The following is a 115343-nucleotide window of genomic DNA, read 5'->3' as shown; positions in this document are numbered from 1 at the left end:
GCGATCGACAGCGCCGCGCCGACGAGCGAAAGGACGGCATAGATGCGGTGGCGTTCCTGCCCGATCAGAACGACGTTCAAGCCGTCCGACAGGCTGCGCGCGCCCGCGGCGAACGACAGCAAGCACAGTGAAACGGCCGCCGCGCCGGATATTTCGATGGAGTGGATGTCCGCGATGATGAAACAGGCGAGAACGAGCGCTGACAGAGCCGCAACGAACACCCAAGCGAGACGATGGCAGAGCGGCTTGAGAAGCGCCTCAGAGCATTCGCGGTCCCGGGCCGAAGCGATCAGGCGCGGCAGGGCCGGCTGAATGACGGCCGAGGATACGAGAATCTGCAGCGACTGGGCGACAGCGGCGCAAACACTGTAGATCCCTATCGCTTCGAGGCCGAGCATGGCGCCCACCAAAAAACGATCGGCATAGAGTTGACCTACCAAGCCGAGGTCCGCGGCGTAGATGAAGCTCGAACTTCGCAGGCCGCTCCTCAGCCAGCCGAGGTCGACCCCGATTGCCCGCCACGATGTCTTCGCGATCGATGGCGCGAGCGTCGCCAACGCAATGACATGGCCGACGATCCAGAACAAGATCGTCGCATCGAGAGAACACACGGCGTCAAACCGTGATGCGGCGATGAGGAAGAACGGAATCCAGCCTGCGGAGCGGATAAACAGCATGAGATTGGCGCGTCTGGCGCGACCAAGAGCGATGAGGATGACGTGGACGTCGAGCGCCAGCGTCTCCAGGGCGACGATGGCCAGCGCCGGCGCGACCGCCAGGGTGGGTATCGGTGTGGTCGTGAAGACGATAGAAAGCGCAGCAGCCGCCGCCGCGCCGATAGAGACTGCGGTGACTGCGAGCCGGGTGGCGATCAGCCGCGGCGCGCGGCGCCGATGCAGAACGAGGTCCTGCGTCAGCAGGTTGTTGAGCCCCCAGCCCAGCGCCGCCGGCCCGATCGCCGCCGTCGCGGTGACCAGCGCGAAAACCCCCGCCGCTTCCAGGCCCAGAAGCCGGATGAGCGCGAGCGGCAAGAGGAAACGCAGAGCGAGCGCCACTCCGCGCAAGACGAAGGCGAGGGCGCCTGTCATCACCTCGCTGTCCACGCCGCCGCTCCCATGGTCTCCCCCCAAATCCGGTTGTGGACAGGCTAGCAAAGACGACGCAAAGTGGAAGCGGGGTCCGGGGGAAAGAATGGAAAAGGACGGCGTCTGGAACAGAATTCGCGCGGATTACGACAGAGCGCGGCGGGGCGCAGGCGGCTCGGGTCATACGGGCTGGCTCCGCACACTCAGCCGGCCGGGCTTCGCCTGCGCGCTTCTGCGCCGGATGCAGGAGGCGGTCGGGCCGGTTCCGGTGATCGGGCGTCCCCTGCGGAGGCTCGTCTGGCTTTGGTCGGTTTACGCCTTCGGCTCCGATATCGCCATCGAGGCGGAGATCGGCGGCGGGCTCTATCTGCCGCATCCGCACGGCGTCGTCATCGGGGCCTGCCGCATCGGTCGAGGCGTCACCATCCTGCAGAATGTGACGCTCGGAAGCAGATGGCCGGGGGAGACGGCGGCGCCGGTGATCGGCGACAGCGTGGTGATCTCGGCGGGCGCCGTCGTGCTCGGCGGCGTGCTTGTCGGCGAGGGCGCAGTCATCGGCGCCAATGCGGTGGTGCTGATCGACATTCCCTCAGGCGCGACGGCGGTCGGCAACCCGGCGCGCATACTGCCCGGAAATGTCGGCTGAGCCGATTTCATCCCCCTTCTCATGGGCGCTCTTACACTGATGCGGTCGAAACTGGAGACCGCAAAATGACACTCGCATCGCTACTTTCCCTCTCGCTCGGGCGCGCCTCGCCGCCACGCCGCCATGCGCTGACCGGCCTTGGCGCGGATGGCCGCCGTGTGCTTCTCACCTTCGCCACAGCCGGCGGCCGTTCCCCTTTGTTCGGGAGGGCGCCCCAATGACCGGGGATATCGAAAACGCTGAAATCCGGGCGCTGACCCATCTGATCGGCCATGATGCGGCGGGCCTGTTCGGCCGCGCTTCCCTCGGCGCCTGCCTCGCGCCGCGATCGCCCAATCTTTTGGCGGTCATCGGCGACAGCACCGCCGAACAGGTCCATCTCGACTCGCAACGGCGCAACCGCGCGGCCTACAACCATGTCTTTCTCGGCTCCGCGATGGCCGGCGCCAGGCTGATCCTATCCGGCAATTTCGGCAAGTCGGGCGACAGGACCGACCAGACGGCGGCCCGCCTGCCCGCCGCCTTGTCCTCGGGCGCGGGCGCGCTCTATATCAGCGAGGGCATGAACAACTTCTCGCAGGCGCCTTATACGCATGCGGTCAGCGGCGCCGTGGTGACGCTGGCGCAGGCCGGCGCCCAGGCGTTCGCCGACACGCTCGCCAAGATCGACGCCGCGCTCGCGCTGGGCCTCAAGGTGATCGTCGCGCTCTGCGCCGGGGCGAGCAACTTCTCCGCCGCCATGATCGGGCAAATGTGGATCTATAATCAGGCGCTGCGGCGGGCGGCGGAATTGAGGCCCCATCTCTGGCTTCTCAACATGCCCGCCATTCTGCATGATCCGGCGTCGACGCCCGCCTCGATCGCCTTCCGCGCCGGATATCTGCATACGGGCGATGCGGTGCTGGCGCATGAAAGCGTCACCGGCGCCTATCACGCCGCAAAAGCGTTTGCGGAGATTCTACGCGAGGTGATGCGGCCCTTGCCGCGCAGCCGGGCGTCCCGGGCGAACCAGCGCTCTGCGGACAATCGGCTGCAACTGGCGCTCAATCCGCTGTTCAACGCGACGTCGGGCGCCGCCAGCGTGCTCGGCGCGGGCGGATCGCTCGCATCGGGCACGACGGCCGTTCCCTATGAGTGGACGGTCGCGCGCAATTCCGGCGACACCACGACCTCGTTTCAATTGGGCGTGGAAGCCAATGCGGAAGGCGGCAACGATCTGGTCATCGCCTATAGCGTCAGCACCGCCGGCGGCGGCCTGCGCGTCTATCAAGATCTCGCCGGATCGTCGTCCTTCTGGCAGGCGGGCGACGTGCTTCAGGGCTTTTCGACGGTGACGATTATGGCCGGCTCTGCCGGGCTTGCCTGCGCCCGGCCCTATATCGAGATCAACGGCGTCACCGCCGGCGTCGGCGCCACCATGATCGCCTCGGGCGTGATGAGCGATACGGCGCATGGGGTGTTTCCCACGGTCGAGACTTTCGTGCTCGAAGACGCGACCGAGCCGATCGCCGTGCCGGCCTACGACACGAAGGGCTATCTCAGCTTCAAGGCGCTGGGTCTCATTTGCGCTGCGCCCGGCGCGGGCGTCGTCCGGCTGCGCATGCCGCATCTCGATGTCAGGTCGACGCTGATTTGACGGATGACGCCCATTCGGATCGCGGCGCCGACGCGCGCCGCGGCTCCGAGAAGACCCCGCTCAACATATAGCCCGCCATCATGGTGAGAAAACTCGGCGCATAGGCCTGCACGGTCAGTCCATAGAGATTGAAGAGAATGACGAGGGCGAGCTTTGCGCGGGATGTTTCTCGCGCGAGGCCGATAATGGCGGCGGCGAGGAAGAGCAGATAGGCGGGACCGAACATCAGCAGGCTGGTCAGGTGAAAATTGTCGAGCGGCGTCGAAAGCGCCGCTCTTTCGCTCAACCTCATCGGCGTGGCGAAGCAGCCGAGGCCGCAGCCGGTGACGAGGCCGCTGGGATCGATGTCGGCGACCACGAGAAAAGGCGCGGCCCAGGTGGTGACCGCCCGGTCCGCGAAACTGGCGAAGAGAGGCGGCAGTGTTTCGCTGTCGACGGTCGAAAACAGCAGCATCATGAGCGGCGGCGCGAGAATCGTCGCGAAGGACGCCGAGGCCAGCACGCGCAGGACGGCATGAGCGCCAAAGGCAGGAGCGGGCGCCACGATCAGCGGCCGGAGCAGGCAGAGGACGAGGAAGGCAATCAGACCCGTCTTGCTCGTCGTCAGCCACAAAGCGCCGCCACAGATCGGCGCGAGCGCCCAGAACAGCGTCGGCGGCAGGCGAGGCGCGGTGAGCGCGCCCAGAAAGACGATCATCGCCGCCGTCAGCGCGCTGTCTCCCGACAAGCCGCCATAGCGGGCTACGCCCTGTTGCCACCAATATTTCACCGCCGACTTCGCGCCGGAAAAACTCTGATAACCGGTGTCCGCCCACGGATAAGCGGCATATGGCTCGGCGAGCGCCGACACGCAAAGCGCGACGAGAAGAACCGTCAGCACAGCAACGGTGAAAACGCTTTCGTCCACCCTGCGCTGGAAGAAAATCAGGCCGGAGAATACGGGCAGGATCATCTTGATGGCGGCGAGCGCCATCAGCGGCCGAGGGCCCATGAAGGCGAGCGCCGCCGCAAGCGAGGCGACGAGGCCCGCCAGCAACAGCAAACCGAGCATCCTGCGATGCGCCAGCTGGACTGCAACGAAGATCGCAGCGGCGCCGGTCGCTGCGACATCGGCGAAATACCAGAGCAGCCCGACCCCGAGTTGTTCGAGGCCGGCGCGCAACGCGCCGGTGCCGGCGTCGCGACAGGCGAACAGGATCAGGCCGAACAAGGCGTATCGACCAATCATGACGTCGGCGCGATGTGATGCCGGGCAAACAGCAAAGATTTGTTCACCACGTCTCGGCATCGCGCTTCGTGAGCGACCTCGAAAGAACCGATTGTTAATCGCCCGGCCCTTAGCGTCCTCCCAAACGCGACGAGATACCGTTGCGCGAAGATACCGGATTCGAGCGCTGAACCGAACCGGTTGTCCCAGGAAGAGACGGCTGCGCCATGACCGAGACCAAGACCATATCGATTTCCGGACGCGAGGTTCATCCCGCCGGCAAGGCGGTGGTCGTGTTCGGCGGCGCGGGCTTCATCGGCTCGCATCTCCTGCGGCGGCTGGCGTCCGAAGGGATCGGCAAGCTCTATTCGGTCGATATCCGCAACCCCAAGATCCGCGTGCCCGGCGTCACTTACGTATTCGGCGATGTGCGCAACCTTACCGATTTCTCGGTGCCCGATCCGGTCGGGGCGATCTATAATCTCGCCGCCGTCCACACCACCCCCGGCCACGCCAACCATGAATATTACGAGACCAATATTCAGGGTGCGACGGAGGTGACGGCCTATGCCCGCCGCGCCGGCGTCGATTCCATCGTCTTCACCAGTTCGATCTCGGTGTATGGGCCGAGCGAGGATGTGAAGACCGAGGACACGCCGCCAGATCCCGAAAGCGCCTATGGCTGGTCGAAATGGCTGGCTGAGGGCGTTCATCGCAGCTGGCTGTCGGAACAGCCGTCGCGTCGGCTGATCATCACGCGCCCCGCCGTGATCTTCGGACATGCCGAGGGCGGCAATTTCACCCGTCTCGCCAAGCTCATGCGCGGCGGCCTGTTCGTCTATCCCGGCCGCAAGGACACGGTGAAGGCCTGTTTCTATGTCGAGGATCTCATCGACGCGCTGTTTTATGCCCGCTCCCTGAAAGAGCGGTCGGTCCTGTTCAACGCCGCCTATCCCGACCACTACACGATCGAGGAGATCGTCAAGACGTTCAAGGCCGTCCATTTCCCCAAAGCGCGCGAAGTGCTGGTGCCGCGCTGGGTGGTGATGACGGCGGCGCGGCTTCTCCGGCCGCTGGCGCTGTTCAATCTCGGCATTCATCCCGACCGCGTGCTCAAGCTCGTGCGGTCGACCGACGTCCTGCCGCTCTGGCTGCTCAATCACGGCGCCGTGCGGCGCGGCATGCTGGCTTCCGCCTTCGCGCGCTGGAGCGCCGATACGCTCGGAACCTTCGACAGTCTCGGCGTGGAGCATGTCGAGATGCTCCGGCGCGCGCAGGATCGGCAGTCCGTGCTTGGCGATGAAGCGGGCCAGACTGCGCAGATGCAGACGGCAGGCGCGGCTCAGGAGGCGGCCGGCGCTGGCTCGGCGATGTTCATGGATCAGCCGGACGCCGGGCAGGGCGAGCGTCAGAAAGCCGGCTTTGCCCAGCCTGAGGCCGAAATCGACATCCTCCATATAGAGGAAGAAACCGGCGTCCATGCCGCCCACGGCGTCGAAGGCGCTGCGTCGAACAAGAAATCCGCCGCCTAGCGTCCAGCCCACCGCAAAGGGCCGCCCCTCCGTCCATGCGCGGCGCATGAGATGGCGATCGATACGCGCCTCGCACATCCTTGCGAAGCCCGGAAGACGCCGCGCAACGATGTCCGCGAGGCTGTAGAAGCGCCGGCCGGCGAACTGGCGCTCCCCCGCCGGCGATTGCAGGTCGAGACCGATCGCGCCAATCTCCGCCCTCTTGCTCAGAAGATCGAGCGCCGGCCCGAGCGGATTGTCGACGAACAGCATGTCTGCGTTGAGAATGAGCAGAGCAGGCGCCGAACCCGCCGCCGCTCCGATATTGACGCCGGCGGCGAAGCCGCCGTTGCGGCTCGGTCGGATCAGGCCGACGTCATCGCCCCGTCCGGCGGCCAAGGCCGGATCCGGCGTCTCACTGTGATCGACGACGACGATGTGAGCCGGCTGCGCGACGCCATGATCGCGGATCGAGCGGAGCAGCCGCAGACAGGCCTGTGTGGAACAGTGATTGACGATGACGACGTCGAGATCTTCGGGCGCGGTCATGGTGTCACGCCCGGAGCGACATGCGCCAATCCGACGTTCGGGGCGGGGATCGCCTGCTCGGTCAGGCGCGTCAGCAACAGCTCCCGCGCCGACAGGCTGCCGTAGTGAAAGCGGAGAGCATGATCGCGGCAGGCCCTGGTCGCGGCGCCCCGATTGGATCGACGTTCGGCAATGACGCGGGCAATGCGATCGACATCGTCCTCGATGTTCAACGTGAGCAGGCGGTCGGCCATGCGGATACGTTCGGGAATGGCGCCGAGCGGGGTCGCCAGGACATCGGCGCCGGCGGAGTAGGCTTCGAGCATGCTCAGCGGCTCCGCCTCGTCGGGCAGGCGCGACGGCAGCAGGAGGCAATCGAGCCTGGCGAGAAACGCCGCCTTGTCTTCTCCCTCCAGCCAGCCGTCGACCGTAAAACGCCCCGGCCAGCGTGCGGCAGCCGCCACGATCGCTATCGCCACGGTTTCGGCACCGCGTGACGGCGCGCCGGCGATGGCGGCATGAAGATCCGGATCGGACCGGAGCAGCTGTTCGAGCAGGTCGAGGCCATGGAGAACGCCCTTCTCCGGCGTCCAGGCGCCGAGAAGGCCGATCGTGATCGGGCCGTCTTTCCGGGTCGCGCGGGCAGGCGCAGGCAACAGGGCGGCGTTGGAGAGAATGAGGGGCGGCGCGGCCTCCGCCGGCAGATAGCGCGCGGCAAACGTGGTCGCCATCGCGTGGGACAGGAGAATATGGACGGCCCGAGGTCCTGCGGCCCAGGTGAGAGCATGACCGAGCAATGTCGGCGCCGCCCTCAAGGCGCGATAGGAGTGGTGGTGCAGAAAGAGACGCGCGCGCTTCAGCCGAAAAGCCAGCAGCGCAGCCAACAACAGCCAGCCGCCGTGTTGCCCGGGCAGCGACACATAGATCCGGTCGCGCGGCGAGCTCCGAAGCGCCGTGGCGGCGAGACGGAGCGCAGCAGAGACCTTTCGCCATGGGGATGCGCCGAGCGGCAGGCGCCACACGCTCGCCCGCGTTTCGAGCAGCGAGAGCATGAGGCGGTTGGCGACGATCTGCCCATTCGGCGGCCCATCGAGATGCCCCACGAACAAGAGTCGGCCCTCACGCTCCTCCCTTGCCGGTTTCGATATGGCTCCGCCATCGCCTGCGCTGTTGTCCCCGGTCATCGTCTCCCCCCTGACCCGTTCCTGCGTCATCCTTCCTGCAAGACGAGGCTGCTTTCCGCCGCGCCGCGCCCCTGCTGCGGCCGGGCGCGGATCTCCGACATGAAGTCGAGATAGTCTTCGCCCAGCCTATCCGGCGCGAAGCGGCGGACCTTGTCGCTGGCGGCGATGCGCATGGATGCGAGCCGTTCGGGATGTAGCGCCAGATCGATCAACGCATCGCGCCATGCGGCCACGTCTCCGGGCGGAAGCAGCCTGCCATCGACGCCCTCGCGCACCAGTTCCGGCAAGCCGCCTGTGGCGCTCGCGAGCACGGGCGCGGCGTTGCCGAGCGCGATCACCGCCGCCCCCGGCAGATTTTCCGGCCAGAGCGACGGCAGGCAGAGCGCATCGGCCTGGTGGATCGCCTCGACCGCCTCATCGAGCGGCAGCCAGCCGGTGAATTCGAGCCAGTCGCAATCGCCATAGGCGGCGCGCAGGCGGGCTTCCTCGCCGCCGGCGCCGATGATCGTCAGCGTGAACGCCGCCCGTTGCCGCGCCGCGCGCGCCGCCTGTAACAGGCATTCCACCCCTTTCGGCGCGTCGAGCCGACCGACATAGGTGAAACGGGGCGTGGCGGAAGCCGTTCGCGGGCGGCGCGGCGCAGGATAGGCGTTGACATTGGCGATGACGCGCGTCGGTCGTCCGTCCAAAGCGCCTGCCGCCGCGAGCCGATCGAGATTGGCCTGCGAAGGCGAGACGAAGCCGAGGCGCGGCACGCGCCGCAGCGCCGCGCGTTTCACGGCGGCAGAGAGCCGGCATTCCAGGCAACGACCCTCACAGGCGCGTCCCCGGCGAAACATCGTGGCGCGCAGGCAGGCCAAAGCGAGATCCGGCAGCACGTAGAGCGTCGGGATATCGCGCGCGGCGAGCGGGGCGACGATATTGTGTCCGAGCCCGACCAGAGAATGCAGCGTCGCGACATCAGGCCTGACGGCGTCGACAACGCGCTCCATGATCCGAAGATTGCGCGGATCACAGTGATCGCCGAGATGCCATAGCGGTTTCAACCACAGCGGGACGCCGCGCCCCTGCTTGTGAATGGAATAGGGCCGTGGAAAAGGCAGTCGAAAAATCCTCGCCCCGTCGCGTCTCTCGTCCCAACACTCGGTCTCAGCGTCCTTCGCCGCCGTGAGCACGGCGACATCATGGCCCCGATCGCCCAGCCAACGGGCGAGACCCTGCGCCGACAGTTCGGCGCCGCCTTGCGCATAAGGCGGATAGAGCGGCGACAGCAGGAGAACGCGCATGAAACACTCCCTGACAAGGCGCATGCGCCGCCGTTCCGCAGACGGCGCGCATCTGCAGGCGAAGGCATGCTCGCCTCGATCTCTTCATGAATTACATCAGCGAATTCGCGACGTTGCCTTTCCCGCTCGCAATTCCGATAGCGGGATGGAAAGTCTTATTTCAAACCGACGGGCGCGACGAAGGCGCGAGCGGGTATTACGAGCAAACTATAGTTGCCGTTCAACACCTCGACAGGGCGAAAATTCAGATTATCAGATGGATTACAATTATAAGTAAGCGCAGAATTGCAGCTTGCGCAAGAAGAATCTTCAACCCAAGGCAAAGCCGCCCTCGAATGTCAATTCAAGGGCGGCCATCGTTTTCAGCGTTGCGATCGATACGCGGTCACGCCTCTGCGTCGCGCACGACGGCTTCGGGGCGATCACCGCCGTCGGCGTGTTCCTGATGCCACTGGCCGCGCGAGTCCTGATAGGAAATCTCGGCGGACTCGCCGCCCACCTGATGTTCGAGCGCCACCAGGCGCGCCGCGGCGAGCGCCGAGGCGTGATCGGGGAAGGTTTCCGAAAAGACGTCGCCGAGCTTGTAGGCCCAGCCGCCGTCATGCTCGACGATGTTGTAGGAAATTGTCGTCATGACCGCTTCTCCCGTCCTGGCTCGTCACATCGTGACCCGGGCGTTGTCGCCCATGTCTGGTTTGCTGTTGGACACCGCGGCGGCGGCCATCTTGATATAGCTGATCACGGTGCCGGGGCTGTCCCAATATTCGGCGAAAGCGGGAGTGACCTTGAGAATGCGGATCGACGGATCATCGGGGCTGTCCCACCAGGCCTTGGCCGGCGTTGCCCAGAGTTCGCGGATGCGCTCGCGGTCGTTCAGCACTTCGGCCTTGCCCGACAGAGAGACGTATTTCTGGCCTTTGGAGTCGGCGAAAGCCAGGCAGACGTTCGGATAACGGGCGATCTCGTCATCCTTGTGGCTGGCGACATCGGTGAGGAAATAGATCGCGTTGTCGATCTGTTCGGAATAGGCGCTCATCGGGCGCGCGCGCATGTCGTCGCCGATCTTGGTCACCAGCATGCAGAAGCCGATCTTGTCGATCAGCGACCAGACTTTTTCCGTATCGTCGGTATCGGCCATGGGTATTCCTTTCCTGATTGAACGACACAGGAACGGAGGCCGCCGAGAGAAGGTTCCCTTTCCTGATCGCGAAGGCTGGATATGCGCGGCCAGACAGCAAAAGACCCCGCCGGAGACCGGCGGGGTCGTAAAACGCGTGAAAGCGGCGGGTCAGAAATCGAAGTGATCGGCCGTCAACGTCTTGATCTTGACGTTGAGAAGCGTCAGCACGTCGCCGTCGCCGAGGTCGACCAGGACATTTGCGCCCTTCTGCACCAGATGATCCGCTTGGAGATCGGCGAAGCTGTCGACGACGTCGGAACTGCCGAGATCGATGATGTCGTGGGCTTTTCCTTTTGTCGCGAAATCGGTGATCGTGTCCTTGCCGTAACCGTCGCCGAACACGAACGTGTCGGCGCCGCCCTTGCCGGTCAGCTTGTCCGCACCGCCTCGGCCGTCGAGCGTATCGGCAAACTTGGTGCCGGTCAGCGTGTTGGCCTTGGAGGTGCCGGTGAACACATCACGCACCTCCTTGACGTTGATGGTCAGGACATTGGTGGTCGGATCTGTGTCGATACCGCCATTTTCCCGGCCGCCATCGTCCATCACCTTGAAGCCGATCTTGCCGAGGCCGTTGCCCGCGTCGTTTTCATCGGGCGTCCAGACCAGCTTCGACAATTTGCTCGCGTCGATGGTCTGTCCGGCCTTGACGGCCTTGCCGGCCAGCATGAGATCTCCGGAGTTTGGAAGGGCGATGATCTTGACGCCGGCGAACTTGTCACCGTCGGCGTCGCTGAAGCCGAAATTCGCCGCGGTCAGCTTGACGCTGGTGTCTTCCTTGACGGTGACCGTTTTGTTGGCGCCCGAGGGGGCGTCGTTGACAGCCGCGACGTCGAAGGTCAGCGCATAGGCCTCCTCCGAAGAAGCGCCGGCCTCGTCGGCGACGGTGAATTCGAAGCTCGCGAGATCGTCGCCATTGGCATTGGCGGCCGGCGTCCAGGCGAGGCCGGCCAGATCCTTTGCGGAGATCTCTGCGCCTTGGGCGACATCCTCGCCGTTCAAGGTGAGCCTGCCGTTTTCCGGAAGCACCTCGATCGTGATCGAAGCCAGCATCTCTCCGTCGACATCGTTGAAGACGAAATCCGACGCGGAGAGCGTCAGCGTCGTGTCTTCCAACGTGGTCAAGGTCTTGTCGGCGCCGGTCGGCGCGTCGTTGACGGCCTCGACGTCGAAGCTGATGACATAGCTCTCTTCGGATGTGGAGCCCGCGTCGTCGGTGACGGAGAATTCGAATTCGGCGAAATTCGCGCCATTGGCGTCGGCTCCGGGCGTCCAGACGAGGTCGCCGAGATCTTCGGCGGCGATCTCGACGCCTTCGCCGATGGCTTCGCCATTCAGGGTCAGCGCGCCTTTTTCAGGCAGGGACTTGATGGTCACCGAAGCGAGATCGTCGCCGTCGTCGTCGCCGAAGCCGAAATCTTCCGCGGAGAAGACATGGCTCGCATCCTCGAGAACCGAGATAGTCGCGTCGGAACCCGTGGGTGCGGCATTGTCGCTTTCGTAGACCGCAGAGAACCTGCGGCTATAGACGTCGGTCGTGCTTTCGCTGCCGAATTCGCGCCAGACGACCATGAAGCCGTCGTCGGTCGCCGTGATCTGCGGCTCCATCTGGTCGGAGGCCGCGTCAGCGGTGATCGTGAATCTAGCGCCGTCGGTCGTGCCATCCGAATTGAAGACCTGACCGAATACGCCGCGGCCCGAATCGTCGCCCTGAGTCCAGACGATGATGAAGTCGCCGTTCGGCAGGCCGAGCACGTCGGGCTGCATCACCGACCAGAGATTGGCCGCCCCGCCGAGATTGGGCGAGACCGTGACTTCTGCGCCGCGCTCCGTTCCGTCGGCGTTGTAGATCTGTGCGAAGACGCCGGTGGCGATCGAGCCGGAAGCCTGCTGATTGGCCCAGGTCACGACATAGCCGCCGTCGGCGAGCCCGGACACCTGGCTGTCGACAGCGCCCTTGCCGCTGACGGCATGGCTGTGTTCAGAGCCGATCTTGGCGCCGGTATCGTCGAACATCTGCGAATAAACGACGCCCGAAGACATGTCGTCGCTCGCCTGCGTCCAGGACATCACGTAGCCGCCTGCGGCGAGCGCCGTGATATTGGGCATGATCTGGTTGCCGATGGTGGTGGTGTTCACCTGAACTTCGGCACCATTCTTCGTGCCGTCGGCGTTGTAGAGTTGCTGGAAGATCCCGGCGGCGTTGCCGTCCTGAAGATTGCTGGCCCAGGCGATCGCATAGCCGCCGTCTTCGAAAACGGTGATGGCGGACTGCGCCTGAGAATCGGCCTGGGTCGTATTGACGAGCGTTTCGACGCCATTCTTCGTGCCGTCGGCGTTGAAGACCTGTTTGTAGATGCCGTAGTCGTTGGAGTCCCAGCCCGTGTAAGTCACGATCCAGCCGCCCTCGGGCAGCGCTGCGACCTGAGAGTTGAACTGGCGGAAATGGGTCGCCGTGTTGACCTGCGTTTCTCCGCCGAGCGGCGCGCCTTCGGAATCATAGGCCTGCTGGAACACGCCGTTGTCATTACCGTCCTTGCCGGGATCCGTCCAGGTGACCACCCAGCCGCCATCGGCCAGCATCGTCACCTGCGCATCCCACTGGTCGCCGGCAATCGTTGTGTTCACCCGGACCTCGGCGCCGCCCTCATAACCCAGGAGTTCGGGGACTTCCTCGACGTCGAAGGTGATCGTATTCGAGACGTCCGACGACTTGCCGTTGGAATCGATGACGGTGAAGGTGAAGCTGGCGATACCTTCGCCGCTGGCGTCGGCCGACGGCATCCAGACGAGCGACCTGATATCCTCGGCGGCGATGAACTGGCCGGCGGTCACCTCAATGTCATTCAGGGTTAGGGACCCGTTTTCGGGCAGACTTTCGATGGTCACGCCGCCGAGGATGTCGCCATCGGTGTCCTCAAAGCCGAAATCGTCGATGCTGAACACGTAGGGCTCATCTTCGTCGGCGTAGAGCGTGGCGTCCATACCGGTCGGCGCATTGTTTGCCGGGCTGAAGGTACGCACATACACATCCGTAGAGCTGTCGAAACCGGATTCGCGCCAGACGACCTTAAAGCCGCCATCGCCGGTGGAGATGATCTGAGGCTCCATCAGGTCGTTGGAAATGTCTTCCGAAACCAGGAAGGATGATCCATCCGCAGATCCATCGGCATTGTAAGCCTGCGCATAGACGCCGCGGTTGTTTCCGTCATTCTGTGTCCAGACAACGATGAATTCGCCGTTCGGAAGGCCCGTCACGTCGGGCTGCATCACCGACCAATCGTTGCGATATCCCCCCAGATTGGACGAGACGGTGATTTCGCCGCCGCGCTCCGTGCCGTCGGCATTATAAACCTGCGCGTAGGCGCCGGTGGCGATATTGCCGGAGGACTGTTGATTGATCCAGGTGACGACATAGCCGCCGTCGGCGAGTCCGGCCACCTGGCTGTCGACAGCACCCTTGCCGCTGACGGCGTGGCTGTGCTCGGAGCCGACCTTTGCGCCCGCTGCGTCGAAGGTCTGCGAGTAGACCACGCCTGCCGACAAGTCGTCACTCGCCTGCGTCCAAGAGACGACATAGCCGCCATTGGCGAGAAGCGCGATGTTCGGCGCTTTCTGGCTTCCCAAAGTGGTGGTGTTGACGATGGTTTCAACGCCGATCTTGGCGCCATCGGCGCTGTAGAGCTGCTGGTAAACGCCGTATCCATCGCCGCCCCCGTCCTGCATATGGCTGGCCCAGGCGATGACATAGCTTCCGTCAGCGAGAACTGTGAGGGCGGAGCGCTCTTGATCGAAGGTCTGAGTCGTGTTGACGAGCGTCTCGACGCCGCTCTTCGTGCCGTCGGCAGTGAAAAGCTGCTTATAGACTCCGTAGCCGCCCGAGTCCCAGCCGGTATAGGTCACGATCCAGCCGCCGTCGGCCAGTGCTGCGACCTGAGAATGAAACTGGCGGAAATACGTCGCCGTATTAACCTGAGTCTGCGCGCCGAGCGGCGTTCCATCGGCGTTGTACGCTTGCTGGAAAATGCCTGAATCGTTGCCGTCGTTGGGGTCGGTCCAGGTGATCACCCAGCCGCCGTTCTTCAACATGGTGATTTGCGCGTCCGACTGGTCGCCCGGAAGCGCCGTGTTGACCCGTGTTTCTGCGCCGCCCTCGAAAATCGTCATCTGTCTGTCCCAAAAGTGAATTGAAAATCCGTCGAACCGCAAAGCGATACCTTTCGGTAACCACTTGCTCCGCGAATTTCATCACCACTTTTGGGTATGCAGATTTTTCATGACGTTAGGTGAGGCGTTTTTTGGGCGCGGCGGCGAACGATGCCATGCATGCGGCGGCGGCCGCGACCATAGCGCACCCAAAAAAAGCGTGTTCACGCCGCGACGAGCTCTCCTTTGTCCACCTCCTCGATGATCGCGGCGGAAATGACCTGACCGATATCGCGCGCGCTGGTGATTCCCTGAACGAAGGGCAGCTTGTGCAACAGGAAGGCGATCGAGCCGCAATAGAGCCTGTTGGTGAGGGGGCGTTCGAAGATCGGGCGAAACGCCCCGTCGAGATCCACGCCGCCCGTGCGGCGGATCGCGCCGTCGTCGCCTTTCGAAAGGAGATCAGCGACCCTGCTCGACGCCTTGCGGATCACGCCCTGTTGGCGGAGCGTCGGGAAGGGCATGTCCCGCGCCGAGAGCGGATGTTGGCCTGTGGCATCGATGAAGGCGTCGAATGCGAGCTTCTCTTCGCCGACGGCGACCACGGCGCCGCACTCGACCGTTGCATTGTCGATTTCGCTTTCGTCGCCCAGCGCGATCACGGTCAGCTTGCCCGCGCGGCGCAGGGCCAGCAAGCGGCGGATGGAATCGTGCGGCACTGTGGCGTAGTCGTCGACGAACAGGGTCTTGAAATATTTGTGGAAGCGGTCGAGGTCCTGGTCGTGCAGGTGAGGAATGGCTTTTGCGATCACCTCGTGCATGCGCAGGATCGCATAGCGCCATTCGACGACATGCCTGTTCGCCTTGTTGGCTTCGGCTTCCGCGAGATTCATCGCAGCCCAGACGAAGGGATCCGACGACTCGCGCGCTCCAAAATAAGCGGCGCCGATCGTCTCAACCGTTTGCAGCGACAGGCCGATCGCGGCGGCGTAGGCGGGATCGCAGGCGGCGAGCTCGCGCTTGAACAGATCGAAGACCGCGTCCAGCAGATCGTGTCTTCGCGTTTCGACGAGATGGTCAACCGCTTCCGGCGTGCAGATGTCGAGGGGGCGGTATGGAAATTCGCAATAGAAATCGGCTTCCGGCAGGACGCCCTTGCGCGACATCATCGTCACCGTAAGCGCGTCCGAACCGGGCGAGGGCGCATATTGCAAGACACCGGCCTCATCGAGAAGGAAGCCTCCATGGCGGGTGGCGATGGTGACCAGCGCATCGATGGCGCTCAGGGACGTGCCCAATATGCCGACCTTGCAGGCCGGGATCGTCTTCAGGATCGGCGCCGGCCAGGGCGAAACGAAATAGCCGGGCTTGATCTCGGTCGTCTCCGGCCAGTCGTGACCGGTCGCCATCACCACATGGTCGAAGACGAAATTTTCTTGCGCGCCGTCTTGGTCTTCGACGAGGAGGCGGATCTCACTCTCATGGAGCTCGATATCGACGACGTCGCGTCCACCCTCCACCACGATGTCGTGACCCCGCGCCGCGCCGGCGACGAGAAGCTGATCGAACTGGGCCTTGAAATAGTCGCCGAGCACGACGCGCGGGTAGAATTCCCGCACATCGATGGCGTCGCGTCGAACGCCCAGTTCGGCGAGCGTCGCATCCGACTGTCGTCCGAGCCAGTCGACCAGCGTTTCGCAGACCGGCGGAAGTTCGATGCTGGCGATGTTCGACAGCATGGCGCGATCATTCATATCTGGATGATAGGGCGTTCCCTTGCCCGGTTCGCTTTCTCGTTCGAAGATGGTGATCCTGATCGGTCTCTGGCCGGCGACGAGGCCCTTTAGCGTATAGATCCCGGTCGGACCGGAGCCGATAATGGCGACGGAAGTAATCATAACGAAAAACATGCCTGATTTCGGCGGAATTGCCTCGATCGCACAATGTCGCGGGCCGCACTAAGTTCCGTGCGAAGCATCTATGCGATCGCCGTCGACGAGGCTCAAAGGCCGATCCGCACGCCGCCCGCGGCAATGGCGTCCGCGTCGTCATGGGTGACCAACAACACCGGCAGTCGGTTGCGGCGAGCATGCGCGAAGACAAAACTCCTGAATTCGTCGCGCAAGCTGCTGTCGAGTTTGGAAAAAGGTTCGTCCAGGAGCAATGCTTCGGGCTCGGCCAGAAGCGTTCGCATCAGCGCCACACGCGCCCTCTGGCCTCCCGAAAGCGTGGACGGATCGCGATCGATGAAGCCATCGAGGCCGGCGGCTTCGAGCGCATTCTGGACATGCTTCCTGCGCTCCGCGCCGCCGCGTATGTCCTGCCGCAGCCCGAAGGCGAGATTGTCGCCCACCGACAGATGCGGAAAGAGCAGGTCGTCCTGAAACAGGATGCCGATCCTGCGTTTTTCGGCAGGGATCTTCGTCAAGTCGCGATCACCGATCAGGATGCGGCCATCGGCGCGGAACGCGCGATCGAGGTGACCGCCGATGAAGGCGAGCAGGGTCGACTTGCCGATGCCGCTCGGGCCCGTCACCGTCGCAATCTCCCCGGGCGCGACAGTCAGATCGAGCGGAGCGATCAATGATTGCGAACCATTGCGCAGGCCGATGGCGACATGTTGGAGGATGAGCGGCTTCAACTGGCGTCTCCATTCAGATCGCGGCGGTTTGAAAACAGCCGGCGCGGCAGACCCAATGCGGCGGCATAGGCCAGCATAGGCAGCAATGCCTGCAGAAAAGCGTAGACGCCCACGATGCGACGGTCACCGCCGGACGACAAGGTCACCGCCTCGGTTGTCAATGTGCTAATGCGGCCCGCGCCGAGGAAAAGCGTCGGCAGATACAGGGCGACGCTCACGGAGAAACCGATGGCAGTCGCCGCCAGCAGCGGCCGCAGGAGAAGCGGCAATTTGACCAGGATCAGCGTCCGCATCGGCGAAACGCCGAGCGCGGCGGCGGCGCGGGCGTAGCGCGGGTCGAGCGCTCGCCAGGGATCGCCGAGGGCGAGCATGATGTAGGGAAACACGAACAGCACATGGCCCCATAGCACCGAGGCCCAGAGGCCATCGAGCCCGACCTGGAGCGAAACGACCTGCAGACCGTAGAGAAAGGCGATCTGCGGCGCCATCAGAGGAAGATAGATCAACGCTGTGGCGGCGGCCGGCAGCCTGCGGCCGCTGCGGTCCTCCCCTTCGAGCCACAGAATCGCCGCGACGGCCGAGATCAGCGTGGACAGTATCCCGAGCAGAACGGTGTCGAGAAGCGCCGAGGACCAGCCGGCGGCCGAGCGGCTCCAGCCCGTCAGCGACCAGGCGGACGGCAGGCTGTCGGGAAAGGTCCAGCGCCAGGCCACAGACCAGACGAACAGCGAAACGATCGCCGACAATCCGACGGCCATCAGCGTCGCCGCGGCCAATGACGCCAGCCGGATCAGCGGCTCGCTTCGCATGCCCCGGCCGCCGCGGCGGACCACCCATCGACCGACTGCGCCGACGATGTGTTCGCCGGTCCACCAGATCAGAACGCCGCCGGCCACGACGCCGATCTGCAGGATGGCGGCCGCCGCAGCCGGCAGGAGAAGATCGACGTCGGCCGCCGTGAACCACCGCATCGCTGCGACCGAAAGGACGGGGGGATTGGAAGGACCGAGAATGATGGCGACGTCGACCACCGACAGCGTGAAAGCCAGAACCGCATAGACCGGCAGCCGGATCTGCCGATAGACCTGGGGAAGGACGACCTTGATCCAGATGACGCCGCGGCCGTAGCCGAGCGCGCGCGCCATCGCGATCTGCTGGCGGACGGCGATCTGGTCGAGAGCCGCGACGATGACCAGCAGGAAGAAAGGGATTTCCTTGATCATCAGTCCGAAGATCAGCGCCCAACCGGCCGGATCGTGGATCGTGGTCGCCTGGGGCGGGGTCGTCCAGCCGCTGGCCCAGGGGCTGACGATACGGACCAGCCATCCGGACGGCGCGATCAGGAACGCGACCCCGATGGCGAGCGCCGCATGCGGCGCGGCGAGCAGGGGCGCGAGCAGCCGTTCTGCGCGTCGCGCCGCGATGCGCCCATGCATCGACGCGCAGAAAGCCACAGCGAAAGCCAGCGACAGCGCCGTCGAGACAAATCCGACGAAGAGGGTGAGCCGCAGGCTCGTCCCCACTCCGGGCAATGCGAAGAGCGTCCTCCAGGCGTGGAGATTCGGCGTCATGGCGCCGATGGCCGGCAAAATGCCGAAGGCGGGCATCATGGTCTGCCACAGGCCGAGCAAGATCGGCGTGACGATCCCGAGAAACGCCAGCGCCACGGAGAAATACTGCAGGGCGGTTCCCGGACGGATGCTCATTTCGTGTAGCGTCTGGCCCATTCTTCGGTCAGCCGCGTCATCCAGGACGCATGCGGCTCCAGCAATGTGCGGCCGAGATCCTCATTGCGAGGGAGCGCCGGCGATGTCGGCAAGGCTGTGAAGAGGGCCTTTTCCTCGTCCCCGAGTTTGCGTGTGTCGAGAACCGAAAAACTGCCGAGCACGTCGATATTCTGGGCATGAGCCTGGGTGTCCGGCTCGAGCAGGAAATTGGCCACCACCTTGGCGCCTTCCTTGTTGGCGGCGTTGAAGGGAATGGCGACGAAGCTGATATTGCCGATCGCGCCGCCATCGAGCGCATAGGTGCGAACCGAGTCCGGCAAGCGGCCTTCGCCGATCGCGGCGGCGGCGCTGGCGGGGTCGAACGACATGGAAATATCGATTTCTCCGTCGTTGAGCAGCTGCTGCTGAGCCGATTCGTTGGCGGGAAAAGTGTCCCCGTTCCTCCAGAGCTGCGGCCGGAGCTCATCGTACCACGCCCATAGAGGCGCGGTCGCCGCATCGAAATCGGCGTCGGTCGCCGGCGCCTGCAGCGCCGCAGGATCGGGAGCCAACTCTATCAGCGCCTGTTTGAGAAAGGTCGCGCCCATAAAATTGCTGACGTCGGGATGGGTGAAGCGGCCGGGATTCTGCCTCGCCCAGGCGAGGAGCACCGTCATCGATTTCGGAGGCTGCGCAAGTCGCTCCGAATCGTAGTTGAAGACGAATTTGGCGAGCCGCCACGGCGACTCGTAGCCCTCGACCGGCACGGTGAAATCGACCGAGGCCGCCGAGGCGGGGCTCAGGTCGAGAAACCGCGCATTCGGAAGTTCGGCGACGAAGGGTCCGTGCAGCAGTCCCTTTTCCTTCATCGACAGAAAATTGGGCCCGTTGATCCAGATGAGATCGACGGAGCCGCCGTCTTCTTTGCCGGCCGCCTTTTCAGCGATCACCCGGGTGACGGCTTCGGCGGTGTCGGTGAGCTTGACCTGCCGGATCGAAACGCCGTAACGCGCCTGCACCTGTTCTCCCGCCCAGGCGATGAAGGCGTTGGTGCGTTCGTCGCCGCCCCAGGCGTTCCAGTAGACGGTCTGTCCCCTGGCCTTGTCGAGGGTTTCGTTCCAGGCATCGGCCGCAAACGCGGTCGGAGACAGGATGCTCAGTCCGAGGGCAGCGATCAGTGGCAATGTCCGCATGGGTTCTCCTTGACGGGGCTGGACGCGAGAAGGGCCGCGTCATGTCGTTTGGCGTTGGCCGAAGCCGGATTATTACAGTCATCTTGGTCCGACGCGATCACGAAAACGCCGTCCAGCCCTGACGCCACCGGGTCAGCGTCGTGATCAGGCAAAGCGCGGCAAAGACGAAGGCCAGAATGGGAAACAGGTTCGGCCAGATGCACATGGCGACGAACAGGCCGACCGTCTCGGCGCCTTCCGTCAGCCCGCCCAGGTAATAGAGACCTTTCTGCGGATAGTCGTTCGACGACATGCCGCGTCTGGCGGCGATGCTGGAGAACGCCAGGAAGCTCGATCCCGTTCCGACGAAGGCCGCGATCAGGGTTGCCGCGGCGAGCGCGTTTGCGGCGGGATCGGCCCAGGCGAAGGCGAGCGGCACCAAGGCGTAGAAGGCGAAGTCCAGAGCGATGTCCAGAAAGGCTCCGCGATCGGTGGGCGCTCCCATGCGGGCGACGGCTCCGTCGAGACCGTCGAAAAGCCGGTTCGCAGCGATGAAGGCGAGCCCGGCCCCAAAATATCCCAGCCCGATCATCGGCAATGATAAGAGGCCCAGGCAGAAACCCGCAATCGACAACTGGTCCGCCGTCACGCCGCGCAGGCGCAGCCAGCCGGCGACGGGCCGGAGGATCGATTTCTGCACGGGTAAAATATGTCGGTCGAACATTTCTGGTCCTCGAAGCGCGCGTCGGCTCTTGATACGCGCCTTTCTAGCGCTTGGCGTTCAGTCGCCAGTCATATTTCAGGAAGCCAATTTTCAGCCGATCCTCGGCGAGGCGTTTCTCAACGTCCCCGTCCAGGCCGAGCGGTCCGGCATAGGTCGCCAGAAATGCGGAGAGGCTGTCGGCGCCGCGAAACCCTTTCTCGAAGTCTTCCCGATACCATTTGAAGATCGGCGACACGTCGAGCCTGTCGCCGTTCAAACGGTTGCGGCTGCGGTCCGACAGGAAGAGAACCGTCTGTTCCTCCAATTGGCTGTCGAGCCGATCGCCGGAATATGCTTCGGGCCGCAAGGCTGGGCAACCGATGCTGGCGCAATTGACCGCGAAATGGATCCGCGGATCGTCGTAGCGCCCCGAGCCGCGAATGAGCCCATGCTCGATGTCGTCCAGTGAGCGCTCGCTTCCGAACAGCTTCACGAAATCCTTGCGCCATGGCGACGACAGCAGCGTCCCGAGATCCTTGATGGACGCGATGTCGGGATAGGCTTTCGCCACGAGTTCGATCGTCGCGGCGTTGTAGACGTTGATCAGGAAAGCCAGCTGATCCGTCTTCGGCCATGCGTCGAAGGCTTTGCGGTCCACGGCCGCGGCGTCTTCGAGATAGGACGACAACGTCGACTGCAAGCCCTTGATCGCCGCGTAATCCACCACGGTGGAACGGCCGCCGTCCGGGCTCGAAACGGTGCGCTCGAGCAGGCCGTCCAGGAGCGAATGGTCGAAACTCTCCGCCCGCGCAAGCGTGCCGGCTATGGCGAGGATCAGGGCGATGAATGTCCGGACGAACCGCGTCATGGTCATGCCCCGCGCCTCCAGGCGTGAAACCACTCCAGGAACCTCAGCGTCCGGGGGGAGACATGCGCTTTTCTCCATTCTCCGGCCGTGTATTTGGCGGCTTCCGAAAAGGTCGGATAAGTATGGATCGTGCCTAGAATCCGGTTGAGCCCCAGGCCGTGTTTCATGGCCAGGACATATTCGGCCAGAAGATCGCCGGCATGTTCGCCGACGATCGTGACGCCGAGAATCCGGTCCTTGCCCGGCGCCGTCAGCACCTTGACGAAGCCTCTGGCGGCGCTGTCGGCGATGGCCCGGTCGAGTTCGGCCATATCGTAGCGGACCACTTCATAGGCGATGTTCTGTTCACGGGCCTCCTGCTCGTTGAGGCCTACGCGGGCCACTTCCGGATCGATGAAGGTGGCCCAGGGAACGACGCGATAATCGGCGCGAAATTTACGAACGATCCCGAACAGCGCATTGACCGAGGCGTACCAGGCCTGATGTGAGGCCGTATGGGTAAACTGGTAAGGTCCGGCCACGTCGCCGGCGGCGAGGATATTGGGGAAGCGTGTTTGCATGAAACCGTTGGTAACGACGGTGCGTCCCACCGGAATACCCAGCTCCTCCAGTCCAAAGCCGGCGAGGCGCGGCGCGCGACCGACGGCGCAGACGAGCATATCGAAGCCGATACGCTTCTCGGCCCCGTTCTGTTCGACCTGGATGACGCGTGAGCCGTCGGCCTCGCGCGACACGGCGAGCGCCTTGTGACCGGTCAGGATCTCGACGCCGTCCGCTTCCAGCGCCCGTCTCGCACAGAGCGAAACGTCTTCGTCCTCGCGGATCAGGATGCGCGGCGCCATCTCGACCTGGGTCACATGCGATCCCAGCCGGGCCAGCGCCTGCGCCAGTTCGACGCCGATCGGTCCGCCTCCGAGCACCACCACGCGGCGCGGCGCCTGTTCGAGCGCGGCGAGATGATCCCACAACGTGTCAGAAGTCAGATAGCCGCTGTCCTCGATCCCGGGGAGCGGCGGCGTGAAGGGGGCGGCGCCGGTTGCGATGATGATCGATCGCGTCGTCAGCGTCGTCTTGCCGCCGTCCGCGCGCGCGATTTCGACCGTCCATGGATCGACGATGCGCGCGCGCCCTTCGACCACGTCCACGCCCAGCGCCGTATAGCGCTCGATGCTGTCATGGGGTTCGATGGCGCGGATCACGGCGCGGATGCGCGCCATGATCGACCGGAAGTCGATGTCGGGGGTCGTCGCGGCCAGTCCGTAGCGATCGGCGTGGCGCATCTGGTGGGCGAGCCTGGCGCTCCGGATCAGCGCCTTGCTCGGCACGCATCCGTAATTCAGGCAATCGCCGCCCGTCTTATGGCTCTCGACGAGCGTGACCCGGGCCTTGACCGCGGCGGCGATATAGGCGCTGACCAATCCCGCCGCGCCTGCGCCGATGACGACGAGATTTCGGTCGAACGCGGCGGGTTTCCTCCATCGGCTATACAGCCTGCGACGCTGCCACAAACCCACGGCGATTTTCGCCAGCCACGGAAACAGGGCGAGCAGGACGAAGGACCCGATCAGTCCGGGCGACAGGATTCCGGCGAGATCCGTCAACCGGGCGATCTGCGTGCCGGCATTGACGTAGACCAGCGTCGCCGGCAGCATGCCGAGCTGGCTGACCCAGTAGAATGTCCGGGTTTTGATCGGCGTAAGGCCCATCAGAAGGTTGACCAGGAAGAACGGCAGGATCGGTATCAGCCGCAGGGTGAACAGATAAAAGCCGCCGTCGCGCGCCATGCCGCTGTTGACCGCATCCAGCCGGTTGCCGAACCGGGCCTGCACGGATTGCCGCAGCAAATAGCGCGATGTCAGGAAGGCGAGCGTCGCGCCGAGGCTGGAGGCGAATGACACGAGAAGGCTGCCATAGACCAGACCGAACAGCGCCCCGGCGGCGATCGTCATCAAGGAGGCGAGGGGCAGCGACAGCGCCGTCACCGCGGTGTAGATCAGAAAGAAGATGATTGCGGCGGCGATCGGCGACTGTTCCTTCCAGGCCGAGAGAACGCCGAGATTGCGCTTCAAATCCTCCAATGAGGCGCCGTCGCGGAGCACCACCGCCCCGCAGACGATTGCGGCCAGGACAACGATGGCCAAGCCGGATTTTCGGTTCATCATGCGCAAGACCCCTGAGCCGCTTTCGGAATTGAGGGCGCGATTGGACGAAGAGCAATCGGCGCATCGCCCGGTGCGCGTGACGTCCTGACGTCTTCGGCCAGCGGCTCCCCGCCCGCATCGTACGTCGCGTCGGCGTCGGAGAATTCAGGGCTTTCCGATAAAGCGCCGTCCCTCGGGCCTGCTGCTTTGCGCAATGGCGTTTCCCTTGTCTCCTGAGCTGCGATCACGATGCCACAAATGGCCGCGCAAGTGGAATGGGTCGCGTTCACAATCGCTTGTGCGGCGATCCCTCGTCGGCAGGCTCCGCAGCGGCGCCAGGCGAAAACCGCGCCACGAAACGCCGATCGATGCGATCCTTCCATTTCCAGACCCAATGGCCTTCGATGCTGAAGCGGCCCCAGGATGCGATCGCATATCGGTCCCCGCACGCCAGCAGATAGAGGGTCGTCTTTCGCGGCCGATAGGCCTTCATCGGTCGCCCATCGATTGCCGCCAGCAGATTTTCGGCCAGAACGGGGCCGGCATGGACGGCATGAACGCCGGAACGCCGGAAATGCGGATCGTCGCGCGAGCAGACGTCGCCGGCTGCAAAAACCTCTGGATGAGAAAGGCTGCGGTGGAAAGGATCGACGCTCACGAACCCCATGGCGTCAAGGCGCAGTCCCGAGGTTTTCAGCATGGCGGGGGCGGATGCGCCGGTGGCGGCGAGAACCGCGTCGGCGCCAAGAAATTCTCCCGAAGCGAGCGTGACGCCGTCTTCCGCGCCGGCGGCGCGTTCGGCGATCTGCTCGACGCCTGCTTTCTTCAACGCCTGGATGGCCCGGCGCCGCACGCTCGGCGAATGGTCGCGCAGAAAGCCGTCCGCACCAGTGACGAGCCGGACGCTCGCCTTGGGACACGCCTTTCTGAGGGCGCGGTTTGCAGAAAGCGCCAGCTCCACCCCCGCCGCCCCGCCGCCGATCACCACGAGACGATAATCGCCCCGCGTCACGGCGTCTCGCATCACGTCGGCCCAACGCCGCTGGAAAACCTCCAGCGGCTTGACCGTCAGCAGCTTCCGACCGCTGGCGTCGAGCCGGTCGCGGCGGGTTTCGCTGCCGATGTCGAGCGAGAGTCGGTCATATCGCAGCCGCGAACCGTCCGACAGCTGCACACGGCGCGCCCCGGCGTCCATCCCGACCATGGAGGCCTGAACGAAACGGGCGCCGGCCCGATCCGCAAGACGCCGGAGATCGATACGGATGTCTTCTTGCGAGTAGTGACCGGCCATCCACCCCGGCATCATCCCGGAATAATATTGCCAGCACCCAGGCGATACGACAGTCACGTCGATATCGCGCCGCGCGAGCCGGGCCAGGCTTTCGAGGACAAACAAATGCGCATGGCCGCCGCCGACGAGAACAAGGCGTTTCAAGGACGTCTCTTCGAAACAGGCGCGCCGGGGAGGCGGCGCGCGCTCTGATATCCGACGCAGTGCGTCCAAGCGGACGCGCCGAGGTCGAGTTTACGCGACGGTTGCTTCAATCACCAGGCCGACGGGAGCGCCACCCCTCGCTTCGCGTCGCTTTCCTCGGTGTTCATTCCGGTTGCGTATCGAGACTTACGATCGGCGGCGTCGATCGGATCGGAGTGAGGCGCTATGGGCCATGCGGCGGCCGCCTCTTGGATCAATCGACACGACCGGCGATCCAGTCCCCCGTCTCCTGCAATATCTCGACTGAAAAATCGGGATCGTCGACCGCGCGCGCCAGGATGACGGCTCCGACCATGGCCGCCCAGCTTCCGATCGCAGCACGGCGCCTATTGGCGTCGTCCAGATCTGGAAGCGCCTTTTCGAGCCGAGCGATCTGCGCGCGTAAGCCATCGGTCATGGCGGCCTGCGCGGCGGGCGTCTGGTGTCGGATGGCGGCGGCCAGGCTCGGCGTCGGGCAACCGGCGGCCGGATCGTCGCGATGGCGCGGCGACAGATAGGTCCGGACGAAGTCGCCGAACGATGCGCCGTTGACGCTGTCGGCCGCGAGCGCATGCGCCAGCGTCTGCGCCACCAGATCGTCCTTGGAGTCGAAGTGTCCGTAAAAGCCGCCATGCGTGAGCCCGGCCGACTTCATGACTTCGGCGACGCTCACCGCCTCGAACCCTTTTTCCTTAAACAACCGGCTTGCGACGTCCAAAATACGGCGCCTGTTTTCCGCCATCTGCTCTCGGCTGACTTTCATCTTCAAGATTCTCCGACCCGCCCGTTGACATAATCATGATGACTGTCATATTTAAGCGCAATCATGATGATCGTCATGATTATAGTGTCAACGATGGAAAAGAGCAATCCGATGAGTGCAATTCCTGCAGTCCTGATCACCGGCGCCTCCACCGGCATCGGCGCAGCCTATGCCGAGCGGTTCGCGCGGCGCGGACACGACCTCGTGCTGGTCGCCCGCAACGTCGAGCGCATGGAGACGCTTGCGCAGCGCCTTCGCCAGGAGACGGGCGTGGCGGTCGATATCGTCCCCGCCGATCTCACCAGGACGACGGATCTCGCACAGATCGAGACCAGGCTGCGTGACGACGCGCGCATCGGCATTCTGGTCAACAATGCTGGAACGGCGATCGGCGGACAATTCATCGAGCAGAATGTCGACGACATGACCCGACTCGTGGCGCTGAACGCAACCGCGCTCGTCCGGCTGAGCAGCGCCGTTGCCCCACGTTTCGCCGGAGCCGGCGAGGGCGCGATCGTCAATATCAGCTCGGTGGTCGGTGTCGCGCCGGAACTCGGCATGACGGTTTATGGCGCGACCAAGGCTTTCGTCCTGTTCCTGTCCCAGGGGCTCGCGCACGAATTGGGTCCGAAGGGCGTCTATGTCCAGGCCGTGCTTCCCGCCATCACCCGGACCGAGATCTGGGATCATGTCGGCGCCGACGTCGACAGCATGGGCGAAGTCATGGAAGTGAGCGATCTGGTTGATGCGGCCATGATCGGTTTCGACCGCCGCGAAGCGGTGACCATCCCGTCGCTGCATGACGCGGGCCTGTGGGATGTTCATGACGGCGCGCGTCAAGCCCTGCTGGGCAATTTCGTCAACGCGCTTCCCGCCGACCGCTATCGCGGGCTCGCCTGACCGTCGTCGCGGTCGATCGAAGACGACGCCCTTGCTGGCGGGATCCGCCAGGACCATCTCGGCGTCGCGCCGATGGGCGCGGCGTTTGCGATCGACTGGCCCGGGGATCGGTTCATACCGGGCGTCGTCCATCCTGATCGGCGCTTTCGCGGTGACCGGCGTTCGCCTCGTTCGTACGCGGCTTTCGTCCCGCCATGCGCGCCGCCGGCCATTGTTCGCCAGCCGGCCTTTTGGGCGCGTCCTTATGTTTTCTTTATTCCCTATCCGCTTCTTCCCAATCGAAGCCTGACCCGAGGCGCCGATAAACCTGTGTCGGTATCAACAGGAGAACCGGACATGTCCGACCTCGTCTATATCGCGCTGGGCTCCGGCGCGCTTTTCGTGCTGGCGCTCTACGCTCGCGCGCTCGATCGCCTGTGAGGGAATAGCAATGCTCGAACCCCTTTTCGGCCTTTTCGTCGCCGTCGCCCTCGGCGTCTATCTCGTCGCGACGCTCCTGCGTCCCGAACGCTTCTGAACGGGAGCACATCATGACTCTTCTCGGATGGCTGCAAATCAGCCTCCTCTTCCTCGCCGTCCTCCTCGTCATCAAGCCGCTCGGCCTCTACATGGCGAAGGTGTTTTCAGGCGAGCGGACCTTCATGTCGCCCGTGCTCGGCCGCCTGGAGCGCGATCTCTACCGCCTGAGCGGCGTCCGGCCCGACAAGGAGCAGAGCTGGCTCGCCTACACGCTCGCCATGCTCGCATTCTCGCTGACGGGTCTCGCGGCGCTCTACGCCATGTTGCGGCTTCAGGCCTATCTGCCGCTCAACCCGCAGGGTTTCGCCGGCGTGCCGGCCGATCTCGCCTTCAACACCGCCGTCTCCTTCGTCACCAACACCAATTGGCAGAACTATGCCGGTGAAGCGACGATGAGCCATTTCTCGCAGATGGCCGGCCTCACCGTGCAGAATTTCCTGTCGGCCGCGACGGGCATGGCGCTCGCCGCCGCCGTGACCCGCGCTTTGGCCCGCTCCAAGGTCGCGACGCTCGGCAATTTCTGGGTCGATATGACGAGAGCCACGCTTTACGTGCTGCTGCCGCTCGCCATCGTCGTCGCGCTGGCTTTTGTGGCGATGGGCCTGCCGCAGACGCTGGACGCCTCGGTGACCGCCGCCACGCTCGAAGGGGCCAACCAGGTCATTTCGCTCGGACCCGTGGCCTCGCAGGAAGCCATCAAGCAGTTGGGCACCAATGGCGGCGGCTTCTTCAACGTCAACGCCGCCCATCCGTTCGAAAACCCGACGGCCTGGTCGAACTATCTCAACATCTTCGCCATGCTGTCGATCTCGGCGGCCATGGTCTACACCTTCGGGCAGATGGTCGGAAATCGCAGGCAGGGCTGGGCGCTGATTTCGGCCATGGCGATCCTGCTGATATCCGGCGTCGCGGTCACCTATTGGGCGGAAGCGCAGGGCAATACGATCCTGACCGCGCTCGGCGTCGACCCGGCGCTCGGCAATATGGAAGGCAAGGAAGTCCGCTTCGGCCAGGCCATGACCGCGCTCTACGCCGCCGTGACCACGGGTCTTTCAAATGGCGGCGTCAACGGCATGCACGGCTCGTTCACCGGGCTCGGCGGCCTCGCTCCAATGTTCCTGATCCAGCTCGGAGAAGTGCTGCCCGGCGGCGTCGGCTCCGGCCTCTACGGCATGCTCGTCTTTGCGATGCTGTCGGTTTTCGTCGCCGGCCTGATGGTCGGCCGCACTCCGGAATTTCTCGGCAAGAAGATCGAGGGACGCGAGATGAAATTCGCAATGCTCGCGGTGCTGATCCTGCCGCTGGTCATTCTCGGCTTCACCGCCGTATCGGCCATGCTGCCCTTCGCGGTGGCGAGCGTGGGGACGTCGGGGCCGCATGGATTGTCGGAAATTCTCTACGCCTATACGTCCGCAGCCGGCAACAACGGCTCGGCCTTCGGCGGGCTCACCGGCAATACGGCCTGGTACAACACCACGCTCGGCATCGCCATGCTGCTCGGTCGTTTCGCCTATGTCGTGCCGGTCATGGCCATCGCCGGATCGCTCGCCGCCAAGGTGAAGTCGCCGGCCTCCGCCGGCACCTTCCCCACCGACGGCCCGCTCTTCGTCGGCCTGCTGGTCGGCATCATCCTCATTCTCGGCGGCCTGCAATTCCTGCCGGCGCTCGTGCTCGGCCCTGTCGTCGAACACTTCGCCATGCTCGCCGGCCAGACTTTCTAAGGAACCATCATGTCAAAAGACCACAAGGCTCCAGGTCTTCTCGACCCGTCGATCCTGTTTCCGGCGATGCGCGACGCCTTCGTCAAGCTCGATCCGCGCAAGCTTCTGCGCAACCCGGTCATCTTCGTGACCGAAATCGTCGCCGTCGTCGTGACGATCCTGTTCATCCGCGACCTCGCCGCAAATCCCGGCGAGGCCGGGTTCTCCGGCCAGATCGCCGCCTGGCTCTGGTTCACCGTGCTCTTCGCCACCTTCGCGGAAGCCGTGGCGGAGGGCCGCGGCCGCGCCCAGGCCGACAGTCTCAAGAAGACCAAGTCGGAACTCGTCGCCCGCCGGCTCGCCGCCAATGGCAAGACGGAGACGATTCCGGCCCCCAGCCTGAAGATCGGCGACGTCGTGCTGGTCGCGGCCGGCGAACTCATCCCGGGCGACGGCGAGGTGATCGAAGGCGTCGCCTCGGTCAACGAGAGCGCGATCACCGGCGAATCCGCCCCCGTGATTCGCGAATCCGGCGGCGACCGCTCGGCGGTGACGGGCGGCACGCAGGTGCTGTCGGACGAGATCAAGGTGAAGATCACCGTCCAGCCAGGCTCATCCTTCGTCGACCGCATGATCGCGCTGATCGAAGGCGCGCAGCGTCAGAAGACGCCGAACGAGATCGCTCTGTCGATCCTGCTGTCGGGCCTGACGCTGATCTTCCTGTTCGTCTGCGTCGCGATCTGGGGCCTCGCCGGCTATTCCGGCACGGTTCTGTCGGTCACGGTGCTGGCCGCGCTTCTCGTGACGCTCATCCCGACCACGATCGGCGGGCTGCTCTCGGCCATCGGCATCGCCGGCATGGACCGTCTCGTGCGCTTCAACGTCATCGCGACGTCGGGCCGCGCGGTGGAAGCGGCCGGCGACGTCGACACGCTTCTGCTCGACAAGACCGGCACGATCACCTTCGGCAATCGCATGGCGAGCGACTTCGCTCCGGCCCCCGGCGTTACGCCGGCGGAACTGGCCGAAGCCGCGCTTCTCGCTTCGCTGTCCGACGAAACGCCCGAGGGACGCTCGGTCGTGGCGCTCGCCACCGGCGATTTCGGGGTCGCCATGCCGAAGGCCGAGTTCGACGCCGTCATCGGCTTCACCGCCGAGACGCGACTGTCCGGCGTCGATATCGGCGCCCGCCGGCTGCGCAAGGGCGCGGTCGATTCCGTGCTGAAATTCACCGGCCTCAGCGAACAGGACGCGCCGGCCGAGTTTCGCCGGGCGGTCGACCAGATCGCACGCACCGGCGGCACGCCGCTCGCGGTCGCCGACGGCAACCGCCTGCTCGGCGCCATCCACCTCAAGGATGTGGTCAAGCCCGGCATCAAGGAACGCTTCGCCGCGCTCCGCGCCATGGGCATCCGCACGGTCATGGTCACCGGCGACAATCCGGTGACGGCGGCGGCCATCGCCTCGGAGGCCGGCGTCGACGATTTCCTCGCCCAGGCCACGCCCGAGGACAAGCTCGCCTATATCCGCCGCGAGCAGCAGGGCGGCCGCCTGATCGCCATGTGCGGCGACGGCACCAACGACGCCCCGGCGCTCGCCCAGGCCGATGTCGGCGTCGCCATGCAGACCGGCACGCAGGCCGCCCGCGAAGCCGCCAATATGGTCGACCTCGACTCCAGCCCGACCAAGCTGATCGAGATCGTCGAGATCGGCAAGCAACTCCTGATGACGCGCGGTTCGCTGACGACCTTCTCGATCGCCAACGACGTGGCCAAATATTTCGCCATCATCCCGGCGCTGTTCGTGGCCACCTATCCGGCGCTCGAGGCCCTCAACATCATGGGGCTGGCCTCGCCGCAGTCGGCCATCCTGTCCGCCGTCATCTTCAACGCGCTGATCATCGTGGCGTTGATCCCGCTCGCGCTCAAGGGCGTCAGCTATCGTCCGTCAGGCGCAGCCGCGCTGCTTCGCCGCAACCTTCTTGTCTACGGCGTCGGCGGCCTGATCCTGCCCTTCGCCGGGATCAAGGCGATCGACATCGCCGTCAGCGCCCTTCATCTGGTGTAATCATGCTCAATCATCTCAGACCTGCATTCACTCTCGTCCTCGCCCTGACCGTGCTGACCGGTCTCGCTTATCCGCTGGCGATCAACGGCATCGCCCAGACCGTCATGCCGGATGCGGCCAATGGCAGCCTGATCCGCCGTGACGGCAAGATCGTCGGCTCGGCGCTCATCGGGCAGAACTTCGCCTCCGACCGCTATTTCTGGCCGCGCCCGTCGGCCACCGGCCCAGATCCCTACAACGCGGCCGCGTCATCGGGGTCGAATCTCGGCGCCACCTCGGTCAAGCTGAAGGACCGCGTCGCCGCCGATGTCGCCAAACTCGCCGGGGAGGGCGTCGCCGCGCCTGTTCCTGGCGATGCGGTGACGACGTCGGGCTCGGGTCTCGACCCGCATGTCTCGCCGGCCTTCGCCATGGCGCAGGCGGCGCGCGTCGCCAAGGCGCGCGGGCTCGATCCCGCCGCCGTCGCATCGCTCGTGGCGCGACAGGTCGAAAAGCCCACGCTCGGCGTTATCGGAGAAGCAAGGGTCAATATGCTAGAGCTCAATCTGGCGCTCGACGCCCTGAAGATGTGAGAGGCCGATGGCGGATAACGACCGCAGGGACGAGCGACGTCCCGATCCCGATGCCCTGCTTGCCCTGGCGGATAAAGACCGCCGGGGCAAGCTGACCGTTTTTCTGGGCGCCGCGCCCGGCGTCGGCAAGACCTATGCGATGCTGTCGCGCGCCCGAAGGCTGAAGGCCGATGGCGTCGACGTCGTGGTCGGTCTGGTCGAAACCCACGGGCGCGGCGAGACGGCGGCGCTGCTCGACGGCCTCGACGTTCTGCCGCGGCGCAGGGTGGCCCATCGCGGCCGCATGCTGGAGGAGTTCGATCTCGACGCCACGCTGGCGCGGCGTCCGCGCATCGTCATCGTCGACGAACTCGCTCATTCCAATCCCGAAGACAGCCGGCATCCGAAACGGCACCAGGACATCGAGGAGCTGACGGCCGCCGGCATCGACGTCTGGACGGCGCTCAACATCCAGCATCTCGAAAGCCTGGCCGACCTCGTCGCCCAGATCACCGGGGTGACGGTGCGCGAACGCGTGCCGGACATCGTGCTGAAGCGCGCCGACGAGGTGCTCCTGGTCGACCTGTCGCCCTCCGAGCTGATCGAGCGTTTGAAGGAGGGCAAGGTCTATCTTCCCGAAAGCGCCAATCGCGCCGTCGACCGCTTCTTCCGTCTCGGCAACCTGACGGCGCTGCGCGAACTGGCGCTCAGGCGCACGGCGGACCGGGTCGACGATCAGATGGTCGACTATCTCAGGCAGAACGCCATCGACGGTCCCTGGGCCACCGGCGAGCGCCTTCTCGTCTGCGTCGGTTCGGATCCGGTGTCGGAAAAGGTCGTGCGCGTGGCGAGCCGTTTGGCCTCGGGCCTCAATGCGCCCTGGCTGGTCGTCTCGATCGAGCGCGCCGACCGGGAAGTCGAGACGCCGGAGCGGCTCCAGCGCATCGAGACGCTGTTTCGCCTCGCGGAACAGTTGGGCGCGGAGACGCGGCGCATCATCGGCAACGACTTCGTGGAAGAGATCCTGAAGCTGGCGCGGCGCGAACATGCGACGCAGATCGTCATCGGCGCGCGCAAGCGCGGCCGCTGGCAGACAGTGTTCAGCCCGTCGCTCACCGATGCGCTAGCGCGCAGGGCCTCGGGCCTGGGCGTGCACATCGTGACGCCGGAGGGCGGGCCCGGCGAGATCCGGCCCGGCGCGCTCCGCTTGCCGCAGGCGACTGCGCTGCGACAGGCGGCGCTGTCGGCGGTCGGTTTCGTCACGCTGACCACGATGGTCGGCAAGAGCATCGACATGTTCGTGAAACTGCCGAACATCTCGCTGCTCTACCTGCTCGCGGTGCTCGGGGCGTCGGTCACCGGAGGCTATGTCGCCGCCTTCCTCGCAGCCGCCCTGTCGGCGCTGGCCTATAACTTCTTCTTCATCGAGCCCGTCCACACCTTTACGATCGCCGCGCCTCACGAGGTGTTCGCGCTGTTCGTCTTCATCGCCGTCGCCATGATCGCCGGCGGGTTCGCGTCCCGCATTCGCGAACAGGCCGAGATTGCGCGGGTGAGGGCGGCCGCCCTGCAATCGCTCTATGATTTCTCCCGCAAGCTCGCGAGCACGGCCAAGAGCGACGATGCGATATGGCTCACCGTGTCGCAGCTGCAGGCGAGCCTGAAGCGGAAGGTGGCGCTGCTTGCGCCGCGCCAGGGCGATCTCCACATTGCCGCCGCCTGGCCTCCGGACACCGAGCTCGACGTCACCGACATGACCGCGGCGCGCTGGGCCCACGACAAGCGCGAGCCTTCCGGGCATGGCACGGGCACGCTGCCGAACAGCCGGTTCCAGTTCAGGCCGCTCCTGGGGCCGCACGGCGTCACGGGCGTCTGCGGGATCGAACATGTCGGCGAACCGCTGGATATCAATGCGGAACGCGCCTTGACCGCGATTCTCGACCAGACCGCCATCGCGCTCGACCGCGCCAGGCTCGCCGATGAAACCGTCGAGCAGGCGTCGAAACTCGAAGGGGAGCGGTATCGCGAAGCCCTGTTGTCGTCCATCTCGCATGATCTGCGCACGCCGCTGGCGACGATCCTCGGCGCCGTGACGGGCCTGCGTCAGCTCGGCGATCGCATGACCGCGGAGAACCGTGACGACCTTCTCCAGTCGATCGAGGAGGAGAGCGGCCGCATGAGCCGCTTCGTCGCCAATCTGCTCGACATGACCCGGATCGAGGCCGGCACGCTGAAGCCGAAGCTGGACTGGGTGGATGTGTCCGACGTCGTGCAGGCGGCCGTCGAGCGGACCCGCAAGCATGCGCCGGGCCGGCTGATCGAGACCGGAATCGCAGCGGATCTCCCTTTGATCCGGGGCGATAGCGTGCTCGTCGGCCAGGTGCTGTTCAACCTCTTGGACAATGCCGTGAAGTATGGCGGCGACGAGCCGATCAATGTCTACGCCCGCCGCGACGGCAAGGATGTGGTGATCTCGGTCACCGATCTCGGCAAGGGCATCCCGCCCGAGGATCTGGACCGCATCTTCGAAAAATTCTATCGCAGGGGAAAGCCGGATGGCCGCGCGCCGGGCACGGGACTGGGGCTTTCCATCGCCCGCGGCTTCGTCGAGGCGATGGGCGGCAAGATCCATGCCGAGAGCCCCGCGCTGAGAAAACGCGGCACGCGCATCGTCATGCGGTTTCCGGGAAGCGAGAAATAGGCGAGATCACATGAACCTGTCGCGCATACTGGTCGTCGATGACGAGCCGCAGATCCAGCGCTTCCTGAAACCCTCGCTCACGGCGGCGGGATACGAGGTGGTCGAGGCGGGCACGGGCGCCGAAGCGCTGAAGGCGGTCGCGACCCAGGCGCCCGACCTCGTCATCCTCGATCTCGGCCTGCCGGATATGGACGGCAAGGAAGTGATCGCGAGCCTGAGGGGATGGTCGGACATCCCGATCGTCATTCTCTCGGCGAGGGACCGCGAAAGCGAGAAGATCGGCGCGCTCGATCTCGGCGCCGACGACTATGTCGAAAAACCGTTCGGCATCGGTGAGCTGACGGCGCGCATCCGCACGGCGCTGCGCCATCGCGGCCGCCGCGATGCGATCCCGACCGTGACGGAGGTCGACGGGCTGGTGATCGATCCCGTCAAACGCCTGGTCATGCGGGACGGCGAGACGCTTCACCTCACGCCCAAGGAATATGATCTGCTGCTGTTGCTGGCCCGCCATGCCGGGCGCGTCGTCACCCATCGCGCCTTGCTGACAACGGTCTGGGGTCCGGCGCATGGCGACGACCTGCATTATCTTCGCGTCTTCATCGGCCAGTTGCGGCAGAAGATCGAGCGCGATCCGACACAGCCGCGCATCGTGCGCACCGAGCCCGGGGTGGGCTACCGGATGGCGGAGCAGGAGTGACGGCGACATCCAGGGGTCTGCGCGACGGTGGAACAGGATTGGCCAACGTCGCGACCGCCGACGCCGTGGCGAACATCGTCAGCGCGCGTGTCGGATGATCCGGATTGCTCTCTTCATGAAAATACCTGGACGCTGCTCTCAAGAATGCGGGGTCGATTGGATCCAACAGAAGCAGGCGGGGGACGTGATGTTGCGCGGCGGGGCTCGGGACGACGCATATCCTCGGCTTAGCTCCGTGGATCATCGTGCAAGGTTGATCCGCGCGCATGCTGGGAACACTACACCAAGGCGCGGCCCTAGACGAACAGGCCACTTTTCCCAACATGGCGCATCTGCATCATAGGTCTCCTCGATGTAGATCTCCGTCGGCCGCCCTGCGTTCACAGGGCGGCTCCGGGCCTGTTTCAGGACGGGATGTGTTGCCTTTGTCCCGTCTCGGCCGCTTTTTCGATGGCGGCGACCAGGCGACTGTTGTGAAGCGCATGCGCGAAGCCGGGCGTGAGACGGGTGTCTTCGGCGAGATCTCTTCCGAGCGAGGCGTAGACTTCGCCGACATTGATCGATGCGCCTGCCCAGAAGTCGGCGGCCGTCGGCCCGACGCCGGAGGCGACAGGCGCGTCCGGCGCCTCGAAATCGACGCTCGAACCGAGTGCGAGGTCGCCGACCTGGACGCCGGCGAAATGGCTGCCCGTCAGTTTCAGCCAGCCGTTGGCCCCGCGGATTTCGAAAGTGAAGTTCGCCTGGTCTGCGGGAACGCCGGCCAGCACCTGAACCGAAACGGGAGCGCCGCTCGCCGTTTTGGCGATGAGGTCGAGATGATCGGGAATATCCCGCAGGGATGTCTCCCCGGTGTCGACGATGTCGATCTCCGGCCAGATAAGCTCGGTGCGCGCATCGACTTGCGTGATGGCGCCGAGCACCGCCTCGATGACGTCGACGACATGGCCGGTGGTGATGGTCATGAAGCTCGCACCCGAGGCAGCCTTGTTGAAGTAGTCATACGCCTTTGGCGATTGCGGGCCGTATCCAAAGGTCGTGGCGATGACGCGGGCCGACATGAGCCGTCCCAGCCGGCCGGATGCGACGATTTCCGCCGCCCGTCGAACGGCCGGGTTGTGGCGGCCTTGCAGTCCGATCACGGTATGGAGCGACCCTGCCGCTGCGGCCATTTCTTCGGTCTCGGCCAGCGTCGCGCCGAGCGGGCTCTCGGAATAGACGGCCTTTCCGGCCCTGAGCGCGGCCAGCACGAGTTCGCGATGCGCCGGCACCTTGACGGCGACAGTGACGACGTCGATGGAGGCGTCTTCGATCATCGCGTAGGGGTCCGCATACCAGCGCTCGGCCCCGAAAGCATCCGCCGCCGCTTTCGCGCTCTCCTCGCGCCGGGTCGCGACGGCCGCGAGCCTCAGATGCGGCTGTGTAGCCAAGGCGGGGATGTGAGAGGCTCCGGCCCAGCTTGCGGCGATATCTGCGCCGATGACGCCAACCCGAAATTTCTTGTCGTTCATGTCTCTTTGCTCCTTGAAGCCATCCGTCGCCGATCGGCGACATGGGAAGGAGCCTATCGATGGACGCCACGGAGCGGAAATCGATAGCCGATATGTGGCGCCATCGATGGCATGGATAATGGTCCTCGGCCCTCGAGGCTGTCGGGGACGTCAGTAATAGGGCTGAACGAGGTCGCCGCAGAGATTTTCCGAAGCGAGCCAGACATGCGGAAACGCGCCCAGAAGCGCGTTCCGGATCCAGCGCTGCGCCGGATGCGCGTCGTTTCTGCGATGCCAGGACATGACGAAGGGCACCGGGTTCAGCGGCAGAGGAAAATCGACCATGGTGAGCCGGTCGGCAAAACCGGAATTGGCCACGACGCCCTCCATCACGATGGCCAGCATGTCGGACGAGGCGACGAGTTGCGGCGCCGACGCCATTTGCGGGACCGTCAGCGCAACGCGCCGCCTCATTCCCTTGGTCGCCAGGGCCGCGTCCGCGACATCCAGTCCATCGGTGTCCGGCGCAATCTGGATATGGTTCAGGGACAGGAATGTCTGCGCATCGAGCGCGCGCGCGGTCGTAGGATGGTTCTTTCGCAGGATGCAGACGTATCGCTCCTGGAACAGCCGCGCATTCAGGATGCGACTGGAAGCCGACAGGGGAATGCCAACCGTGAGATCCACATCCCCGGCGTCGAGAAGATCGATGGCGGCATCGCGGCTATCAAATTCCCGCACCGTGAGATCGACGCCCGGAGCTCTCGCCGCGAGGACCGCGAGAAGCCGCGGCAGGACCACGGAGCCGGCATGGCCGGACAGGCCCAGCGAAAACGTCGTCCTGACCGTCGAAGGATCAAAATCCTGGGTGAAATCGAGGGTGCGCTGAATGTCGCGCAAGGCGGTCGCGATCGGTTCGGCCAGTTCGGCGGCGCGGGGCGTCGGCTGCAAGCCGGAAGGCCCCCTCACGAACAACTCATCCTTCAGCAGGTCGCGCAGGCGGGCGAGCGCCGCGCTCATGGCCGGCTGGGTGCGGCCGATACGAGCGCCGGCGCGCGTCACATTTCGCTCGGCGTTTATGGCGTCAAAGGCGACGAGAAGATTGAGATCGATGCCGTGTAAATTCATCGAATGGATACATACGCCGGCGCATCATCAATGACAAGCATGCCGACCGCATCCCGTTCCACACAGGGCGAGCGTGACGGCGCATCGGAGTCGCCTACACCTCGCTGCCCGACAACGCGAAGGCCAATACCGAATTCGACGGCAAGAACCTGGGTTTCGCCGTCGGCAATATCGGTGTCGTCGCCCGCAATGACTTCCTGGCCGCCAACCCGGCCGCCAAGAAGCTGTTCGAAGTCGCCAAGCTCGACATCAACGACATCTCGGCCGAGAACAAGCTGATCACCGATGGCGAGAAGACGTCGGCCGACATCGACCGCCATGTCGACGACTGGATCAAGGCGCATCAGGACCTCTACAACGGCTGGCTCGCTGACGCCCGCGCCGCCGCGAAATAATCGTCAACGGTCGGGGCGCTTCGCCTGAGGCGCCCCGCACAGGATGATGGTCATGAGCCAAACCACAAATTTCGTTTTTCTACTCGTCGAAGAGTTCACCCATCTGGCTTTCTCCAACGCCGTGGAGTCGCTTCGCATCGCCAACCTGATGGCTGGCCGCGATCTCTACGCATGGAGGCTCGCGTCGGCCGACGGCCGATCCGCGACGTGCTCGAATGGAGCGGTCACGCTCGTGGATCAGGGTCTCGCGCCGTCGGGGCGCGATGACCGGCTCATGGTCGTGTCCGGCATCAACGTGCAGCGGCGCACAAAGCCGGACCTCCTTCGCTATCTCCGAGGCGAAAGAGCCCGTGGAATGCAGATCGGGGCCATCTGCTCCGGCGCCTACGTGCTCGCCGAGGCCGGTTTCCTGGATGGCCGCCGGGCGGCCGTGCATTGGGAATTTCACGATGTCTTCGCCGAGCGGTTTCCTTCGGTCAATCTGACCAAGTCCGTCTTCGTCGCGGACGAAAAGTTCGTGACCGCCTCGGGCGGCGCGGCGGTGGCCGACCTGATGCTGCATATGATCGCGCGCGACCATGGACGCGATCTCGCCGCGTCCGTCGCCGACCAGATGGTCTACAACGCCGTGCGCGACGGCAGCGCGACCCAAAAAGTCTCCATGCGGTCGAGATACGGTCTGCGCAACAGCCGCGTCGGCGAGGCGATCCGGCTCATTGAGGAGAATGTCGAATCTCCCTTGAGCAGCGCCGAGCTGGCGCGCAGACTGGGCATCTCGGCAAGGCAGCTGGAGCGCATGTTCGAGCGCTATCTCAACACCACGCCGAAGCGATACGTCATGGAACTCCGGCTGCATCGGGCGAGGAACCTGATCGTCCAATCGGACCGGGCTCTCACCGACATCGCCATGGCGTGCGGCTTTGTCTCGACGTCGCATTTCTCTAAAGTCTACCGCGCTCACTTCGGCAACACGCCGGGCAGTCAGCGGTCGATCCTCAACTAGAGCTCACGAAGGAAAAAATGACCTATTTCCAAGGAAAGACGGCGCTCGTAACCGGCGCGGCGGGCGGGATCGGCGCTGCGATCGTCAAACAATTGCGCGCCGCCGGCGCAAGGGTGGCTGTGGCGGACCGCGATGTCGCGGGCATCGAGGCGGAGGCGCGCCTGCCGGGCGACCTGCTCGAGGCCGCCTATGCGGATGGCCTGCCGAAAGCGGCGTTCGAAACCCTCGGCGGCCTCGACATCGTGATCAACAATGCAGGCGTGATCACCCGCGGCGACGTCGCCAACACAACGGACGCCGAGTGGGACCTGTCCGTCGGCGTAAACGTCCACGCGCCGTTCAGGATCTGCCGGGCCGCGATCCCCATCATGGCCGACCGCGGCGGCGGCGCGATCGTCAACGTGTCGTCTTGTTGGGGCGTGCGGCCGGGTCCCAATCATGCCGTCTATTGCATGACCAAGGCGGCGATCGCCTCTCTGACCCAATGCATGGGCATGGACCACGCGCATCAGAACATCCGCGTGAACGCGGTCTGCCCGAACGAGGTCAATACGCCGATGCTGCGGACGGGTTTCGTCAAGCGCGGCTTCGATGCGGACACGGCAGTCGCCGAACTCGGCAAGACCGTCCCGCTCGGTCGTATCGCGGAACCCGAGGACATCGCCGAGGTCGTGGTTTTTCTCGCCTCCGACGCCGCGCGCTACATGTGCGGATCGCTGGTCGAAGTGAATGGCGGGAAGCCGGTCGGATGAGCAGATTTTTGGGAAAGGTCGCCCTGGTGACGGGCGGACGAAGCGGGATCGGCCAGGCGATCGCCAGGCGGCTTCGCGATGAAGGCGCTCGGGTGTTCACCGCGCAGCGCGGTGAGGACCACGACTTCGAGTCGATTGTAGTTGATTTCACCGTTCCGGCCGACGCCGGACGCGCGGTCGATTCAGTGATCGCTTCGGCTGAAAGGCTCGACATATTGGTCAACAATGCAGGGGTCATGCAGGAGGCGCTCGCCGAGGACATGAGCCTGGCGGATTGGGACAGGACCATTGCGGTCAATCTCACCACGCCGTTCATGCTGATCAAAGCCGCCCTTCCGCATTTGCGCGCGACGGGTGGGACGATCGTCAACATCGGATCGATCGAGGGCCTCGGCTCCAATCCAAAGCACGCCGCCTATTGCGCCTCCAAGGCGGGCCTGCACGGTCTGACCCGGGCCATCGCGGTCGATCACAGCGCCGAGGGTGTCCGATGCAACGCCGTCGCGCCGGGCTGGATCGACACCGATCTGAATGTCGAGTTCATCGAGAGCATGCCCGACCCCGAGGCCTTCAGAGAGAATATCGGCAAAATCCACCCCGTTGGGCGAACCGGCAAGCCGGAGGAAGTGGCGAGCCTCGTCGCCTGGCTGGCGTCGGCGGAATCGTCGTTCGTGACGGGGCAGGTGTGGACCATCGATGGCGGACGGATGGCCAAGCTCAGTCTGCCCTGATGGCGGACCGGGCGGCGCATCGGTCTTCAGCCGTCCATGGCGCGCCGCCGGTCGGCGTCGGCCGTCACAGATTGCGGGTTGCCAGCTCCTGCGAGGCGACCGACAGCCATTCCCTGAACAGACGGACCGATTCCTTCGGGGCGCGCCGCGTGGGAATGACGGCGAAATAGGCGCCTCTCGGCTTCACCGCCGCGTCTGTCAGTTGAACGAGCCGATGCTGGTCGAGCAGATCGCGAACGAGATGTTTCCAGCCCAGGGCGATTCCGTGTCCGTTGAGAGCGGCGTAGATCGCCTCCGTATAGAAACTGCAGCGGAGCCCGAGCGTTTTTCTGGGAACGACCACCGAGAACGCCGATAGCCACTCATTCCAGCCCGTCCACATCGGGTCGTCGGTATCGTTGGAAATGAGCGAGTGACGGATCAGGTCGCCCGGGGCGCCGATCGGCCCTGCCGAGCGGGCGAAATCGGGGCTGCAGATCGGAAATATCTCGTCCTCGAACAGCGCCTCGGCATGGCCGCCCGGCCACATCCCGTTTCCGAAGCGGACCGCAATGTCCATTTCGGCTCGCTCCAGGTCCGGCATGTCGTCCTGCGTGACGATGCGGAGGTTGATGTCCGGATATTGTCGCGAGAATTCCGAAATCCGAGGCATAAGCCAGAAATGGGAGAAGGCGACGGTCGCGGAGATGGTCAGGTCGTCGCTTTCGCCTCCTCTGCGAAGGTCAGCCACGCTTTCGGCGAGCAGATTGAACGCTCCGCTCGCCGCCTCCGACAGCATCCTGCCCTTGTCCGTCAGCGCGACCCGCCTGTGCGACCTGGCGAAGAGCGGGAACCCGAAATCCTCTTCGAGCAGATGAATCTGGCGGCTGACCGCCGCCTGCGTGACGCCGAGCTCAATGGCGGCCTTGGTGAAACTCGACAGACGCGCTGCGGCCTCGAATACCGTCAGCGCCGTCAAGGGAGGCAGTTGCCTGCGAAAACTCTTCATCGTCCGTTCCAACGAAAAGCGGCGGTCGCATTACATTTCATTATGTGAAGAAGCCCCATTACTACGGTTGAGTTTGATGAAATTGCTGCGATCCTTCGGCCATCATACATAAGGGTGCATTATGCTCAACAAATTTCCGTCTTCGCTGTCTCCGCTGCTCGACGCTCGGATCGAAGGTCACTCGCTACCGGCGGGGCTTTACACGCGCGACGACGTCTTCGACGCCGACATGGACGTGTTCTTCACCAAGCACTGGATCTATATCGGCCTGGAATGCGATGTTCCCGAAGCGGGTGACGCCGTCGTCATCGACATCGGCAAGACGAGCCTGATCCTGCTTCGAGACGACGACAACGAGGTGCGGGTAGTGCGAAACGTCTGTCGCCATCGCGGATCGAGGCTTCTCGACGCCGGCGCCACGGTCGTGTCCAAACTCGTCTGTCCCTACCACCAATGGACCTATGAACTCTCCGGCGAACTCAGCTATGCGCCGCATATGGGCAAGGATTTCGACAAGAGCTGCAAGAGCCTCAAATCCGTGCACTTCAAGTCCATCGCGGGCCTCATCTATGTCTGTCTCGGCGACACGCCCCCGGCCGACATATCGGAACTCGAAAGAGTGATGGTGGAACGACTGGCGCCCTACGACCTACGCAATTCCAAGGTCGCCCATCAGGTCGACGTCATCGAGAAGGGAAATTGGAAGCTCACGATCGAAAACAACCGTGAATGCTACCATTGCAGCGCCAACCACCCCGAGCTCTGCGTGTCCTTCGTCGATCTTGACTTCGGCTATGATCCGGAAAGCCTGAGCCCCGAGGACCGCGAAGAGGCCGAAGCGCATTTCGCGATGTACAACGAACGCACCCGCAGCTGGGAAGCCGACGGCTTTCCGTCGGTCGCCATCGAGCACACACGAAACGTCGAGACGAATTTCAGAACCCAGCGTCTGATCATCGCCGGAGCCGGCGAGTCCCAGACCGAGGACGCGACCGCGGCGTCTTCGAAGCTCCTCGGCCACATGACGCGCAAGGACCTCGGCGACATGCATTTGTGGGGCCACAATTCGTGGAACCACTTCATGGGCGATCACGCCGTCACCTCGATCGTCATTCCGCTCAGCGCCGACACCACTCTGGTCCGCACCAAGTGGATCGTGCATCGGGACGCCGTCGAAGGCGTCGACTACGATCTCGAGAAGCTCATCCATGTCTGGGTGGAAACCACCGAGCAGGACGCTGCGCTCGTGGCGCGATCGCATGCCGGGATCCTCGATCCCGCATACGAACCCGGCGAGTATTCGAAATTCAGTGAAGGCGCGCTCGACGATTTCGCCACCTGGTATATCGAGAGGATGCGCGCTCATGGCTATTGAGCTGCTTGAACGAAGCGCATCGCCCGCTGCCGTCGCGACCTGGAACGCCGACGCCGACGACACATTGCTCTGCGTCGACGTCCACGACGAGACGCATGACGTGAAAAGCTTCACCTTTGTGTCGCCGGAGCGGAAGCGGTTCGCGTTCAGCGCAGGCCAGTATTTCATGTTCGAGCCCGGTATCGACGGAGAGCAGGACGGCCGTTGCTACAGCATTTCCTCGTCTCCCTTCCGGTCGAACGCCATCACGATCACCGTCAAGCGCGTGGAGGGCGGCAAGGTTTCCAACTGGCTGCACGACAACCTCAAGCCCGGCGCGCAGGTGCGGGCGACCGGGCCGCTTGGAACATTCGTGAGGCCCGCGGCGAAGAAATATCTGTTCGTGTCGGGTGGTTCGGGGATCACCCCCGTCATGTCGATGGCGCGGGAGATGGCGGACGCCGCCGAACCGGTGGATGTCGTCTTCCTCCATGCGGGACGCAGCCCGAGAGACCTGGTGTTCCGACAGGAGCTCGCAACGCTGGCCGAGCGCCTGAAAGGTTTCAGGCTCCACTTCCTGCCGGAGCATATCGCGAACGAAAGAACGTGGTCCGGACTCTCGGGTCGGATTTCGAAAGAATATCTCGGCCTGGCCGTCGCCGACCTGGCGGAACGCACGGTCATGTGCTGCGGCCCGGCCCCGTTCATGCGCGCCATGCGGACCCTGGCCCTAGACGGTGGAGTGTCGCCCGCAAACTATCACGAGGAGAGCTTCGACGGCGCGGCGCTCGAAGACGCGGTCACGGGCTTGCCGCAGACGACGGAGGCCAAGACCTTCACCGTTCAATTTTCCAAGCAGGGCAAGACGATCGAGGTCCGAGCCGATCAGACGGTGCTGTCCTGCGCGAAAAAAGCCGGCGTCAGGCTGCCGTCGTCATGCGCCAACGGCATTTGCGGCACCTGCAAATCGAAGTTGGTCAGCGGCGCCGTCGACATGAAACATGGGGGCGGCATCCGCCAGAGGGAGATCGACTCAGGGCTCTTTCTGCCCTGCTGCTCCAAGCCCATGAGCGATCTCGTCATCGACAGGTAGAGGCCGATATCCTATTCGGAATTCGGAAGCCGCCGCGGACATGCGAGCCCGATCCATGCCGCCGGCCCAGATCGCAACGGCGGGCGCTGGATCGGTTCTTTCCCCGACCCGACCCGCGCCGGACAATGACACATGAGGAGCCAGCGTGAAGACGAATTTTCCCCGCCTCGGTTCGCCTTTGAAGGTCGGCTCACACATGCTTCGAAACCGAATCGTCTTCGGAGCGCATACGTCGAACATGGCGGTCGACGGCGTCCCTGGGGAGCGGCATGTCGCATATTACGCCGAACGAGCGATGGGCGGCGCAGCGATGATCGTCGTCGAGCCCGTCCCGGTCCACGCCGCCGCAGTGTTGACCCGAGGCAATTTCCGCCATTCCGACGACAGCGTGATCCCCTATTTCCGCAAGGTGACCGAAGCCATCAAGTCGAACGGCGCGGTCGCCATCCAGCAGCTCTATCACATCGGCGCTCACGGGGATTCCGATCTCTCGTTTCATCCGCATTGGTCGCCCTCGGGACTGCCCAGCTATCATGACAGCGATGGCTCGCACGCCATGACCGAAAGCGAAATCTGGGAGACCATCGACGGATTCGTCCAGGCTGCGAGGCGTTGCAAGGAGGCGGGCTTTGACGGTGTCGAAGTCTGGGCGGCCTATCTCGGCATGGTGGATCAATTCTGGACCCCGTGGAGCAACCGCCGTGACGACGCCTGGGGTGGATCGCTCGAGAACCGGACGCGGATGTCGCGGGAGATCATGACGCGGATCAGGGAGGTCTGCGGCCCCGACTTCATCATCGGGCTGGCCATCAGCGACGATAGCGAGACCTCGGTCACGCTGCAGCGGGACGAGCTCGCCGAGATCGTGAAACACCACGACGATCTCCGTCTCATGGATTACGTCACCTGCGGCTCGGGCGGATACCTCAATCTCGACCCGCTCATACCGACCTTCCTTTTCCCCGAAAAGCTCGGAACCGACTTGGCGGCGGTGGTCAGGACGGTCGTGAAGAACGCCGTCGTCATGGCCGAGAGCCATATCCGCACGCCCGAGAACGCCGAGTCGGTTTTGAGTGAAGGCTCCGCGGACCTCGTTTCAATCGTCCGGGGCCAGATCGCAGACCCTCATCTCGCTCGCAAAGCCCTCGACGGAAGGCCCGAGGATGTCCGCGGTTGCATTTCCTGCAATCAGATGTGCTGGGGCAGGCGCTCGCGCGACTACTGGATCAGCTGTCTGATCAACCCTTCGGTGGGACGGGAATTCGAGTGGGGCGGCGACCGCTTCGAACGGACCGCCGATCCCAAGACGGTTCTCGTCGTCGGCGGCGGCCCGGCCGGGTTGGAAGCCGCCCGGGTGGCCGCGGAGCGAGGGCATGCGGTGAGCTTGGTCGAAGCAGCCAGCCGTCTCGGCGGCAACTTCCGGCTCGCGGGAAGCCAGCCGAGACGGGCCCAGATCATCGACCTTCTCGACTGGTACGAACGGCAGCTCGACAGGCTCGGCGTCGACGTGCGGCTCAACGTCTACATGGAGGCGGAGGATGTGGCGGCGCACGGAGCCGACCATGTCATCCTGGCGACCGGTTCGATGCCGACCGAGACCGGTTTTCAGAAGGCGATACCCTCTGTCGATATCTTGCCGGGGATCGAGCTCGGCGGCGTCTGGTCGATCGAGGCGGTCATGGCGCGCCAGGCGAAGCTCGGCAAGCGCGTCCTCGTCTTGGATGAGGCGGGCGGCTGGCGCGGATGCGGGACCGCATGGAAACTGGCCGAAGACGGACATGAGGTCGTCATCCTGTCTCCGGACGCGATGATCGGAAAAGAGCTTGTCCGCACCGCCGCCGACGCGCGGTTGAGAAAGACTTTGGCCAAGCTCGGCGTCGCGTGGAAGTTGGAAGTCAGTGTGGTCGAATGGCATGGAAACGGCGCCACGATCATCGACCACACCACGGGGCGACGCTCTTTCGTGGAGGGAGACTGCCTCGTGACCGCGACGACGAATGTTGCGGCGGACTGGCTGGCAAAGGAGTTGGCGGCGCTGGGTATCGTGTCCCAGAGCGTCGGCGATTGCGCCGCGCCCCGCCAGGCGCCGTACGCCTTCTACGACGGCCGTCGCGCGGCGCTGGCGCTCTAGCTACGACAAAGCCGAAACACTCCAGACCGCCGATGTGCCGGCCTCCATGACTGACATCCATTCGTTGCTGTCTCGACGCCGGATCGTTTTTTCGCGGCCCGCCGGAACATCTTGTATCGCTCCGTTTCGCATGAAGAATTCGGCGCATGTTGCAGGCGCCGCGCCGCACGCGGCCTGATCGGCGCGTCAGGCGGCGGGGTCCGGCTTCGCCGCGAGAGCGTTCGCGACGTGGCGAAGCTTGTCTGGATTGCGGGTGATGTAGATCGCGGTGATGCGGCCGTCTTCTATCGCCAGCGCCGTCGTCTGGAGAATGCCGCCTCGCTCGCGGCTGATGTAGCCGGGCAGCCCGTCGATCCAGACGGGTTCCAGCATCTCCGCCCAGCCTTCTCCCCATTTGCCCCGCACGGCGTCGTAGAGCCGCAGGAGGCGCTCCAGCCCCGTGATAGGGTTGATGAAGGCGAGAACCTTGCCGCCGCCGTCCGCGCGAAGAACGGCGTTCTCGGCGAGAAGCGTCCGCAGCGTCGCCGTGTCGCCGCTCGTCGAGGCCGCGAAGAACGCCCGCGCGATCCGCTCGCCTTCAACGCGTTCGACCGGAAAGCGCGGACGCGCAGCCTGTATGTTTCGTCGCGCGCGGACGGCGAGCTGGCGCACGGCCGCCGCTTCCCGGTGGAGCGTGTCCGCCACCTCGCCGAGCGGCACACCGAAAACGTCGTGAAGCAGGAACGCCGCCCGCTCCAAAGGCGACAAGCGCTCGAGCGCCATCATCAGCGTCAGTGTCAGGTCATCCTCCTCCAGGCTCTCCTCCTGGGTTTCGACCAGCGGTTCCGGAAGCCAGGCTCCGACATAGGTTTCCCGCCGTGCGCGGGCCGACTTCATCTCGTCGAGGCAAAGCCGGGTGACCACCCGGGCGAGAAATGGATACGGAGCGGAGACGCCGCTCCTGTCCGAGGCGACCCAACGCAACCATGCGTTCTGCACGACGTCTTCGGCTTCGCTGCGCGATCCGAGCATTCGATACGCAATGCGCAGGAGCCGCGGGCGATGCGTCTCGAAGATAGCCGTGGCGTTGTCTGCATGCAGCATATGCGTTTCCTCGACAGTGATTTAGGACACTTCGCTGATCCTGGCTACGGGCGGATTCTTCGCCCCGATATAGCACGGCGGTTCTAGGGGCGGTCGGGCGTCGTCAGCTCGGTGTCGTCCGTATCGACCACGAATACGGCAAGCAGCTTGGACGGCTGGACGTCACTCGCGTTCGCGCTCACGCCGTGATGGTCGCCCGGCATCTCGACGAAGCTCTCGCCGACATGGAAGACCTTCGCCGGACCATCATTGATCCGGCTGCGCACGGCGCCCGCGATCACAGTCGCCGTGATGAAGGCGGATGACGCGTGCGTGTGAGACGGCGAGGAGCCGCCCGGACCATATTCGACAAGCACGCCGCGCAGGCTCTTGCCGGGAACCGAAGGCAGCGGATGGTCGAAGATCATGGTGACGCGCGCTTCTCCCTTCGCGACATCGGCCGCCATGGCGGGGCTCGCAGAGAGGGCGAAGACGGCAAGGACGGGCGCCGGCAGGAATTTTTTCAACATTCTCAACATGGAAAGACCCTTTCTTGGTGGATGGAAGATACGCATAGGGTTCAGGCGCCGGCGAGCCAGCGCTCGAACCGGGTCGACCCCAGCCGCGCCGCCTCCAAATGCTCGGGAACAAGCGATCCCCGTTCGAGCGCCGCGCCGAAATAGCGGGCCGCGCTGTCGGCCAGGACCTCCCGATGGTCGCCATCGGCGGCGATGCGGCGGGCGACGAAGTCGCGGAACGGAAGGCGGTCGGGACCGGCGATCTCGATCGTGGCGTTCCGCGGTTCAGCGAGCGCGATGTCGGCGAGCGCTGCGGCCACATCGGCGGCGGCGATGGGCTGGAACTCGGCATCGGGCACGACGAGGCGGTCGCCGGCGACCGACGCTTGGGCGATGGTCGCGACGAACTCGAAGAACTGGGTGGCTCGCAGGATGGTGAAGGGGATTCCGGAACGTCTGATCAGCCGCTCCTGCGCAACCTTGGCCCGGAAGTAGCCATTGCCCTCCAGCCGGTCCGTGCCGACGATGGACAGCGCGACGTGATGCGTCACGCCAGCCTCGCCTTCGGCGGCGAGGAGGTTGCGGCCCGAGCGCTCGAAGAAGTCGAGCACCGCCGTGTCCTCGAACGAGGGCGAATTGGACACGTCAACCACCACGTCGGCTCCGGTCAGGGCGTCTGCGAGGCCTTCGCCTGTCAAGGCGTTCACCCCGCTGCTTGGGGAAGCCGCGATGGCCTCATGTCCCTTCTGCGAGAGCCGGGACGTCAGTTGTCGACCGATAAGGCCGCTTCCACCAATCACCACGATTTTCATCACAACGTCTCCTTGTTCAGGAACGGACGGCGCGGCTCCATGCCGCTTCCAAGCGCCCGTTCGAAAGCAAGACGAGGCGAGTTGGGACGATGTGACATTCACAGGAATAATTTGCGACTCGCATGTGAATTCGCCTCCGGCGCCGAGAGATCGGCGGAAGCGGGACGGCGATGACGCCGCCCCTGTTGTTGCAAAAGCTTCGACTAGGCCCTGGCCTTGACCGGAAGGCGAAAGGGGGCGCCGAGGCGGTTGAAGGCGTTCATGGCTGCTATGGTGATGGTGAGGTCCACAAGCTCCTTCGGCGAGAATGCCGCGCTTACGGCCGCATAGGCTTCGTCGGAGGCGTGCGTCTCGCTGACCAGCGTCACTTCCTCCGCCCATGCGAGGGCCGCACGGTACCGGTCGGGAAAGAGATGCGGCGCCTCGGCCCATACCGGAACCAGGACCACCTTTTCGATCGGCATGGTCTTGAGGAGGTCGCGCGTATGCAGATCGATGCAATGCGCGCAGCCGTTGATCTGCGACACCCGCAGGAAGATGAGGTGGATCAGTTCTTCGGGAAGATCGGCCCCCGTCATGATGTAATGGTGAACGCCATAGAGCGCTTTGGCGCCCTGAGGCGCCACTTCGTTCCAGACCAATCGCTTGCTTTCGCTCATGTCTCGTCCTCTTGCTCGAAACGCCGAAAATCGACGTTCGGAGCCATGACGAGCCGCGCCGCCTCTATGTGACATGCGGCGCAGTATTTCCGCTCGAAGGAGCTCAAATCCCGGCAAGCAATCAGGGGCTGGTCTCTATCTCGACCTTGTCCGGATAGAATGCGAGATGGCCGGCGATGGCGGCGACCGCATCATGCGGCGTCTCGTAGCTCCAAACGCCATTGCGCCCGTTCGCTCCGCTCGGCAGGTCGAAATAGGAGGCGTCACCCTTGTAGGGGCAGTGGGTGGCGTGGGTCGAGCGGGTGAGCAACGTCATGTCCGCATCCGCCCTCGGCACATACATGACGGCGGGATAGTTCGCTTCTTTGAGCGTCAGCGCCTCGCGGCTGTCGGCGACCACTTTATCGCCGCAACGGATCACGACCCGTCCCGCGAAAGGGGCCACGACAATCGGATGATTGGAGTCCGGGATCTTAAATGGCTTGCCAGTCATCGATTTTCTCCTCACTCTGGCTCATTGTCGTCTGACCACCATGCCAGATCATGGACCGTGGAGACAATGTCGGGTCGAGAAGGAAACTTCACCATGCGTGTGCTGGCAAACGCCTGTCTTACCATCATCCTGTCCCTCGGTCTCGCCACCGGTCAGGCGTTGTCGGTCAACGCCGCTTCGCCAGCAGCCGTGCAGGCTGACCATGGGATGGTCGTCAGTGCTCATAGGCTGGCCTCGGAGGTCGGGGTCGACATTCTGAAACGAGGGGGCAATGCGATCGATGCCGCCGTTGCCGTCGGCTATGCGCTCGCCGTCGTCTACCCCTCGGCCGGCAATATCGGCGGCGGTGGTTTCATGACCATTCGCCTGAAGGATGGCCAGACGCGCTTCCTCGACTTCCGCGAACGGGCGCCGCAGGCGGCCAGCAAGGATATGTATCTCGATTCCTCCGGCAATGTGGCGCCGGACAGATCAACGGCGGGTTATCTCGCCGTCGGCGTTCCCGGTTCCGTGCTCGGCCTCGAGACAGCGCTCGAGCGTTTCGGCACGCTCGAGCGCGCCGAGGTCATGGCTCCCGCCATCACGCTTGCGCGAGACGGCTTCGTCCTCGACGATGGCGACGCCGCTGTCTTCGCCGGGGGCGCGAAGAAGCTCGGGAAGGACGCCGAAGCGAGCCGCATCTTCCTGAAAGACGGCAAGCATTACGTGGCGGGCGATCGGCTGGCGCAATCGGATCTTGCCGATAGTCTGCAAGCCATCTCGAACCAGGGCGCGGACGCGTTCTACAAGGGGCCGATCGCCGACAAGATCGTCAAGGCGAGCGCCGCGAAGGGCGGCATTCTCGCGACGGCCGATTTCGCAGCCTACAAGGTGCGCGAAATGCAGCCGATCACCTGCCGCTATCGCGGATACGACATCATTTCCTCGCCGCCGCCGAGTTCGGGCGGCGTCATCCTGTGCGAGATTCTCAATATACTCGAGGGCTATCCGCTGTCCTATCTCGGGCCCGGCTCGGCGGAGACGGTGCATGTCATGGTGGAGGCGATGCGCTACGCCTATGCCGACCGCAACGCCGCGCTCGGTGACCCGGATTTCGTCGAGAACCCGGTGTCCACCCTGCTGGACAAGGCTTATGCGGCGAAGATCCGCGCAAAGATCGCGCCGTTTCGAGCCGGCAAGTCCGAGGCCGTCAAGCCGCTCGCCATGGCCGAGAGCCAAGAAACCACTCATTATTCGATCGTCGATGAACAGGGCAACGCCGTTTCGGTGACCTACACGCTGAACGGATCCTTCGGCGCGGGCGTCGTCGCAGACGGGACCGGCATCCTGCTCAACAACGAAATGGACGATTTCACCTCCAAACCCGGCGTCGCCAATCTCTATGGTCTCATCCAGGGCGAGGCGAACGCCATCGCGCCGGGGAAAACGCCGCTGTCGTCGATGAGCCCGACCATCGTGATCAAGGACGGCAAGCTCTTCATGGTCATCGGCAGCCCCGGAGGGGCGAGGATCATCACGATCACGCTCGAAACCATCCTCAACGTCATCGATCACGGCATGACGATCGGCGAGGCGATCGATGCGCCGCGAATCCATCACCAGTGGCTGCCGGACAAGGTGGTCATGGAGCCATTCGCCCTGTCGCGTGACACGCAGAAAATTCTCGCGGATATGGGCTACGACGTCGGCATCGATCCCAAATGGACCATCTGGGGGCAGGCGGCCGGTATCCTGTTGGGAGGGGACAGTCTCCGCTCGATCAAGTCTGGAGGCGGTGCCAGACTGAACGGCGCCATGGATGCGCGGTCGCTGACCGGCAGGGCGATCGGCTATTGAGCGGGCGAACGAGCGGCGATCCAATCCGAAACCCGGCCCGTTCTATTGGGAAAATTGCGTCGCTTCGCGCAGGTCGGCGCGCCGCGGGCGCTTGAGGAGACTGACGGTTCAGGGCGTCATGCCGAACGCCTCTGGCGACGCCCGAAGCCGGCCCGACCAATGTCCCCGTCCGCACTGTGGCGGCGTCCATCAGCCTGCTGATAACGGCTGCCGCCGGGCCGCGCCGACGGTTTCTTCCCGTCGACCGTCCCTGCGAAGAGGGGCCTCGACTTTGCCGACTTCAGCGCGCGTTAACTGAGGCTGCAACGGAACTCTATCTCCGTGACGGGCTTTAATGATGGCGTCATTCAACATCAAGGGAGCCTCCGGATGGCATTCATCGAAGCAAAAGATGGCACGAAACTGCACGTCAAGGACATGGGCGAAGGTCGCCCGGTCATCCTCATCCACGGCTGGCCGCTGACCGGCGATATGTTCGAGTACCAGACTGTCGCGCTCTTGGAAGCCGGTTTCCGCGTCATCACCTATGATCGCCGCGGCTTTGGCCAGTCCGGACATCCGGCGAGCGGGTATACCTACGACATTTTTGCCGACGACCTCGCCGCCGTCATCGATGGCCTTGACCTGCAAGGCGTCAGCCTTGTCGGCTTTTCCATGGGTGGCGGCGAGATAGCCCGCTATCTCTCTCGCCATGGCGCGTCGAAAATATCGAAAGCCGTGCTTGTGGCGTCGGTCGCCGGCTATCTTCTCAAGGACGAGACCAATCCCGACGGCGTCGACGGCAGCGTCTTCGAGGGCATGAAGGCGGATATTCGCAAGGACCGGTTCGCCTTTCTGCAGAGCTTTGCCAAGACGTTCTACGGCGTCGGCTTGGTGACCAGCCCGGTCAGCCAAGGCGTGCTGGACTGGTCCTTCGTCCTCGGCGTGATGGCGAGCCCGAAGGCGACGATCGATTGCGTCGACGCGTTCGGCAAGACCGACTTCCGGCCGGATTTCGCGGCGTTTACAATTCCGACGCTCGTCATCCATGGCACCGGCGACAAGACTGTGCCGATCGATCCGACGGGCCGGGCCGCCGCAAACGGGATCGCCGGGGCGAGGCTCGTCGAGTATGACGGGGAACCTCACGGCCTGTTTGCAACCGCGCCCGATCGCCTGAATCAGGACCTGATCGAGTTTCTCGCCTGATCACAGGGGTGGGCGCACCGCTGGATGCGCCCGCCCCATATCGCCAGTCTGACGCCATTTTTGATCCGTCAACGCGGCAATTTGGCCAAGCCCTTGGCCAGGATGGGGCCGGTCGGACGCCCGGTCGGCGATCCCCCCGATTGTTCGAGCGTGATCTCGTAGAGCTGGTTGTCACGCGGGGTGGGCAATGCCGGCCCATCGAGGCGAGCCGAACGAACGCCCTCAAGCAATCCCAGCGACACGGGTCCCATGTCTCGCGAGGGAAGCGTCCAAACCTCCATGGTCTTATCGTTCGGCACTGCGAAGTCCGCCAGCAGGCGGACGGTCGCCCGCTCATCGCCGAAGTCCTCGATCACCGCCTGGACCTCCCCAGCCTCATTGAGCAAAACGGCGACGACGATTGGATCGGCCGTACGACTGATGCTGTAGCCGAGACCGATGGCCAGCAACAATGCGGCCGCGGTCGATGAAAGCGCTGCTATCTTCCAGCCCTTGCTGGAATTGTCATTCGCGACGGTGGAAACAGGCGGTCCGCTCGTCCCTTGCTGCGCGGGCAGCGCAGATTCGATGCGAGTCCATAGACTGTCGTTGACGCTGGCCGGCGTAACGGTCGTGTCCAGCGGCAGGAAACGCTCACGGCTCAGGGCGATCGCCGCCTTCAGTTCCGGATCGCGTTCCATGGCGTTTTCGATTTCCCGAGCGGTGGCGCTTTCGGCGAGGCCCAACACATATTCATCAGCGAGGTCTGCCAGGTCCTTCCGGTCATAGGTCATGCCATGCACTCCCGAAGCGTCGTAAGCCCGCGCCTGATCCAGGATTTCGCAGTCCCAAGCGGAATGCGCAATCTGCCCGCGATCTCCCCGTGGGAATATCCTCCAACATAGGCCATCAGAATGCCGTTCCGCTTCGTCTCATCAAGCGATCCGAGGCATTCGTGGAGACGGGATCGTTGGTCCAGGCGCCGCCACGCAGCCATGATCGCCTCCGCATGCTCGGCTTCCTGAAGCGTTTCGACGTCTTCGACCACATGTTCACGCTTGCCGTCCCGCAGCAAATTGAGCGCCCTGTTTCGGACAATCGCGTAAATCCATCCGCGCGCGGAGCCGTGATCGGCGTTGTATTGATATGCGTGGGTCCATATTCGGATAAAGGCTTCCTGCACCACCTCTTCGGCAAGGTCGCGGCGCCTGACGATACGCTGCGCCACGGCGACCAGCCGCCCGGCCTCCTGATCGAAAATACGTCGCAGCGCCAGACGGTCGCCCTTCGCGCAGGCGGCGAGCGCCTGATCCAGATCATCCGGCCCTGAGCCCATCGATATGCTTACCTTCCCTGACGCCACAGTTGAACATCGTCAATTCTCGGAAACTATACCCGTCCAGCCATCCGATGGATGCATCCCGGAAATTATTTTTACAGCCTGCATCCATTCGCGGGCTCTGCGGTGTCTCGATGATGAAGGGTCACGAGCCGAGCGCCTGACGCCTTCTCAAATGTTGAACGCACGGGAGAATGACATGAAGACCATCCGTTTCGCCCTGATCGCCTCCGCCGCCTTTGCCGCTACGGTGTCGACGGCCTTTGCGGCACCCGTTCTCGGGCTGACCGGCGACAAGACACTCGTCATGTTCGATACCGAAAAGCCTGTGGTGACTAAAACCATGGAAGTCGTCGGCGTCGACAAGCTCGTCGGCATCGATTACCGGCCCGGCAACAACACGGTGATCGGCGTCACCCCGGACCACCGCATCGTAACCATCGATCTGGAAAGCGGCGCTGCCACAGATCTCGCAAAGATGGACAAAATGCTGACGCTGACGGAGGCTCCGGTCGTGGTGGATTTCAACCCGATGGCGGATCGTCTTCGCTTCATGACCGGCGTCACCAACCACCGCGTCCATCCGGATACCGGCGCAGTGACGGTGGACGGCGCGCTCGCCTTCGAAGATGGCGACATGCACAAGGGCGAGACACCGAACATCGTGGCGGCCGCCTATATCAACTCCATCGGCAAACCGGAAAAGACCGCGATGTACAACATCGACGCGACCATCGGCGCTCTCATCCAGCAGACCAAACCAAATGACGGCTCCCTGAAGGCAATCGGCAAGCTCGGACTTGCGGACAAACCAGCCGCCTACGCCTTCGACATCCAGGGCAGGGAAGGCGGCGAGAACACCGCCTATCTCGCTGCGAACAAGATGCTCTACACCGTCGATCTTGAAACAGGCGCCGCCACCGAAGTCGGCGCCATCACCGGCGCGGACAGCGACGTCCGCGACATGGCTGTTCTTCCCGCCATGTGACGAGAAGGAAGGTGGACGCAGGCAGGTCGCCGGGACCTGCCTGCGTCCGATCTACAGTGTAAATATTCGCTTGGCGCGCTTATCGGCCATTCAAGCTGCCCTGCCGCATCCCCCAACGCGACCGTTCCTCCGAAATTGCCGCATATTGGTGATGGGGAGGCCGATGGAAGGTCCGCTTGACGGGGGATATGTCACGCGATCTGGCGCCGACATCCGGCGCGGCCCACAGTTCGCTCAAAACTTAGCCAATCGGCAAAGTTTTTCTTGCGTTCGTTGCTGATCCTGATAACTTAGCAACATGGCTAAGCATGATCCCGCTCTTTCGCTGTTGTTCCACGCGCTCGCAGACCCGACGCGTCGATCGATCGTGACGACGCTCGCCGAGGGACCGGTCAGCGTGACCGATCTCGCCGGACCGACCGGGCTGCGGCTGCCGACCGTGATGCGGCACTTGTCGGTGCTGGAGGAGGCCGGGCTGATCACCACGGCGAAGGATGGACGGGTTCGCACCTGCGCCATCGTGCCCGAGGCTCTTGGCCCCGCCCGAACATGGCTCGATCGGCAACAAGCGCTTTGGGAAGCGCGGCTGGATCGGCTGGACTTGATTGTGATGCAGACATTGAAAGAGCGTGAGAATGACTGAGAATATGGAAAGCGCATCGGATCGCACCTTGGTGCTGCAGCGGATCATCGAGGCGCCGCGATCCGTCGTCTGGGGCGTGTGGGTGAACCCGGACACGCTGCCTTTGTGGTGGGGACCGGAAGGATTTTCCTGCCGAACAAGCAGGATCGACCTGCGCAGTGGCGGTGAATGGGTCTTCGACATGATCGCGCCGGATGGAACGGTTTTCCCAAACCACCATCTTTACCACGAGGTGCAGCCCGAAGAGCGGATAGTCTATGCGCTTCTTTGGGGCGAGAACGGGCCAAAGCACGCCGACGCCGTCGTGACGATGGAGGAACAAGATGGCGCAACCAGGGTGACGCTGACGATGGTCTTCAGCACCGCCGCGGAATATCAGGCCGCCAAGGGCTTTGGAGCGGAAGAACTCGGGCAGCAAACGCTGGCCAAACTGGAACGGTTCGCGGCCTCGCGCTGAAGCCTATGGCTCGGATGTCTCACATGAGAGGGTCGGAGCAGGTCCGCCCAATTCGAAGGGGGGTCCGCCCGCTGCGGCGGAGGCCGGCCTGATCTCGCGCCGGCGGCCTGCGCGTCCCCGTCCGTCGAAAACCATGCTATCGGTCTTTGCCGGCCAGCAAGTCGTCGAGTTGGTTCAGCTGCTCCGGCAATGCGGCAGCCGAACCTTCGAGCGCGTCATCGAGCGCTTCCTTGGACGGATAGACTTCGTGATACGTCAGGAGCGTCTTTCCGTCCCGATCCTCGAACGTCACGGTGGTGACCGCGCCGTCCTCGCCTTCGTCGTTGGTCCAGACGATGCGCTCGTTGGGCGCGACATCGAGATATTTGCCGTAGAAGGCCATGGTTTCCGAACCTTCGGCGCCGAACTCCAGCCGATATTTGCCGCCGGTGCGGACATCCATCTCGCATGAGGCCAGCGAAATGCCGGGGATGGATTTGGGCGCCCACCAGCGCCGGAAGAGTTCAGGCCGGCTCCACGCCTTGTAAACGGCGCTCGGCGGCGCATTGAACGTCCGGGTCACAACGAGTTCGCGATCCCCTCTGCGTTCGATCGTCGTCTGGTTCTGCGCATCGACGCCACTGAGTGTGCTGTCATTCATCGCTTCCCTCCCGTTCCATTTCACTGAGAAGATCGTCCAACGCCTCGAAGCGGGCCTCGAAGAGCTTGCGACGCGCCGCGATCCAATCGGCCTCCGCATTGAGCCCGTGTTTTCCGAGCTTGCAGGTTCTGACGCGCCCGACCTTCTCCGTCACGACGAGCCCCGCGCGCTCGAGTACCTGCACATGCTTCTTCATGCCGGTCGGCGTCATCTGGAACTCGTCGGCGAGACGGGTGATCGACGCGTCGCCCCGCCCAAGCTGATCGATTATCCCACGCCGGGTGGCGTCCGACAGCGCCGCGAATGAGCGATCGAGCCGATCTTTCGAATGCTGAACCATATGGTTCAGTGTAGGGCCTGTGCGCTAAGGATGCAAGCGCCGTGAGCATTGCTGGCGGAGGGCGGCTATTGGAGATGGTTCATCCCTGCGCATGCCGGCAATACTCTTCCTGCGGCGTCATCAATTTTGCCGCCAATTTCCGGGCCTGCGGCGACACAGGGACTTTTTGGCGAAAAGCTCTCCGTCTTTACGGCTGGTTCTTCGTTCACTTCCGGCTGCTGGCGCTTTCGCCGTATCCTGAAGCGTTTACTTTATTGAGGCGGAGACAGAGGTGTTGAGCCCGGATGGAGGCTGGCGTCAAAAAAATATCACTAAAAACAAAGTTGTAATGCTGAATGTTGGAGCGGGGCGTGGCGCTTTGTCTGGACGTGCAAGATTTCAATTCCCTCAGCGAAACTTTATTCCCAAACACGCGATCTATTGTGATCTCTATAAATACAGGGCTTGACTGAGTATCCTATTAGAACTGACACTTCGCGTCAGTTAAGCCCCGTTCAAGACGTCGATTTCCAGCATCAAAGAGCTAGGCCCGATCTTGTATTTCAACACGCCGCTTGCCCGTTTCCTGGGGATGTTACTGCTGATTTGCAGCGTCTGCGTCGCCGTTTTTTACGAGGCGCTACGGCAGCCCTTCACTGCGATCGAGATACGCGTCGATGCAATAGACAACCGGGTCCTTGCACGGATAGACGGACAGGATCATGTCCTTTTGGCATTCACCAACCCGGCTCAGCCGGTTGATGAACCGGGCGGAGGGGAGGGGCTCAGAGTCGCAGCGATAGATTTTGTCGAAGAGCCGGACATGTTGCCGAGCTATGCGGCGCTGAATGAATTCTTCGACCAGCAGGCGCGCATCCGCAGGCTTCTGGACCTGCCGGAAATCGGCGCCGTGGTGGTCGACGGCTCCAACGGCGATGATAGCCCTCGTGTTGTTGTCACGCCGGTTGTTGAGGGACGCAGCTTTCAAACCTTGCCGGCGGCGTTCTGGACCCAGATGGCGGCTGGGTTCTTGACGTGTGGCATTGCGGCCTTCTTCCTCGCCCTCCGCCCAAACTATCCGCCGATTCTCGCCTTTGCCACGACGGGCATAGGAGTGGCGGGCGCGGCGTTTTCAGCAGCCCTCTACAGCACGCGCCATTTGGCGATGGAAGCGCCGACATTCATCGGGCTTTCCCTGGTCAATCAAGCGTCTACTTATCTCTTTGGCATCGCGACCATCTATCTTTTCTCCATATATCCGGCATCCGTCATCGCCCCCAAGCGGCTTTGGCCGGCGCCGCTATTGACCCTCTCCGCCTTCATATTTTACCGCCTGCAATGGGCGCCGCATGATCTCGTGACCACGCAGGTGGTGATCCTCGTCATGCTCGTGGTCATCATCGCTCTGGTCGCCGCCCAGTATCGCGCCACGCGCGGCGATCCTGCCGGCCGTGCGGTTCTGCTATGGCTCGGATTATCGGTCGTTTTCGGCGCTGGCGCGTTCGCAATGTTCGTCGCTTTGCCGGCTGCGCTCGGCTTGGACGTCATCATGACGCAGAGTACAGGCTTTATTCCGCTGGCGGCCATCTATGTCGGCACGGCGCTCGGCATTGCCAGATTCCGTCTTTTCGATCTCGGTCGCTGGGCCTACCGGATTCTGCTCTATGGTCTCACGCTCACTTTGCTATTCGCTTGCGATGCCGCCCTGGTGATGATTCTCCGCCTTTCGCCATCGGTATCGCTGGCGATCGCCGCAGCCGTTACGGGTATCGCCTATCTGCCGATACGCGATCTTCTTCTTCAGAGGCTTTTCCGCAGCGATACGCCGGATATAGCCACCCTTTACCGCCAGACGGTCGCCGTCGGCTTGCAGCCGACAGCAACCGCGCGCGCCTCTGCGTGGATGGCGATGCTGGATGATACTTTTCAGCCCATCCATATCGAAGCGAGCGCGTCGGATGAAAAGCCTGAGGCTTTCGGTCTGCGCAGGGAAGGTGAACAGCTTGTTTTGCAAGCGCTCGCCGATATTCCTGCGATGCGACTCTCCTTTGCAGGCCGTGGTCGACGGCTTTTCAACCGGGGGGATGTCGCGCTGGCCGGCGAGCTCTCGAGCCTTGTCGAGACGACCATCGCCAATCGCGCCGCCTATGAGCGTGGGGCGCTGGAGGAACGGCAGCGCATCGCGCGCGACTTGCACGATGAGGTCGGCGCATCGCTCCTCTCCGGCCTTCATGCGGCGACGCCGGAGCGCCGACACGAATGCATCGTCGATGCGCTGTCGGACGTTCGACAGATCGCCAGCGGCCTGGCCGGCCGCGACATTACCCTCGCCGGTCTCATTGCCCAGATGCGCCATGAAAGCCGCACTCGCATCGAGGCGCATGGTTGCGATTTGTCCTGGCCGCTCGATGCGGCTGCGGATGAAAGCGACATCATCCTGCCCTATCATCTGCACCGCAACCTATACGCAATCCATCGTGAAGCGATTAGCAATGCGCTGGCTCATGGTGCGCGGGGGACCATCGGGATCAGCTCCCGGCTTCGAGAGGGCCGCCTGGATCACGAAATCACCAATCCATGCGAACCGCGCCATGACGGAGGCTCGGACGCCGGTCCGGCGACGTTGCGCCGAATGGGGTCTTCCAACATGCGCGCCCGCGCCGACCAGATTGGAGGGGATCTGGCGATAGAGCGGCGTGACGCCTGCTACATTCTGCGGCTGTCGTTCAAGGTCGCAAAGGAAACGGCATGATCAGGAAAGACGATCCGTCAGAGCGCTCCGTCCTTGTGGTCGAAGACAATCAGGAAGTTCGTGCAGGAATATGCGCGGCGCTGCCTGCGGCTTTCGCTGGCATGGACTGCACGGGCGTGGCGACCGTCGCGGAGGCGCGCCACCTTCTGTTCACGCGTCAGGCGCAGGGCCGCGGTTTCGATCTTGCCCTCATAGATATAGGTCTTTCCGATGGCAGCGGCGTCGACGTGATCCGATTGATCGCAGATCAGATGCCGGACACCTTTCCCATCGTCATCACGATCTTCGACAATGACCGAACGCTGTTTGACGCACTTGCGGCCGGCGCGAGAGGTTATATCCTCAAAAGCGCGACGATGAGCGGCCTGATCAACCAGCTGAAGCGTATCGACGAAGGCGAACCACCGCTTTCGCCGCAGATGGCGCATCGCATGATGGCGCATTTCCGCCGTTTCCCGCAGCCCTCGCTTCAGGAGGCTGTCGGGAACGCCGAGGCGCTTACGCAGCGCGAGCAGGAGGTGCTGACCCTTCTGGGTAAAGGCCTCACGGCACAGGATATCGCCGTCGCGCTTTCAATCACCCGCAACACCTGCACGACCCACATCAAGGCCATCTATCGCAAGCTCAGCATATCCAGCCGAGCCGAAGCCGCCTTGGAAGCGGACAGACGAGGTCTGCTCTAGGCTGCCGCCCATCTTCAATTTTTTGGTTTTCCTCACCCGTTCGAGTGATTGTTCGCCTGGCGACGCTTTGCGACTGTTCCCGCGATTCCGGCGTCTTTTCGATCGGCCGGACAATGAGACGGGGAGGATTGGTGGTTCGCGAAGAATTTCCAGTTCGATCGGCGGGCCGTTCGCGTGGCGATTGTCGTCATCCGATCGCCTGGCGCCTCCCGAATGAGACCAGATTTCTTTTTCGTTCGGCGGCAGGCTGCCGTTGCGCGCATCACTTTAATCGGAGAGCAGCATGGCGATCATTACCGGCACGATCAAGGGCGATAAACTGACGGGAACCGACGAACTCTATGACCAGATCGGCGGCCTTGATGGAAACGATACGATCGATGGACGTCATGGATTGGACTATATCGACGGCGGTTCGGGCAAAGACAAGATTACTGGATCGTTCCAGAACGATACGATCGGCAGCGGCGATGACGACGACACGATCGATGGCGATAGCGGCAACGATATCCTGACGGGCGGCCGCGGCAAGGATGTGGTGCGCGCAGGCAGCGGCATGGACATCATCTATATTGGATCTGCGGCGGACGGAGCCGGGGATGTGGTCGATGGCGGCTCCGGCGTCGACCGGCTTTCTATCGACTATTCGACCTTCACATCGGCCCTCAACATAAAGATCGGCGACTGGATCTCCTTGGCGACGCTTGCCGGCGGCATCAAAGTGCGAAATGTCGAGTCTTTCCGGTTGATCGGAACGTCTAAAAACGACGTCGTTACCGGCGGAAACTACAATGACGAGCTTTCCGGCGGGCTTGGAGCAGACAGGCTGACCGGCGGTCGTGGGAATGACATGCTGAGCGGCGACGCGGGTGACGACACACTGCGCAGCGGATACGGCGCCGATGTGCTGATCGGCGGAGAAGGCAAGGACCTGCTCTACGGTGACGCGGGCGTCGACCAGCTCTCCGGCGGCGACGGCAATGACAAGCTTTTTGGCGGCGTGGACAGCGATACATTGTCGGGAGATGCCGGAGACGACACCCTCGATGGCGATACCGGCAATGACCGGCTGTATGGGGGAGCCGGTCGCGACAAACTCTCCGGAGGAGCCGGCGATGATGAACTCGACGGCGGCGATGGAAACGATACGCTGCAGGGCGGCGCCGGCAATGACACCTACAATCATGCGATCGGCCAGGGCAAAGACGTCATCGTCGACAGCGCTGGAAGCGACCGGCTCGTTCTGACGAACTTCACCGGTAACTTTACGGCGGCTCCCCCCAGCGTCTCGAAGACATTGTCCGACGGCGCGACGTTTAAGGGAATAGACCATTACACGATCTATGTTGCCTCCGGCGCCAACCAGATCAAGACCGGCGACGGCAACGATGTCGTCTACAGCTATGACGGCAATGACGTGCTCGAGGGCGGCGGCGGCGACGACGTGCTCAACGCCGGAAACGGCATGGACGTAGCCGAGGGGGGCGCAGGCAATGATGCGCTCACATTCGGCGAAGGCGGCGAGGACCGAGGCGATGGCGGTGCGGGTCTCGATCGACTGGATATCTTGCGGCAGGCTGTGACGACGGCGCAAACCTTCAATATTTCCGGAACGACGGGAACGCTTTCAGACGGCAGCGTCTTCAAGAATTTTGAAATCTTCTCCGTGGCTTTCGGCAACGGCAATGACGTCGTGCAGTCGACCGGAAGCGCGCAGGCGGTTTTCTTTTACGGCAATGGCGGCAACGACACCCTGCTCGGCTCGAACGGCCATGATCGTCTTGCCGGCGGCGATGGCGAAGACACGCTGGAGGGCGGCGGGGGCGACGATGACCTCAATGGCGGTGTCGGAGACGACACAATCGACGGCGGCAATGGCAATGACAGGATTGTCGACGACGGCGGCAAGAACAGCATCAATGCCGGCGAAGGGAACGATAGCGTCCATCTTCAGACTTTCTCGACCGCCGCGATGGACAACGCCGTGGATCTCGGCGCGGGTGACGACAGCTTTACGGTTTATGTCAGCTCTACCGACAAGGTGCTCGCCGACGGCGCAGCAGGCAACGACATGGCTGTTGTCAGGTTTGCCGGCGCGACCAAGAACCTGACCTTCACGCTTTCGGCAGATTCCTCCGTCGGCAACGCCTCTGTTCGCCTGAAGGGGTTCGAGCGAGTGGATATGACGGGCGGCGCCGGGGCCGACAGCTTTACTGGCGGCAAGCTGGACGACCGTTTTTCCGGTGGCGCCGGGAAGGATAGCCTGAAGGGCGCCGCCGGCAGCGACTTCCTGGTGGGTGATGAGGGTTCAGACACGATTTCGGGCGGAGACGGTGACGACACGATCTATGGCGACAGCTATTTCTTCAACAATGACAGGGACTTGATTAACGGTGATACGGGCAATGACACAATTTTCGCGAGCCTCGGCGACACGGTGGACGGGGGCGCCGGAAGCGACTATCTGACTGTGCTGCTCAGCAACCAGACGAAAGACTTCACCTACACCTTCGCAAAGACGGTCAAGCTGGATGCGGTCACCACCTATAAGAACTTCGAGGCGTTCGCCTATCTCGGCAGCCAGGGCAAGGATGTCGTGACCGGCGGCGGGCTTGACGACTTTATCGATGGAGGGTTTGGCAACGATCGGCTGAATGGCGGCAAGGGCAATGACAGACTTGCCGACGGCAGCGGCTCCGACAAAGTCTATGGCGGTGACGGCAATGATCTCCTCCAGCGCACCGATAGCAATCCCGCCAAGGACCTTTTCGACGGCGGCGCTGGCAACGATACGATGACGTTTGCGGCAAGCCTGCTTTCCGTGGTCGTCGATCTCGAAAATCAGAGAAAGAATTCGGGCTCCGCCAAGGGCGTCGAAATCAAGAATGTAGAGACGATCGTCGGCTCCTTCGTCGACGACGATATTCGGGGGAACGCCAAGGCCAACGCGTTGGACGGCGGCGGCGGTGACGACGTGCTGCAGGGTCGAGGAGGCAGCGACACGCTTATCGGCGGCGGCGGCGACGATTGGCTGACCGGCGGTGCTGGGGGCGACAAGTTCGTCTTCAACTATGATAGCCGCAGCGGTGAGGGGGACGTGATCACGGACTTCGTCCGCGGCGCGGACAAAATGGTCATCGACGGCTATTCGTTTGCATTGGTTGACAAGAAGATCAACCTCGTCACCGGCGCGGCGCCGGTTGCGACGAATGACAAAGCAGTATTCCTGTTCGAAAATGACAATGGTCGATTGTGGTTTGATGCAGACGGCAAGGGAGACTATGCCGATCCCGTGCTGATTGCGACCTTGCAAAACATCACCAAACTCTCGGCTGCCGACTTCAGCATTTTGTAGGTGCGCCGCTTCGCAGCTTTGGATCAAGGTCACGGCAGGGATCAGGCTTTGCCGTGACCGTATATGCAACTGGCCCAAACAAGTTTCTTGCCGGCGGTTGAGCCCTACGCGGTGTTGTCAGGCCAAAGCCTTGGCCTCCGGCGTCTCGGCATAGGCTCATGGCAACAGGTCATCGATCCGGCTGTTGGGATGGTCAGTGACGATCTTGGGGATCACGTCCGCCAGATAGGCCGTCGGCGCGACGCCGTTGAGCTTCGCCGTTTCAATCAATGATGCGATTGTCGCCCAATGCTCGGCTCCGGCGTCGGAGCCGGCCAACAACGCATTTTTTCGATTGAGGGCGATCGGCCTGATGGAACGTTCGACGGTGTTGGAGGCGATCTCGACGCGGCCGTCATTGATGAAACGCGTCAGCCCGTCCCAGCGCGACAGCGTGTAGCGAATGGCTTCGGCGAGTTTGGTCGTCTGGCTGATAAGAGCGAGTTGCTCGGTGAGCCATGGCGCGAGGTTGTCAGCGATCGGGCGGCTCTCGGCCTGCCGCACATCGCGGCGTTCCTCATGGGGTCTGCGGATATTGTCCTCGATCCTCTAGAGTTCGGCGATGGGCCTGAGCGCTTCGCTGGCGATCGGTGCGCGACCTGCAGCGGCGAGCTCGAGGAAGCGCCATTGCTTTGACCGAATCGTCAGCCACCGGGTCGATGCACCCTGGATATAGGCCTCTTGAACAACTGCCGTCAGCGCTCTTGATCAACAAGCAAGCGCAGGTTCATCATCTCGTCGGTCATCGGTGGTGTCTTTCAGGTTGGTTCTCGGCAACCCGACCCTCCCGGACATCACCGATGGCGGTGAAACCCAGCTACACCACTCGGTGGGACGCGATCAGCGTATCGGAAGCTTCGACTTGCAGATGCAGGAGGATTGGGCGGCGAACTGCATGATGCCAAGACCTGGTTTACATTGGGCATGCTCAGGTTCCCTTTTGCGGGTTTGCCGGGACCGACCGCCTGACGTGCTCGCAAGGGTGATCGGTTCAACCGCCTTTGGGTACAAAACCCACGCCAAAACCGAACAGTCGCCCAATCTTCTCTAACGTCTCCAATGTTGGATTTCCCGCACCAGCTTCAATCTCCGCAACTTGGCGCCTCGTAAGCGACAGCGTCCTGGCAAACTCGTCCTGTGTCATGCCGAACCCTTTACGGATATCCGCGACGGCTCCAGGCAGTCTTAGATCGCCGGTTCGAGCACGCTCCGCCAGCGTCCTGCGGTTTTCAATGATCTCCTCTTTCGTCGGCTTCTTCCACCTAGCCATCTAGCGGTCCTTCACCATCATTGACACGTCCCCAGAACGCTGTCCGCTATCGCGAGACAGCGTCCCATAGCAGGGTCCAGAATCTCCGAAGTCGCTCCCATATCCTTCGCCATGGCCGGAGCCCGGCGCAGTTTTTCGGCAAACATGACAAGCCCAGCTGCAAGCGCTTTCTGCTCGACTGGATCAGGCATCAGTTCGCCGCAAATGCGCTTCCAGTCGGGGAGATGATCGCGACCGCCGTCACGCATCATGGCCCAGCGGGTGGAACGAACGATTCCTTCCTTCGCGAGCCGCATTGGCGCGAAATCAAAGAGCGGAGAGAGGCGGATCGCGCCGTCCTGATGCTTGCTGAGTGCAGAATTCCGGCCGTGATTGTCGGGATTGCCGAGCGCCAGATTGGCGATGTCGCGCTTCAGGTATTCGACAATGTCCGAGAACGGATCGGCCGAATACTGGCGCAGTAGATCGATATACGCCTCATGCGTGCCGACATGGCCGAAATCGGCGACGCCGATCGTGGACACCAGGCTTTCCTGTCCTAACCGGACGGTTCCGCCGCCTTCTTTCTTCTTCCGATCGAAACGAGGAATGATCAGCACGCCTTCCGCATAGGTCGATGGTTCGCTGACATTCAGACCGATCTCTCGAGCGATCAGCGAATAGAGGGCTTCGCCTTCGAGGATGAGGCGATCCACAGGCTCGTTGCTGCGGACCAGCTTGACGATGACATGGCGCACGGCCTCATCATCGCTCACGAAGCTGTCGGGGTAATAGAGCCCGTCATTCGCCTGCGTCATCGAGACTTTCGGCCATTCCCCTTGCAGGCCGCTTGAGCCGGAGGCGAGCATTCCAAAACGATCGGCGACTTCCATGAAGCGATCCGACCGCTCAAGGATTTCCGCCTCTGTCACTCCCTGGCGCTCGACACCGCGCAGCCGCTCCGCTTCGGCGTCCGCCGCTTCTTTGATCCGAATATTGCCTATGCCGCCCGTCGCCGATCGGAGAAGCAGCGGCAGATCGGAAGCCCGCGAGCTTTCAGCAAGGCTGAGATGCTCGGCAAGCTTTCGCCTCGCATGCCCCTGAGGCATCAGATCCAAGAGGAAGGGCGGCCAGCTGCGGCTATATCGATTTTCGAGATCGACGGGATAGCGGACGGATAAGGCGCGATGGTCCCGGACCGTTTTTCCAGCAGAAAACTCCGCCGATGCCACGGTGACGAAATAGTCGAGATCGTAATCGACGAACGACGCGCCCCGGAAGCCGGACGCGTCGTCCTCGAGTCCCAGTGTCGCGGCGTGATGCCACTCACCGTCAAAATGGGTTTGGAGTGTCAGGCGCATTAATTGACCCTTTTAATGGTTCAAATAATGCATTTTTCGAAATTATTCAACCCATCAAAGTGGGTTGAATAATTGCCATCAGCATGGACTGCTACCGAAACGGCCATGAAAGCTTCTACTGCGGCTGACCATCTTCCGGCCACACAACGCACCGCCGCCGGCGAACACAAAGCGCGACAGGCTGAGCACTGGCGTTATCCAAGTTTCGGAGCCGCTGTTTGCGTCGAACAGGCTGAGCGAAGCGGCTCGCCGATCATGAAGCGCTTGGTAGGCGAGACAGATTGAGTGGTGGGCCCGGAGGGACTCGAACCCCCAACCAAGCGGTTATGAGCCGCCGGCTCTAACCATTGAGCTACAGGCCCGTGCCGGATAGTCTCGGCGGTGCAATGGTCTTGCCTTGATCGCTGCGTCTAGCCGAATTTTTCCGGCGGGGCAAGCGGCGTCTCAATAGTTGCACAATCGTGGCGCAGGCAGGAGTGGTTTCGATAAAACGGAGGAAACATGCCGCGTCTTTCCATGAAAATTCTCAGCGTCGCCGCGCTCGGCGCGCTCAGCGTCGCGGCCGCCTTGCCGGCCGTCGCCGTCGCGCAGGACGCCGTCGCCGCCAGGCCGGCCATTTCGGTGAGCGGCGAGGCCACGGCGGCGCTCGTCCCGGATATGGCGCTCGTCAATCTCGCGGTGGTCCGCACGGAGGCCACGGCGCGGGCTGCGCTGGACGGCTCCAACAAGGCGATGGCGGATGTGCTCGACGCGATGAAGAAGGCCGGCGTGTCGGAGAGGGATCTGCAGACCTCCGGCTTCTTCATCCAGCCGCAATACGACTATTCCGGCGAGAACAACGGCGGCCCGCCCAAGCTGATGGGCTATCAAGTCGGCAATACTCTGACGGTGCGGCTGCGCGACCTGTCCAAACTCGGCGTCCTGCTCGACACGGCCGTGACGCTCGGGGTCAATCAGGGCGGCGATATCCGCTTCCTCAACGACAAGCCGGAAGCCGCCATCGACAAGGCGCGCGCCGAGGCCGTGCGCGACGCGCTCGCCAAGGCGAAGATCCTGGCCGAGGCGGCGGGAGTGGGCCTGGGCGAGGTGCTGGAAATCGCCGACAACGCCGCCGTCTCCGAACCCGTCCCCATGGCGCGCATGGCCATGGCCGCCAAGGAAAGCGCCGACGCCGTGCCGGTGGCCGCCGGCGAAAACACCTATCGCGCCAGCGTGTCGGTGAAGATCGCGATCAAGCCGAAGCCCTGATCCGGCTCGCCTGCCGACGCCGTCCCGGCTCTGCGCCGGGACGGCGTGTCGCCGCGACGCCTCGGGGATCATGCCTGCTTCGGCGGTCTTTCCAAAATCGAAAGGCCCTCCCGGGCGAGAGCCTGGGAGGGCCTGAAGCGACTTTCACGCAGATGACAGGATGAATGCGTAAAAGCCGATCCGTGTCGTCGCCGCAGGGGCGTGTCAGGCGCGCGGGCAACCGCGCACATTGGCGAAAACCATCTTCGCCCAGGCGCCGCGAATCTTGCCGTTCACGACCACGCGGTTGGGGCCGACCTTGGCGACATAGGCGCGGTTGAGGCCGCTGTTGTAGGCTTTCTGCAAAGCGAGGTTCTGCGAGCAGCGCCCATATCCGGGCTTCACCACCACGACGGGCGCGGGGCGCACGACGATCGGAGCGGGACGAACCACGATCGGAGCAGGGCGGACGACCACGACGGGCGCCGGGCGCACGATCACCGGCGGACGGTAATGGCGGGGACCGCCGATACGCACATCGACATCGACGCCGCCGGCATTGGCCTGGCCCGCGGCGCCCAATGCGCCGAGTGCGAGTGTGACGGCAAGCGCCGCTTTGGTGATGAAGCTGGTCATTGATGCTCTCCTTGGTCCACTACTCGGATTCCGATGTCCTTGCCGAGCGTTGAGACGACCTTATCTCCGGCTCTCTGAACGGATATGGAATTCACCGTTCAGTTATCGTTCAGGATGATGAAGAAGGCGTTTACGTTTTGTTGAACATGTTCCCGTCGCCCCGCGGGCGAGAAAATGATCCGCGGGCGCGTTGACATGGGGCATGGGGAATGTTTCAGCTTCCAGACGGTGTCGACGCGCGAAGCGGCGCCCGGGAGCGGAGGATGAGCGGCGAGCGTGCACGATCACCGCGCTTGACTGTGGCGGACTTCGCATCATCTGGGTTCCGGCGTTATGAATTTTATCGAGACTTTGGACGTCACCGATCTGGCGCAGCTTTTCAACAAAGCGCCCAATCCCTATGTCATCGTCGATCGCGAGTTTCGCATTCGCGCGATGAACGACGCCTATCTGTCCGTCACCATGCGCAGCCGGGAGAGCATTCTCGGCAGGAACATTTTCGAGGCGTTTCCGAGCGACCCGGACTCGACCTCCTATCGGCTGCTGCGCGCTTCGCTGGAAAAGGTGGTCCGTTCTGGCCAGGAGGACCAGATACCGCTCATTCCCTATCCGATCGCCCGGCCCGACGGAACCTTGGAGAATCGCTACTGGAGCGCCACGCATAAACCGATCCTGTCGCCGAGCGGCGAACTGCGTTTCATCCTGCAGCACACGGTCGACGTGACGGAACTGCACCGGCTGCGGCAGGAGACGGCGCGGGACTGGAAGGTCGAGACCGACGTTCTCAATCGCGCCGATCGCGTGGCGCATCAGAATCTCGCGCTCGCCGAAGAGCGGCTCTATCTTCGCAGCCTGTTCGAACAGGCCCCGAGCTTCATGGCCGTCCTGCTCGGGCCGGATCATGTCTTCGACATGGCCAACGCCGCTTACATCGATCTCGTCGGCCGGACGAACATCATCGGCAGAAGCGTCGTCGAGGCGTTGCCGGAGGTGGAGGGGCAGGGATTCATCACTCTGCTGGACCAGGTCTATGCGACGGGCGAGCCTTTCGTCGCCCATGGCGCGCGCGTCGTGCTCGAGGGCGACGGCGGCGGCCGGCGCGAAGCCTATCTCGATTTCATCTATCATCCGATCAAGGACCGGGACGGCGAAACGATCGGCATTTTCGTCCAGGGACACGACATCACCGAGCAGAAACTGGCCCAAGACGCCGCGCTCGAAAGCGAGGCCCGGTTCCGCTCCCTGGCGCAATCCATTCCCAATCACGCCTGGACCACCGATTGCGACGGGCGGCTGGAGTGGTGCAACGAACGCGTCACCGATTATTCGGGGCTGTCGCTCGCGGAGATGATGGGGCGGCCGATCGGCGCGACGTTGCATCCCGACGACCAGGCGCGCGCCCAGGGCGCCTGGCTCGCCGCGCGAGCGGCGGGGGAGCCTTTCCAGGCGGAAATCCGGCTGAGGCGGCGCGACGGGGGCTATCGCTGGCACATCACCCGCGCCATTCCCAGCAAGGACGACAGCGGGGCCGTGCTGCGCTGGGTCGGGACGAACACCGACATCGACGATCAGAAGACCACCGAAGCCCAGCTCGAATATCTGGCGGAAACGCTGGAGCAACGCGTCAACGAACGCACCGCCGAACTGGAAAAGACCGAGGCGGCGCTGCGCCAGAGCCAGAAGATGGAGGCGGTCGGTAATCTCGCCGGCGGCATCGCCCACGATTTCAACAATCTCCTGCAGGTGATCACCGGCAGCCTGCAGCTGCTCAACCGGCACGTCAAGCTCGACGACAAGGGCGGGCGCTATGTGTCGAACGCGTTGGCGGCCACCGATCGCGGCGCGCAACTCGCCGCGCAATTGCTCGCTTTCGGCCGCCGGCAGCCGCTCGCCCCCAAAGTGGTCAATCTCGGCCGCATGGTGCGTGACATGGATGGCCTCATCCGCCGCAGCATCGGCGAGGGCGTCGAGGTCGACACGGTGGTGGCGGCCGGGCTGTGGAACACCATCGTCGATCCGACCAATGTCGAGACGGCGCTCCTCAACCTCGCCATCAACGCCCGCGACGCGATGGAGGGGCATGGCAAGTTGACGATCGAGATCGGCAACGCCGTGCTCGACGCGGTCTACGCCCAGGGCGCCGACATCGCCCCCGGCAACTATGTCATGCTCGCCATCACCGACACCGGCGGCGGCATCGCGCCCGACATTCTGGACAAGGTGTTCGAGCCGTTCTTTTCCACCAAGCCGGAAGGCAAGGGCACCGGTCTCGGCCTCTCGATGGTCTATGGTTTCGTGCGTCAGTCCAAGGGCCATATCCGCATCTATAGCGAGCTGGGGGTCGGCACGACGATCCGCATTTATCTGCCGCGCAGCGAGGCGAGCGAAGAGGTGTCGGTCCATTCGATGGCGCCGCTTCAGGGCGGGACCGAGAATATTCTGCTGGTCGAGGACGACGACGCCGTGCGGGAAACCGCCGTCGCCATTCTCCGCGACCTCGGCTACGGCGTGCTGACGGCGCGAGACGCCGCCAGCGGGCTTGCGGTGCTGGAAAGCGGCGCGGCGATCGATCTGTTGTTTACCGATGTGGTGATGCCGGGACCGATGAAGAGCACGGAGCTTGCGCAACGGGCGCAGGCGATGTCGCCGGGGATCGCGGTGCTGTTCACCTCCGGCTATACGCAGAATTCCATCGTGCATGACGGCAAGCTCGACAGCGGCATCGAATTCATCTCCAAACCCTATGGACGGGATCAGATCGCCCGCAAGGTGCGGCAGGTGCTGGACGCGGCGCGCGAGCCGCGGCGGCTGGCGTTGCTCGCGCCGGATGAGGCCGGCGCGCCGGCGCGGATCGCCTGGCCGAAACGGGCTCTGGTCGTCGATGACGAAGCGCTGATCCGGCTGACCACGAACGATACGCTCGAAGAGCTGGGCCTCGCCGTGGCCGAGGCGGGCACGCTGGCCCAGGCGGAAGCACGCTTCGACGCCTCCATCGACCTGCTGGTCGTCGATCTGCATCTGCCGGATGGCAACGGTCTCGATCTCGCCCACAGGCTCCAGGCGCAAAAGCCCGGTCTTCTGGTGGTGATCGCCACCGGAAACGATCCGAAATCGGTGAGCCACCGGCTGACCCACGCCGTGGTGATCGGCAAGCCCTATGACGAGGCCAAGCTCGAGGCGGCGATCCGCGCGGCGTCGGGAGAAGGCTGACTTTCTTTCTCGCGAAGAAGACGCAGAACGGGTCTCCGAAATATCTTCGGGCGGGTCCCCAACGGCTAGGTCTTGCGGTTTGAGCAAAAAACCCGCCCCGGATGTCCGGGACGGGCTCGTTGTAATCGATTTCGCGTCTCAGAACTCCTGCCAGTCTCCGCCGGCCGCGTGATGACTTTGCCCGACCGCCTGCTTGAGCGGCGCGCGCGCGCCAGGATGCCTCGCCGCGCCGCCGGACATGCGCGCGGCCATGTCGCGCAGGGTGGAGCCATGGTTTTCGGAGAGACGGAACTGGGCCACGAGCGCGCGCAGGGAGGTGGCTTCGTGCGACAGTTGCGCGCCGGCGGCGCTGGTTTCCTCCACCATCGCCGCGTTCTGCTGGGTCACCTGATCCATCTGGTTGACGGCGGTGTTGACTTCGGCGAGCGCGGTCGCCTGTTCCTGCGACGCGGTGGCGATCATCTCCATATGTTCGTTCATGGTGCGGATGAGGCCGCCGATCGTGCCGAGCGCCTGTCCGGTCTCGCGCACCAGTTCGACGCCCGCGCCCACTTCCGCCGAGGATTTGCGAATCAGTTCCTTGATCTCCTTGGCGGCATGGGCCGAGCGCTGGGCGAGTTCGCGCACTTCCTGCGCCACGACCGCGAAGCCCTTGCCGGCGTCGCCGGCGCGGGCCGCCTCGACCCCGGCGTTGAGGGCGAGCAGATTGGTCTGGAAGGCGATCTCGTCGATCACGCCGATGATGCTGGAGATCTGCTGGGCGGACGACTCGATCTTCTCCATCGCCGTCACGGCCTGGGACACGACCCCGCCCGACCGCGTGGCGCCCTCATTGGCTTCCACGGCGACATGGCGGGCTTCGTTGACGCGGGCCGTGGCGCTCGCGACATTGGCGGTGATCTCGTCCAGGGCCGCAGCGGTCTGCTCCAGCGAGGCGGCCTGCTGTTCGGTGCGCTTGGACAGGTCGTTCGCGCCGCGGCTGATTTCCTGGCTGCCGCTGTCGATCGCCGCCGTGGCGCCGGAGACGGCCGAAAGCGTCGAGCCCAGCTGCCGGACGGCGTTGTTGAGGTCGTGGCGAAGCGCTTCGAAATCGGGAGAGAATGGCTCGACGAGTTCGAAGGCCAGATCGCCGTCGGCCAGACGCTTGAGACCGCCGGCGAGACCCGCCGTGGCCTGATCGAGACGCGCCTGAGCTTCCGCTTCCGCCTTGGCGGTGAGGGCGAGACGTTCCTGCTCGGCGCGGGCGCGGGCGGCCTGGGCGTCCGCTTCCAGTTGCCGGTTGCGCAGCGCGGCCTGGCGGAACACTTCCACGGCCTGAGCCATCTCGCCGACTTCGTCGCGGCGGTCGGCATGCGGAATGGCGCTGTCGGCATCGCCGCGGGCCAGCGCGCCCATCGCGTGGTTCAGGCGGCGGATGGGACGCACCACGGCGCTCTGGACCAACAGCAGGCCGACAAGGGCGAGGATTGCGGCGGCGGCGGCGCCGAGGACGTTGACGATGTTGGCCATCCTCGCAGCTTCGGCCGCGTCGGCGGTCCGCGCATCGAGCAGGGCGTCTTCCGCGTTGATCATTTCGCTCACGACGGCGCGGATCGTATCCATATGCTGCTTGCCCGCGCCTGAGGCTTCCTTCTCCAGAGCCGTCTGGCGGGTGGCGGGATCGCTCATCAGCGCGATCTCCTGGTCGACGACCTGGGTTCCCCAGGTCCGCGCCGCCTGGTCGAGACGGTCGAGGCGTTGCTGTTGGGACGGGTTGTCGGCCGTCATGGATTTGACCGCGTCGAAATTAGCGCGATAGGCGGCTGCGCCGGCTTTCTGCGGGGCGAGAAAAGCCTCGTCGGCGGAAATGAGATAGCCGCGCATCCCCGTCTCCTGGTCGACCATGGCCGAGACGATGGCGTTGAGCCGGGCGATCACCGCATGGGTGTGCTCGGTCATCGCCGAGGTGGCCTGCTGCTGGGCCGAGCTGGTGAAATTCACATAGGCGGTCGCGAGGCAGAGCAGGATGAGCGCCGTGAAGATCGAGGCGGTTTTGTAAACGATCTTGAGATTGGAAAAGGAGGACAATTCGAACTCCACAAAATCTTGTAAAAGGGCTGGCGCCGGGCAATCGGCTGTCGCAGACATCATGTCCCGCACAAGAAACGCGATGACACCTTTCCAAATCGATAAAATCCAAACTCGGAAAAGATCATAAATTTCCGCTGTTTAAGTGATCCGCGATATGGATTTGAACGTATTGGTTGTTATTTTGCTCCGAATAAAAAATTATTGCTCGATGAAAATCGGCGGTGACCAGGCCGGACGCATGCTGGTGTTTTCAGAACTTCTTCATATAAAGAAAAACCCGGCGGGATCGCTCCGGCCGGGTTGATGGCGACAGGCGTCGACGGCTCTCAGCTGTCCAGGAAGCTCCGGAGCTTCCTTGACCGGCTCGGATGCTTGAGCTTCCTGAGCGCCTTGGCTTCGATCTGGCGGATGCGTTCGCGGGTGACCGAGAACTGCTGGCCGACTTCTTCGAGCGTGTGGTCGGTGTTCATGCCGATGCCGAAGCGCATGCGCAGCACGCGCTCTTCGCGCGGCGTGAGCGAAGCGAGCACACGGGTCGTGGTTTCGCGCAGGTTCGCCTGGATGGCGGCGTCGATCGGCAGAAGCGCGTTCTTGTCTTCGATGAAATCGCCGAGATGGCTGTCTTCTTCATCGCCGACAGGCGTTTCGAGCGAGATCGGCTCCTTGGCGATTTTCAGGACCTTGCGGACCTTTTCGAGCGGCATGGCCAGCTTTTCGGCCAGTTCTTCCGGCGTCGGCTCACGGCCAATTTCATGCAGCATCTGGCGCGAGGTGCGGACGATCTTGTTGATCGTCTCGATCATGTGCACCGGAATGCGGATGGTGCGGGCCTGGTCGGCGATCGAGCGGGTGATCGCCTGACGGATCCACCAGGTCGCATAGGTCGAGAACTTGTAGCCGCGACGGTATTCGAACTTGTCGACCGCCTTCATCAGGCCGATATTGCCTTCCTGGATCAGGTCGAGGAACTGCAGGCCGCGGTTGGTGTATTTCTTGGCGATCGAGATCACGAGACGGAGATTGGCTTCCACCATCTCCTTCTTGGCGATGCGGGCTTCGCGCTCGCCCTTCTGCACCATCTGCACGATGCGGCGGAATTCGGTGATCGAGATGCCGGTTTCGCTGGCGAGGTTCTGGATTTCCTGGCGCAGGTCCTTGATCGTCTGGTTTTCCGAGCGCGAGAATTCCTTCCAGCCGCGGGCGGCCAGATTGCCGATCGACTTCATCCAGTTCGGATCGAGCTCGGCGCCCATATACTGGTTGAGGAATTCGTCGCGGCTGACGCCGAAGCTTTCGGCCAGACGCAGCAGCTTGCCTTCGTTCTGCACGAGGCGCTTGTTGATCTCGTAGAGCTGCTCGACGAGGCTGTCGATGCGGTTCTGGTTGAGCGACAGCGACTTGACCGCCGTAATCAGCTCGTCCTTGAGCTCCTTGTAGCGGCGCTCCTGGGCGGGCGACAGCGTGGCCGAGGCCGCGAGACGGGCTTCCACCTGCTGGTCCTGCAGCTTGCGCAGCTTCTTGTAGGTCTCGGCGATCTGGTCGAGCGTCTCCATGACCTGCGGACGCAGTTCCGCTTCCATGGCGGCGAGGGAGAGGTTGGACTCGTCTTCGTCCTCTTCCTCTTCTTCGAACACCATGGCTTCGCCGACATCGGTGATGTCGTCGTCATCGCCGGTCGGCGGGCCGGAGCGGGCCTTGCGGGCCTTTTCCTTTTCTTCGGCCGCCTTGCGGTCGGCTTCGATTTTTTCGGGGCTCTGGAACTGCGGCGCGGCCTTGGCCTCGGGGCCGGAATAGGTGGTTTCGAGATCGATGATCTCGCGCAGCAGCGTGGTGCCTTCGTTGAGTTCGTCGCGCCAGATGATCAGCGCCTGGAAGGTGAGGGGGCTTTCGCACAGCCCCTGGATCATCGTTTCGCGGCCGGCTTCGATGCGCTTGGCGATGGCGATTTCGCCTTCGCGCGACAGAAGCTCCACCGAACCCATTTCGCGCAGATACATGCGCACGGGGTCGTCGGTGCGATCGGTCGGCTCGCGCTTCTTGGCGGTGGCGACGGCGGTGCCGGCGGTCGGGGCGATTTCGCCGCCTTCGGACTCGCCGTCGGAATCGGCTTCGCTGTCGTCTTCCTGCGCCTGCTCCTCGATATCTTCGTCCTCGACGACATTGATGCCCATGTCGGACAACATGGCCATCGTGTCCTCGATCTGCTCGGAGGTCACTTCCTCGGAGGGCAACACGGCGTTCAGCTCGTCCATGGTGACGTAGCCGCGCTTCTTGGCGGCCTTGATCATCTTCTTGACGGCGTCATCGGAAAGGTCGAGAAGAGGACCATCCGTCGCTGCGTCGCGTTCGGTTTCCGCTTCTTCGTTTTCTTTGACTTTGGTTGCCATAGTCTATTGCTCTCTCTGACGCATTAAGCCTTAAACTTCGCGCTGCCGCAAAATGTTCGACCCGCATTACGGGCCGCAACGCGAATCAGCAGCTACGAGCTAACAGCATCACGGTTTAACGGGCGATTAACCGCGTCGAGATCCGCCTTTGATTTCCGGCGGTTGGCTCTTTTCGCGATCATTTTTCCGTTTAGCCGCGTCCTGCTCGGCGCCTTGTTCATGATATCTGCCTGAGACGGTGATTCCCGCTATTTTGTGTCACGTCAAGCATTTCAGCGCAAAAATCGTGCAACGTCCTGAATCTCACGGGCCCCGGCGCAGCGTGGGACACGGGTCCACGCCGCTGTGTCTATTTAGGGCGAAAGGCCGCGTATTCAAGGGCTGTGGCCGTCAGTCTTGCCCAGAGCTTGCGCGGCAAGCCTCGCTCCCGCCCGGAAAGGGCGCTTTCGTTGCCTCGCCCGCCCGCGGGGGTTACCAGATTTGGCGAAAGCGGGCGGCCCCGCGCGGACCTCGATCCGCCGTCGCCCCATCGCGAAAGAGGACTGCGGATCATGGCGACGAAAAAGGGAACCGGCGACAACGACACGTTGACGGGGGGCGCGAGCGCTGACCAGATCATCGGCGGAGCCGGCGACGACAAGTTGTCGGGCGGCGGCGGAGCGGATCGCCTCTACGGCAATTCCGGCAACGATCTCTTTTACGGCGACGCCGGCAACGACCGCATGTGGGGCGATATCGGCAATGACAGAATGTTCGGCGGCTCGGGGATCGATCAGCTCTTCGGGGACGACGGCGACGACTTCCTTTTCGGAGAGGCCGGAGCCGACATTCTCAACGGCGGGGCGGGCAACGATATTCTCGGCGGCGGCACCGGTACGGACGAGCTGAAAGGCGGGGCCGGGAACGACACCTATTTCAATCAGACCGGCAACGATGTGATGACGGACAGTTCGGGAGCGGACGTCTTTCATATCCAGGGTGATCGTTCCCGTCCGGAAATCACCGACAAGAACGGATCCGACTCCTATATCGTGGAGAACCCCGCGAGCCGCGGTTGGATCTTCGACACCGCGGGCGGCGCCGACGAGATCGAATTTCACGCGTCGATCGGCTCGTCGGATTCTTCGCTCGCCAGGTTGAGCGATCTCGACTTCGTCCGCGACGGATCGGATCTCCTCGTTCGGGTCGACGGCCACGGCCAATACACGACCCTGTCCTATTTCTTCGAAGGCGCGAAGTTCCGCATCGAGGATCTCGTGGTCGGCACCGGGAAGAAGGACAGCGACGGCTACTACATCACCAAGGAATACGACCTGACCGACCTCGCCAAGCTCGAGCTCGAGAAATGGACCTCCGGCGACGATCTCTGGTGAGCGGCGCCGGCGGCAAGCATTCACGGCGCTGAAAGCTGGTATCAGAACATTTGACGGGACGGCGGATTGCCGCGGCGCCGGCGCCGGTCTATTTCATGACGCTCAATAAAGGGTCCTGCCTGAGGCGGGACTGGAGGCAATCATGGCGTCACGCAGACTCGCCGCCTGGCTCGCGGCTCGCAATATCCACTATGGCTGGGCGGTCGCCGCGGTCACATTCCTGACCATGCTTTCGACTGCCGGCGCGATGGGATCGGCCGGCGTGTTGATCGGACCGCTGCAGACGGAATTCGGCTGGACCAATGCCGAGATCTCGTCGGCCATGGCGGTGCGCCTGGCGCTGTTCGGCCTGTTCGGGCCTTTCGCCGCCGCCTTCATGAACCAGTTCGGCATCCGCAAGGTCGTGTTCACGGCGCTGTTGATGATCTCTTCCGGTCTCGTCGGCTCGTTCTTCATGACCCAACTCTGGCAACTGCTGCTTCTCTGGGGCGTCGTGATCGGCGTGGGCACCGGCATGACGGCTCTGGTGCTCGGCGCGACGGTCGCCACCCGCTGGTTCTCGGCCCGCAGAGGCGTGGTGGTGGCGATGATGACCGTATCGACCGCGACCGGCCAATTGGTGTTCCTGCCGCTTCTGGCCTATCTCACCGAACAGATCGGTTGGAGGCCGGCGCTCACAGTGGTGGTGGCCGCGCTTCTCGCCGCCTTGCTGCTGGTGCTGGCGATCATTCGCGACTATCCGGCCGATGTGGGACTCGCGCCTTACGGCGAAGACAGGATCGTCCCGCCGCCGGTCAACAACCGGCGCCTGCCGGAGCTTCTGGCGCTGCCTCTGAAGACTTTGTGGGAGGTCCGGGCCAATCCGGTGTTTCTCGTGCTGTTCTTCACCTTTTTCGTCTGCGGGCTCAGCACCAATGGATTGATCCAGACGCATTGGATCTCGATCTGCGGCGACTTCATGATGCCGGCGGTGACCGCCGCCAGCCTGCTCGCGATGATCGGCATCTTCGATTTCGGCGGCACGCTTTTGTCGGGCTGGCTGTCTGACCGCTTCGACAATCGCTGGCTCCTGTTCTGGTTCTATGGCCTGCGCGGCCTGTCGCTGATCTATCTGTCGCTCTCGGGTTTCGACATCTATTCGCTGACGCTGTTCGCAGCCTTCTACGGGCTCGACTGGGTGGCGACGGTGCCGCCCACGGTGCGCCTGTCGGCCGAGAATTTCGGCAGGGAGAAAGCCAATATCGTCTTCGGCTGGATCTTTGCCGGCCATCAGCTGGGCGCAGCCACCGCAGCGATGGGAGCCGGCGCCCTCAGGACCGACTACGAGTCCTATATGCCGGCCTTGCAGATCGCCGGCGGCATGTGCCTCGTGGCGGCGATGAGCGTGTTCCTGATCGCCCGGCCGGGCGGCGCGCTGACGCCCAAGCCGGCCTGATCTTCGGCCTCGGCGCGGGTCAGAACCGCGCCTGCGCCGCCATGATCTCGCGCGCCAGGTTGTCGAGCGGCGCAATACGATCGACGCCGCCGCGGGCGATCGCTTCCTTGGGCATGCCGAACACCACCGAGGTCGCTTCGTCCTGGGCGACGGTGAAGGCGCCGGCGTTGTGCATTTCCTCCATGCCGCGGGCGCCGTCGTCGCCCATCCCGGTCATGATGACGCCCATGGCGTTGGCGCCGGCGTTTCGGGCGGCCGAACGAAACAGAACGTCCACCGAAGGTCTGTGCCGCGACACCAGCGGCCCGTTGCGGACCGAAACGTGATAGCGCGCGCCGCGCCGCTCGAGCATGGTGTGCAGCCCGCCGGGCGCGATCAGCACATGGCCGCGCAGGACCGGATCGCCGTCGGCCGCTTCCTTCACCTCGACTTCGCAGAGCGAATTCAACCGGCTTGCGAAGGCGGCGGTGAATTTCTCGGGCATGTGCTGGACGATCACCATGCCCGGCGCATTGGGCGGCAGTTTCTCCAGCATTTCGCGCAGCGCCTCGGTGCCGCCGGTGGACGCGCCGACGCAGACCACCATTTCGGTGGTCTTCGCCATCGCCTTGCCGGTGGGGGGAGGGAGGACGGCGTCTGCGGTGAGCTTCTCCTGCGGATTGAGCGGCGGCGGAGTCGTCGCCGTGCGGAACCGGCGGTGATTGTCGATCCGCGCGCGGGCCGCGCCCTTGACGACGGCGCGGATGTGATCGGCGGTTTCCGAAAGATGGTCGGCCACGCCGATCTTCGGTTTCAGGATCACGTCCACCGCGCCCGCCTCCATGGCCTGGAGCAGGGTTTGCGAGCCTGCTTCCGTCAGCGAGGAACACATGACCACCGGCAAGGGATGCTGGCTCATGAGCTTGCGAAGAAAGGTGATGCCGTCCATCTGCGGCATTTCCACATCGAGCGTGATGACGTCGGGGATATCTTCCCGCAGCCGTCGCGCCGCGACGAAAGGATCCTGCGCCGCCCCGATTACCTCGAAATCGGGATCTTCCTCGAAGATGCTGGTCAGCGTCTGACGGACGCTGGCTGAATCGTCGATGATGAGGACGCGCACCTTTTTCTTCATGATCACACTTTCTGGAACACTGTGTTCGCGACGGTTTTCAGCGGCAGGTCGAAGCCGCTGATGGTTTCGGAATGGCCGATGAACAGATAGCCGCCCGGCTCCAGGCAATCGCAAAGCCGCGTCAGGACTTTTTCCTGGGTCGGTTTGTCGAAATAGATCATCACGTTGCGGCAGAAGATCATGTGCATGGGGTCGCCGACCGGATAGACGTCGTCCATCAGGTTCAGGCGGGCGAAGCCGACTTTTGAGCGCAGCTTCGGTGTGATGCGGACTTCGCGACGGTCGCGTGCGATCGCCGACATCACATATCGTCTTCGCATATCCACCGGAACCGGGTCGACCATGTCCTGGGCGTAGATGCCGCGCCGGGCCGCCTGCAACACCTCTGTCGACAGATCTGTGGCGAGGATGTTCCAGCCGATGTCGGGCCGATCGCCGAAAACGTCGTCGAGCACCATGGCGATGGTATAGGGCTCGGCGCCGGTCGAGCAGGCCGAACTCCAGACCCGCAGGCGTCTGACGCCGGCTTGCGTGAGCGCCGGCAGCGCGCGCTGGGTCATGAAGCTGAAGTGATTGGGCTCGCGAAAGAAATCGGTCTTGTTGGTCGTCACCGCGTCGATGAGGAAGATCGCTTCCTTCTCGAGCCCGCCCTGGCTGAAGAGGTAGTTGCAATAGTGCTCGAAGGTGGGCTGGCCGGTGGCGCGCAAGCGGCGACGCAGGCGTCCTTCGAGCATGGTCTGTTTGGTCGGCGGCATCTTGATGCCGCTGTAGTTGTAGATATAGGCGGCCAGCCGGTCGAAGTTCCGCTTGCTGATGCCGTCTTCATGCGGCGATGCCACGCGTTGGGCGGTCTGCATTCCTGTTACTCCACGCATTCACTCGAGCATCAAGCGGCGACGTTCCGCTGAGAAAGGAAGGCGGTGTCATCCGACGACAGCAGTCGCGGCAGGTCGATGATCACCACGAAACCCGTCTCCTTGCGCACCACGCCGGCGATATAGTCCGAATTCCAGCGGATGCCGATGTCCGGCGCCTGTTCGATCTGCGCCGTGCGGAACGGCGTGACTTCGTGAACGCGATCCGCCACCAGGCCGAGGGTCAGCAGACGGTCGTTCAGAGGCACGTCGAGAACCAGAACGCGCGTGTGCGGCGTCGGCACGGTGCGGCTCAGGCCGAGTTTCAGCCTGAGATCGATGGTCGGCACCGCCTGGCCGCGCACATTGCGCAGGCCGAGCAGATAATCGGGGCCATTCGGGATCTTGAACGCCTCTTCGTGATCGAGGATTTCCCGAACCACTTCGACGGGAACCGCAAAGGCTTCTTCGCCGAGGCTGAAGGTTACGAATTGGGATTCGCTCTGATGTGTCGTCATGGTCATGCGCTCTCCTTGAAGTCATCATCGATATCGTCCGGCGCGCCGTGCTCCAGGTTCAGCGCGAAACCTCTGGCGCGGCCCTGTTGCGACTTGACGCTGTTGTCGCTGTGGCGCGCCTGCGGCTTGGCGACCGGATGGCTCGGACGGGGCTTGACGGCTCTGTCGTTGCGGCTCTTCTGCGCTTCCACGCGGAAGAAGGCGATCGAGGTCTGCAACTCCTCGGATTGAGCGGCCAGTTCCTCGGACGTGGCGGCCATTTCCTCCGACGCCGACGAGTTCTGCTGGGTCACCTTGTCGAGTTGCTGGATGGCCTCGTTGATCTGGGTTGCGCCGATGTCCTGTTCGCGGCAGGCGGCGGAGATTTCCGAAACCAGTTCGGCGGTCTTGCGGATATCCGGCACCAGGCGGGACAACATGTCGCCGGCCTGTTGGGCGGCCTTCACCGTATCCGACGACATTTCCGAAATCTCGGCGGCGGCCGACTGGCTGCGTTCGGCGAGCTTGCGGACTTCGGAGGCGACGACCGCGAAGCCCTTGCCGTGTTCGCCGGCGCGGGCCGCTTCGACGGCCGCGTTCAAGGCGAGCAGGTCGGTCTGGCGGGCGATTTCCTGAACGATGCCGATCTTCTGGGCGATGGTCTGCATGGCCGCCACGGCCTGGTTGACGGCCTCTCCGGAGACTTCGGCGTCTTTGGCGGACTGGCGGGCGATCTTTTCGGTCTGGGCGGCGTTGTCGGCGTTCTGCTTGATGTTGGCGGCCATCTGCTCCATCGAGGCGGAAGCTTCCTCGGCGGCTGCCGCCTGTTCGGTGGCGCCCTGTGAGACCTGTTCGGAAGACGCGGACAGTTCCTGGCTGCCGGAGGACACATTGACCGACGCCGAGATAGCGTCTGCGACCACGCCGCGCAGGCGCTCCACCATGCTTTCGAGGGCCACGCCCAAAGTATCTCGGTCGGAAAGCGGCTTCGGCGTAACGGTGAGGTCGCCATGGGCGATCATCTGCGCGATGCGGGCGGTCTGCCCGAGATTGGCGACCATGTTGCGCATGGCGATGCCCAGCGTGTCCTTCTCCGACTGCGGCGTGATCGCCATCGACAAGTCCCCTTCGCCGATAAGCGCAGCGTTCTGGGCGGCCTGACGCAGGTTGATGACCATCTTCCTCATGGCGTGCCCCAAAGTGTCGCGATCAGACAGCGGTGTGGGGTCGACGCTCAGATCCCCGACGGAGATCTTGTCGGCGACGGTCGCCGTGGCGCGAAGATTGGCGGTCATGAGATTGAGCGTATCGACCAGATCCTTGATTTCATCGTTGGACTTGATCTGGATGTTCTGGTCCAGATCGCCGATTGCCACGGCGTCGGCGGCGTCGCGAATTCTGTTCAGTCCCCGAGCCATGCTGATGCAGATCCAGAGCGCGGCCGCAAAGCCGAAAAGTATGGCGACGGAGGAAACCGCGACGATGACGTTGCGGGTCGAGAGATACTGGGCGGCGCTTTCTTCCAGCGCCGTCGCCATCCGCTCCTTCTGGGCTTTCACGCGCGCATCGATCGTGTCTTCAATCTTGTCCATCACCGCGCGGGCGTCGATCTTGGCGAGGCGTTCGGCGTCGACCAAATTGCCGGCGCGCACGAGCGCGCGAACCTTGTCATCGACCGCAAACAGCGTGTCGCTGAGCGTCAAGACTTCGTTCCATGATTTCTTGCCGTCTTCTGTGCTTGCGGTATCGATCAACCAGTTGACCGAATCCTTGAATTTGGCGCGGCTATCATCGACCCGCGCAATGAATTTCTCGATGTCTTCGGCGGTCGCGGCGTCGAGGAGATTCAGCTGGCTTCGAGAGAAGCGAAGCTGGTAGTTGGACACATTCTGCGCCATCTCGAGCCGAGCAGCCGACCCGTTGATTGCAGTGTTCATGGTATCGTTGAGGTTGCCGAGGCTAAAGAGGCCATAGCCGGCAATACCGAGCATCAGCATGAGTATGAGCGCGAACGCTCCCGTCAATTTCGCTTTCAATGTAAATCGCATCGTCGTGTTCCTAAGAAAAAAATGAAATAGGGTCTGAATTCTCCGAACTGTGATATTGGCTCCGCGCCGCGAGGCGCGAAGCCGCTTTCAGCGTCAGCCTGCCGCCCGGAAATCGTCGTCGTTTTCATCGGGGCCGCCATGGTCGAGATTGAGCGCGAAGCCCTTCACCCGCTCCTGCTGGGCCTTGACGCCATGCGACGACGGCGCGGCGCGGCGCGGCGCGGCCTTGGCCGCCACAGGCGCAGCAGCGGCGCGCTTGGCCTGAGAGGGGCTACCGCGATGGTTCTGCTCCACCTTGAAGAAGGCGATCGAGGTCTGCAGTTCCTCGGACTGAGCGGCCAGCTCCTCGGACGTCGCGGCCATTTCCTCCGACGCCGACGAATTCTGCTGGGTCACCTTGTCGAGCTGCTGGATCGCTTCGTTGATCTGGGCTGCGCCGATGTCCTGCTCGCGGCAGGCGGCGGAGATTTCCGAAACCAGTTCGGCGGTCTTGCGGATGTCCGGCACCAGACGCGACAGCATCTCCCCCGCCTGTTGGGCGGCCTTGACGGTGTCCGACGACATTTCCGAGATCTCGGCTGCGGCAGACTGGCTGCGTTCGGCGAGCTTGCGCACTTCGGACGCGACGACGGCGAAGCCCTTGCCGTGTTCGCCGGCGCGGGCGGCTTCGACGGCGGCGTTCAGGGCGAGCAGGTCGGTCTGGCGGGCGATCTCCTGCACGATGCCGATCTTCTGGGCGATGGTCTGCATGGCGGCGACGGCGCGGTTGACCGCATCGCCGGACGTTTCCGCGTCCTTGGCGGACTGGCGGGCGATCTTTTCGGTCTGGGCGGCGTTGTCGGCGTTCTGCTTGATGTTGGCGGCCATTTCTTCCATCGAAGCCGAGGCTTCTTCGGCTGCGGAGGCCTGTTCGGTCGCGCCCTGCGACACTTGTTCGGATGATGCGGACAGTTCCTGGCTGCCCGAGGAGACGTTGACGGAAGCGGCGATCGCATCGGCGACGACGCCGCGCAGACGCTCGACCATGCTTTCCAGCGACAGACCCAGCATATCCTTGTCCGACAGAGCCTTCGGCGTGACCGTCAGATCGCCATTGGCGATCTGGTTGGCGATCTGGGCGGTGTTGCGCAGATTGCCGACCATGACATTGATCGTGTCGACGGCGTCCTTGATTTCGTCATTGGTCTTGATGTCGATCCGCTGGTCCAGGTCGCCGATGGCGACGGCGTCTGCGGCGGCCTTGATCTTCTTGAGGCCGGTGTTGACGCCCATGCCGATCCAGACGGCGACGGCCAGCGAAAACAGCAGTACGAAGCTGACAATGCCGATCAACAAGTTACGGGAGGTCTCGTACTGTGCATTGGTCGCTTCGTCGGTCTGTTTGAGGTCGATAGCCATTTCCTCGTTCAAGCCTGTCAAAGCGCTGAGAAGCTTTGCGGTAATGGCTGCGCCTTCTCCCATCGAGATTTCGCCGGCGCGCGCATTGCTTTCGGTGGTGTTCTGCACGGCGAGCGCAATCACCTGATCCTGCACCGGTTGCCATGCCGCGGAATGGGAGCGGAACTCCGCGATCTTCGCGCGGATATTCGGATTTTGCTCCTTGTCGAGTTCCTTCAGCAGACGATCGATGGCCGCGCGGCGCTCTTTCACATCCGCTACGTAACCCTGGATCTTGGCCGGATCGGTGTTGATGATTGCGTTCTTTTCCGCGCGGATGCTGTAGAGGACCGCGTCGGAGAGATCACTTGAATTGCGGAGATTGGCTGCCGGCCCCTGAATGATGTCGGTAATCGCCGTATTGAGCGACGACAGATTCACGATCGCCATGAAGGCCATTACGCCTGTCAATAGGATCACCAATGAAAAGGCGGTGGCTAGTTTTGCTTTGATCGTAAAGCGCATTGGCTTGGCGTCCTTGAAAGCGATGTTGGGTTTTGTCGTGATCCCGGGACCTCTTGGGAGGTCCCGGACAATTCTTGGGTCAGCTGGCGGCGCGGAATTCGTCGTCGGCGCTGTCGGGACCACCTTGGTTCATGTCGAGCGCGAAGCCGCGCAGACGCGCCTGCTGTTCCGCCACGCCGAGCGAATTCCGTTTCGCCGCCGGTTTAGCGACTGGCCGGGCTGCTGGCGCGGACGCCTTCCCGGCGGCCATCGCTTTCTTGGCTTCCCGCGCGTTTTCGACGCGGAAATAGGCAATCGATGACTGCAGCTCTTCAGACTGCGCCGCTAGTTCTTCCGAGGTTGAAGCCATTTCTTCCGAAGCCGACGCATTCTGCTGCGTCACCTTGTCGAGTTGCTGGATCGCTTCGTTGATCTGCGAGGCGCCGATATCCTGTTCGCGGCAGGCGGCGGAGATTTCCGAGACCAGTTCGGCGGTCTTGCGGATATCCGGCACCAGGCGCGACAGCATTTCGCCGGCTTCCTGCGCCGCGATCACCGTGTTGGAAGACATGGAGCTGATCTCGGCGGCGGCCGACTGACTGCGTTCGGCGAGCTTGCGGACTTCGGAGGCGACGACGGCGAAACCCTTGCCGTGTTCGCCAGCGCGGGCGGCTTCCACAGCCGCGTTCAGAGCAAGCAGATCGGTTTGGCGGGCGATTTCCTGCACGATGCCGATCTTCTCGGCGATGGTGCGCATGGCGCCGACGGCGCGGTTGACCGCGTCGCCCGAGAGTTCGGCGTCCTTGGCGGACTGGCGGGCGATCTTTTCGGTCTGGGCCGCGTTGTCGGCGTTCTGCTTGATGTTGGCGGCCATCTGCTCCATCGAGGCGGAAGCCTCTTCGGCGGCGGCGGCCTGTTCGGTGGCGCCCTGCGACACTTGCTCGGAGGAGGCAGACAGTTCCTGGCTGCCGGAGGAAACGTTCGTGGATGCCGAAAGCGCATCGCCGACCACGCCGCGCAGGCGCTCGATCATCGCGTTGACATAGCCCAGCAATTCGCCGATCTCGTCCTTGCTGGTGATGTCGGCGAGCTTGGTGAGGTCGCCCTCCGACACGCTGCGCACGGCGGCGTTGGCGCGGTTGAGGCCGTTGGAAATCGTCTTGGAAATCCAGAAGGCGGCGGCGACGGAGATCAGGAGCGCTACGGCGCTGATGCCGATCATGATGCTGCGCGACGAGGCGTACTGCGCTTCCGCATTGCCCTCGGCCTCTTGCATCCGGCCGTTTTCGATGTCGATCAGGTCGTAGATGACCTTGTCTATTTCGTTGATGACGGGGCGAAGATCGACGGTCGCCTGCGTGGCGCCGGCGAGGTCGCCGGCTGCGAGGCGCTGGCGGGAAAGATCATCGCCTTTGATAAACTTCTCGCTGTCTTCACGGATCGAGGCCCAGAGGGGGCGACCTTTTTCGGTCGCCAGCCCCTCGGCCTTCACGAGCAGGTCTTCGAAGCGCTTGCGCGCCGCATCGCCCTTGTCGATCGTGGCGGCGCGCTCTTCCGCGTCGGTCGCCAGAAGTAGGTTCTTCTGCTGGCGGATCATCTCTAGGAGTTCGATGTCGATGGCTTGGGCCGTCTTGAGGCGCTGCGCCGGGCCGGTGAGAACGTCGCCGATGGTCGTGTTGAAGGACGACAGGGTGAAGATCGCGTATCCCGCCGTCCCGATCATCAGGACGATGAGGAAACCGAAGGCGACCCCCAATTTTGTTTTGATCGTCAAAGACATAATCCAACCCCTTTAGGATATTCCCGGAGCCCCCGCTCCATGCAATGTTATTTGAAAATAGCTCTCATGTTCGGCACGATGATGAAGTCGCTGCCGCGCTTCACCAGGCAGTCGATGAAGTCCGGCCGCCAGCGCATGCCGACGGACGGCGGCGGCTCGCTGGCGGTCCTCGTCAAGGTGGTGACCTCGTAGACCTTGTCGGTGCGGATGCCGATCAGGACCGGCGCGCTGTCGAGTTCGAGGTTCAACTCCATCACGATGATCCGTGTGTCGTTGGTCGTCTTGCTCGGCTCCATGCCGAAGGCGAGCGTGATGTCCGCGAGCGGGATTACCCGGCCCCGAAAATTGATGACGCTCGCCACATAGGGCCGGGCGCCGGGCACCGGCGTTTCCGGCACCAGGTCGAGGATTTCCCTGACGCGGATGGCTTCGATGGCCAGGGTTTCACCGGCGATGTCGTAGGTCAGGACCTCGAGTTCGCTGGCGCGGTCCCAGAACGTGCTTTCGGTTTTGCGTTGTGCTTCCATCATCCTGCGGCGCGCATCTGCGCCTCCTCTAGCTGGCCGGCGGCGACGAGATGGGCGACATCCAGGATCAGGGCGACGGAGCCGTCGCCGAGAATGGTCGCGCCCGAGAAAGTCGCAACGTCATGATGCAGCTTCGACATTGATTTGATGACCGTCTGGTGGTCGCCGATGATCTGGTCGACGACGAGGCCGACGCGTTCGGTTCCGGTGGAGATCACCACCACCTTCTGGAACGGATCGGGCTTGGTGCCCGTCTTGAACAGATCGCGGAGCCGGATGAACGGCACCAGACTGTCACGCAGCGAAATGAAGCTGCGGCCGCGCGAGCGCATGTCGTCTTCGAGCGACAGTTCTAGGCATTCCTCGACCGCCGACAGCGGAATGACGTAACGGCCCGAGCCGACGCGGACGAGCAGACCATCGATGATGGCGAGCGTCAGCGGAATGTTGAGCGTGATGTCAGATCCCTTGCCGGGCGTGCTGACGATGTTGATCGAGCCGCGCAGCGCGTCGATGGTGCGCTTGACGACGTCCATGCCCACGCCGCGGCCCGACAGGTTGGTCACGGCCTGCGCGGTGGAGAAGCCCGGCTGGAAGATCATCTGCAACAGGTCCTGGTCGGACAGCTGCTGATTGGGCTGGATGAGCCCGTTCTGCTCGGCCTTGGCGCGGATGCGCTCGCGATTCATGCCGCGGCCGTCGTCGCTGATGATGATCTTGACCTCGCCGCCGGTCTGGCGGGCGAGAAGACGCACCTTGCCCGCCGCCGGCTTGCCGGCCGCGACGCGTTCGTCGGCGGTTTCGAGGCCGTGATCGCAGGAGTTTCTGACGAGGTGGACCATGGGATCGGCGAGACGTTCGATGACGCTCTTGTCGACTTCCGTGGTTTCGCCTTCGGTGACGAGTTCGATCTGCTTGCCGGTCTCATGGGCGAGGTCGTGGATGAGACGGCGAAACCGGCCGAACAATTGCGTCACCGGCACCATGCGCAGCACCATCATCGTGTCGCGCAATTCGCCCGACAGACGTTCGATGTCTTCCGACACGGCGCGCAATTGCAGATCCGCGCCGCTGGAGGCGAGCTGCGACAGGCGCGATTGGGCGATGACGAGCTCGCCGACGCGGTCCATCAGTTCGTCGAGCCGTTCGGCGGGAACGCGCACATTCTCGGCCGACTTGTTGGTCTGCTTGACGTCGATCGCCGCCGGACGCGCTTCCACGGGCTGGATGGGTTTCGGCGCCTGAGCGGCGCGCGGCGCATCCGCCTTGACCTCGGGGGCAATCGCCGCGGCCGGCGGCTCGTCCCTGACGATGTCGAGCTTCATGTCGTCCATGACGAAGATGAACACGTCTTCGATCGAGGATTTGGTCGCCGCCCCGTCGAGGGTCACCGACCAGGTCAAATAGAGCTCGGTCGGGTCCATGCCGTCGAGCATGGGCACGGCGGAGGCGTCGATGCGCACTTCGCATTCGCCAAGATCGCGCAATTCGTCGATCAGCGGCAGCGGATTGGTGCCGTTGGTCATGGCGTTTGCCGGAAGCGAGAAGCGGATGTTCCACTTGCCCTTCGGCGCGGCGGCGCTCGGCGCCGGCGCTTCGTGGCCGGCGGCGGCCTCGACGGCGCGTTGCAGCCGGCCGAGCAGGTTCTCGCTGACGGAGGAATGATCTGCGCCGGGCTCCTCGACGAGGACGCGCATATGGTCCTTGGCGTCGAGAACGGCGGAGATCAGGTCTTCGGTCGCCGGCACTTCACCCTTGCGCACCCTGTCGAAAGCGGTTTCGCAATGATGCGTGAACGCGGCAAGGGCTTCGAAGCCGAACATGGCTCCGGAGCCCTTGAGCGTGTGGAGACTGCGGAACACCGCGTCGACCTGATCTTTGTTGCTCAGGTCTTCGAGCAGATCGAGCAGGCCTGCTTCGATCATTTCGAGGAGTTCCGCCGCTTCCGTTCGGAAAACGGCTATAGGATCGGGATGGCTCATTTGCCGAGCACCTTGCGCACGATTTTGACGAGATTGTCGGGGTCGAAAGGCTTGGTCAGCCAACCGGTGGCGCCGGCGGCCTTCGCCTGTTCCTTGATGGAACCATCCGATTCCGTGGTGAGGAAGATGATCGGAACGCCGGTCTGGCTGGGGATCTTGCGAAGTTCACGGATCATGGTCAGGCCGTCCATGACGGGCATGTTGAGATCGGTGACGATCAGGTCGTAGTGACCCGCGGTTGCTTTCGCGATCCCCTCGGCTCCGTTGATCGCTTCGGTGACGTTGTACCCCGCATTGGACAGAGCCACATTCGTGGTCAGTCGAATGCTCGCGGAGTCGTCGACGGTCAAAATGTTCGCAGCCATTATTGCATTCCTTCGTGCAGCCAAAATTTTGCGTCCTCGGTCGAGAGGACATCGAGAAAGCCCGCCCGCTTGAGCGCCGTTTTGACGGCCGCGTTGGCGGGACGAGAAAGGGTGACCGGCTTGCCGCCGGCAGCAGCGCTTTTTCGAACGGATTCAATGAGTTGCAAGAAGGACAAGTCGATGTCCTCACAGTTTCCGAGGTCGATCTCGATCTGTGTGGAAGAGCTCGAATAATCCAGCAGCTCCGCGTGAATGTCGCGGATATTTCGAATATTTGCTTTAGCAGGCATCGAATATGTCATGTCCTCACCTTTTTACTGGTGTTCGCGCCAATAATTCTATCGCGGGAGCATCACAGCGAATGGCTAACGAGGCGTAAATTTATACTGGGAAAAATTAATCCCATCTAATGATATGCTAGTTTTAGGAGAGAATACTAAACGGAATTTTAATAGATGCTAACGATTTGTTTAAAGTTGCAGAGCTTTGAAATTACTAGAGTTTATACAATTTAAGAAATTCCTGAAATTGAATGCCGGAGAGGTTTCGGTAACCAATGCGGAGATTAACGGGACAACTCCTGCATGAATTTACGCATCGTTTGTGCCTTTGCCCTACACTTCTCTCACATATGAAATACGTTTGGGGACAAAACGTTGTTGCAAGTAAAACAGAGTAACGCCGCTTTTTACCGCGTCGGGCGCGCCGAGCTCGATGCGAAGCTCGCCGTTGCGCATGGAAAATTGGAGAAAAAGTTCCTCGAAGGCGGCGCGGTGCTGATCGCGATCTCCGATATTCTGAAGCGGCTCATCGCGTCGCTCGACTCTCTGACCAGCGTGCTCGACGCCGACGCCTCCAACGCCACGATGCAGCGCATCCTCTCGACCGCCAAGGAGCTCGCGGAGCTTCCCAAGTTCGAACAGGCGCGGCTGGGTGGGTTCGAGAAGCTGAAGACGGCCTGTCAGAAGATGCAATCCAATGTGGAGGACATGCGCGAGACCATGCGCTATCTCCGGACATTTGCGATCACGGTGAAGATCACCGGCGCAGGCATCGCTGAATTCGCCGGCTTCGCCGACGAAATTCGCGAACGCATCCAATCCGGCGCGCAGGAGGTCGATCGCTTCGGCGATCAGCTTTCGGCCATGGCGTCGCAGCTTGCGACCGCCACCCAGTTCTCGGCCCGCATTTCGCGCGAATATGGCGACGTGGTTCCCGGCGTCGTACGGGATCTCGAACGCGACGCGAGCGTGATCGCCGACCATCATCGCAAGCTCTCGTCCATCGCCAACGATGTGAAATCGCTGGCCCGCGCGATCCAGTCCAAGATCGCCCAGGTCCTGTCGGCGCTGCAAATCGGCGACATCACCCGCCAGCGGCTGGAGCATGTGCGCACGAGTTTCGAATTTCTCGACGAGTTCAAGGCGTCGGCCGACGGCGCCGCCCTGAGCGTCGAGATGAACGAAGCGCTGGACGGCGTCATCGATCGGCTGGCGGCGGCGCAGACCGAAAGCATGGTCGACGACTTCGAACGCGACTGCCGGAAGATCATGCAATTGATGCAGAGCTTCGTCGACGACGCCCATTCGATCATGGCGCTGCGCGCGACCATGCATCAGAGCGGCGACCGCGGCGGCAACAATTTCCTGGCCACGCTGGAGCGCGGCGTCGCCGCCGCGAGCGGTCTGGTCGCCAATGTGGCCGAAACCAGCGCCAACGCCAACCGTGTGGCGCAGTCGACCGGCGAGACCGCCCACAGTCTGGTCGACGGGATCTCCATCATCCGCGGCATCAAGACCGACATTCATTATATGGCGCTCAATTCCAACCTCCGCTGCTCGAAGCTCGGCGACGAAGGGCGTTCGGTCAATGTGGTCAGCGCCGAACTCCGGGTATTCGCCGAGAAGCTCGAAGAGCCGGCCAACAACGTGGTCGACGAGTTGCAGCATTTCGAAGGCGCGGCCGTCGCCTTCTCGCAATGCGCCGAAGCCACCGGTTCCGACCTGAGCGCGCCTCTGCGCGCGGCGCTGGACGATATCCGCGACATGTCCAAGCGCATGGACGAGAGCATCGCCCTGTTCGAGCATGAGGGCCAGGAAGTGTTCGCCAAGGTCAGCGCGGCGCTGTCGACGCTCGATTTCGAAAGCGAACTCGGCGACGTGCTGCGGGACTGCGTCGCCGTCGCCCGCGATCTGGCCGCCCAGGCCGAAGGCGACGCCTCCATTCTCGGTTCGTCCGCCGACGCCCTCAGCGCGCGGATCTACAAGATCTACACGATGGCGTCGGAGCGAGACCTGCATCGGGAGCTCATGGTCGTCAATCAGGCCGCCGACGAACCCGCCGCAAAGGCTCTGACGAGCGACGAGGATCTGTTCGACGACGCGCTGTTCTGAGCATCCGCCGGCATTGCGGCGCGGGCGGCTTTCGCTGCTCGCTCAAAGATCTTTGCGCATGATGTGATAGACCGCGTCGTCGCGGTCGAAGATCTCCGTCGTCACCCAGCCGCGGGAACCGTAGAGACCGACGGCGCTTGCGCTATAGAGGCTCAGCCGTCGGAATCCGGCCTCGCTGGCGACGGTTTCGATCCTGGCGATCAACCGCTGCGCATGGCCTTCACCGCGATGGGCGGGCGCGACATAGAGCCCCGCGAGCCATGGATTGAGCTCGGGACGGTCTTCGAGATCGTCGTTGCAGAGCGCGACCATGCCGATGGGCTCGCCGCCCTCCAGCAGGACCAGCACCGTCGGCAACGGGCCAGGCGCGACCGCCGCCGCCTGTTCGCGCGCCATCAATTGCTCGAAGGATATGTCACTGTTGCTGAAAAAGGCTTCCCAGCGCCAGGCGCCGGTAACGGCTGTCAGGTCCGGCCGCTCTCTGGTAGTGACATAGGAAAGGCCGGATCTCGTCTCGATCACGCCACCGCGCGCGGACGCGCCATCGCGACGGCCGGTTGGGCGGGGCTAACCCGGTTGCGGTTGGGCACGTAGCCCAGCACTTCCTCGGCGAAGGCGGCGGCGTTTTCCTTGGCCTTGTCGAGATTGCTGACGCGTTCCGAATTCATGTCGTAGAGGCTGCAGCCGTAGTCGAACAGGTCGCGATAGGCGGCGCGTTCGATGATCGGCGTGTCGAGAACCCGCACCTTGCGCTGGGCGAGCATCTGCTTGACCACCTGCAATGCGCGAGTTGTGACCATCGAGTTAACACGGGTCAGAACCACCGAGTGGGGGATGCGAATGGAGGCCTTGTCCTCCAGATACTGCAGCAGTTCGAGCACCTGGGCCCCGCCCTTGGCGTCCATGGCGCAGCCTTGGATAGGGATGAGCACGTGATCGGACACGCCCAGGGCGGTGGCGATCATCGGCGAGCAGGCGCCGGGAAGGTCGAGGAGGAAGTAGTCTGTCCTGTCGCGATACAGGGCCATTTGCGATTGCAGGTTGGAGACGGTCACATAGGACACGACCTGGATGTTGGCGAGCGGCGTTCCGGTCTCATGCCAGCGGCTGATCCAGCGCTGCGGATCGGCGTCGAGGATGGTGACGCGTTCCCCCTGACGGGCAAGTTCGGTGGCGAGGAGCAGCACGGCGGTGGTTTTGCCCGCGCCGCCCTTGGTGTTTGCGAAAGTGATGACCGGCATTGCTTGACGTCCTGAAAAAACATTGCGCGCGCCAGCCCGATCCTGCGGCTGAGGCTCTTTCACGATCTTTGCCAATCGTGGTTAAGGAAGTCTTTCCAGCGACCTACTAGTTTGTGTATCCGACTGCAGAAACTACCGCTCGCGCGCGCAAGAAAATTTGCGGCCGTCGGGCAGCATCAGCTGAGCCTGATCGCCCTCGATCGAAAAAGCCACGCCATTGGCGCCGTAGTCCGATTTCTCGATGAATTCGTCGCCGTCGGCGACGCCGACATGCACGGCGTTGCGCCATTCGATCGTCCCGACCCGTGGATTGCTCTCGATCAGGGTGGCGGTGACGGGATGGTCGATCTTTCGGCATCTCAACACATAGGGTCCCCGCGTCAGGGCGTTCTCGGCCTGGCGGACTTCCTCGTGCTTTTCCAGAAGCCGGTGAATGCGCTTGGCGTAGGCGGCGATGATGCATCCGCGCGTGTTCTGCGCCAGCCAGCATTCGTCGCGCGCTCGCTTCCAACCCGCCGCATCCGCCTTCATCGCCGCAGCCTGTTTCGGCTCTGCTTTCTTCAAGGCCAGGGTATAGAGCCGAGCGGTTTCGTGGTCGAGCAGCGACAGTTCATGATCGCCGCAAATCGTGCGCTCGGCGCGGCTGTCCACCTTGGCGCAGTCGAAGGAAGGGCTTGCCGCCGAAGCGGAGGTCGGCGCGGCGGCCGGCGCCAGCAATGCGGCCGCCGCTGCGGACAAAAATAGCGGCCAGCCGGCGGCCCGGCGGCGGGAAGGATCGATACGCGGGTGTCGACGGTTCGGGGTCATGGGCGTCACCTCTGTCTCAGCGGCGCCTCGTTCACCGGGCGCCGTGTCTTGGCTTAACGCGCGACCTCGCCGGATGATCCGCAAAAGAAAAGGCCCGCGACGATGGCGGGCCTCAAACCGTTTCTATGCGCGGGGCTCAGCCCTTGGCGCGCTCGACATAGGAGCCGTCTTCGGTCAGCACCACGATCTTGGTGCCGGCGTCGATATGCGGCGGAACCATGGAGCGAATGCCGTTCGACAGCATGGCGGGCTTGTAGGAGGACGAGGCTGTCTGGCCCTTGACCACCGGCTCTGTTTCCATGACTTCGAGCACGACGTGGCGCGGCAGTTCCATGGCGATCGGGTTGCCCTCATGGATCGACAGGATGACGGTCATGCCTTCCGACAGATAGGCCTTGTCGTCGCCGATCATGTCGACGGTCGCCACGACCTGGTCGTAGTTTTCCGGGTTCATGAAGTGGTAGCCTTCGCCGTCCTCATAGAGGTACTGGAAGTTGATGTCTTCCACGATGGCGCGTTCGACCTGTTCGGTGGTCTTCCAGCGCTCGGACACCTTTACGCCGTCGGAAATGCGGCGCATGTCGATCTGCGTGACCGGCGTGCCCTTGCCCGGATGAAAATTCTGCGCGGTCAGAACGACATAGAGCCTGCCGTCGATGTCGAGGACATTGCCCTTGCGGAGCTGAGAAGCGATGACCTTTGCCATAGGACTTCCTTGTAACTTGTTTGAACGCGCATTAAAGGACGGTCGGAACCGGCCAAATGCCCGCCTTTTCAGGATGTGGCGCGCCAATAACCCGAAAACGGGCAAATTGCCAGTCTGAATCGAACGCGAAGGTGAGAAACATGGCCGTGACGACGCCGTCCCGCTGGTGGGCGCCCGATGTGCATGCCGACCGGCGTCCCTTTCTGCTCGCCCGCAACCGCGTGCAGGCGGCGCTGCGCGCCTACCTCGCCGGGGACGACTTCATCGAGGTGGATACGCCGGCGCTGCAGATTTCGCCGGGCAACGAGACGCATCTGCACGCTTTCAAGACCGAGCTGATCGGCTCCGACGGCGTTGCGCGCGACTATTATCTCCACACCTCGCCGGAATTCGCCTGCAAGAAGCTGCTGTCGGCGGGGGAGAAGCGCATCTTCACCTTCGCGCATGTCTATCGCAATCGCGAGACGTCTCCGACGCATCAGCCCGAATTCACCATGCTCGAATGGTATCGCGTCGCCGAAGCCTATGAGGCGCTGATGGAGGATTGCGGGCGGATGCTGTCGCTGGCGGCCGAAGCGGGCGGAACGACGACCTTCGCCTATCGCGGCATGAGTTGCGATCCCTTCGCCGAACCCGAGCGGCTGTCGGTGGCCGAGGCGTTCTCGCGCCATGCCGGCATCGATTTGCTCGCCACCATCGCCATGGACGGCGAGACGGATCGCGACGAACTGGCGGCGCGGGCCTCTGCGGCGGGCATCCGCATCGCCGAGGACGACACTTGGTCCGACATTTTTTCCCGCATCCTGGTGGAAAAGGTCGAGCCTGAACTGGGCGAGGGGCGCGCGACCATTCTCTGCGAATACCCCGCCGCCGAAGCCGCGCTCGCCCGCCGCTCGCCGCAGGACGGGCGCGTCTCCGACCGTTTCGAGCTTTATGCCTGCGGCGTCGAACTCGCCAACGCCTTCGGCGAACTCACCGACCCGGTAGAGCAGCGCCGCCGGTTCGAGATGGAAATGGTCGAGAAGCAGCGGATCTATGGCGAGACCTATCCGCTCGACGAGGATTTCCTCTCAGCGCTTGCGATCATGCCCGAGGCGTCGGGCGCCGCGCTCGGCTTCGACCGGTTGGCGATGCTGGCGAGCGGCGCACGGCGCATCGACCAGGTGATGTGGGCGCCGGTGGTTTGGGGGGCGTGATGGGGAATGTTTTTAAGGCAAGGCTGTGCACAGCCCCTCATCCCGCTGCTGCTGCGTTCTCCCCGCGCCTGCGGGGCGAAGGGCGATGGAGCGCCGTCCTTGCCACATCCTCCTTCTCCCCGCTCGCGCGGGGAAATGGTCCCGGCAGGGGGGGGAGGGGCTGTGCACACCCTGTCCTCTCGCCGCGCCCGTGGCTCACCCCCCTCTGTCCTGCCGGACATCTCCCCCTCAAGGGGGGAGATCGAAGGAGGCTAGCCCTCCGCCCCACCTTGGGCGTTGAGATTGAAGCGAGCGGGCGCCGCCAGCCAATCTCCCCCCTTGAGGGGGAGATGTCCGGCAGGACAGAGGGGGGTAACGCTGGCTCTAGCGTGGCCTTCATTCAAAATCCTCAGCCCGTGCGGAGCCGTCCCGCATGACCGCGCTCACCACGCCCAAAGACCTCCTCTCCGCCGGCCTTATCGACGAAACCGCGTTGGAATCCGCCGAAAGGGTCGCCGCCCGCTACGCCATTTCGCTCACCGACGACGTCGCCCGACTGATCGATCCCGCGGACGCCAAGGACCCCATCGCCCGGCAATATCTGCCGCGGCTGGAGGAACTCACCATCCTCCCCGGCGAGCGGGAGGATCCGATCGGCGATCACGCCCATGCGCCTGTGGCCGGCATCGTGCATCGTTATCCCGATCGCGTGCTGCTCAAGGCGGTGCATGTCTGCCCCGTCTATTGCCGGTTCTGCTTCCGCCGCGAAATGGTAGGTCCGGCGGGAGACGGCATGCTGGCGGGGGAGTCGCTGGACGGCGCGCTCGATTATATTGCCCACCATCCCGAAATCTGGGAGGTGATCATCACCGGCGGCGATCCTTTGGTGCTGTCGCCCCGGCGGTTGGCGTCGCTGATGCAGCGGCTGGGCGGCATCGATCATGTGAAGATCATCCGCTTCCACAGCCGCGTGCCGGTGGTCGATTCCGGCAGGATCGACGAGGGGCTGATCGAGGCGCTCCGGGCGTCGGGGAAGACCGTCTATGTGGCGCTGCACGCCAATCACGCCCGGGAATTCACGCCCGAGGCCAAGGCGGCAGTCGATCGGCTGATATCAGGCGGCGTGACGATGGTCAGCCAGTCGGTGCTGCTGAAGGGCGTCAATGACAGCGTCGAGGCGCTGGAGGCGCTGATGCGCGGCTTCGTCGAGATGCGGGTGAAGCCCTATTATCTGCACCACCCCGATCTCGCGCCCGGCACCAGCCATTTCCGGCTGGGGATCGACGAGGGCAGGACGCTTGTCGAAGCTCTGCGCCGCCGCGTCTCGGGACTGTGCATGCCCGCCTATATCCTCGATGTGCCGGGTGGATCAGGCAAGGTGCCGCTGACCGAAAGTCCTGTCATGGCCGTGGGCGAAGGGGGCTACGAGATTTCTGACCGGCATGGCGAGACGCATGTCTATCGGGACGAAGCCTAATCGTCCGCCTTGTCATTTGCCCGCCTGCGCGGCGTCGAACGCATTGGCCTGTTCCTCCATCCGCTCCGTAAAACGGTTGAACAGCGTGGCAAAGGCGGCGATGTCTTCTTCAGGCCAGCCCGCCAGCGCGGTCGTCAGCACGTCGCGCTTCGTCTCGTGGACGTTGTCGATCATCGCGCGGCCATTGTCGGTCAGCGTCACGATGGTGCGGCGGGCGTCCTGCTGGGAGGCTTCGCGGCGGAGGAGATCGCGCTTGACGAGATCGGCCACCATGCGGCTGGCGCGGGAATGGTCGATGCGCATATTGTCGGCGATGGCGCCGATGGTGATCTCCTGCTTTTTGCCGAGGCGGCTCACAAGGCTCATCACGTCGAGATCCGAGAGTTCCATGCCCGTGCCCAGACGCGCCAGCGCCACACGGCCGATATAGCGGCGGCCGGTCATAAGGCGCATCTTGGCCATGGCTTCGCCGACGCGATGAATGGCGTCGTCTTTGCTGTTTTCGGATGGTTTAGGTTCAGTGTCGCTCATGATGTCTGTTTATCAGAAAAATCGGCGCCGCCAAGATATTTCGTGTCTTTGTCACATATGTGCTGTTGACATATATATGCTAAAAGCACATAAATCGCCCACTTGAAATTTGTCAGGACTGGTGCCGCCATGGACGCTCGCGTCGAAACCGCCGAACAAGCCTCTTCCGCCTTCACATCGCTGGTGCCCGATCCGAAGCGGCGCATGCTGGTGTTCCTCATTCTGCTGATGGGCATGTTCATGGCGACGCTGGACAATCAGATCGTCTCCACGGCGCTGCCGACCATTGTCGGCGAGTTCGGCGCGCTGGAGCGCTTCGGCTGGGTCGGCTCTGCCTACCTTCTCGCCACCAGCGCGGTCATGCCTGTTTATGGCAAGCTGGGCGATCTGTTCGGGCGCAAATATGTGATCATGACGGCGATCTTCATCTTCACGCTGGGTTCGCTGGTCTGCGGGTTGGCGGTGTCGATGAACACGCTGATCGCCGCCCGCGTGCTGCAGGGATTGGGCGGCGGCGGCATCATGGTGTCGCTGTTTTCGATCAACGCCGATCTGTTCGAGCCGCGTGTGCGGGCCCGCTACCAGAGCTATTCCAGCCTGGTGCTGATGGCGTCTGGCGCCATCGGGCCGACGCTGGGCGGCGCGCTGTCGGATCTGTTCGGCTGGCGCTCGATCTTTCTGGTCAACCTGCCGGTCGGGATCGCGGTGCTGATCGGCATGGCGATCCTGTTGCCCTATCGCAGGCCGACGCGCCGGCCGAAGATCGACTATGCCGGGGCGCTGCTGCTGGCCGGCGCCGTGTCGAGTGTCGTGCTCTGGGCCGACTCCAGCGAGATCTTCGGCTCGCTGATCGCCAAGGAAAGCCTGGCCGTGGTGCTGTTCGGGCTGGTGTCGTTGATCGCCTGGATCATGGTGGAGCGTCGCGCCCCGGAACCCATCGTGCCGCTCGGCCTGTTCCGCAATCCCACGGTCAGTTTTCTGCTGATCATCTCACTGACCAGCGGCGCCGTCGGCATCGGCTCGGTCAATTACGTTGCGCTGTTCCTGCAGACCACGACCGGGCTTTCGCCGTCGCTCGCCGGCCTGCTGTTCATTGCGCTGACCGGCGGTATCGCCCTGGGGTCGCTGACGGCAGGGCGGCTGATCTCGAAGACCGGCCGCTACAAGATCTTCTCGTTGATCAGCACCGCCGGCAGCATGACCATCTTCTTCCTGTTTTCCTTCCTGCATGCGGGAACGCCCATTCCGCTGATCGGCTTCATGATGCTGCTGCAGGGCATGAGCGTCGGTTTCGGCCAGCAGGTGCCGGTGATCGGCGTCCAGAACGCCGCCGATTCACGCGATGTCGGCGCGGCGACGGGAGCGGTGACGCTCACCCGCATGGCCGGCGCCTCCATCGCCATCTCCGTCTATGGCGCGGTGCTGTCGTCGGGGGTGGCGCGGCATGTCTCGACCATTCCGGGCGTCGGCAATATCGCCGAACTGACGCCGTCGGCGCTGGCGTCTCTGCCGGAAAGCAGTCGCTTGCTGGTGGCCGATCTCTATGCGGGCGCCTTCCACCACGTGTTCCTGACCATGTCGCTGACCATCGGCATCGGTTTCATCGCCGCGATGCTGCTCAAGAACAATCGCCTGCCGAGCGGCATGAAGGGATAGACGGTGGAATGGCATGGGCATTGCAACGTCTCTTTCGACATCATCAGGAGAGACGTCATGCTCAACAATGCCGCAACCCTTGCCGCCGAAGACAGGAGCATTGCCGAAAAAACGCTCATCGAAGCGCTTGCGCTCGCCGCGCTGACGGCGCGCACGGGGAGCCCCGCCGGCTGCGCCTTCTCGCCCTTCGGCCTCTGGTCGAAGATCGCCCGCAAGGGATGACGCAACAAAGAGGCCGCCGGATCGCTCCAGCGGCCTTTCTTCATATTTCGACATTGGACGTCAGTCGCCGATCACCAAGAGGTCTCGCGGCGCGTAAAAGGCCGCGACCGTGTCGCCGATCGCCGGCGGCGGCTGAGAGGGATCGTTGAAGGCGTCGAAGGACAGCGTCGCGCCATCCACCTTGAGCCTGGTGCGGACCACGGACCCCAGGAAGTGCACCCCATCGACCACGCCGGTCATCGACAGATCGCGGCCGCGGCTCTGATCGAGCGACAACGCCTCCGGACGGACTGCGAGCGTGACCTTGTCGCCCGCTTTCTTGCCGGTGAGCGGCTGCGACACCGCCACGGTCGCGCCATTGACCGTTACCGTCCCGGCGGCGGGGTCGGCGACCACAGCCTCGATCATCGACAGCGTGCCGACGAAGCTCGCCACGAAGCGGGTGGTCGGGCGATTGTAGATCTCATGCGGCGTGCCGATCTGGTCGGCCTTGCCCTGATGCATGACGACGATGCGGTCGGAGATCGACAGCGCCTCTTCCTGGTCGTGGGTCACGAAGACGGTGGTGATGCCCATCTTGCGCTGGATGTCGCGGATTTCCTCGCGCAGCGACACTCGGATCTTGGCGTCGAGCGCCGACAGCGGCTCATCGAGCAACAGCACCTGCGGCTTGATCGCCAGCGCGCGGGCGAGCGCCACGCGCTGCTGCTGGCCGCCCGACAGCTGGAAGGGATAGCGGTCGGAGAGATGGTCGAGGCCGACGAGCTTGAGCATGTCGGCGACGGTCTTGTCTCGGTCTGCGCGATTGATGCCGCGCACCTTCAGGCCGAAGCCGACATTGTCCGCCGCCGTCATGTTGGGAAACAGCGCATAGGCCTGGAACACCATGCCGATATTGCGCTGGTTGGGCTTCAGGTCATTCTGCCGGACGCCGCCGATGTTGATCTCGCCGGAGGTGGGCGTTTCGAAGCCCGCGACCATGCGAAGGGTCGTGGTCTTGCCGCAGCCCGACGGGCCGAGGAAGGAAACGAATTCGCCCTTTTCGATCGCCATGTTGAAGTCGATGACGACGTTCTGCGCGCCGTAGGACTTCTGGATATTGGAGAGAGTGAGAAAGCTCATGGACAAAAATCCTCAGACCTGGCGGGAGGGCGTTTTCTGGAAGCGGGACAGCAGCTGGATGACGCCGAGGCAGGCCCAGGTGATGCCGAAGGCGATCACGGCGAGCGCGGCCGGCTCATAGGCGCGGTTGGCGCCGAGCAGCTGCATGTATGGGCCGAATGCCGGACGGTTGAGCAGCGCGGCCATGGTGAATTCGCCGATGACGATGGCGAAGGTCAGGAAGGCGCCCGAGAGCACGGCGATCATCACATTCGGCAGGATGATGCGGCCGAGGATGGTCACCCATCCGGCGCCCAGGCTCTGGGCGGCTTCCGTCAGCGTGCCGACATCGATCGTGCGCAGGCCGGTGTCGACGGCGCGATACATATAGGGCAGCGCCAGCGTCGCATAGCCGAACATCAGCAGCACATTGGTGCCCATTGTGGTTCCCGTCAGCGGCAGCCAGCTCGAGGTGTTGTAGAGCCGGATATAGCCGAAGACGATGACGATGGCCGGAATGACCAGCGGCAGGAGCGTGATGAATTCGATATAGGGACGCAGCCGCGGCAGTTTCAGCCGCACGACATAGGCTGTGGGCACGACCAGCAGCACGCCGAATACGATCGTCGCCAGCGCCTGCGCCACCGAATAGGAGAAGGTCGCCTGGAAGCTGGGATCGGCGAGAACCTTGGCGTAGGCGTCGAAGGAATAGACGCCGCGCCGCATCTTGAGCGAAAAATTGGTCATGCCGATCAGCGGCAGCAGGAAATAGAGAATGCCGAAGGCGAGCGCGCCCCAGCCCCAGAGCTTCTTCATTTGAGCCACCTTTCGCTGCGGGCGCGCAGCCAGATGTAGAGCGTGTTGGCCGTGGCGGTGATCACGATCATGCCGAAGGCGATGGCGTAGCCGAGATGCGGATTGCCGAGCACGTCGCCGCGGATCTGGGCAAACAGCAGGATCGGCACGATGCTGAGCGAGGAGCCGGTCAGCGCAATCGCGGTGGCCACGGCGCCGAAGGCGTTGGCGAACAGCAGCGCAAACGTGCCGAGCAGCGACGGCAACAGGATCGGGAAGGCGACCATGCGCCAATACTGGCCGGTCGTGGCGCCGAGAATGGAGGCTGCTTCGCGCCATTCCTTCTTCAGGCCTTCGAGCGCGGGCGTGATGATCAGCACCATCAGCGGGATCTGGAAGAACAGATAGGTGACGGTCAGGCCCCAGAAGGATAGCAGGTTGAAGCCGAGCGCGCGGAGATTGATGCCCAGTTCCGTCTTCAGATAGAGAGTGATCATCCCGGCCGGACCGAGCGTCGCCAGAAAGGCGAAGGCCAGCGGCACGCCGGCGAAGTTCGAGGCGACGCCGGAAAAGGTCAACAGCGGATCGCGGATGCCGCGCGGCAGTCCGCCCACGGTCACCGCCGCCGCCATGCCGAAGCCGATCAGGCAGCCGAGCAGCGCCGACGCCATGCTGATCTTGATCGAGATCCAGTAGGCCGCGAGGATCGACGGCGTGAACAGCGCGGCGATGTTGTCGAATGTGAAGCCGCCTTCCGGCGTCTGGAACGCGCCCAGCACGATCTTGAAGGTTGGCAGGATGAGAAACAACAGCGCGAACAGAAAGAAGGGCGCCACCCCCAGCCAATGCGTCGGCAATTTCCTCGGAGCGGATTTCGCCCCGGCGTTGGAAGTGTTCATCAAATCAGTCCCGTGCCCCGAGGGATGGTTTGTCAAAAATGCAGAATAGCGGCCATGGCCGGCGGCGGCAAAGAGCGACCGCATGATATTTGTGCATTATCAAGCAGAAAACGCCCCGGCGCGGACGCCGGGGCGGCATTCATGAGGTCAGGCGCTTACTGAACGTTGGCGCCGACGACCTTGTCCCAACCGCCGGTGACGGCGGCCTTGTTGGCGTCGACTTCCTCGAGCGTCGGGAAGTAAGCCTTTTCATAGGACGCGGCCGGGGGCAGCTTGTCGAGCAGTTCCTTCGGGATCTTGCCGGCGGCGGACATCGCGTTGAAGCGAGCCGGGTGGCAATAGCCCTTCAGCCAGCCGAGCTGACCTTCGTCGGAATAGAGATACTCCATCCAGAGCTTGGCGGCGTTCGGATGCGGAGCATAGGCCGAGATCGCCTGGACATAGACGCCGGCGAGAACGCCGGTTTCCGGAACGATGACGTCGACCGGCGGGTTGCCGGCCAGCGTGTCGCGCCAGGACAGGGCATTGTAGTCCCAGGCGATGACGATCGGGGTCGAGCCCTGCGCCAGCGTGCCGGCCTTGCCGATGACGGGGACGAAGCTGCCGGCCTTGTTCAGTTCGGCAAAGTAGGCGAGACCGGCTTCACCGGCTTCCTTGCCGGCCTTGGCGCCGGTGGAGAGACCAGCGGCGAGAACGCCGAGAATGGCCTGGTTGGACGCGCGCGGATCGCCGGCGAGAGCGACCTGACCGGAATATTCCGGCTTCTTGAGATCAGCCCAGTCCTTCGGCGTGTTGGACACGAGATCCTTGTTCACGATCATCGACATGACGCCGTAATAGTCGCCATACCAGTAGCCGTCGGCGTCCTTGACGTTGGCCGGGATTTCTTCCCAGGTCGAGACCTTGTAGGGCTGGATCAGGCCTTCGGCCTTCATCTGCGGACCGAAAGCGAGACCGACGTCGACGACGTCAGGCGCCTGCGGGCCCTTGTTGTCCTTGTTCGCCTTGATGGCTTCCACTTCGTCGGCGGAGCCGGCGTCGGGGTTGAGTTCGTTGACCTTCAGGCCATACTTGGCCTTGAAGCCTTCGATCACGGCGCCGTAGCCGCACCAGTCGTGGGGAAGGGCGATGACGGTCAGTTCGCCTTCAGCCTTGGCGGCCTTGACGAGTTCTTCCGGCGCGTCGGCGCGGGCGATGGCGGTGGTGGCCATCAGCGCGGCGCAGGACGCGGCGATGAGCGTGTTGAGCTTCTTGGACACTGGCTTTCTCCTCTTTGGTGGGGCAGCGTTGCTCGCCCTGTTAGTTTTCTTTCATGACGGCTGTGTGACAGTTCCGTTACGGTTCCAAACGGCTCGGAAACGGATTTGTAATAATCTTTTCAGCTTGCCCTCCTATTTCCCGGAAATCGGCTTGCGGAACAGCGGCGTGGATTCGAACAGCTCCTCCAACATCGTCATGCGCTCGCGGGTCTTTTCCCAATGCGAGCCCTGAATGGCCTCGATCAACGCTTCCACCACGAACAGCGTCACCACCGAGGAATCCCAGGCCGACGGCGCTTCGATGCTGAGCCGGAAACTGTGCCGGGCATGCTTGACGATCGGCGAGCCCCATTGATCGGTGAACAGCACGATGTCGGCGCCGTGTTCGGCGGCGGTGCGCGCGAGCGCCTCGAGCTGGCTTTCATAGCGCCGGATGTCGAACAGGATCAGCACGTCGCCGCGGCTCATGTTCAGCACGTAATGCGGCCAACTCGACGCATTCGACGATATGCGCGTCACGCCCGGACGGATGACCTGCAGATGGGTGAACAGATACTCGGCGATGGCGCCGGTGATGCGACCGCCGGCGAGATAGACCGAGCGCTTGCGGTCGCCGATCAGCCGCGCCGCCGCGTCGAAATCCTGCGGATCGAGCGCGCCGAGCGACTGGCGCATATTGGCCATCACCGCCTCGGCGAAGCGATTGAGAATATGCGCGCCCGGCGCATTGGGCGCCATGCGCTCATGCTTTGTGATCGGGTTGGAGATCGTCTCTTCCAACTCCTGGTGCAGGCGCGACTGGAACTCTGTGAAGCCCTTGAACCCGAGCTTCTGCACCATGCGCACGACGGTCGGCGTCGACACCCTGGCGGCTTCGGCCACCGTGGTAATCGAGCCCAGGCCCGACACGGGATAATTGTCCAACAGGCTGTTCGCCAGCTGTTTTTCGGCGCGGGTCATGGCGTCGTAGCCCGCGGTGATGAGATCCGAGACCGTGGAGGCGGTGGTTGTCACCAGTGCTGTTCCCTTCCAGTCTTTGCTGGAGTTTTGCAAAATATGAAGGGCAAAGCTGGAACGGAGTCAACAGATTTTTCGTATCGGCCTGTTCATGATGTGGATTGACAGAAAATTAATTCTGGAGAATTCTTTTCAGAACGGGGAACCAGAGGCGAAAAAGCCGTGCATCTTTTGACCGACCAGGACGGACAGCCCGTTACTGTGATCAATCAAGGCGGATCCAGCGCCATCCTGCTCGTTTGCGAGCACGCCTCCCGGCGGTTGCCGGAAAAACTCGGCGCGCTCGGCCTCGACGAGGAGGCGCTGACGGCGCATATCGCCTGGGATCCCGGCGCGCTCGCCGTCTCCCGGCTGATTTCTGAAAGCATGGACGCGGCGCTGGTCCAGCAGAATTTCTCGCGTCTCGCCTATGACTGCAACCGTCCGCCGGAAGCGCCCGACGCGATGCCTGAGGTGAGTGAGATCTACGAAATCCCCGGCAATCGCGATCTGTCGGAAGAGGCGCGCCAGGCGCGCGTCGAAGCGATCTACCGGCCTTTCGAAGGCGCGCTTTCCCGTGAAATCGACGCCCGAGCCAAAGCCGGTCGCCGCACCGTCATCGTCACCATGCATACATTCACGCCCGTCTATAAAGGCGTGGCGCGCGACGTGGAGATCGGCGTGCTGCATGACGCGGACTCGCGTCTCGCCGACGAGATGCTGGCGCGCGCCGACGACCGCTACGTTGTCAGGCGCAACGAGCCCTATGGCCCCGCCGACGGCGTGACCCACACGCTTAAGCGGCACGGCCTTGAAAACGGGCTGGTGAATGTCATGATCGAAATCCGCAACGATCTGGTGCGGGATGAGGCCGGCCAGGCGCGCGCCGCCGGCTTCCTGTCGGGCCTGTTGGGCGAAAGCCTCGCCGCGCTCGGCTAGAGAATGACCTGAACAACCGGGCGCCAAGACCCGGGTTCAAGCATGATGCATGAACAACCGGTCCGTAGGGATCACTGGGGAACTCAACAATGTCTGACGGCTATACTGAGCACGATAAAAAGCAGGACATGCATGTCCTGCATTCCATGGGCTATGCCCAGGAACTCGAACGACGGATGAGCGGATTTTCCAACTTCGCCATCTCCTTTTCTATTATTTGCATCATGTCGGGGGGCATCAATTCGCTCGCTCAGGCCACGTCTGGCGCGGGCGGCATCGCGATCGGCATCGGCTGGCCGCTTGGCTGCCTGATGTCGGGCTTCTTCGCGCTGGCTCTGGCGCAGATCGCGTCCGCCTATCCGACCGCCGGCGGTCTCTATCACTGGGGTTCGATCCTCGGCAACCGCTTCACCGGCTGGCTGTCGGCCTGGCTGAACCTGCTCGGCCTGATCACCGTTCTCGGCGCCATCAATGTCGGCACCTATTACTTCTTCTTCGGCGCCTTCGGCTCGATGTTCGGCATGGAGGACACGCTCTATGTGCGCGTGGCTTTCGTGGGCGCGATCACCGCGCTGATGGCGATCATCAACCATATGGGCATCGGCCTGACCGCCAAGCTCACCGACATGTCCGGCTATCTCATCCTCGCCGCAGCGATCGGGCTGACCATTGTCTGCCTCATCAGCGCGCCGAGCTATGATGTCGCCCGCCTGTTCACCTTCACCAACTATTCCGGCAAGGCCGGCGGCAATGTCTGGCCGTCGGTGTCCGGCGGTTGGGTGTTCGCGCTCGGCCTGCTTCTGCCGATCTACACGATCACCGGCTATGACGCCTCGGCGCATACCTCGGAAGAGACTGTGAAGGCGCAGATTTCGGTTCCGAAGGGCATGATCTCATCGGTGCTCTGGGCGTCGATCTTCGGCTACATCATGCTTTGCGCGTTCGTGATCATGATCCCGAACATGGATGAAGCGGCCAAGCAGGGCTGGAACGTGTTCTTCTGGGCGATGGACAGCCAGGTGAACCCTGTCATCAAGAATATCCTCTACGTCGCGATCTTCATTTCGCAGTTCCTCTGCGGCCTCGCCACCGTCACCTCGGTGTCGCGCATGATCTTCGCCTTCTCGCGCGACGGCGGTCTGCCGGCCTCCAAGGCGCTCGCCAAGGTCAGCCCCTCGTTCCGCACGCCGGTCGCGGCCATCTGGACGGGCAGCATCCTGTCGGTTCTGTTCGTGTGGCTCACCTCTGAAATCTCCATCGGCGAAGCCTCGGCCTACGCCATCGTCGTGTCCTGCACGGTCATCTTCCTGTTCCTGTCCTTCGCGCTGCCGATCGGCCTCGGTCTTCTGGCGCATGGCACGCCGAAGTGGAGCAAGATGGGCCCTTGGGACATGGGCGCTGCGAAATTCAAGCTGGTGGCTGTGCTGGCTCTGATTTCGATGGTGGTGATGTTCGTGATCGGCGTGCAGCCCCCCAACGACTGGGCGCTCTACATCACCGTCGGCTTCGTGATCCTCACGGCGATCGTCTGGGTGGTGTTCGAACAGCGCCGCTTCAAGGGCCCGCCGATTGGCGAAGAAGTCGCCCGGCGCCAGGCCGAAATCGCGGCCGCCGAGCGCGCGGTGGGCGAAGCCTGATCCAATCATGAAAGCCGCCTCCGGTCCCGGGAGGCCGGAGGCGGCTTTCTCATTAAATAGTGGGAACAACCGGCGCGAAGAGCCCGGACAAAACAAGAATGGATTTCCTCATGAGCACTGCCTATTCATTCGACGATCTCAAGAAGGACGTGGCGGAGGGCCGCATCGACACGGTTCTCGCAGTCCAGGTCGACATGCAGGGCCGCCTGATGGGCAAACGGTTCCAGGCGCAGTATTTCGTCGAGAGCGCTTATGAGGAAACCCATAGCTGCAACTATCTGCTCGCGACCGACATGGAGATGGAAACGGTCTCCGGCTACAAGTCGACCTCCTGGGAAAAGGGCTATGGCGACTATACGATGAAGCCGGATCTTTCCACGCTGCGTCGGATTCCCTGGCTCGAAGGCACGGCGATGGTGCTGTGCGACATGCTTGACCATCATACCCATGAAGAAGTGCCGCATTCGCCGCGCGCCATCCTCAAGAAGCAGGTCAAGCGTCTGGAAGCCATGGGCATGAAGGCCTTCATGGCGACCGAACTCGAATTCTTCCTGTTCGACCAGACCTATGACGACGCCCGCCAGAGCGGCTATCGCGATCTCAATCTCGTCTCGGCTTATAATGAAGACTACCACATCTTCCAGACCACCAAGGAAGAGGATGTGATGCGGGCGATCCGCAATGGTCTTCAGGGCGCCGGCATCCCGGTCGAGAATTCCAAGGGAGAGGCGTCCGCCGGCCAGGAGGAGATCAATGTCCGCTACGCCGAGGCTCTGACCATGGCCGACCGGCACGCCATCATCAAGAATGGCTGCAAGGAAATCGCCTGGAGCCGCGGCAAGGCCATCACCTTCCTCGCAAAGTGGAATTATACCGCCGCCGGCTCGTCCTCGCACGTGCATCAGTCGCTGTGGTCGCTGGACGGCAAGCCGCTGTTCTTCGACCCCAATGGCCGCTACGGCATGTCCAAGCTCATGGAGCATTATGTGGCGGGCCTTCTTGCCCATGCCGGGGAGATCACGCTGGCGCTCGCGCCCTATATCAATTCCTACAAGCGCTTCGTGGCCGGCACCTTCGCGCCGACCAAGGCCGTCTGGTCCAAGGACAACCGCACCGCCGGCTATCGCCTGTGCGGCGACGGCACCAAGGGCATCCGCATCGAATGCCGCGTCGGCGGCTCGGACCTCAACCCGTATATCGCATTCGCCGCGCTGCTCGCGGCGGGCATTGACGGCATCGAGAAGAAGATGGAGCTCGAAGACCCGTTCAGCGGCGACGCCTATGGCGCTGCCGGCGTGCGCGAAGTGCCGAAGACTCTGCGCGACGCCACCGAGATGTTCACCAATTCCAAGCTGCTGCGCGACGCCTTCGGCGACGATGTGGTGGACCACTACACCCGCGCGGCGCGCTGGGAGCAGGAAGAGTATGACCGTCGCGTGACGGACTGGGAGGTGGCGCGCGGCTTCGAGCGTGCGTAAATCACAACGCGGTTCCCGCCTCCTTTGACGAAATCGCAACGATAGGGCAGAATGGCCTCTTAATCCATGGAGGCCGCTATGGCGATCGATACGGCATGGTTTCATCAACAGTTGGAGAAGCGTGGTAGCTCTGTTCGGGGACTGGCGCGGCATCTTGGGCTAGACGCCAGCGCCGTGTCCCGAATGCTGAACGGCGAACGCAAGATGAGCGCCGACGAGCAGGACCGGATCGCGGAGTTTCTCAGCGTCAGTCTTGAAGAGGTCGCGTCGCATCGTCGGGGAAGGGCAGTCGGCTTCAGCGAGAGCAAGCAGAGCCCCTACAGCGTCGAGGGGGATGCGACTGAGCAGACTACGCCGTCCAATGAGTGGTTTTCGGAGAAGGATGTCATCTACAGGGATGGCAAACGCTGGATGGAGGGACGCAACGGTGAACTCGTTGAAGTGCATCGGGTATTTGGCTGCATGAAGGGCACGGTCACGATCATGCCCGGCGTCGATCTCACGGAGCCGATGAAGTTTGAGTGGAGCGAAAAACTCTACACTGGCGAGCGTGGGAATGGGTAAGGGGCTGTTGCTCGACACCTGCGCTGTGATCTGGATGTCGAGACACGAGGATGTGTCCAAGGAGGCGATGAACGCGATCAACTACGCGGAGCAGGACGGAACGAAGGTTCTTGTCTCTCCTGTCACGGCATGGGAAATGGGCATGCTTTTGGCGCGCCGACGCATTACCGAAACCAAGACGGCGCAGGAGTGGTATCGAGGGTTCATGGAAACGGCCGGGTTTGATGAGGCGCCTGTCACAGCCGACATCTTCATGGCCTCTTGCGAGTTGCCGCATCTGTCGCACAAAGACCCCATAGACCGCATCCTGATCGCCACCGCGCGCGAACACGATTTGACCATCATTACCCGCGACCAGGCCATATTGGCCTATGGCGCGGCGGGCCATGTCAGAGTGCTGGCCTGTTGAACTGGAGTGAAGAAAGATGACAATGATCCGATGCATATCGCCGGTTGACGGCTCGGTTTACGCCGAGCGTCCGGCCATGAGTTATGACGACGCGGCAACCGCGATCGGCCGCGCCCGCGCCGCGCAAAAATCCTGGGCCAAGCGCCCGCTCGAAGAGCGCGTGTCGCTGGTGTTGAAGGGCGTGGCCCGTCTCAACGAAATGGCCGAGGATGTGGTCAAGGAACTCGCCTGGCAGATGGGCCGTCCGGTCCGTTACGGCGGCGAGTTCAAGGGCTTCAACGAGCGCTCCAACTATGTCGCCTCGATCGCGCACGACGCTCTGGCTCCGCTGCTCATCGAAAAGAGCGACAAGTTCGAACGCTATATCAAGCGCGAAGCCCATGGCGTCGTCTTCGTCATCGCGCCGTGGAACTACCCTTACATGACCGCGATCAACACGGTCGCGCCGGCGCTGATGGCCGGCAACACCGTGGTGCTGAAGCATGCCAGCCAGACGCTGCTGGTCGGCGAACGCATGGTGCGCGCCTTCAATGAAGCCGGCGTGCCGGAAGACGTGTTCATGAATGTCTTCCTCGACCATGACACGACCTCCAAGCTCATTGCCGCCGGCTCGTTCAACTTCATCAACTTCACCGGCTCTGTCGAAGGCGGCCGCTCGATCGAACGCGCCGCCGCCGGCACCTTCACCGGCATCGGCCTCGAGCTCGGCGGAAAGGATCCCGGCTATGTGATGGAAGACGCCGATCTCGACGCCGCCGTCGACACGCTGATGGATGGCGCGACCTATAATTCCGGCCAGTGCTGCTGCGGCATCGAGCGCATCTATGTGAACGAGAACCTCTATGATGCTTTCGTGGAGAAGTCGGTCGCCTGGGTGTCCAACTACAAGCTCGGCAATCCACTCGATCCCGAGACGTCGCTCGGGCCGATGGCGCATAAGCGCTTCGCCGCCACCGTGCGCGCCCAGATCGAGGAGGCCGTCGCCAAGGGCGCCAAGGCGCTGGTCGATCCGAAGCTGTTCCCGGCCGATGACGGCGGCGCCTATATCGCGCCGCAGATCCTTGTCGATGTCGATCACTCCATGTCGTTCATGAATGAAGAGACTTTTGGACCTGCTGTCGGCATCATGAAGGTGAAGTCCGACGAAGAAGCCATCGCGCTGATGAACGACTGCAAATACGGTCTCACCGCCTCGGTCTGGACCCAGGACGCCGAACGCGCCGCCCGCATCGGCGACGAGATCGAAACCGGCACCGTGTTCATGAACCGCGCTGATTATCTCGATCCGGCGCTGTGCTGGACCGGCGTGAAGGAAACGGGCCGCGGCGGCTCGCTCTCCGTCATCGGATTCCAGAACCTCACCCGTCCGAAATCCTACCACCTCAGAAAGTCGTTCTAACATGTCGATCACCGCAAACTGGAGCTATCCGACCGCCGTCAAGATGGGCGCGGGCCGGATCAAGGAACTCACCGACCATTGCAAGGCCGTCGGCATGAAGAAGCCGCTTCTGATTACCGACCGCGGCCTCGCGCCGATGGCGATCACGCAGCGCGCGCTCGACATTCTCGACGCCGCCGGTCTGGGACGCGCCATCTTCGCCGATGTCGATCCCAATCCGAACGACATCAATCTCGACGCCGGCGTCAAAGCCTTCAAGGATGGCGGTCATGACGGCGTCGTCGCCTTTGGCGGCGGCTCCGGCCTCGATCTCGGCAAATGCGTGGCGTTCATGGCCGGCCAGACCCGTCCGGTATGGGATTTCGAGGATGTCGGCGACTGGTGGACCCGCGCTTCGGTCGAAGGCATCGCGCCGATCGTCGCCGTGCCGACCACGGCCGGCACGGGCTCGGAAGTCGGCCGCGCCTCGGTCATCACCAATTCGGCGACGCACACCAAGAAGGTCATCTTCCATCCGAAGTTCCTGCCGGCCGTCACCATCTGCGATCCGGAACTGACCGTTGGCATGCCCAAGGTCATCACGGTCGGAACCGGCATGGACGCGTTCGCGCATTGCCTGGAAGCCTATTCCTCGCCCTTCTATCATCCGATGAGCCAGGGCATCGCGCTCGAAGGCCTGCGTCTGGTGAAGGAATATCTGCCCCGCGCCGTCAAGGACGGGACCGATATCGAGGCCCGCACGCATATGATGAGCGCCGCCGCCATGGGCGCCGTCGCCTTCCAGAAAGGTCTGGGCGCGATCCATTCGCTCAGCCATCCCGTGGGCGCGATCTACAACACCCATCACGGCATGACCAACGCCGTGGTGATGCCCCCGGTGCTGGCCTTCAATCGTCCGGCGATCGAGGACAGGATCGCGGCCGCCGCCGCCTATCTCGGCATTTCCGGCGGCTTCGACGGCTTCTATGACTATGTGCTGACGCTGCGCGAAGAGTTGGGCGTGCCGGACAAGCTGTCGGCGCTCGGCGTCGGAACGGATCGCATCGACGAGATGGCCGAGATGGCGATCGTCGACCCGACCGCGGGCGGCAATCCGGTGGAACTGACGCTGGATGCGGCCAAGACGCTGTTTGCGCAGTGCATCTGACGAAAACGCATCGAGTTGCAGGAGAGCCCGGCCGTTGCGCCGGGCTTTTTCGTTCAGGCGATGATCGCCAGCGAATGGGCGAGGCTCACCAGTTCGGCGCGGTTCTGCGCGGCGAGCTTCTGCTTGGCGCTTTCGATATGGGCATGGACGGCGCCGCCGCCCAGGCCGAGCATCTCGCCCGTCTTGGCGTCGGAAAGGCCCGTGGCGAGCAGCCGGAGACAGTCGATTTCCTCGGCGCCCAGTCCCGCGGGCGGCGTGCGGAAACCCTCGTTGGGCGCGAGACAGCGCAGGCGCTGATGAAATGCGAAAGCTGCGGCCGTCAGCTGCGCCTTGTCGCCAGTCGCGATCCGTCGAGCCGAAATCAGACTCGCCACCCCGTAACGCAGGCCGCCGCGGTGGATGGGCACGCAGAGTGCATCCTGCCAGCCAAACGCGGCGAAGCGCTGTAGGAGATGCCCGACATCGGCGCTGGGCCTGTTTCGGTTCATTTGTTCGCCGAGCGTGAAAGCGCCGTGATCCCGCTCGATCATCGCCAACAGGGGATCGTGATGGAGATGCCCCGCCTGGCGGCAGAAGCCGCGCCAGCGGTCGTCCCAGGAATGCGCCAGGATTACGTCACGCTGGCGGCAGCCGAGATCCGTCTCCAGAATGGTGAAATTCCGTATGCCGAATGCCGAGATGAAATCCGAAAATACTTCGACGCAGGCTGAATAAGCTGTTCTATTATAAATTTCGAAAATGGTATGCGCGGCGTCCTCGGTGTTTCGCACGTTCAGTGGCCCGTTATTCTTGTCGCGTTGGTTCGTGGGACGCTAGTATTCATTTGTGGCGAAATCAGAGTCCAGTAAAATTTAGGGGTAAAATTACAGTTGAGGCCTGTGGGAATTCATTGGGCGCCGTCACGGCGAGGCTAACGTAGCGTGAGGCTCATGGTTCCACCATCACCCCGTTTAATCGGCGTGGCGCCATGTGGGTGCGGGGAAGATCCCAGCGCCGGCAATCATCATCGGGAAATGTCGAAGGGGAGCGAGGCGCGCCGACGGCGCGCCGAAAAGCAGTGCCGGCGCGAGACGGGCGTTTTCCCTGTCCCGCGCCGATCGAGCCTTTATTCGGCGGCTGCCGCAGTGCTGGGCGCGGCGTCGTTGGCGGCCACCAGGCGGCGTTCGCTTTCCTCATTGTCGTTGGCGGACAGCCATTCGACATGGGCTTCGGCCATGTCGCGCGATTTGACGGCGATGTCGATCATCGCGTCGATCTGTTCCTCGGTGTGATCGGCCATCACCTGAAGTCTCCAGCGGCAGGCGTTGCGCGCCACCGCAGGATGCTCCACGAGGTTGACGATGCCGCCCATCTCGACCGCATAGCGAGTCATCAGCCGGGCGAGCAGCACGTCGCCGATCAGCATGGGGACGACGGCGCTCGGTTTGCCGAGCACTTCGAAGCCTTCTTCCTCGAGACCGGCGCGCAGGCGCAGGCTGTTGCGCATCAGGCGTTCGCGACGTTCGCGGCCTTCCTCGCCCTCGATGATGTCGAGCGAGCCGAGCACGACTGCGGCCTGGATCGGCGACATGGCGTTGGTGAAAGTCGAGGGGCCGCACTGACCGCGGAGGCCGAAGCGAAGGCCGCGGCTGTTGGAGGCGACGAAGCCGCCCATCGAGCCGAAGCTTTTCGAAAAGGCGCCAACGAGAATGTCGACGCCGCCGACGATGCCGAAGTCTTCGAGCTTGCCGCGCCCGGTTTCGCCGAGCGCGCCGAGATCATGGGCGCAATCGACCAGCAGGGTGGCGTTGTGGCGGCGGCAGATTTCCTGGATCTCGGGTATGTTCGGCACGTCGCTGTCCATCGAGAACAGCGTTTCGGTGACGACGAGAATGCCGCAATCCTCATCCTCGCGGCGGATGCGCGCCAGCCGGCTCTCGATCGCCTTGACGTTCAGATGCGAATGAACATGCACGTTTTCCGTGGCGTCTCGGGCGGCTTCCTGCAGGCAGGCATGGGCGAGAATGTCTATGACGACATGGTCCGTCGGCTTCACCAGCGTCTTGACCGAGCCGTAGCCGGCTGCCCAGCCGATCGGGAAGACCACGACGTCTTCATAGCCGGTGAAGGCGGCGAGGCGGCGTTCGAGTTCGACGGAGAGCGCGGTGTTGCCCATCAGCGCGGCCGAACCGGCGCTGTGCAGGCCATACTGATCGATGGCGTCCTTGGCGCGCTGCATGAGCATCGGATGCGAGGCGAGCGACAGATAGTCCTGGCTGGCGAAATTGTGGCCGGCGAAGGTGGAGCCATCGCGATGGGCGCCTTCGATATAGTTGCCGACGCGGCTCGTCGAGTATTTCTGGTAGGGGTCGAGCTTGTGCTGCACGCGGCTTTCCCACCAGGCGCCGGATTCCGACCAGCGATCCAGAAGATTGGTCGGCTGGTTGTATTTTTCGACTGCGGGAAGACTTGTTCTCAATTGTCCGGGAATGTTTTCGAACATAACGCCACCTTTGCCAATACGCGCTGAACTACCGAGGCATGCGGTTCAGATCGGGAGATGCTAAAACCCCGCCTTTCCAGCGGTTCTCAACACTCCGCCGTAACCTTTTATAAAGATTAACGAATGATGAAAATTAGTCAATTGGCCTATAATGAGACATGCGCCAAATCGGGAATATCTCTAAAGACTTGGTTAACG

96 protein-coding genes, 1 tRNA gene and 3 pseudogenes (1 of these 100 only partly in view) are annotated in these 115343 nt (G+C 63.3%); 42 read left to right on the top strand and 58 right to left on the bottom strand.

Going from position 1 to position 115343, the window contains the following annotated elements; translation table 11 throughout:
* On the bottom strand, positions 1-1088 hold the 5' portion of the coding sequence (locus tag OCK01_RS04040; protein ID WP_263822801.1) for a lipopolysaccharide biosynthesis protein. Its footprint begins 121 nt before the window's first position; only the first 1088 of its 1209 coding nucleotides appear in the window; it begins with the start codon at positions 1086-1088; the stop codon falls past the left edge of the window.
* A 103-nt stretch (positions 1089-1191) separates the two neighbouring features.
* On the opposite strand from OCK01_RS04040, the gene OCK01_RS04035 reads away from it, so the two are divergent.
* Together OCK01_RS04035 and OCK01_RS04030 are read left to right on the top strand one after the other, a co-directional pair.
* On the top strand, positions 1192-1731 hold the full coding sequence (locus OCK01_RS04035; protein WP_263822800.1) for a serine O-acetyltransferase: 540 nt from the start codon (positions 1192-1194) through the stop codon (positions 1729-1731).
* Between the two features lie 217 nt (positions 1732-1948).
* Positions 1949-3367, top strand: coding sequence for an SGNH/GDSL hydrolase family protein (locus tag OCK01_RS04030; protein WP_263822799.1), 1419 nt, complete (start codon positions 1949-1951; stop codon positions 3365-3367).
* On the opposite strand, the gene OCK01_RS04025 is transcribed toward OCK01_RS04030, so the two are convergent.
* Entirely contained in the window at positions 3348-4595 is a 1248-nt protein-coding gene (locus OCK01_RS04025; RefSeq protein WP_263822798.1) for a hypothetical protein, read from the bottom strand. The two genes, OCK01_RS04030 and OCK01_RS04025, sit on opposite strands and share 20 nt — an antisense overlap.
* A 206-nt stretch (positions 4596-4801) precedes the next feature.
* Here OCK01_RS04025 and OCK01_RS04020 point away from each other — a divergent pair, with 206 nt between their 5' ends.
* Complete coding sequence (locus OCK01_RS04020) at positions 4802-6106, top strand: NAD-dependent epimerase/dehydratase family protein (RefSeq protein ID WP_263822797.1); 1305 nt, start codon at positions 4802-4804, stop codon at positions 6104-6106.
* A gap of 237 nt (positions 6107-6343) precedes the next feature.
* Here OCK01_RS04020 and OCK01_RS26515 read toward each other — a convergent pair.
* The 15 genes and pseudogenes from OCK01_RS26515 to OCK01_RS03945 all read right to left on the bottom strand — a co-directional run.
* Positions 6344-6634: pseudogene (locus OCK01_RS26515) on the bottom strand (glycosyltransferase family 2 protein); the annotation flags it as partial.
* Complete coding sequence (locus OCK01_RS04010) at positions 6631-7797, bottom strand: glycosyltransferase family 4 protein (RefSeq protein ID WP_263822795.1); 1167 nt, start codon at positions 7795-7797, stop codon at positions 6631-6633. The pseudogene OCK01_RS26515 and the gene OCK01_RS04010, both read right to left, overlap by 4 nt.
* 26 nt (positions 7798-7823) lie before the next feature.
* Complete coding sequence (locus OCK01_RS04005; protein ID WP_263822794.1) at positions 7824-9083, bottom strand: glycosyltransferase; 1260 nt, start codon at positions 9081-9083, stop codon at positions 7824-7826.
* 385 nt (positions 9084-9468) lie between these two features.
* Entirely contained in the window at positions 9469-9717 is a 249-nt protein-coding gene (locus OCK01_RS04000; protein WP_263822793.1) for a DUF2188 domain-containing protein, read from the bottom strand.
* Positions 9718-9741: 24 nt separating this feature from the next.
* The gene (locus tag OCK01_RS03995) at positions 9742-10221 is read right to left on the bottom strand and encodes a pyridoxamine 5'-phosphate oxidase family protein (RefSeq protein WP_182828878.1); all 480 of its coding nucleotides are present in this window, start codon (positions 10219-10221) and stop codon (positions 9742-9744) included.
* 150 nt (positions 10222-10371) lie between these two features.
* Complete coding sequence (locus OCK01_RS03990) at positions 10372-14427, bottom strand: Ig-like domain-containing protein (protein WP_263822792.1); 4056 nt, start codon at positions 14425-14427, stop codon at positions 10372-10374.
* A gap of 203 nt (positions 14428-14630) precedes the next feature.
* On the bottom strand, positions 14631-16316 hold the full coding sequence (locus tag OCK01_RS03985; RefSeq protein WP_263822791.1) for an FAD/NAD(P)-binding protein: 1686 nt from the start codon (positions 16314-16316) through the stop codon (positions 14631-14633).
* Between the two features lie 92 nt (positions 16317-16408).
* Entirely contained in the window at positions 16409-17047 is a 639-nt protein-coding gene (locus OCK01_RS03980) for an ATP-binding cassette domain-containing protein (protein ID WP_263822790.1), read from the bottom strand.
* Positions 17044-18753 (bottom strand): ABC transporter permease, encoded by a 1710-nt coding sequence (locus tag OCK01_RS03975; protein WP_263822789.1) that lies wholly within the window; start codon positions 18751-18753, stop codon positions 17044-17046. Before OCK01_RS03975 ends, OCK01_RS03980 begins: the two co-directional genes overlap by 4 nt.
* Positions 18750-19946 (bottom strand): ABC transporter substrate-binding protein, encoded by a 1197-nt coding sequence (locus OCK01_RS03970; protein WP_263822788.1) that lies wholly within the window; start codon positions 19944-19946, stop codon positions 18750-18752. The genes OCK01_RS03975 and OCK01_RS03970 overlap by 4 nt, the downstream gene beginning before the upstream one ends.
* Before the next feature lie 97 nt (positions 19947-20043).
* Entirely contained in the window at positions 20044-20649 is a 606-nt protein-coding gene (locus tag OCK01_RS03965) for a CDP-alcohol phosphatidyltransferase family protein (RefSeq protein WP_263822787.1), read from the bottom strand.
* A gap of 43 nt (positions 20650-20692) precedes the next feature.
* On the bottom strand, positions 20693-21502 hold the full coding sequence (locus OCK01_RS03960) for a DUF547 domain-containing protein (protein ID WP_263822786.1): 810 nt from the start codon (positions 21500-21502) through the stop codon (positions 20693-20695).
* Positions 21499-23658 (bottom strand): FAD-dependent oxidoreductase, encoded by a 2160-nt coding sequence (locus OCK01_RS03955; protein WP_263822785.1) that lies wholly within the window; start codon positions 23656-23658, stop codon positions 21499-21501. The genes OCK01_RS03960 and OCK01_RS03955 overlap by 4 nt, the downstream gene beginning before the upstream one ends.
* Before the next feature lie 265 nt (positions 23659-23923).
* Positions 23924-25072, bottom strand: coding sequence for an FAD-dependent oxidoreductase (locus OCK01_RS03950; protein ID WP_263822784.1), 1149 nt, complete (start codon positions 25070-25072; stop codon positions 23924-23926).
* Positions 25073-25325: 253 nt separating this feature from the next.
* A complete protein-coding gene (locus tag OCK01_RS03945) occupies positions 25326-25874 on the bottom strand; it encodes a TetR/AcrR family transcriptional regulator (RefSeq protein WP_263822783.1) in 549 nt (182 codons plus the stop codon).
* A gap of 111 nt (positions 25875-25985) precedes the next feature.
* Between OCK01_RS03945 and OCK01_RS03940 the strand changes: the two genes are divergently transcribed.
* From OCK01_RS03940 to OCK01_RS03910, 8 genes are all read left to right on the top strand, one after another.
* Positions 25986-26774, top strand: coding sequence for an SDR family NAD(P)-dependent oxidoreductase (locus OCK01_RS03940; RefSeq protein WP_263822782.1), 789 nt, complete (start codon positions 25986-25988; stop codon positions 26772-26774).
* 72 nt (positions 26775-26846) lie between these two features.
* A complete protein-coding gene (locus tag OCK01_RS03935; protein ID WP_263822781.1) occupies positions 26847-27194 on the top strand; it encodes a hypothetical protein in 348 nt (115 codons plus the stop codon).
* 10 nt (positions 27195-27204) lie between these two features.
* Entirely contained in the window at positions 27205-27291 is an 87-nt protein-coding gene (kdpF, locus tag OCK01_RS26510; RefSeq protein ID WP_182829440.1) for a K(+)-transporting ATPase subunit F, read from the top strand.
* A gap of 13 nt (positions 27292-27304) precedes the next feature.
* A complete protein-coding gene (kdpA, locus tag OCK01_RS03930; RefSeq protein ID WP_263822780.1) occupies positions 27305-29014 on the top strand; it encodes a potassium-transporting ATPase subunit KdpA in 1710 nt (569 codons plus the stop codon).
* Positions 29015-29023: 9 nt separating this feature from the next.
* Positions 29024-31060, top strand: a complete 2037-nt coding sequence (gene kdpB, locus OCK01_RS03925) for a potassium-transporting ATPase subunit KdpB (protein WP_263822779.1) — start codon at positions 29024-29026, stop codon at positions 31058-31060.
* A 2-nt stretch (positions 31061-31062) separates the two neighbouring features.
* Positions 31063-31632 (top strand): potassium-transporting ATPase subunit KdpC, encoded by a 570-nt coding sequence (kdpC, locus tag OCK01_RS03920; protein WP_263822778.1) that lies wholly within the window; start codon positions 31063-31065, stop codon positions 31630-31632.
* A 7-nt stretch (positions 31633-31639) separates the two neighbouring features.
* Positions 31640-34312, top strand: coding sequence for a sensor histidine kinase (locus OCK01_RS03915; protein ID WP_263822777.1), 2673 nt, complete (start codon positions 31640-31642; stop codon positions 34310-34312).
* A gap of 10 nt (positions 34313-34322) precedes the next feature.
* A complete protein-coding gene (locus OCK01_RS03910) occupies positions 34323-35012 on the top strand; it encodes a response regulator (RefSeq protein WP_263822776.1) in 690 nt (229 codons plus the stop codon).
* A 404-nt stretch (positions 35013-35416) separates the two neighbouring features.
* Here OCK01_RS03910 and OCK01_RS03905 read toward each other — a convergent pair whose 3' ends face one another.
* Together OCK01_RS03905 and OCK01_RS03900 are read right to left on the bottom strand one after the other, a co-directional pair.
* A complete protein-coding gene (locus OCK01_RS03905) occupies positions 35417-36520 on the bottom strand; it encodes a Gfo/Idh/MocA family protein (protein ID WP_263822775.1) in 1104 nt (367 codons plus the stop codon).
* Positions 36521-36670: 150 nt separating this feature from the next.
* A complete protein-coding gene (locus OCK01_RS03900) occupies positions 36671-37627 on the bottom strand; it encodes a LysR family transcriptional regulator (protein ID WP_263822774.1) in 957 nt (318 codons plus the stop codon).
* A gap of 83 nt (positions 37628-37710) precedes the next feature.
* On the opposite strand from OCK01_RS03900, the gene OCK01_RS26435 reads away from it, so the two are divergent.
* The 4 genes from OCK01_RS26435 to OCK01_RS03880 are packed head-to-tail and all read left to right on the top strand — an operon-like array spanning position 37711 to position 40508.
* Positions 37711-38022, top strand: coding sequence for a glycine betaine ABC transporter substrate-binding protein (locus OCK01_RS26435; RefSeq protein ID WP_318530230.1), 312 nt, complete (start codon positions 37711-37713; stop codon positions 38020-38022).
* 52 nt (positions 38023-38074) lie between these two features.
* Complete coding sequence (locus tag OCK01_RS03890; RefSeq protein ID WP_263822773.1) at positions 38075-39025, top strand: GlxA family transcriptional regulator; 951 nt, start codon at positions 38075-38077, stop codon at positions 39023-39025.
* Between the two features lie 17 nt (positions 39026-39042).
* Complete coding sequence (locus OCK01_RS03885) at positions 39043-39777, top strand: SDR family NAD(P)-dependent oxidoreductase (RefSeq protein WP_263822772.1); 735 nt, start codon at positions 39043-39045, stop codon at positions 39775-39777.
* Positions 39774-40508: an SDR family NAD(P)-dependent oxidoreductase gene (locus OCK01_RS03880; protein WP_263822771.1), complete on the top strand. Its 735-nt coding sequence runs from the start codon at positions 39774-39776 to the stop codon at positions 40506-40508. Before OCK01_RS03885 ends, OCK01_RS03880 begins: the two co-directional genes overlap by 4 nt.
* A 64-nt stretch (positions 40509-40572) precedes the next feature.
* Here OCK01_RS03880 and OCK01_RS03875 read toward each other — a convergent pair whose 3' ends face one another.
* The gene (locus OCK01_RS03875; protein WP_263822770.1) at positions 40573-41496 is read right to left on the bottom strand and encodes a LysR substrate-binding domain-containing protein; all 924 of its coding nucleotides are present in this window, start codon (positions 41494-41496) and stop codon (positions 40573-40575) included.
* Between the two features lie 121 nt (positions 41497-41617).
* On the opposite strand from OCK01_RS03875, the gene OCK01_RS03870 reads away from it, so the two are divergent.
* From OCK01_RS03870 to OCK01_RS03860, 3 genes are all read left to right on the top strand, one after another.
* On the top strand, positions 41618-42871 hold the full coding sequence (locus tag OCK01_RS03870; protein WP_263822769.1) for an aromatic ring-hydroxylating oxygenase subunit alpha: 1254 nt from the start codon (positions 41618-41620) through the stop codon (positions 42869-42871).
* Positions 42861-43943, top strand: a complete 1083-nt coding sequence (locus tag OCK01_RS03865) for a hybrid-cluster NAD(P)-dependent oxidoreductase (protein ID WP_263822768.1) — start codon at positions 42861-42863, stop codon at positions 43941-43943. Before OCK01_RS03870 ends, OCK01_RS03865 begins: the two co-directional genes overlap by 11 nt.
* Positions 43944-44088: 145 nt before the next feature.
* Entirely contained in the window at positions 44089-46074 is a 1986-nt protein-coding gene (locus tag OCK01_RS03860) for an FAD-dependent oxidoreductase (protein ID WP_263822767.1), read from the top strand.
* A gap of 186 nt (positions 46075-46260) precedes the next feature.
* Here the strand turns inward: OCK01_RS03860 and OCK01_RS03855 are convergent, their stop codons facing one another.
* From OCK01_RS03855 to OCK01_RS03835, 5 genes are all read right to left on the bottom strand, one after another.
* A complete protein-coding gene (locus OCK01_RS03855; RefSeq protein WP_263822766.1) occupies positions 46261-47157 on the bottom strand; it encodes a sigma-70 family RNA polymerase sigma factor in 897 nt (298 codons plus the stop codon).
* An 83-nt stretch (positions 47158-47240) separates the two neighbouring features.
* Positions 47241-47666: a cupin domain-containing protein gene (locus OCK01_RS03850; protein ID WP_263823150.1), complete on the bottom strand. Its 426-nt coding sequence runs from the start codon at positions 47664-47666 to the stop codon at positions 47241-47243.
* 50 nt (positions 47667-47716) lie between these two features.
* Complete coding sequence (locus OCK01_RS03845; RefSeq protein ID WP_263822765.1) at positions 47717-48466, bottom strand: SDR family oxidoreductase; 750 nt, start codon at positions 48464-48466, stop codon at positions 47717-47719.
* Between the two features lie 203 nt (positions 48467-48669).
* Positions 48670-49125, bottom strand: coding sequence for a carboxymuconolactone decarboxylase family protein (locus OCK01_RS03840; protein ID WP_263822764.1), 456 nt, complete (start codon positions 49123-49125; stop codon positions 48670-48672).
* Positions 49126-49246: 121 nt separating this feature from the next.
* Positions 49247-49618: a DUF427 domain-containing protein gene (locus OCK01_RS03835; RefSeq protein ID WP_263822763.1), complete on the bottom strand. Its 372-nt coding sequence runs from the start codon at positions 49616-49618 to the stop codon at positions 49247-49249.
* A 93-nt stretch (positions 49619-49711) separates the two neighbouring features.
* Between OCK01_RS03835 and ggt the strand changes: the two genes are divergently transcribed.
* Positions 49712-51454, top strand: a complete 1743-nt coding sequence (ggt, locus tag OCK01_RS03830; protein WP_263822762.1) for a gamma-glutamyltransferase — start codon at positions 49712-49714, stop codon at positions 51452-51454.
* A 369-nt stretch (positions 51455-51823) separates the two neighbouring features.
* Entirely contained in the window at positions 51824-52642 is an 819-nt protein-coding gene (locus tag OCK01_RS03825) for an alpha/beta fold hydrolase (protein WP_263822761.1), read from the top strand.
* A 68-nt stretch (positions 52643-52710) separates the two neighbouring features.
* On the opposite strand, the gene OCK01_RS03820 is transcribed toward OCK01_RS03825, so the two are convergent.
* Positions 52711-53415: an anti-sigma factor domain-containing protein gene (locus tag OCK01_RS03820; protein WP_263822760.1), complete on the bottom strand. Its 705-nt coding sequence runs from the start codon at positions 53413-53415 to the stop codon at positions 52711-52713.
* A complete protein-coding gene (locus OCK01_RS03815; protein ID WP_263822759.1) occupies positions 53412-53957 on the bottom strand; it encodes a sigma-70 family RNA polymerase sigma factor in 546 nt (181 codons plus the stop codon). Before OCK01_RS03815 ends, OCK01_RS03820 begins: the two co-directional genes overlap by 4 nt.
* A gap of 202 nt (positions 53958-54159) precedes the next feature.
* Between OCK01_RS03815 and OCK01_RS03810 the strand changes: the two genes are divergently transcribed.
* The 3 genes and pseudogenes from OCK01_RS03810 to OCK01_RS03800 form a co-directional block, all read left to right on the top strand.
* The gene (locus OCK01_RS03810) at positions 54160-54948 is read left to right on the top strand and encodes a DUF4394 domain-containing protein (protein ID WP_263822758.1); all 789 of its coding nucleotides are present in this window, start codon (positions 54160-54162) and stop codon (positions 54946-54948) included.
* 298 nt (positions 54949-55246) lie between these two features.
* Complete coding sequence (locus tag OCK01_RS03805) at positions 55247-55591, top strand: ArsR/SmtB family transcription factor (RefSeq protein ID WP_263822757.1); 345 nt, start codon at positions 55247-55249, stop codon at positions 55589-55591.
* 16 nt (positions 55592-55607) lie between these two features.
* Positions 55608-56048 (top strand): annotated as a pseudogene (locus OCK01_RS03800) (SRPBCC family protein); the annotation flags it as partial.
* 136 nt (positions 56049-56184) lie between these two features.
* On the opposite strand, the gene OCK01_RS03795 reads toward OCK01_RS03800, so the two are convergent.
* Together OCK01_RS03795 and OCK01_RS03790 are read right to left on the bottom strand one after the other, a co-directional pair.
* Positions 56185-56688: an SRPBCC family protein gene (locus tag OCK01_RS03795; RefSeq protein WP_263822756.1), complete on the bottom strand. Its 504-nt coding sequence runs from the start codon at positions 56686-56688 to the stop codon at positions 56185-56187.
* Complete coding sequence (locus OCK01_RS03790; protein ID WP_263822755.1) at positions 56681-57028, bottom strand: ArsR/SmtB family transcription factor; 348 nt, start codon at positions 57026-57028, stop codon at positions 56681-56683. The genes OCK01_RS03795 and OCK01_RS03790 overlap by 8 nt, the downstream gene beginning before the upstream one ends.
* Positions 57029-57563: 535 nt before the next feature.
* Here OCK01_RS03790 and OCK01_RS03785 point away from each other — a divergent pair.
* The 3 genes from OCK01_RS03785 to OCK01_RS03775 all read left to right on the top strand — a co-directional run bounded on the left by OCK01_RS03785 (position 57564) and on the right by OCK01_RS03775 (position 63797).
* A complete protein-coding gene (locus tag OCK01_RS03785) occupies positions 57564-59759 on the top strand; it encodes a histidine kinase (protein WP_263822754.1) in 2196 nt (731 codons plus the stop codon).
* Positions 59756-60442 (top strand): response regulator transcription factor, encoded by a 687-nt coding sequence (locus OCK01_RS03780; protein WP_263822753.1) that lies wholly within the window; start codon positions 59756-59758, stop codon positions 60440-60442. The genes OCK01_RS03785 and OCK01_RS03780 overlap by 4 nt, the downstream gene beginning before the upstream one ends.
* Before the next feature lie 283 nt (positions 60443-60725).
* Positions 60726-63797: a calcium-binding protein gene (locus OCK01_RS03775; protein ID WP_263822752.1), complete on the top strand. Its 3072-nt coding sequence runs from the start codon at positions 60726-60728 to the stop codon at positions 63795-63797.
* Between the two features lie 156 nt (positions 63798-63953).
* Here OCK01_RS03775 and OCK01_RS03770 read toward each other — a convergent pair.
* From OCK01_RS03770 to OCK01_RS03755, 4 genes and pseudogenes are all read right to left on the bottom strand, one after another.
* Positions 63954-64460: pseudogene (locus tag OCK01_RS03770) on the bottom strand (IS66 family transposase); the annotation flags it as partial.
* 367 nt (positions 64461-64827) lie between these two features.
* Positions 64828-65106, bottom strand: a complete 279-nt coding sequence (locus OCK01_RS03765) for a helix-turn-helix transcriptional regulator (RefSeq protein WP_263822751.1) — start codon at positions 65104-65106, stop codon at positions 64828-64830.
* A gap of 17 nt (positions 65107-65123) precedes the next feature.
* Positions 65124-65978 (bottom strand): type II toxin-antitoxin system HipA family toxin, encoded by an 855-nt coding sequence (locus tag OCK01_RS03760; protein ID WP_263822750.1) that lies wholly within the window; start codon positions 65976-65978, stop codon positions 65124-65126.
* A gap of 754 nt (positions 65979-66732) precedes the next feature.
* Positions 66733-66808 (bottom strand) — tRNA-Ile (locus OCK01_RS03755).
* 139 nt (positions 66809-66947) lie between these two features.
* Between OCK01_RS03755 and OCK01_RS03750 the strand changes: the two genes are divergently transcribed.
* Complete coding sequence (locus OCK01_RS03750; RefSeq protein WP_263822749.1) at positions 66948-67694, top strand: SIMPL domain-containing protein; 747 nt, start codon at positions 66948-66950, stop codon at positions 67692-67694.
* A gap of 204 nt (positions 67695-67898) precedes the next feature.
* On the opposite strand, the gene OCK01_RS03745 is transcribed toward OCK01_RS03750, so the two are convergent.
* Positions 67899-68309, bottom strand: coding sequence for a hypothetical protein (locus OCK01_RS03745; RefSeq protein ID WP_182828927.1), 411 nt, complete (start codon positions 68307-68309; stop codon positions 67899-67901).
* Between the two features lie 333 nt (positions 68310-68642).
* Between OCK01_RS03745 and OCK01_RS03740 the strand changes: the two genes are divergently transcribed.
* Complete coding sequence (locus OCK01_RS03740) at positions 68643-71519, top strand: PAS domain-containing protein (RefSeq protein ID WP_263822748.1); 2877 nt, start codon at positions 68643-68645, stop codon at positions 71517-71519.
* 138 nt (positions 71520-71657) lie between these two features.
* Here the strand turns inward: OCK01_RS03740 and OCK01_RS03735 are convergent, their stop codons facing one another.
* Both OCK01_RS03735 and rpoD read right to left on the bottom strand, forming a co-directional pair.
* The gene (locus OCK01_RS03735) at positions 71658-73586 is read right to left on the bottom strand and encodes a methyl-accepting chemotaxis protein (protein WP_263822747.1); all 1929 of its coding nucleotides are present in this window, start codon (positions 73584-73586) and stop codon (positions 71658-71660) included.
* A 329-nt stretch (positions 73587-73915) separates the two neighbouring features.
* On the bottom strand, positions 73916-75976 hold the full coding sequence (rpoD, locus tag OCK01_RS03730; RefSeq protein WP_263822746.1) for an RNA polymerase sigma factor RpoD: 2061 nt from the start codon (positions 75974-75976) through the stop codon (positions 73916-73918).
* A 551-nt stretch (positions 75977-76527) separates the two neighbouring features.
* Here rpoD and OCK01_RS03725 point away from each other — a divergent pair.
* The gene (locus tag OCK01_RS03725; RefSeq protein ID WP_263822745.1) at positions 76528-77349 is read left to right on the top strand and encodes a calcium-binding protein; all 822 of its coding nucleotides are present in this window, start codon (positions 76528-76530) and stop codon (positions 77347-77349) included.
* A gap of 142 nt (positions 77350-77491) precedes the next feature.
* Positions 77492-78784 (top strand): MFS transporter, encoded by a 1293-nt coding sequence (locus tag OCK01_RS03720; protein WP_263822744.1) that lies wholly within the window; start codon positions 77492-77494, stop codon positions 78782-78784.
* A gap of 19 nt (positions 78785-78803) precedes the next feature.
* On the opposite strand, the gene OCK01_RS03715 is transcribed toward OCK01_RS03720, so the two are convergent.
* From OCK01_RS03715 to OCK01_RS03670, 10 genes are all read right to left on the bottom strand, one after another.
* Positions 78804-79898, bottom strand: a complete 1095-nt coding sequence (locus tag OCK01_RS03715; RefSeq protein ID WP_263822743.1) for a protein-glutamate methylesterase/protein-glutamine glutaminase — start codon at positions 79896-79898, stop codon at positions 78804-78806.
* A gap of 2 nt (positions 79899-79900) precedes the next feature.
* Positions 79901-80755 (bottom strand): CheR family methyltransferase, encoded by an 855-nt coding sequence (locus OCK01_RS03710; protein WP_263822742.1) that lies wholly within the window; start codon positions 80753-80755, stop codon positions 79901-79903.
* 29 nt (positions 80756-80784) lie between these two features.
* Complete coding sequence (locus OCK01_RS03705; RefSeq protein WP_182829443.1) at positions 80785-81270, bottom strand: chemotaxis protein CheW; 486 nt, start codon at positions 81268-81270, stop codon at positions 80785-80787.
* Between the two features lie 2 nt (positions 81271-81272).
* Positions 81273-83297 (bottom strand): methyl-accepting chemotaxis protein, encoded by a 2025-nt coding sequence (locus tag OCK01_RS03700; RefSeq protein WP_263822741.1) that lies wholly within the window; start codon positions 83295-83297, stop codon positions 81273-81275.
* A gap of 93 nt (positions 83298-83390) precedes the next feature.
* On the bottom strand, positions 83391-85199 hold the full coding sequence (locus tag OCK01_RS03695) for a methyl-accepting chemotaxis protein (RefSeq protein WP_263822740.1): 1809 nt from the start codon (positions 85197-85199) through the stop codon (positions 83391-83393).
* A 79-nt stretch (positions 85200-85278) separates the two neighbouring features.
* Positions 85279-86958 (bottom strand): methyl-accepting chemotaxis protein, encoded by a 1680-nt coding sequence (locus tag OCK01_RS03690; RefSeq protein ID WP_263822739.1) that lies wholly within the window; start codon positions 86956-86958, stop codon positions 85279-85281.
* 47 nt (positions 86959-87005) lie between these two features.
* Positions 87006-87488: a chemotaxis protein CheW gene (locus OCK01_RS03685; RefSeq protein ID WP_412178963.1), complete on the bottom strand. Its 483-nt coding sequence runs from the start codon at positions 87486-87488 to the stop codon at positions 87006-87008.
* Positions 87485-89467: a chemotaxis protein CheA gene (locus OCK01_RS03680; protein WP_263822737.1), complete on the bottom strand. Its 1983-nt coding sequence runs from the start codon at positions 89465-89467 to the stop codon at positions 87485-87487. The genes OCK01_RS03685 and OCK01_RS03680 overlap by 4 nt, the downstream gene beginning before the upstream one ends.
* On the bottom strand, positions 89464-89832 hold the full coding sequence (locus tag OCK01_RS03675; protein ID WP_182828937.1) for a response regulator: 369 nt from the start codon (positions 89830-89832) through the stop codon (positions 89464-89466). The genes OCK01_RS03680 and OCK01_RS03675 overlap by 4 nt, the downstream gene beginning before the upstream one ends.
* On the bottom strand, positions 89832-90134 hold the full coding sequence (locus tag OCK01_RS03670) for an STAS domain-containing protein (protein ID WP_182828938.1): 303 nt from the start codon (positions 90132-90134) through the stop codon (positions 89832-89834). Before OCK01_RS03670 ends, OCK01_RS03675 begins: the two co-directional genes overlap by 1 nt.
* A gap of 354 nt (positions 90135-90488) precedes the next feature.
* Between OCK01_RS03670 and OCK01_RS03665 the strand changes: the two genes are divergently transcribed.
* A complete protein-coding gene (locus tag OCK01_RS03665; RefSeq protein WP_263822736.1) occupies positions 90489-92225 on the top strand; it encodes a chemotaxis protein in 1737 nt (578 codons plus the stop codon).
* Between the two features lie 42 nt (positions 92226-92267).
* Here OCK01_RS03665 and OCK01_RS03660 read toward each other — a convergent pair whose 3' ends face one another.
* The 4 genes from OCK01_RS03660 to efp form a co-directional block, all read right to left on the bottom strand.
* The gene (locus OCK01_RS03660; RefSeq protein ID WP_263822735.1) at positions 92268-92747 is read right to left on the bottom strand and encodes a GNAT family N-acetyltransferase; all 480 of its coding nucleotides are present in this window, start codon (positions 92745-92747) and stop codon (positions 92268-92270) included.
* Positions 92744-93466 carry a ParA family protein gene (locus OCK01_RS03655; protein ID WP_263822734.1) on the bottom strand — a complete coding sequence of 241 codons (723 nt, stop codon included), beginning with the start codon at positions 93464-93466 and terminating at the stop codon, positions 92744-92746. Before OCK01_RS03655 ends, OCK01_RS03660 begins: the two co-directional genes overlap by 4 nt.
* A gap of 132 nt (positions 93467-93598) precedes the next feature.
* Positions 93599-94273, bottom strand: a complete 675-nt coding sequence (locus tag OCK01_RS03650) for a lysozyme inhibitor LprI family protein (protein WP_263822733.1) — start codon at positions 94271-94273, stop codon at positions 93599-93601.
* Positions 94274-94409: 136 nt separating this feature from the next.
* The gene (efp, locus tag OCK01_RS03645; RefSeq protein WP_182828943.1) at positions 94410-94979 is read right to left on the bottom strand and encodes an elongation factor P; all 570 of its coding nucleotides are present in this window, start codon (positions 94977-94979) and stop codon (positions 94410-94412) included.
* 140 nt (positions 94980-95119) lie between these two features.
* On the opposite strand from efp, the gene epmA reads away from it, so the two are divergent.
* Together epmA and OCK01_RS03635 are read left to right on the top strand one after the other, a co-directional pair.
* A complete protein-coding gene (gene epmA / locus OCK01_RS03640) occupies positions 95120-96175 on the top strand; it encodes an EF-P lysine aminoacylase EpmA (protein WP_263822732.1) in 1056 nt (351 codons plus the stop codon).
* 412 nt (positions 96176-96587) lie between these two features.
* Positions 96588-97631, top strand: a complete 1044-nt coding sequence (locus OCK01_RS03635; RefSeq protein ID WP_263822731.1) for a lysine-2,3-aminomutase-like protein — start codon at positions 96588-96590, stop codon at positions 97629-97631.
* 12 nt (positions 97632-97643) lie between these two features.
* On the opposite strand, the gene OCK01_RS03630 is transcribed toward OCK01_RS03635, so the two are convergent.
* A complete protein-coding gene (locus OCK01_RS03630; RefSeq protein ID WP_263822730.1) occupies positions 97644-98162 on the bottom strand; it encodes a MarR family winged helix-turn-helix transcriptional regulator in 519 nt (172 codons plus the stop codon).
* A gap of 129 nt (positions 98163-98291) precedes the next feature.
* Here OCK01_RS03630 and OCK01_RS03625 point away from each other — a divergent pair, with 129 nt between their 5' ends.
* Both OCK01_RS03625 and OCK01_RS03620 read left to right on the top strand, forming a co-directional pair.
* Positions 98292-99818 (top strand): MDR family MFS transporter, encoded by a 1527-nt coding sequence (locus OCK01_RS03625; protein ID WP_263822729.1) that lies wholly within the window; start codon positions 98292-98294, stop codon positions 99816-99818.
* Between the two features lie 57 nt (positions 99819-99875).
* Positions 99876-100040 (top strand): hypothetical protein, encoded by a 165-nt coding sequence (locus tag OCK01_RS03620; protein WP_182828945.1) that lies wholly within the window; start codon positions 99876-99878, stop codon positions 100038-100040.
* 60 nt (positions 100041-100100) lie between these two features.
* On the opposite strand, the gene OCK01_RS03615 is transcribed toward OCK01_RS03620, so the two are convergent.
* The 5 genes from OCK01_RS03615 to OCK01_RS03595 all read right to left on the bottom strand — a co-directional run bounded on the left by OCK01_RS03615 (position 100101) and on the right by OCK01_RS03595 (position 105108).
* Entirely contained in the window at positions 100101-101162 is a 1062-nt protein-coding gene (locus OCK01_RS03615) for an ABC transporter ATP-binding protein (RefSeq protein WP_263822728.1), read from the bottom strand.
* A 12-nt stretch (positions 101163-101174) separates the two neighbouring features.
* Positions 101175-101957, bottom strand: a complete 783-nt coding sequence (locus OCK01_RS03610) for an ABC transporter permease (RefSeq protein ID WP_182828947.1) — start codon at positions 101955-101957, stop codon at positions 101175-101177.
* On the bottom strand, positions 101954-102835 hold the full coding sequence (locus tag OCK01_RS03605; RefSeq protein ID WP_263822727.1) for an ABC transporter permease: 882 nt from the start codon (positions 102833-102835) through the stop codon (positions 101954-101956). Before OCK01_RS03605 ends, OCK01_RS03610 begins: the two co-directional genes overlap by 4 nt.
* Positions 102836-102990: 155 nt before the next feature.
* The gene (locus OCK01_RS03600) at positions 102991-104046 is read right to left on the bottom strand and encodes an ABC transporter substrate-binding protein (RefSeq protein ID WP_182829446.1); all 1056 of its coding nucleotides are present in this window, start codon (positions 104044-104046) and stop codon (positions 102991-102993) included.
* Positions 104047-104226: 180 nt separating this feature from the next.
* Positions 104227-105108, bottom strand: coding sequence for a MurR/RpiR family transcriptional regulator (locus tag OCK01_RS03595; RefSeq protein WP_182828948.1), 882 nt, complete (start codon positions 105106-105108; stop codon positions 104227-104229).
* A gap of 165 nt (positions 105109-105273) precedes the next feature.
* On the opposite strand from OCK01_RS03595, the gene OCK01_RS03590 reads away from it, so the two are divergent.
* The 7 genes from OCK01_RS03590 to OCK01_RS03560 all read left to right on the top strand — a co-directional run bounded on the left by OCK01_RS03590 (position 105274) and on the right by OCK01_RS03560 (position 112663).
* Positions 105274-106029, top strand: a complete 756-nt coding sequence (locus OCK01_RS03590) for an N-formylglutamate amidohydrolase (protein WP_263822726.1) — start codon at positions 105274-105276, stop codon at positions 106027-106029.
* Positions 106030-106118: 89 nt separating this feature from the next.
* The gene (locus OCK01_RS03585; RefSeq protein ID WP_263822725.1) at positions 106119-107666 is read left to right on the top strand and encodes an amino acid permease; all 1548 of its coding nucleotides are present in this window, start codon (positions 106119-106121) and stop codon (positions 107664-107666) included.
* A 110-nt stretch (positions 107667-107776) separates the two neighbouring features.
* Positions 107777-109144: a glutamine synthetase family protein gene (locus tag OCK01_RS03580; protein WP_263822724.1), complete on the top strand. Its 1368-nt coding sequence runs from the start codon at positions 107777-107779 to the stop codon at positions 109142-109144.
* A 78-nt stretch (positions 109145-109222) separates the two neighbouring features.
* On the top strand, positions 109223-109708 hold the full coding sequence (locus OCK01_RS03575; RefSeq protein ID WP_263822723.1) for a helix-turn-helix transcriptional regulator: 486 nt from the start codon (positions 109223-109225) through the stop codon (positions 109706-109708).
* Positions 109701-110117 carry a type II toxin-antitoxin system VapC family toxin gene (locus tag OCK01_RS03570; RefSeq protein ID WP_263822722.1) on the top strand — a complete coding sequence of 139 codons (417 nt, stop codon included), beginning with the start codon at positions 109701-109703 and terminating at the stop codon, positions 110115-110117. The genes OCK01_RS03575 and OCK01_RS03570 overlap by 8 nt, the downstream gene beginning before the upstream one ends.
* 16 nt (positions 110118-110133) lie before the next feature.
* On the top strand, positions 110134-111516 hold the full coding sequence (locus OCK01_RS03565; protein WP_263822721.1) for an aldehyde dehydrogenase family protein: 1383 nt from the start codon (positions 110134-110136) through the stop codon (positions 111514-111516).
* A 1-nt stretch (position 111517) separates the two neighbouring features.
* Entirely contained in the window at positions 111518-112663 is a 1146-nt protein-coding gene (locus OCK01_RS03560; RefSeq protein WP_263822720.1) for an iron-containing alcohol dehydrogenase, read from the top strand.
* A 53-nt stretch (positions 112664-112716) separates the two neighbouring features.
* Here the strand turns inward: OCK01_RS03560 and OCK01_RS03555 are convergent, their stop codons facing one another.
* A complete protein-coding gene (locus tag OCK01_RS03555; protein WP_263822719.1) occupies positions 112717-113433 on the bottom strand; it encodes a helix-turn-helix transcriptional regulator in 717 nt (238 codons plus the stop codon).
* A 335-nt stretch (positions 113434-113768) separates the two neighbouring features.
* A complete protein-coding gene (locus tag OCK01_RS03550; protein WP_263822718.1) occupies positions 113769-115145 on the bottom strand; it encodes an aminotransferase class I/II-fold pyridoxal phosphate-dependent enzyme in 1377 nt (458 codons plus the stop codon).
* Positions 115146-115343: the final 198 nt, after the last annotated feature.

The sequence above is a fragment of the Rhizobium sp. TRM95796 genome, assembly GCF_025779995.1.
In the GTDB taxonomy this organism is placed as follows: Bacteria; Pseudomonadota; Alphaproteobacteria; order Rhizobiales; family Rhizobiaceae; genus Rhizobium_E.
Note: the sequence above shows the minus strand (reverse complement) of the source record. Positions and strands in the feature narration are given on the sequence as shown.

Excerpts from the sequence above, each read along its gene's own strand:
- OCK01_RS03600 (WP_182829446.1), bottom strand. The coding sequence starts at position 104,046 with ATGGCCACCACCGCCATCGCCCGCGCCGACGCGCCGGAAGAACTCGTC.
- OCK01_RS03875 (WP_263822770.1), bottom strand. The coding sequence starts at position 41,496 with ATGAAGAGTTTTCGCAGGCAACTGCCTCCCTTGACGGCGCTGACGGTA.
- OCK01_RS03610 (WP_182828947.1), bottom strand. The coding sequence starts at position 101,957 with ATGAAGAAGCTCTGGGGCTGGGGCGCGCTCGCCTTCGGCATTCTCTAT.
- OCK01_RS03580 (WP_263822724.1), top strand. The coding sequence starts at position 107,777 with ATGAGCACTGCCTATTCATTCGACGATCTCAAGAAGGACGTGGCGGAG.
- OCK01_RS03705 (WP_182829443.1), bottom strand. The coding sequence starts at position 81,270 with ATGACGACACATCAGAGCGAATCCCAATTCGTAACCTTCAGCCTCGGC.
- OCK01_RS03970 (WP_263822788.1), bottom strand. The coding sequence starts at position 19,946 with ATGCGGACATTGCCACTGATCGCTGCCCTCGGACTGAGCATCCTGTCT.
- kdpA (WP_263822780.1), top strand. The coding sequence starts at position 27,305 with ATGACTCTTCTCGGATGGCTGCAAATCAGCCTCCTCTTCCTCGCCGTC.
- OCK01_RS04030 (WP_263822799.1), top strand. The coding sequence starts at position 1,949 with ATGACCGGGGATATCGAAAACGCTGAAATCCGGGCGCTGACCCATCTG.
- OCK01_RS03560 (WP_263822720.1), top strand. The coding sequence starts at position 111,518 with ATGTCGATCACCGCAAACTGGAGCTATCCGACCGCCGTCAAGATGGGC.
- OCK01_RS03825 (WP_263822761.1), top strand. The coding sequence starts at position 51,824 with ATGGCATTCATCGAAGCAAAAGATGGCACGAAACTGCACGTCAAGGAC.
- OCK01_RS03815 (WP_263822759.1), bottom strand. The coding sequence starts at position 53,957 with ATGGGCTCAGGGCCGGATGATCTGGATCAGGCGCTCGCCGCCTGCGCG.
- OCK01_RS03835 (WP_263822763.1), bottom strand. The coding sequence starts at position 49,618 with ATGACTGGCAAGCCATTTAAGATCCCGGACTCCAATCATCCGATTGTC.
- OCK01_RS03725 (WP_263822745.1), top strand. The coding sequence starts at position 76,528 with ATGGCGACGAAAAAGGGAACCGGCGACAACGACACGTTGACGGGGGGC.
- OCK01_RS03570 (WP_263822722.1), top strand. The coding sequence starts at position 109,701 with ATGGGTAAGGGGCTGTTGCTCGACACCTGCGCTGTGATCTGGATGTCG.
- OCK01_RS03805 (WP_263822757.1), top strand. The coding sequence starts at position 55,247 with ATGGCTAAGCATGATCCCGCTCTTTCGCTGTTGTTCCACGCGCTCGCA.
- OCK01_RS03615 (WP_263822728.1), bottom strand. The coding sequence starts at position 101,162 with ATGAGCTTTCTCACTCTCTCCAATATCCAGAAGTCCTACGGCGCGCAG.
- OCK01_RS03650 (WP_263822733.1), bottom strand. The coding sequence starts at position 94,273 with ATGACCCCGAACCGTCGACACCCGCGTATCGATCCTTCCCGCCGCCGG.
- OCK01_RS03635 (WP_263822731.1), top strand. The coding sequence starts at position 96,588 with ATGACCGCGCTCACCACGCCCAAAGACCTCCTCTCCGCCGGCCTTATC.
- OCK01_RS03960 (WP_263822786.1), bottom strand. The coding sequence starts at position 21,502 with ATGACCATGACGCGGTTCGTCCGGACATTCATCGCCCTGATCCTCGCC.
- kdpB (WP_263822779.1), top strand. The coding sequence starts at position 29,024 with ATGTCAAAAGACCACAAGGCTCCAGGTCTTCTCGACCCGTCGATCCTG.
- OCK01_RS03550 (WP_263822718.1), bottom strand. The coding sequence starts at position 115,145 with ATGTTCGAAAACATTCCCGGACAATTGAGAACAAGTCTTCCCGCAGTC.
- OCK01_RS03620 (WP_182828945.1), top strand. The coding sequence starts at position 99,876 with ATGCTCAACAATGCCGCAACCCTTGCCGCCGAAGACAGGAGCATTGCC.
- kdpC (WP_263822778.1), top strand. The coding sequence starts at position 31,063 with ATGCTCAATCATCTCAGACCTGCATTCACTCTCGTCCTCGCCCTGACC.
- OCK01_RS03985 (WP_263822791.1), bottom strand. The coding sequence starts at position 16,316 with ATGTTTTTCGTTATGATTACTTCCGTCGCCATTATCGGCTCCGGTCCG.
- OCK01_RS03795 (WP_263822756.1), bottom strand. The coding sequence starts at position 56,688 with ATGAATGACAGCACACTCAGTGGCGTCGATGCGCAGAACCAGACGACG.
- OCK01_RS03790 (WP_263822755.1), bottom strand. The coding sequence starts at position 57,028 with ATGGTTCAGCATTCGAAAGATCGGCTCGATCGCTCATTCGCGGCGCTG.
- OCK01_RS03760 (WP_263822750.1), bottom strand. The coding sequence starts at position 65,978 with ATGGAAGTCGCCGATCGTTTTGGAATGCTCGCCTCCGGCTCAAGCGGC.
- OCK01_RS03690 (WP_263822739.1), bottom strand. The coding sequence starts at position 86,958 with ATGTCTTTGACGATCAAAACAAAATTGGGGGTCGCCTTCGGTTTCCTC.
- OCK01_RS03700 (WP_263822741.1), bottom strand. The coding sequence starts at position 83,297 with ATGCGATTTACATTGAAAGCGAAATTGACGGGAGCGTTCGCGCTCATA.
- OCK01_RS03680 (WP_263822737.1), bottom strand. The coding sequence starts at position 89,467 with ATGAGCCATCCCGATCCTATAGCCGTTTTCCGAACGGAAGCGGCGGAA.
- OCK01_RS04010 (WP_263822795.1), bottom strand. The coding sequence starts at position 7,797 with ATGACCGGGGACAACAGCGCAGGCGATGGCGGAGCCATATCGAAACCG.
- OCK01_RS03840 (WP_263822764.1), bottom strand. The coding sequence starts at position 49,125 with ATGAGCGAAAGCAAGCGATTGGTCTGGAACGAAGTGGCGCCTCAGGGC.
- OCK01_RS03945 (WP_263822783.1), bottom strand. The coding sequence starts at position 25,874 with ATGAAAGTCAGCCGAGAGCAGATGGCGGAAAACAGGCGCCGTATTTTG.
- OCK01_RS04000 (WP_263822793.1), bottom strand. The coding sequence starts at position 9,717 with ATGACGACAATTTCCTACAACATCGTCGAGCATGACGGCGGCTGGGCC.
- OCK01_RS03995 (WP_182828878.1), bottom strand. The coding sequence starts at position 10,221 with ATGGCCGATACCGACGATACGGAAAAAGTCTGGTCGCTGATCGACAAG.
- OCK01_RS03605 (WP_263822727.1), bottom strand. The coding sequence starts at position 102,835 with ATGAACACTTCCAACGCCGGGGCGAAATCCGCTCCGAGGAAATTGCCG.
- OCK01_RS03630 (WP_263822730.1), bottom strand. The coding sequence starts at position 98,162 with ATGAGCGACACTGAACCTAAACCATCCGAAAACAGCAAAGACGACGCC.
- OCK01_RS03855 (WP_263822766.1), bottom strand. The coding sequence starts at position 47,157 with ATGCTGCATGCAGACAACGCCACGGCTATCTTCGAGACGCATCGCCCG.
- OCK01_RS03850 (WP_263823150.1), bottom strand. The coding sequence starts at position 47,666 with ATGTTGAAAAAATTCCTGCCGGCGCCCGTCCTTGCCGTCTTCGCCCTC.
- ggt (WP_263822762.1), top strand. The coding sequence starts at position 49,712 with ATGCGTGTGCTGGCAAACGCCTGTCTTACCATCATCCTGTCCCTCGGT.
- OCK01_RS03955 (WP_263822785.1), bottom strand. The coding sequence starts at position 23,658 with ATGATGAACCGAAAATCCGGCTTGGCCATCGTTGTCCTGGCCGCAATC.
- OCK01_RS03900 (WP_263822774.1), bottom strand. The coding sequence starts at position 37,627 with ATGAATTTACACGGCATCGATCTCAATCTTCTCGTCGCCTTTGACGCC.
- OCK01_RS04035 (WP_263822800.1), top strand. The coding sequence starts at position 1,192 with ATGGAAAAGGACGGCGTCTGGAACAGAATTCGCGCGGATTACGACAGA.
- OCK01_RS03625 (WP_263822729.1), top strand. The coding sequence starts at position 98,292 with ATGGACGCTCGCGTCGAAACCGCCGAACAAGCCTCTTCCGCCTTCACA.
- OCK01_RS03695 (WP_263822740.1), bottom strand. The coding sequence starts at position 85,199 with ATGCGCTTTACGATCAAAGCAAAACTAGCCACCGCCTTTTCATTGGTG.
- OCK01_RS03845 (WP_263822765.1), bottom strand. The coding sequence starts at position 48,466 with ATGAAAATCGTGGTGATTGGTGGAAGCGGCCTTATCGGTCGACAACTG.
- kdpF (WP_182829440.1), top strand. The coding sequence starts at position 27,205 with ATGCTCGAACCCCTTTTCGGCCTTTTCGTCGCCGTCGCCCTCGGCGTC.
- OCK01_RS03905 (WP_263822775.1), bottom strand. The coding sequence starts at position 36,520 with ATGAACGACAAGAAATTTCGGGTTGGCGTCATCGGCGCAGATATCGCC.
- OCK01_RS03990 (WP_263822792.1), bottom strand. The coding sequence starts at position 14,427 with ATGACGATTTTCGAGGGCGGCGCAGAAACACGGGTCAACACGGCGCTT.
- OCK01_RS03885 (WP_263822772.1), top strand. The coding sequence starts at position 39,043 with ATGACCTATTTCCAAGGAAAGACGGCGCTCGTAACCGGCGCGGCGGGC.
- OCK01_RS03935 (WP_263822781.1), top strand. The coding sequence starts at position 26,847 with ATGGGCGCGGCGTTTGCGATCGACTGGCCCGGGGATCGGTTCATACCG.
- OCK01_RS03745 (WP_182828927.1), bottom strand. The coding sequence starts at position 68,309 with ATGACCAGCTTCATCACCAAAGCGGCGCTTGCCGTCACACTCGCACTC.
- OCK01_RS03915 (WP_263822777.1), top strand. The coding sequence starts at position 31,640 with ATGGCGGATAACGACCGCAGGGACGAGCGACGTCCCGATCCCGATGCC.
- OCK01_RS03675 (WP_182828937.1), bottom strand. The coding sequence starts at position 89,832 with ATGGCTGCGAACATTTTGACCGTCGACGACTCCGCGAGCATTCGACTG.
- OCK01_RS03820 (WP_263822760.1), bottom strand. The coding sequence starts at position 53,415 with ATGACCTATGACCGGAAGGACCTGGCAGACCTCGCTGATGAATATGTG.
- efp (WP_182828943.1), bottom strand. The coding sequence starts at position 94,979 with ATGGCAAAGGTCATCGCTTCTCAGCTCCGCAAGGGCAATGTCCTCGAC.
- OCK01_RS03655 (WP_263822734.1), bottom strand. The coding sequence starts at position 93,466 with ATGCCGGTCATCACTTTCGCAAACACCAAGGGCGGCGCGGGCAAAACC.
- OCK01_RS03870 (WP_263822769.1), top strand. The coding sequence starts at position 41,618 with ATGCTCAACAAATTTCCGTCTTCGCTGTCTCCGCTGCTCGACGCTCGG.
- OCK01_RS04005 (WP_263822794.1), bottom strand. The coding sequence starts at position 9,083 with ATGCGCGTTCTCCTGCTGTCGCCGCTCTATCCGCCTTATGCGCAAGGC.
- OCK01_RS03670 (WP_182828938.1), bottom strand. The coding sequence starts at position 90,134 with ATGACATATTCGATGCCTGCTAAAGCAAATATTCGAAATATCCGCGAC.
- epmA (WP_263822732.1), top strand. The coding sequence starts at position 95,120 with ATGGCCGTGACGACGCCGTCCCGCTGGTGGGCGCCCGATGTGCATGCC.
- OCK01_RS03775 (WP_263822752.1), top strand. The coding sequence starts at position 60,726 with ATGGCGATCATTACCGGCACGATCAAGGGCGATAAACTGACGGGAACC.
- OCK01_RS03710 (WP_263822742.1), bottom strand. The coding sequence starts at position 80,755 with ATGCAGACCGCCCAACGCGTGGCATCGCCGCATGAAGACGGCATCAGC.
- OCK01_RS03685 (WP_412178963.1), bottom strand. The coding sequence starts at position 87,488 with ATGATGGAAGCACAACGCAAAACCGAAAGCACGTTCTGGGACCGCGCC.
- OCK01_RS03865 (WP_263822768.1), top strand. The coding sequence starts at position 42,861 with ATGGCTATTGAGCTGCTTGAACGAAGCGCATCGCCCGCTGCCGTCGCG.
- OCK01_RS03880 (WP_263822771.1), top strand. The coding sequence starts at position 39,774 with ATGAGCAGATTTTTGGGAAAGGTCGCCCTGGTGACGGGCGGACGAAGC.
- OCK01_RS03910 (WP_263822776.1), top strand. The coding sequence starts at position 34,323 with ATGAACCTGTCGCGCATACTGGTCGTCGATGACGAGCCGCAGATCCAG.
- OCK01_RS03740 (WP_263822748.1), top strand. The coding sequence starts at position 68,643 with ATGAATTTTATCGAGACTTTGGACGTCACCGATCTGGCGCAGCTTTTC.
- OCK01_RS03890 (WP_263822773.1), top strand. The coding sequence starts at position 38,075 with ATGAGCCAAACCACAAATTTCGTTTTTCTACTCGTCGAAGAGTTCACC.
- OCK01_RS03965 (WP_263822787.1), bottom strand. The coding sequence starts at position 20,649 with ATGTTCGACCGACATATTTTACCCGTGCAGAAATCGATCCTCCGGCCC.
- OCK01_RS03940 (WP_263822782.1), top strand. The coding sequence starts at position 25,986 with ATGAGTGCAATTCCTGCAGTCCTGATCACCGGCGCCTCCACCGGCATC.
- OCK01_RS03575 (WP_263822723.1), top strand. The coding sequence starts at position 109,223 with ATGGCGATCGATACGGCATGGTTTCATCAACAGTTGGAGAAGCGTGGT.
- OCK01_RS03780 (WP_263822753.1), top strand. The coding sequence starts at position 59,756 with ATGATCAGGAAAGACGATCCGTCAGAGCGCTCCGTCCTTGTGGTCGAA.
- OCK01_RS04020 (WP_263822797.1), top strand. The coding sequence starts at position 4,802 with ATGACCGAGACCAAGACCATATCGATTTCCGGACGCGAGGTTCATCCC.
- OCK01_RS04025 (WP_263822798.1), bottom strand. The coding sequence starts at position 4,595 with ATGATTGGTCGATACGCCTTGTTCGGCCTGATCCTGTTCGCCTGTCGC.
- OCK01_RS03975 (WP_263822789.1), bottom strand. The coding sequence starts at position 18,753 with ATGAGCATCCGTCCGGGAACCGCCCTGCAGTATTTCTCCGTGGCGCTG.
- OCK01_RS03810 (WP_263822758.1), top strand. The coding sequence starts at position 54,160 with ATGAAGACCATCCGTTTCGCCCTGATCGCCTCCGCCGCCTTTGCCGCT.
- OCK01_RS03715 (WP_263822743.1), bottom strand. The coding sequence starts at position 79,898 with ATGAAGAAAAAGGTGCGCGTCCTCATCATCGACGATTCAGCCAGCGTC.
- OCK01_RS03750 (WP_263822749.1), top strand. The coding sequence starts at position 66,948 with ATGCCGCGTCTTTCCATGAAAATTCTCAGCGTCGCCGCGCTCGGCGCG.
- OCK01_RS03565 (WP_263822721.1), top strand. The coding sequence starts at position 110,134 with ATGACAATGATCCGATGCATATCGCCGGTTGACGGCTCGGTTTACGCC.
- OCK01_RS03765 (WP_263822751.1), bottom strand. The coding sequence starts at position 65,106 with ATGGCTAGGTGGAAGAAGCCGACGAAAGAGGAGATCATTGAAAACCGC.
- OCK01_RS03585 (WP_263822725.1), top strand. The coding sequence starts at position 106,119 with ATGTCTGACGGCTATACTGAGCACGATAAAAAGCAGGACATGCATGTC.
- rpoD (WP_263822746.1), bottom strand. The coding sequence starts at position 75,976 with ATGGCAACCAAAGTCAAAGAAAACGAAGAAGCGGAAACCGAACGCGAC.
- OCK01_RS03720 (WP_263822744.1), top strand. The coding sequence starts at position 77,492 with ATGGCGTCACGCAGACTCGCCGCCTGGCTCGCGGCTCGCAATATCCAC.